Raw genomic sequence first — 114,177 nt, 5'->3', positions numbered from 1 at the left:
GCTTCGACGAATGGGAGAACATCAGCCCGCAGACGATTTTCGTCTCCGCCACACCGGGTAACTACGAGGCTGAGCACGCCGGCCGGGTGATCGAACAGCTGGTGCGGCCCACTGGCCTGGTGGACCCGCAGATCGAAATCCGCCCGGCGCTGACCCAGGTCGACGACCTGCTCTCGGAAATTTCCAAGCGCGTAGCCCTCGAAGAGCGCGTGCTGGTGACGACCCTGACCAAGCGCATGTCCGAAGACCTCACCGATTACCTCGCCGACCACGGTGTGCGTGTGCGCTACCTGCACTCGGACATCGACACGGTGGAGCGGGTGGAGATCATCCGCGACCTGCGCCTGGGCGCTTTCGATGTGCTGGTGGGGATCAACCTGCTGCGCGAAGGCCTGGACATGCCGGAAGTGTCCCTGGTGGCCATTCTCGACGCCGACAAGGAAGGTTTCCTACGCTCCGAGCGTTCGCTGATCCAGACCATCGGCCGCGCGGCACGTAACCTCAACGGCCGGGCGATTCTCTACGCAGACCGCATCACCGGCTCCATGGAGCGGGCGATCGGCGAAACCGAGCGCCGTCGCGAGAAGCAGATTGCCTTCAACCTGGCCAACGGCATTACCCCAAAAGGCGTGTTCAAGGACGTGGCCGACATCATGGAAGGCGCCACTGTGCCGGGCTCGCGCAGCAAGAAGCGCAAAGGCATGGCCAAGGCCGCCGAGGAAAGTGCGCGCTACGAGGCTGAACTGCGTTCGCCGAGCGAAATCACCAAGCGCATCCGCCAACTGGAGGAAAAGATGTACCAGTTGGCCCGCGACCTGGAGTTCGAGGCCGCTGCGCAAATGCGCGACGAAATCGGCAAATTGCGCGAGCGGCTGTTGGCGGTTTGATCTTCTATTTACGGGGCCTATCGCGAGCAGGCTCGCTCCCACAAGGGCATGGCACCAGCCAACCTGTGGGGCCAGGCTCGCGATAAGGGCGCCGCCGGCACGCCGCCCCCTCGGGTTAATGCGCCTCCCCAGCCTTGATCCCCTGCGGCAATGCCCGGGTTAGCAGAATCGCCAGCATACTGACCCCCAACGCAACCCCCACAAAGTGAAACGCATCGTTGTAGGCCATGATCTGCGCCTGTTGGTGGGCGATCTCGCTGAGTTTGCCCAAAGCAGCTGTTTCGTTGCCCAGGGTCGTGGTCAGGCTGGCCATGCGCTCGGCCACTTGCGGGTTGCCGGGCACGATGGCTTCGCGCAGGTAATCGAAATAGGTCTTGGTCCGCGCATCCAGCAACGTGGCGAGCAGGGCGATGCCGATGGCACCGCCGAGGTTGCGCAGGATGTTGAACAGGCTCGACGCCGACCCCGCATCCTCGGGCAGGATGTAGGCAGTGGCGATCAGCGAGATGGTCACCATAATCAGCGGCTGGCCGAGGGCGCGGATGATCTGGATCTGGTTGAACTGCGGCCCGGCGAAGTCCGGGTTGAGCACACCAGAAGAAAAACTCGCCAGCCCGAACAGGCCGAACCCCAGGGTGCACAGCCATTTGGGCGAGACGAACTTCATCAGCTTGGGCACCAGCGGGATCAGGAACAGCTGCGGCACGCCCATCCACATGATGACTTCGCCGATCTGCAGGGCGTTGTAGTTCTGGATCTGCGCCAGGTACAGCGGTAGCAGGTAGATCGAGCCATAGAGCCCCACGCCCATGCCCAGGCTGGAAATGCTTGCCAGGCCAAAGTTGCGGTTGCGCAGGATGCCCAGGTTTATCAGCGGTTGGGGTTTGGACACCTGGATGATGACAAAAGCGATCAGGCAGAGCAGGGCAATGCTGCCCAGGCTGACGATCAGGCTCGACTCCAGCCAGTCCTTGCGGTGGCCCTCTTCGAGGAACACCTGCAAGCAGCCCAGGCCCACGCCCAGGGTGAGGATGCCGCTGTAGTCGGTGCGCTTGAGCAACTCCCAGTGCGCCGCTTTCTTTTCCAGGCCATAGAGCAACCCGGCGATCATCAGTAGGCCGGGTGGCACGTTGATATAGAAGATGTATTCCCAGCCCCAGTTTTCCGTGAGCCAGCCGCCGATGGTCGGGCCTATGGACGGCGCAAACGTGGCCGTCATGGCGAACATCGCCATGCCTTTGGCGCGGTGGTGCTCGGGCAGCTTGATGAGGGTCAGGGTGAACGCCAGGGGGATCAGCGCGCCGCCGGTGAAGCCTTGCAGGGCGCGGAATACGATCATGCTCTCCAGGCTCCAGGCCATGGAGCACAGCAGGGACGCGAAGAGAAACCCCACCGACACCCACACCGCCAGGCGCCGCGCCGACAGTAACTGCACCAGCCACGCGGTGAGGGGGATCATGATGATTTCCGCCACCAGGTAGGAGGTGGAAATCCACGAGCCTTCTTCCAGGGTCGCCGACAGCGCGCCTTGGATGTCCTTGAGCGAAGAGTTGGTGATCTGGATGTCCAGCACCGCCATAAAGGCGCCGAGCATCACGCTCATCACTGCGATCCAGTCGCGCCGGGTCGGTTCGCCGACCGGGCGGATCAGGGCATCACCGGCCATCTGCTGGGGCGTCGTGGATGTTCACCTTGACGGTCACGGACATGCCCGGGCGTATCTTGCCCTTGAGCGGGTTGTTGGCGTCGAAAGTCAGTTTTACCGGAATCCGTTGTACGACCTTGGTGAAGTTGCCGGTGGCATTGTCTGGGGGCAGCAGGCTGAACTGCGCGCCCGAGGCGGCGAACAGGCTGTCAACCCGGGCCTGGATTGGTGTGTCGCCGTAGGCATCGAATATCAGCTCGGCCTGTTGCCCGGGCTGCATGTGGCCGATTTGGGTTTCTTTGAAATTGGCCTGAATCCAGATGTCCTGGTCGGGCACGATCGACAGCAAATAGGCGCCGGCCTGCACGTACTGGCCATTGCGCGCCGCGCGCTGGCCAATCAGCCCGCTGATGGGCGAGTGGATCTCGCTACGGGTCAGGTTCAGTTCGGCCTGGGCCAGGTCGGCGCGGGCGTTGGCGATTTGCGCGTCGAGGCGCTTGATCTCGGCGTTCAGCGCGTTGACCTGCTGGCGCTGGCCCTGGGCATCTGCTTGGGCTTTGGCCACTTGCGAGCGGGCGATGTGGTTGTCGGCGGACAGGGTGGTCACCCGTTCCTCGGAGACATAACCGGGTTTGCGCAAGGTCTGTGCCCGGGACAGGTCGATCTGCGAGCGGCCCAAGCTGGCCTGGCTGGAGGCCACTTGCGCTTCGCTCGCGGCGATCAGGCTGGCCTGCTGGGTCAGTTTGCTTTGTGCTTGCAAGCGTTCGGCCTCGCGGGTGGCGAGGGCGGCTTGGGCGCGTTCGATGGCCAGTTGAAAGTCATCGCCTTCAAGGCGCACCAATAACTGGCCTTTTTCCACATGTTGGTTGTCGCGCACCAGCACTTGTTCAACACGCGCGCCCAATTGGCTGGACACGCGGGTGATTTCGCCTTGGACGTAGGCGTTATCGGTGCTCTCGAAAAACCGCCCCTTGAAGAACCAGTGGGCGAACAGGCCCCCGGCCACCAGCAGGACGAGCAACAGGAAAATGGACAGACGACGCTTGAGTTGGGCAGGCATGGGCAGGCTGTAATCGAAAAAGTGTAAGTAAATTTAACAGGCGGCGAATCTGGCAGATAGCCGACCAGTGGTAAATGCCCTGCGCTGATATTCAGTCATTCAGGGCTCTGGCGGTGAATTGCAGGCCCAACCTTGGCTTAAATGCCCTGTTCACTGGAGCGCGGTTACGTTGGCCTGTTACCATTCGGCCCTTGTTTCATCTCCGCTTTTTATATTCTTTTCGAGACATGCCATGACCACCGTCCGCACTCGCATCGCGCCATCGCCCACCGGCGATCCCCACGTCGGCACCGCCTACATCGCTTTGTTCAACTACTGCTTCGCCAAGCAGCACGGCGGCGAGTTCATCCTGCGTATCGAAGATACCGATCAGTTGCGTTCGACCCGTGAGTCCGAGCAGCAGATTTTCGATGCCTTGCGCTGGCTGGGCATCAACTGGAGCGAAGGCCCGGACGTGGGCGGCCCACACGGCCCTTACCGGCAGAGCGAGCGCGGCGACATCTACAAGCAGTACACCCAGCAACTGGTGGAGATGGGCCACGCGTTCCCGTGCTTTTGCACCGCCGAAGAGCTTGACCAGATGCGTGCCGAGCAGATGGCGCGCGGTGAAACACCACGCTATGACGGCCGTGCCTTGCTGCTGCCGGCCGAAGAAGTGGCCCGGCGCCTGGCGGCCGGCGAGCCCCACGTGATCCGCATGAAAGTACCGAGCGAGGGCGTCTGCGTGGTGCCGGACATGCTGCGCGGCGATGTCGAGATCCCGTGGGATCGCATGGACATGCAGGTGTTGATGAAGACCGACGGCTTGCCGACCTACTTCCTGGCCAACGTGGTGGATGACCACCTAATGGGCATCACCCACGTGCTGCGCGGCGAAGAGTGGCTGCCGTCGGCGCCCAAGCTGATCCTCTTGTACGAGTACTTCGGCTGGGACCAACCGGAACTGTGCTACATGCCGCTGCTGCGTAACCCGGATAAGAGCAAGCTGTCCAAGCGCAAGAACCCGACCTCGGTGACCTTCTACGAGCGCATGGGTTTCATGCCTGAGGCGATGCTCAACTACCTGGGCCGCATGGGCTGGTCGATGCCGGACGAGCGCGAGAAGTTCTCGTTGCAGGAGATGGTCGATCATTTCGACCTTAAGCGTGTGTCCCTGGGCGGGCCGATCTTCGACGTCGAGAAACTGTCGTGGCTCAACGGCCAGTGGCTGCGCGACCTGCCGGTGCAAGAGTTCGCCAGCCGCGTACAGAACTGGGCGCTGAACCCTGAATACATGATGAAAATCGCCCCTCACGTACAGGGCCGGGTCGAAACCTTCAGCCAGATCGCGCCGTTGGCGGGGTTCTTCTTCGCTGGCGGGGTCAACCCGGATGCGAAGCTGTTCGAGTCCAAGAAGCTGTCCGGCGACCAAGTGCGCCAGTTGATGCAGTTGATCCTGTGGAAACTGGAAAGCCTGCGTCAGTGGGAGAAGGACAGCATCACCGCGACCATTCAGGCTGTGGTCGAATCCCTGGAATTGAAACTGCGCGACGCCATGCCGCTGATGTTCGCCGCCATTACCGGGCAGGCCAGTTCGGTGTCGGTGCTCGATGCCATGGAAATCCTCGGCCCGGATTTGACCCGTTTCCGTCTGCGCCAGGCCATTGATTTACTCGGTGGCGTGTCGAAGAAAGAAAACAAAGAGTGGGAAAAACTGTTGGGCGCGATTGCCTGAAGCGGTGTGCGGCCGCCGACACCGACATGGGCGGCGGTCGCAGGAGTGGGTTAAGCCCCGGATTTTCGAGGGGAGGGCGGTAAGTGATTGTTATGTCGGCAAAAATTTTTGATTATTTTTAAAAATAAGTTTGACAGCCTTTCGATACGCCCTTAAGATTCGCCCCGTCCTCACCGATGAGGGGCTATAGCTCAGCTGGGAGAGCGCTTGCATGGCATGCAAGAGGTCGACGGTTCGATCCCGTCTAGCTCCACCAATTACAGGTTCAAGGCCTGGCCACACCGACCTTGAATCGATCAGTTCTCAGCGCTGATCTGTTGTTAGAAGGGTTTGCGTCCCCTTCGTCTAGTGGCCTAGGACACCGCCCTTTCACGGCGGTAACAGGGGTTCGAGTCCCCTAGGGGACGCCAGTATTACAGAAGCAGTGTCTTAGGATGTTGCTCCGCCGCGAGGCGAAAAATCTGGGGCTATAGCTCAGCTGGGAGAGCGCCTGCATGGCATGCAGGAGGTCAGCGGTTCGATCCCGCTTAGCTCCACCAATTTACAATTCAAGGTTTGGCCACACCGGCCTTGAATCGACCGGCTCTCAGCACCGGTCAGTTGTATAGAAGGTTTTGCGTCCCCTTCGTCTAGTGGCCTAGGACACCGCCCTTTCACGGCGGTAACAGGGGTTCGAGTCCCCTAGGGGACGCCACGATTACCCGCTCTGCGGGATTTATAAGGGTCATTCAATTATTGAATGGCCCTTTTGTTTGTCTGGCGTTCGCCGATTCTGTCTTTCCTCAATTGTGTTCTTCTGACTGGCGGTTAATTTAAAGCTTGCGAAATTTTATTATGAGAATAATATTTCGTTCGTAATATTTGGAGATTGTCATGAACTACAAAAAAGCACATACCCGCGAACGCATTCTGCAAGCCGCCAGCGCCGCCCTTGTGCAGCGCGGGCCGGCTGAGCCCAGCGTGGGGGAGGTCATGGGCGGGGCGGGGCTGACCGTGGGTGGCTTCTACGCGCACTTTGAAAGCAAGGACGCGTTGATGCTGGAGGCGTTCACCCAGTTGCTCGCCCAGCGCCGTGCGCTGATCGCCCAGCTCGATGCCGGCCTCAGCGGTGAAGAGCGTCGCGCGTTGGTGGCTGCGTTCTACCTGTCGCGCAAGCACCGCGACAGCGCCGAGCATGCCTGCCCGATTCCAGCCTCCATCGGTGAAATGGGACGCTTGCCGGATGACTTTCGCCAAGCCTTGGCCGAACACATGGAGTTGATGCTGGCGCAATTGGCGGACAGCCCGGAAGACACCGACAAGGCCTTGGCCGATATCGCGCTGATGGTAGGCGGCTTGGCTCTGGCGCGTGCTTTGGGGCCGGGGGAGTTATCCGATCGGATGCTGCGGGCCGCCAAATCGGCGGTGGTGTGATTTCAAGGGTCAGCCTGAGGATGTGAGCAATGAGCACGTTGAGCTGGGTTAGAGGCGTTAACAGCACCCTGGGTTGGTTCGCTCCGGGGTTTATGGCGAAGAAAATGCGCCTGGCGTTCATGAAGCCCCGGGACATGCCACCCCGTGACTGGGAGCTGCCGCTGCTGGCGAGTGCCGAGCGGATCACCTTGCGCTTCGGGCTGTCGGCCCTGCGCTGGGGGGAAGGGCCTACGGTGTTGTTGATGCACGGCTGGGAAGGGCGGCCGACCCAGTTCGCCAGCCTGATCGATGCGCTGGTCGCGGCCGGGTATTCGGTTGTCGCGCTGGACGGCCCGGCCCACGGCCGTTCGCCCGGCCATGAAGCTAACGTGATGCTGTTTGCCCGCGCCATAGTCGAGGCCTCTGCCGAGTTGCCGCCGCTGCAAGCGGTGATCGGTCACTCGATGGGAGGTGCCAGCGCCATGCTCGCGGCGCAATTGGGCCTGCGCACGCAAACCCTGGTGTGTATTTCCGCGCCGGCGCGGATTCTTGCAGTGCTGCGTGGTTTTGCCCGCTATGTCGGCTTGCCACCCAAGGCGCGTTCGGCGTTTATCCGCCATGTGGAGCGGGATGTGGGCGTCCCCGCCGCGAAGCTGGACGTGGCGCACTACCAATTGGCCATGCCCGGGCTGATCGTGCACGCCGAAGATGACCTGTTCGTCCCGGTGGCCGAGTCGCAGTTGATCCACGAGGCCTGGTTTGACAGCCGGTTGCTACGCCTGCCCGAAGGGGGCCATCAGCGCGTGTTGGCCGATCCGCGGCTGATCGAGGGCGTGCTGGCCCTGCTGGCCAACCGCAACACGGCCGAACGCCAATCGGCCTGAGCATCCGGTACACTGCCCCGGTCCAATTGAATCGACCGGGGAGTGACCCATGGGCTGGGATCTGGCAACGCCTTTTATCATTGACCTACAGGTGGCCGCCGAGGACATTGACGGCCTCGGGCATGCCAACAACGCCGTTTACGTGACGTGGCTCGAACGTTGCGCCTGGCGCCATTCCCAACGCCTGGGGCTGGACCTGGTGGAGTATCGGCGTCTGGACCGTGCCATGGCGGTGGTGCGCCATGAGATCGACTACCTCGCCGCAGCCTATGAAGACGATGAGCTGCAACTGGCCACCTGGATCATCGACTGGGATCAGCGCCTGAAAATGACCCGGCGTTTCCAACTGGTGCGCCCGCGTGACAACGCGACCCTGCTGCGGGCACAAACCACTTTTGTCTGCATCGAATTGTCCACGGGCAAGCCCAAGCGCATGCCTGCCGAGTTCATCGCAGGCTATGGCCCGGCCGTGCGGGATGAGGCCGTCCCGTCCGGGGAAATACCCGCCATGCGCCGAAACCCGTAAACTGCCGCACGTTTTTCGTTGAGTGTTTTCCATGCAAATTGCTTTAGCGCCCATGGAGGGGTTGGTCGACAACATCCTGCGCGATGTCTTGACCCGGGTCGGCGGCATCGACTGGTGCGTGACCGAGTTCATCCGGATCAACGACCAGTTGCTCACCCCCGCCTACTTCCACAAATTCGGACCGGAACTGCTGAACGGCGCCAAGACCGCTTCGGGCGTGCCGTTGCGCGTACAGTTGCTCGGCTCCGACCCGGTGTGCCTGGCGGAAAACGCCGCGTTGGCGTGCGAGTTGGGTAGCGAGGTGATCGACCTGAACTTTGGCTGCCCGGCCAAGACTGTCAACAAGTCCCGGGGTGGCGCGGTGCTGCTCAAGGAGCCGGAATTGCTCAACCGCATCGTCGAGCAGGTGCGTCGCTCGGTGCCGCCCCATATCCCGGTGACCGCCAAGATGCGCCTGGGTTTTGACAGCCCGGACGGTTCCCTGGTCTGCGCCACTGCGCTGGCCGAGGGCGGGGCCGAGCATATCGTGGTGCACGCGCGGACCAAGACCGACGGCTACAAGCCGCCCGCCCACTGGGAGTGGATTCCCCGCGTGCAGGAGGTGGTCAAGGTGCCGGTGTTCGCCAATGGCGATATCTGGAGCGTCGAGGACTGGCGCCGCTGCCGCGAAATCAGCGGCGTGGAGGACATCATGCTGGGCCGTGGCCTGGTCTCGCGCCCGGACCTGGCGCGGCAAATCGCGGCGGCGCGGGCCGGCGAAGAAGTGGTCGAGATGACCTGGGCCGAACTCTTGCCGCTGCTCCAGGACTTCTGGCTGCAAGCCAAGGCGCAGATGACTGCGCGCCAATCGCCGGGGCGCCTCAAGCAGTGGCTGGCGATGCTGACCCGTAACTACCCCGAGGCAGTGGCATTGTTCACCCTATTGCGGCGCGAAACCGAGCTCGATCAGGTCTCGCGTCTGCTCGGTTTACCGGTGCCCAAGGCGGCCTGAAAAAAATAAAAAAAGACGCTTGAAATGCCATCAGTGGTCCTTATCTAGGGGTTAGGCGATGCCGAAGTCGGGTCGCCCTGCTAAAAACCTTGCTGATATTTCAGGAGACTTGAACCATGAGTACTGCATTTTCCCTGGCCCCCCTGTTTCGTTCCTCGGTGGGTTTCGATCGCTTCAACGACCTGTTCGAGACCGCTTTGCGCAACGAGCCCGGCAGCAGCTACCCACCCTACAACGTGGAAAAACACGGTGACGACCAATACCGCATCGTGATCGCTGCCGCAGGCTTCCAGGAGCAAGACTTGGAGCTGCAAGTCGAAAAAGGCGTACTGACCGTCAGTGGTGGCAAGCGTGACGCCAACGAAGATGTCACCTACCTGCACCAAGGCATCGCCCAGCGTGCGTTCAAACTGTCGTTCCGCCTGGCCGACCACATCGAGATCAAGGCGGCCGACCTGAGCAACGGTCTGTTGAGCATCGACTTGCTGCGCGTCGTGCCGGAAGAAGCCAAAGCCAAGCGCATCCCCATCAATGGCGCGCAAAACCGGGCGCTGCAGCACTAAGCCCAAGCCCATAAAGGGCGTCGTTAGCGTAATGCCAGTCAGCGAGTAAGCTGGCTGGCATTTTTTTGGGCCCTCGTTCACCAGGGTGCAGTCGGATACATGTCGATGAGCCCACCCTGATCCATTGGGGGCGGTGTAGCCCATGACGCCCTTACTTGAGCAACAACTCAAACGCCGCCAACGGCAGCGGCCGGCTGTGCAGGTAGCCTTGGTAGAGGTGACAGCCCAGGCCCTGGAGGAAGTCCAGTTGTTCCTGGGTTTCCACGCCTTCGGCGATCACCGCCAGGTGCAGGCTCAGGGCCATGGCGACGATGGCGCGGATGATTTCTGCGTCGTTGGGGTCGTGGGTGGCATCGCGCACGAAGGACTGGTCGATTTTCAGCGCGTCCACCGGCAGGCGCTTGAGGTAGGTCAGGGAGGAGTAACCGGTGCCGAAGTCGTCCATGGCAAAGCTGACGCCCAGTTTTTTCAAGCGGCGCATTTTGTTGATGGTGTCGTCCAGGTTCTGGATCACGATGCCTTCGGTGATTTCCAGTTTCAGCAGGCCGAAGGGCAATTGGTGGCTGCGCAGGCTGTGTTCGATGCGTTCGACAAAGTCGTTCTGGCGGAACTGGCGCGGGCTGATGTTCACGCACAGGCTGAAATCCTGTGGGTCGATCAGGTGTTGGTCGATTAGGTGGCGGAAGTCCCGGCAGGCCTCGTCGAGGATCCAGGTGCCGACTTCGAGGATCAGGCCGCTGTCTTCCAGGACCTTGATGAATTCGCTCGGCGACTGCGCGCCCAGTTGTGGGTGTTGCCAGCGCAGCAGGGCTTCGGCGCCGACGATGCGGTGGCCGCGGGCGTCTATCTGCGGCTGGTAGTGCAGGCTGAATTCGCCCCGGGCCAGGGCCAGGCGCAGGTCGGTTTCCATGCGCAGGCGTTCGCTGGCGGCTTTTTGCATGGTGGTGTGGAACATCTGCGTGGTGTTGCGCCCCGAATCTTTGGCGCGGTACAGGGCGATGTCGGCGCGTTTGAGCAGGTCGGCCGGGGTGGAGCCGTGGTCGGGGATCAGGGCGATACCGATGCTGGGGGTGACCTGTAGGCGCTGACCGTCAAGGAACATAGGCTCAGACAGCAATTCGCGCAGGGTGTCGGCCACTTGCCGCACCTGGGCGCTGACCTCGCCGCGTGAACCTTCCAGGCCACTGAGCAGCACCACGAACTCGTCTCCCCCTAAGCGCGCCACAGTGTCTTCCATGCGCACGCTGGCTTCCAGGCGCGCGGTGACGATTTTCAGCACGGTGTCGCCCACCGGGTGGCCGAGGGAATCGTTGATGTGCTTGAAGTGGTCCAGGTCGAGGAACAGCAGGGCGCCGCGCAGGTTATGGCGCTTGAGCAGGGCGATCTGCTGGCTCAGGCGATCCATCAGCAGGGCGCGGTTGGGCAGGTTGGTCAGCGGGTCGTGGTAGGCCAGGTGGCGGATCTGCGCTTCGGCATTCTTCAACAGGCTGACGTCCCGCGCGGTCAGTAGCAGGCACGGCACCTCATTGAGAGTGATGGGCTCCACCGAGACTTCCACGATAAGGGGTTCGCCGCGCTTGTTGCGCCCGAGCATCTCCTGATGATGTACCCGGCCCTTGGCCCGTAGTTCTGCCAACAGGTCGGCGCGTTGTTTTTCTTCCGCCCAGATACCCACTTGGTAAGCGGTACGGCCGATCACCTCGTCGGCGCGGTAGCCGGTGAGGCGGCAGAAGCCATCGTTGACTTCCAGGTAGCGGCCGCTGTCGCGCTCGGTAATGGTGATGGCGTCGGGGCTGGAGTGAAAAGCCTTGGCGAATTTCTCTTCGCTGGCCTTGAGCGCGGCTTCGGAGCGTTGTTGCTGGGTGATGTCGCGCAGGGTGGTGACACTGCACGGCTGGTTACCGACGCTGATCTGGCGGCTGGAGATCACGCACGTCAGGGCCCGGCCGTCCTTGTGGTGAACGACAATGGCGACATTGGTCAGTGCTTGCTCGCGGATCACTTGCTCGATGCGTTGCTGACGTTGCCCGGTGTTGTCCCACAGGCCGATCTGGTCGGCGCTGCGTGCCATCACGTCGGCGGCGGTCCAGCCGAAGGTCTGGGTGAACGCGGAGTTGATTTCGATGAATTGGCCGGTGTCCTGGCGGGTGACGCAAATCGGGTCCGGGCTGACCTGGAACAGGCTGGCGAATTTCTCCTCGGAAGCCACCAGGCGTTGTTCGCGCTCGACCTGGTCGGTGATGTCCAGCAGGGTGCCCGCCATGCGCAGCGGCGCGCCGTGTTCGTCGCGGTAGAGGCGGGCGCGGCTTTCCAGGTAGCGCGAGCTGCCGTCGGCCAGTTGCACGCGGTAGGTCAGTTGGTAGTTGCCGGCCGGGCCCTCGCGTAGGCTGCGATAGGCGTTGCGCATGCTGTCGCGTTCTTCGCCGGGCACGCCCTCGAAAAAGGCGTCGAAGGATTCGTGGAAGGGGATCGGGTCCAGGCCATGCAACTGCGCGGCGCGGGCCGAACCGTAGAGCATGCCGCTGGGAATGTGCCAGTCCCAGGTGCCCAATTGCGCCGATTCCAGGGCCAGGTCCAAGCGTTCCTGGCTGTCCTTGAGGGCGTGCTCGGCGTTCTTGCGTTCGCTGGTGTCGAGAAAGGTACTGAGCAGGTAAGGCTGGCCTTCCAACTCGACTTTTTGCGCACTGAGGATGCCGTCGTGCAGTTGCCCGCTGCGGGCGCGGAACTGCACTTCCATGCTGACCAGCTCGCCCTTGGCGTGGGTAGCGTGGATCAGGTGCGCGCGTTGTTCGGGATGGACCCACAGGCCCAGTTCCAGGGTCGTGCGGCCAATCACATCCTTGGCGGGCCAGCCGAACAGGCTCTCGAAATACTGGTTGGCTTCGCTTATCAGGCCGTCTTCCTGGCGGGTCAGCAGCACCATGTTGGGGGACAGTTGGAACAGGGTCGCGAAACGCTTTTCCGAGCTGCTCAAGGCCTGTTCGCGTTGGCGTTGGTGGGTGACTTCGCGGATCACGCCGATCATGCGCGGTTTGCCGTTTTTATCCGGGAGCAGGCTGCCGTTGATTTCCAGCCAGTGCAGGCTGCCGTCCGGCCAGCAGATGCGGTGGTGCATGGCTTGCTCCAGCGGCGCGCCGGCCAGCACGGCGTGAATGGCGCGCAGGGTTTTGGCGCGATCCTGCGGGGGGAGCAGGTCCAGGTAGTTAAGGTCGGCCGGTAAAGGTTGCTTGGGGTCGAAGCCGAACAGCGCCTGGGTGCCCCGCGACCAACTGATCTGCCCACTCTCGATGTCCCAATACCAGGCGCCCAAGCGGGCGCCATTGAGCGCGGCGAGCAACTGCGGCGCACTTTCCCAGCTCTGCTCCGAGGTATGCGGGTCGAGGGCCTGGATGCGTGGCATGGGCGGAACACGGTCAGCGGGTGTGTGCATTGAGAGCAGGCCTTAGGCTGAATAAAGCGTTTAGCGCAAGGGTTTCAGGGCATGGCTCAGGCGATGGATGCCGGCTTGCGTGGCAGATCGATCTGGGCATCCAGTAAGGCCATGAAAGCCCGCGCAGCATTCGACAGCGTCCTTTCGGTGTGCAGGATATAGCCTAGCTGGCGCGTAAGCTGTATGCCCGGCAACGGAATGCGCGCCACTTGGTCGTCCAGCATGGTCCGCGGCAGCACACTCCAGGCCAAGCCAATGGAGACCATCATTTTTATGGTTTCCAGATAGTTAGTGCTCATGGCGATGTTCGGCGTCAAGCCCTGGGTTTCAAACAGGCGATGGACAATATGGTGGGTAAAGGTGTTGCCGCCGGGAAACACCGCCGGGTGCGAGGCGATATCCGTCAGGCTGACCGCACCGTTGCTCGCCAGCGAGTGCTCGGGGGCAGCGACGAAATCCAGTGGGTCGTCCCACACCGGCGTGGCGCGCACCAGCGAGTGAGGCTCCGGGGCCAGGGTGATGACCGCCAGTTCCGCACGGCCGTGGAGAATTTCCTCGTAGGCCACTTCCGAATCGAGAAACTGAATATCCAGTGCCACCTGTGGGTATTGCCGGGTGAAGGCCCGCAGCAAGGGTGGCAAGCGATGCAGGCCGATGTGATGGCTGGTGGCCAAGGTCAGGCGCCCGGTCACTTCGCCGGTCAGGTTGGTCAGGGCGCGGCGGGTGTCGTCCAGCACATTGAGGATCTGGTAGGCCCGTGGCAGCAAGGCGCGCCCGGCTTCGGTCAGGCTCACTTCGCGGCCCAGGCGATCGAACAGGCGCACATTCAATTGCTGCTCAAGGCCTGCGATGCGTTTGCTGATGGCCGGTTGGGTCAGGTGCAGGTGTTCGCCGGCGCCGGAGAAGCTGCCGGTTTCGGCGATGGCGATGAAGGCATTGAGGTTGGCCAGGTCCATGGTTGTATTCCAGATGGTTATCCAAAGCATAAAAAATATGAATTTGAGTTATTCAATGTAACGCCATAGGATCGACCTCACAAGCCAAAGGGTTATTGAGCCGCTTCAAGGCCCGGGGCATAGAAGATAGATACGCGCTGATGAGGACCGTCTGATGGCTGGCAAGACGCTTTACGACAAGCTCTGGGATTCCCACGAAGTGAAACGACGCGACGACGGTTCGTCGCTGATCTACATCGATCGTCACATCATCCACGAAGTGACCTCGCCCCAAGCTTTCGAAGGCCTGCGCCTGGCCGGGCGCAAGCCTTGGCGCGTTGACTCGATCATCGCCACCCCCGACCACAACGTGCCGACCACCCCGGACCGCAAGGGCGGGATCGAGGCCATTACCGACCAGGTGTCGCGCCTGCAAGTGCAGACCCTGGACGACTACTGCGACGAGTACGGCATCACCGAGTTCAAGATGAACGACGTGCGCCAGGGCATCGTCCACGTCATCGGCCCGGAGCAGGGCGCAACCTTGCCGGGTATGACCGTGGTCTGCGGTGACTCCCACACCTCCACCCACGGCGCCTTCGGTGCGCTGGCCCACGGCATCGGCACCTCCGAGGTGGAGCATGTGTTCGCTACCCAGTGCCTGGTGGCCAAAAAGATGAAGAACATGCTGGTGCGCGTCGAAGGGCAATTGCCGTTCGGCGTCACCGCCAAGGACATTGTCCTCGCGGTGATCGGCAAGATCGGCACCGCCGGCGGCAATGGCCACGCCATCGAGTTCGCCGGCCGCGCGATTCGCGACCTGTCGGTCGAAGGCCGCATGACCATCTGCAACATGTCCATTGAGGCCGGTGCCCGCGTGGGCCTGGTGGCGGCGGACGAAAAAACCGTGGCCTACGTCAAGGACCGCCCGTTCTCGCCCAAGGGCGCGGAATGGGACCTGGCGGTAGAAGCCTGGAAAGACCTGGTGTCTGACGCCGATGCGGTGTTCGACACGGTGGTCGAACTCGACGCAACGCAGATCAAGCCGCAAGTCAGTTGGGGCACCTCGCCGGAGATGGTGTTGGCAGTGGACCAGAACGTGCCCGATCCAGCCCGCGAACCGGACCTGGTCAAGCGCGGTTCCATCGAGCGCGCCTTGAAGTACATGGGCCTGTCGGCCAACCAGGCGATCACCGATATCCAGCTCGATCGCGTGTTCATCGGTTCGTGCACCAACTCGCGGATCGAAGACTTGCGCGCCGCAGCGGTCATCGCCAAGGGCCGCAAAGTGGCGTCCACCATCAAGCAGGCCATCGTGGTCCCGGGTTCCGGCTTGGTGAAGGCCCAGGCCGAAGCCGAAGGCCTGGACAAGATTTTCCTCGACGCCGGTTTTGAATGGCGCGAGCCGGGTTGCTCCATGTGCCTGGCGATGAACCCGGACCGCTTGGAATCAGGCGAGCATTGCGCCTCGACCTCCAACCGCAACTTCGAGGGGCGCCAAGGCGCCGGTGGCCGCACCCACCTCGTCAGCCCGGCCATGGCCGCGGCGGCGGCAGTGAACGGTCGTTTCATCGACGTTCGTGAATTGATCTGAGGAGTTACCGATGAGAGCTTTTACCCAGCACACAGGTTTGGTCGCGCCATTGGATCGGGCCAACGTCGATACCGACCAGATCATTCCCAAGCAATTTCTCAAGTCGATCAAGCGCACCGGTTTCGGCCCCAACCTGTTCGATGAGTGGCGCTACCTGGACGTGGGCTACGCCTACCAGGACAACTCCAAGCGCCCGTTGAACAAGGATTTCGTGCTCAACGCCGAGCGTTACCAGGGCGCCAGCGTCCTGTTGGCCCGGGAGAACTTCGGCTGCGGCTCCAGCCGCGAACACGCGCCCTGGGCCCTGGAAGAGTACGGTTTTCGCAGCATCATCGCGCCCAGCTACGCCGATATCTTCTTCAACAACAGCTTCAAGAACGGCTTGCTGCCGATCATCCTCAGCGACGCCGAAGTCGATGAGTTGTTCCAGCAAGTCGAGGCCAACCCCGGCTACCAGTTGACCATCGACCTGGCCGCGCAAACCGTGACCCGCCCGGACGGCAAGGTCTACCACTTCGAGCTCGATGCGTTTCGCAAGCACTGCTTGATTAATGGCCTGGACGACATCGGCCTGACCTTGCAGGACGGCGACGCCATTGCCGCGTTCGAGGCCAAGCACCGGGCGAGCCAGCCGTGGCTGTTTCGCGATGCTTGATGTGCGGTAGATCGCCCTGACGCCTTCGCGGGCAGGCCCGCTCCCACCGGCCGATGCGCGAATGCAGTCAAGTGGGGGAGCGGGCTTGCCCGCGATAGCGCCAGTATCCATGCCACAAACCCAAGGAACTCATCATGACCACCGCCCACACCCAAGTCGTGCAAAAGCAGTTCGGCGAACAGGCCTCGGCCTACCTGAGCAGCGCAGTTCACGCCCAGGGCACTGAATTCGCGCTGCTCCAGGCCGAACTGGCCGGGCAGGGCGAGGCGCGCTTGCTGGACCTGGGCTGCGGTGCCGGGCATGTGAGCTTCCATGTGGCGCCGTTGGTCAAGGAAGTGGTCGCCTACGACCTCTCCCAGCAGATGCTCGACGTGGTGGCCGCCGCCGCAGTAGATCGTGGCCTGGGCAACATCCGCACCGTACAGGGCGCTGCCGAGCGCTTGCCGTTTGCCGATGGCGAGTTCGATTTCGTGTTCAGCCGCTATTCGGCCCACCACTGGAGCGACCTGGGCCTGGCGCTGCGGGAAGTGCGCCGGGTGCTCAAGCCCGGTGGCGTGGCGGCATTCGTCGATGTGTTGTCGCCGGGCAGCCCGTTGCTCGACACCTACCTGCAAAGCGTCGAGGTACTGCGCGACACCAGCCACGTGCGCGATTACGATGCTGGCCAGTGGCTGCGCCAGGTCAGCGACGCCGGCCTGCATGTGCGCAGCACCTCGCGCCAGCGCCTGCGGTTGGAGTACAGCTCCTGGGTGGCGCGGATGCGCACGCCAGAAGCCTTGTGCATAGCGATCCGGCAGTTGCAGCAGGCCATGGGCCAGGAAGTGCGCGACTACTTCGAGATCGAGGCCGACGGCTCCTTCAGTACCGACGTGCTGGTGCTGTGGGCCGAGCGCTAGGCACGCACCTAAATTTTTCCGGACGGGCCCGCGGGCCGGTCGCTAGATAACAAGAGGAAAGCATGAGCAAGCAGATTCTGATTCTCCCGGGTGACGGCATTGGTCCGGAAATCATGGCCGAAGCGGTCAAAGTCCTGGAACTGGCTAACCACAAGTATGCCTTGGGCTTCGAGCTGAGCCACGACGTGATAGGCGGCGCGGCCATCGACAAGCACGGCGTGCCCCTGGCCGACGAAACCCTGGACCGCGCCCGCGCCGCTGACGCGGTCCTGCTGGGTGCCGTGGGTGGGCCGAAATGGGACAAGATCGAGCGCGACATCCGCCCTGAGCGCGGCCTGCTGAAAATCCGTGCGCAACTGGGCCTGTTCGGCAACCTGCGCCCGGCGATCCTTTACCCGCAACTGGCCGACGCCTCAAGCCTGAAACCGGAAATCGTCTCGGGCCTGGACATCCTTATCGTCCGCGAGCTGACCGGCGGCATCTACTTCGGCGCGCCCCGTGGCACCCGCACCCTGGAAAACGGCGAGCGCCAGGCCTACGACACCCTGCCGTACAGCGAAAGCGAGATCCGCCGCATCGCCCGCGTGGGCTTTGACATGGCCCGGGTGCGCGGCAAGAAGGTCTGCTCGGTGGACAAGGCCAACGTGCTGGCCTCCAGCCAACTGTGGCGCGAAATCGTCGAGCAAGTGGCCCAGGACTACCCGGACGTCGAACTGAGCCACATGTACGTGGACAACGCCGCCATGCAACTGGTGCGCGCGCCCAAGCAGTTCGACGTGATCGTCACCGACAACCTGTTCGGCGACATTCTGTCCGACCAGGCGTCAATGCTCACCGGCTCCATCGGCATGCTGCCCTCGGCCTCCCTGGATGCCAACAACAAGGGCATGTACGAGCCGTGCCACGGTTCGGCGCCGGATATCGCGGGCCAGGGCATCGCCAACCCGCTGGCAACCATTTTGTCGGTGTCGATGATGTTGCGTTACAGCTTCAATCTGAACGCCGCCGCCGATGCCATCGAGCAGGCCGTCAGCCAGGTGCTGGACCAGGGCTTGCGCACCGGGGATATCTGGTCGGCCGGTTGCACTAAAGTCGGGACGCAGGAAATGGGCGACGCAGTAGTCGCCGCGCTGCGGAATCTGTAATCTCTCGGGCCGCGCTTGGCGCCGATGGCGGCGAGCGAGCCCACTTTTTAACAAGGTGTAGTTGCGATGAAACGTGTAGGTCTGATCGGTTGGCGCGGCATGGTCGGTTCCGTGCTCATGCAGCGGATGCTGGAAGAGCAGGACTTCGATCTTATCGAACCGGTGTTTTTCACCACTTCCAATGTCGGTGGCCAAGGCCCGTCCGTGGGCAAGGACATTGCCCCGCTCAAGGACGCGTACAGCATTGAAGAGCTGAAAACCCTCGACGTGATCCTGACCTGCCAGGGCGGCGACTACACCAGCGAAGTCTTCCCCAAGCTGCGCGAAGCGGGCTGGCAGGGCTACTGGATCGACGCCGCGTCCAGCCTGCGCATGCAGGACGACGCCGTGATCGTGCTGGACCCGGTGAACCGCAAGGTCATCGACCAGCAACTCGACGCAGGCACCAAGAACTATATCGGCGGCAACTGCACCGTCAGCCTGATGCTCATGGGCCTGGGCGGCCTGTTCGAGGCTGGCCTGGTGGAATGGATGAGCGCCATGACCTATCAGGCGGCCTCCGGTGCCGGCGCGCAGAACATGCGCGAACTGATTAAGCAGATGGGCGCGACCCACGCTGCGGTCGCCGATCAACTGGCCGACCCGGCCAGCGCCATCCTCGATATCGACCGGCGTGTGGCCGAAGCCATGCGCAGCGAAGCCTACCCGACCGAAAACTTTGGCGTGCCGCTGGCGGGCAGCCTGATTCCGTGGATCGACAAGGAACTGCCTAACGGCCAGAGCCGCGAAGAGTGGAAGGCTCAGGCCGAAACCAACAAGATCCTGGGCCGCTTCAAGAGCCCGATCCCGGTGGACGGCATCTGCGTGCGCATCGGCGCGATGCGCTGCCACAGCCAGGCGCTGACCATCAAGCTCAACAAAGACGTGCCGATCGCCGATATCGAAGGGCTTATCAGCCAGCACAACCCGTGGGTCAAACTGGTGCCGAACCAACGCGATATCAGCATGCAGGAGCTGAGCCCGACCAAGGTCACCGGCACCCTGAATGTACCCGTGGGCCGCTTGCGCAAACTGAACATGGGCACTCAGTACCTGGGCGCGTTCACCGTCGGCGACCAGTTGCTGTGGGGCGCGGCCGAGCCGCTGCGGCGCATGCTGCGGATCCTACTGGAGCGTTGATCCTTTCGTGTTGTAGAAGAACCCGCGCCTTGCAAGAAGCGCGGGTTTTTTTATGGCGCAATGGGTTTGCCCGCGATGGCCTTTAATTGCCTGCATGCCACCCACCCGGTAAAGTGCCGCTCCCCCCGTTTCGCCTGAGGTAAACCCCATGAGCCAGTCCTTTGATATCGCCGTGATCGGCGCCACCGGCACGGTCGGCGAAACCCTGGTGCAGATCCTCGAAGAGCGCGACTTCCCGGTGGGCGACCTGCATTTGCTGGCCAGCAGCGAGTCGGCGGGGCACTCGCTGCCGTTTCGTGGGAAAAACCTGCGGGTGCGGGAAGTGGATGAGTTCGATTTCGCCAAGGTGCAACTGGTGTTCTTCGCCGCCGGCCCGGCCGTCACCCTGAGCTTCGCGCCCCGTGCGACCGCAGCGGGATGCGCAGTGATCGACCTGTCCGGCGCCTTGCCCGCCGAGCAGGCACCCCAGGTGGTGCCGGAGGTCAATGGCCAGGTACTGGCGAGCCTGGCCAAGCCGCTTCAAGTCAGCAGCCCCAGCCCTTCGGCCACCAGCCTGGCCGTGGTGCTGGCACCCTTGCAGAGCGTGCTCGACATCCAGCGGGTCAGCCTGACGGCCAGCCTCGCGGTCTCTGCCCAGGGGCGCGACGCGGTGAAGGAGTTGGCCCGGCAAACCGCCGAGTTGCTCAATGTCCGCCCGTTGGAGCCCAAGTTCTTTGACCGGCAGATGGCGTTCAACCTGCTGGCCCAGGTTGGCAAGCCGGACGCCCAGGGCCACACCCTCCTGGAAAAACGCCTGGTGCGCGAACTGCGCGACGTTCTGGCGCAGCCTTTATTGAAGATTTCCGTGACTTGCGTTCAAGCGCCGGTGTTTTTTGGCGATAGCTTTACTGTCAGCCTGCAATGTGCGGCGGCGGTGGACCTGGGCAAGGTCAACCAGGCCCTGGAAAACGCACCGGGCATCGAACTGGTGGAGGCCGGCGATTATCCGACCGCGGTGGGCGATGCGGTAGGGCAGGACGTGGTCTACGTTGGCCGGGTTCGCCACGGTGTGGACGACGCGACGGAACTCAACCTGTGGCTGACCTGCGACAACGTGCGCAAAGGCGCGGCGCTCAACGCCGTGCAAGTGGCTGAGTTGTTGATAAAAGACCTGCTGTAAAAGATACTTGGCGCCAATTTACCGAATGTTTCTGACCAGGCGCTATGCTTGGCCGAACCGGGCCTCCCGCGGGGCCCGCAGCTTCACGGAATTAATCGCGCGCACGTTCCCTACAAGGCTGCGCGCAGTGCCTTACGGCAGCGGCTACTAAACCTTCTCGCTGGCCGAGGAATGTTCAACAAAGGATGAGGCTATGGTTCAAGTTCGCAAACTGGTGCTGGCAATTGCGGCCGCCTCGGCGCTGTCCTCTGGCGTGGCGCAGGCCCTTGGCCTGGGTGAGCTGACCCTCAAGTCAGCCCCGGCCCAACCGCTGGTGGCAGAGATCGAACTGCTGGACGTCAAGGACCTCACCGCCGCCGAAGTGGTGCCCAGCCTCGCCTCGCCGCAAGACTTCAGCAAGGCCGGTGTCGACCGCCAGGCCTTTCTTGATGAACTGCGTTTCACCACGGTGCTCAACCCTGGCGGCAAAAGCGTGCTGCGGGTGACGTCGAGCAAACCGCTCACCGAGCCCATGGTCAAGTTCCTGGTGCAAGTGATGTGGCCCAACGGCCGCTTGCTGCGTGATTACAGCGTGCTGCTCGACCCGTCCAAGTTCTCCCCGCAAGCCGCCGATGCTGCGGCCCAGCCTGCACCAGCGCAAGCGGTCAACCCGACGGCGGCCCCAGTCACCGCGCCCGGCAAACCGGCGCAGCACACCACCCGCGCCCGCGACACCCTCTGGGAAATCGCGGCCAAGGCGCGCAATGGCGGTTCGATCCAGCAAACCATGCTGGCGATCCAGGCGCTGAACCCCGATGCCTTCGTCGATGGCAACATCAATCGCCTGAAAACCGGCCAGGTCTTGCGCCTGCCGGATACCACCCAAAGCACTGCCCTGGCGCAACCGGCCGCCGTCGCCGAGGTGAATGCCCAATATGTGGCCTGGCGTCAGGGCCGCCGCGCGGCGCGGGCGCAACCGCTGGACGCCACCAAGCGTGCGCGGGCCACCGTCGCCCCCAGCCAAGGGCCGAAGACGGACAAGCTGAGTTTGGTTTCGGCCAACTCCGGCAAGGGCGGCAACGACAGCAAGGCGTTGAGCGACAAGCTTGCGGTGACCCAGGAAAGCCTCGATGCCAGCCGCCGCGACAATGCCGAGCTGAAAAGCCGCATGGCCGACCTGCAAAGTCAACTGGACAAGCTCCAGCGCCTGATTGAACTGAAAAACGACCAATTGGCCAAGTTGCAGGCCGAAGGTTCCGCCCCAGCGACAGCGGCCGTGGCCAGCGCCCCGAGCCCAGGCAATCCGGCAATGCCGGCCGAACTGGTTGCTCAGCCTGCCCCTGTGGCCACTGTGGCGCCGGCCCCTGAACCGGTAGCCCCAGCGGCGAGCGAGGAGGCGAAGTACAACGATTTGCTGACCAATCCGTTGCTGTTGGGCCTGGTGGGTGGCGGCGCGGTGATCCTGCTTCTGCTGTTGTTGTTGCTGGCCCGTCGCCGCAAGGCGCAGCAAGAAGCGGAAAAGCACCTGCGCATGGCCCGTGCCCTGGCCGAAGAGTCCGACCTGTCCTCGGACATGGACCTGCCGCAAAGCAGCTTCGAAGGCCTTGACGTTCCCCCGCCGAGCGTCAACCTCGCTCCAGCTCCAGCTCCAGCTCCAGCTCCAGCTCCAGCTCCAGCTCCGGTGATCGCGCCGGTGGTGGTGCAGGCGCCGATTGCCGCGCCCCTGGTGGCGCCGGCCGCCGAGCGTTCCGACGACGTGCTGGCCCAGGCCCAATCCCATATCGCCAACGGTCGCCTGAACCAGGCTGCCGAGTTGCTTGAAGAAGCCATCAAGCAAGAGCCGCAACGCAGCGACCTGCGCCTGAAACTGATGGAAGTCTACGGCGAGCAGGGCGACCGCGACGCGTTCGTGGTGCAAGAGCGCCAGTTGGTGGCTAACGGTAAGAACTTTGCCGAAGTCGAACAGCTCAAGGCCCGTTTCCCGGCCATGGCAGTGGCGGCGCTCGGTGCGGCGGCAGTGGCGGCTGAGCTCGACGCCCAGTACGTCAAGGAGCTGCTGCAAGATGAGCCCGCAGCGGCCCCGGCGCCTGCCGTGGCTTCTTCGGATGAGCTGGACGCTGACTTCGACCTGAGCCTGGATGACCTGGAAGCGGCATCGCCCGCTACTGTCGCCTCGGTGCCGGAGCTGGAAGCCTTCCCGCTGGACGACGACCTGAGTTTCGAGTCGGTGCTGGCGCAGCAGACCGAAGCCAAGGAAAGCCTGGACGACCTGTCGGATTTTGACTTCGACCTGGGTGCCGACCTGCCTGAGGAAGCCCTGGCCGACGAAGACCTGCTGAGCCTGGATGACGAGTTCAAAGACCTGTCGGCCGCCGAGGTGCCGACGGTCACCCAAGCCGCTCTGGATGATTTGGATTTACCCGCCGACTTTGACCTGTCCCTGTCCGACGAGCTGGACGTTCAGGCGGAGCCGGATGCCTTCTCCGCTGAGTTGGATGACGTCAACGCCGAGCTGGATCGCTTGTCCCAGAGCATGGCCGAGCCGACCTTCACAGCCGACGACGCAGCCATGGGTGACGATTCGGAGTTCGACTTCCTCTCCGGCACAGATGAAGTAGCCACCAAACTCGACTTAGCCCAGGCGTATATCGACATGGGCGACAGTGCCGGTGCCCGGGACATCCTGGCCGAAGTGCTCACCGAGGGCGACGATGGCCAGCGCGGCGAAGCCAAGGCAATGCTCGATCGCCTGGCCTGATCCTGATGCAGGTACAGCCTCTGTGGGGGAGCGCCTGAGCGGCGCTCCCCCACAGTTTTTTCAGGTCAGCAAATCTTCATAAAACGCGCCAAACGCTCGGGTCGGGTGGGCGATCTGGATTTCCAGGATCCACAGGCCTACGTTCGGGCAGGCCTGGAAATCGCCCAGGTCACCCGCGCGATAGATGGCATGGGGGAAGTCGCTGACCCGGTGGCCCTTGATATCCAGATTAAGCACCCAGCCCATGGCGCTCGCCCGTTCGGCGGCGTAGGCGTAGAGCGCCGGGCCGGCGACGTGTTCGTCGCGCCAGTAGCGGTAAACCTCATCGAACAACGTCTTGGCCGCCACTGCACAGGCCTGCATTTCGGGGTCGCTGCCGGTGGTGAAGGTAGCGCCGCAGTCGCCTTCGTGGCGGTCCCAGACCACACCCAGGTCAATCAGGAAAATATCGTCCTCACCCAGGCGCGGGTCACCGTCGGAACGCTGCTTGAAGGTTTTTAGGGTGTTGGTACCGAAACGGATCAGCAGTGGGTGCCAGATGCGGTCCATGCCCAGTTCTTCCAGTACCTCAAAGCCCATGGTGCGGGCCGCGGACTCGAGCATGCCGGGGTGAATGCGCCGGGCCATTTCATCGATGGCTTCCCAGGTCTTGCGTTTGGCATGCAGCATGCCTTCCAGGCTATAAGCCGTGCCCACGGCTTCTTTCGGTATCGCGTTCATTGCATCAGGTCTCGGCGGTGGTTGTCGTTATATATATGTATATATAGCGAAAGCATGTGGCCCGCTGCAATCACCCTGGCTCAGCCTATCCGCCAACAAAAACACGGCGGAACATGGCGTCGGCCGGTAGCGGCCTTATAATGGCCGCCTTTGCGTCCCTCAGCAGGCTGTAAGTCCTTGGCAAATATAGATAACGCGGCCGCCGAAATGGCGGCCGCAGGCTTTTCCCGAATCGCACTGGGTGTGGAATACAAGGGCTCGCGCTATTGCGGCTGGCAACGCCAGGCCTCGGGCGTGCTGACCGTGCAGGAAACCCTTGAGAACGCGCTGTCCAAAGTCGCCAACTCGCCGGTGTCGCTGATGTGTGCCGGGCGTACCGATGCCGGAGTGCACGCGTGCGGGCAAGTGGTGCACTTCGACACCCAGGCCGAGCGCTCGATGAAGGCGTGGGTGATGGGCGCCAATATCAACCTGCCCCATGACATCAGCGTCAGTTGGGCCAAGGTCATGCCGGCGCACTTTCATGCGCGGTTCAAGGCCATTGCCCGGCGTTACCGCTACGTGATCTACAACGATCAGATCCGCCCGGCGCATTTGAACCAGGAAATCACCTGGAACCACCGCCCGCTGGACGTACAGCGCATGGCCGAGGCCGCCAGCCACCTGGTGGGCACCCATGACTTCAGTGCCTTTCGCGCGGGGCAATGCCAGGCCAAGTCGCCGATCAAGAAGCTTCACCACCTGCGGGTTACCCAGCACGGCAAGATGATCGTGCTGGATATCCGCGCCGGTTCGTTCCTGCACCATATGGTGCGCAACATCGCTGGGGTGCTGATGACCATCGGTGCCGGCGAGCGCCCGGTGGAATGGGCCCGGGAAGTGCTGCAGAGCCGCATCCGCCGTACCGGCGGGGTAACGGCCCACCCCTATGGCCTGTATTTGGTGCAGGTCGAGTACCACGACGAATTTGAGTTGCCCGAGCGTTTTATCGGCCCGCACTTCCTTACCGGGTTCGCGGAACTTGACGGCTGACGCCTGGAAAAGCATTTGCTACCATCCGGGGCTTTCCCGGACAAGCCTTGGAGTTTTCGCGATATGGCAGCCGTTCGCAGCAAAATTTGCGGTATTACCCGCATAGACGATGCGTTGGCGGCGGTCGAGGCTGGGGCGGATGCCATTGGCCTGGTGTTCTACGCCCAGAGCCCACGGGCGGTCACGGTGCAGCAGGCGCGGGCCATCATTGCCGCGCTGCCGCCATTCGTGAGCACCGTGGGGTTGTTCGTCAACGCCAGCCGCTGCGAGTTGGGCGAGATTCTCGATGCGGTGCCCCTGGATCTGTTGCAGTTCCACGGCGACGAAACCCCGGCCGATTGTGAAGGCTACCGTCGCCCCTATATTAAGGCGCTGCGGGTCAAGGCCGGGGATGACATCACCGCCAGTTGCCAGGCATATGCCGGGGCCAGCGGGATGTTGCTCGACACCTATGTCGAAGGTGTCCCCGGCGGCACGGGCGAGGCGTTCGATTGGGCGCTGGTGCCCAAAGGTTTGTGCAAACCGATTATCCTGGCCGGCGGCTTGTGCGCCGAAAACGTGGCCGACGCCATTGCCCGGGTTCGCCCTTACGCAGTGGATGTCAGTGGCGGGGTGGAGCAGGGCAAGGGCATCAAGGACCACGCCAAGGTTCGCGCCTTCATGCAGGCCGTTCGCGGTTGCGCGTAGAGGATGTGACGACGTGCAGTTGACTGCCGTCCATAACACCACTGTACAAAGCAGGCCGGCGCCGTCGCTGGACGGTCCGAATCGAAGTGGCGACTGCTCAAGGGCGGGCGCCTTGATGGCTGAGGATGGGCTCGCGCCCGCAGGTCAAGCCTGGCGCTGACCGCGCTAGCGAACCGATCATCGCCGCACACATGAATTTAGCTCAAGGGCATACGCGGGGCCTCGAACCTCAAGGGTTCGGGCCGCCGGTACTGGAGAAAGAAAGCATGAGCAACTGGTTAGTAGACAAACTGATCCCTTCGATCATGCGTTCCGAGGTGAAGAAAAGCTCGGTGCCTGAAGGTCTGTGGCACAAATGTCCGTCCTGCGAGGCGGTGCTGTATCGCCCCGAACTGGAAAAAACCCTGGATGTTTGCCCTAAGTGCAACCACCACATGCGGATCGGCGCGCGCGCCCGTATCGATATCTTCCTTGACCTCGATGGCCGCGTTGAACTGGGCGCCGATCTGGAGCCGGTCGATCGCCTGAAGTTCCGCGACGGCAAGAAGTACAAGGACCGCCTCACCGCTGCCCAAAAGCAGACCGGCGAGAAAGATGCATTGATCTCCATGAGCGGTACTCTGCTGGGCATGCCAGTGGTGGTGTCGGCGTTCGAGTTCTCCTTCATGGGCGGTTCGATGGGTGCCATCGTTGGCGAGCGCTTCGTGCGCGCTGCCAACCATGCCCTGGAACATCGCTGCCCAATGATTTGCTTCGCCGCCTCCGGTGGTGCGCGGATGCAAGAAGCCCTGATCTCGCTGATGCAGATGGCCAAGACCTCGGCCGTGCTGGCGCGCCTGCGTGAAGAAGGCATTCCGTTCATCTCCGTGCTGACCGACCCGGTCTACGGCGGTGTTTCCGCCAGCCTGGCGATGCTTGGTGATGTGATTGTCGCCGAACCCAAGGCCCTGATCGGTTTCGCCGGCCCACGTGTGATTGAGCAGACCGTGCGCGAAAAGCTGCCCGAAGGTTTCCAGCGCAGTGAATTCTTGCTGGAACACGGCGCCATCGACATGATTATTGCCCGTCAGGAACTGCGCCCGCGCCTGGGTAACCTGCTGGCGCAACTGATGGGCCTACCGACGCCTGAGTACGTGGCCGCGCCGATTGAGCCGATCGTCGTGCCGCCGGTGCCTGCCAACCTATGACCCAGCGCACCCTTGGCGAATGGCTCGCCTACCTTGAGCAGTTGCACCCGTCGGCCATCGATATGGGGCTGGCACGCTCGCAAGAGGTAGCCGCGAGAATGGGGCTGGGCAAGCCGGCGCCACGGGTGGTCACCGTGACGGGGACCAATGGCAAGGGTTCGACCTGTGCTTTCGTGGCGTCATTGCTACGGGCGCAGGGGCTCAAGGTCGGGGTCTACAACTCGCCACACCTGCTGCGCTACAACGAGCGGGTGCAGCTCGACGGGCGCGAAGCGACAGACGCCCAGCTGTGCGAAGCCTTCGAGGCGGTGGAGGTCGGGCGCGGCGCAACCACCCTGACTTACTTTGAGATGGGCACGCTGGCGGCATTCTGGCTGTTCCAGCGTTCGGCACTGGACGCTGTGGTACTGGAAGTCGGCCTGGGCGGGCGCCTGGACACCGTCAACTTGGTAGACGCCGATGTGGCGCTGGTCACCAGCATCGGTGTCGATCACGTCGAGTACCTGGGTGATACCCGCGAATCGGTAGCCTTCGAGAAGGCCGGCATCTTCCGCCCGGGCGCGCCTGCGCTGTGTGGCGACCTCAATCCTCCGCAACCCCTGCTGGACAAGGCCCGTGAACTGGGTTGCCCGCTGTTTTTGCGCGGCCGCGATTTCGATCTGGGGGGGACTGAGCAATTCTGGCAATGGCGTGGGCTGGATCGGCGGGGCCAAGAGGTGCAATTGCGCGACTTGCCGTTGCTCGACCTGCCCATGGAAAACGCCGCGCTGGCCTTGCAGGCCTATTTGCTGCTGGGCTTGCCCTGGGAGGCTGGGCAGATCGCCGCGGCGCTGCGCGACACCCGGGTGGTCGGGCGCCTGGACCGGCGCCAATTCAACTGGCAGGGCAAGCGCCTGAACCTGCTGCTGGACGTCGGCCACAACCCCCACGCCGCGCAGTACCTGGCTCATCGCTTGGCCCTGCGGCCGGTGGCGGGTAAGCGCCTGGCGGTGTTCGGCCTGCTGGCGGACAAGGATCTACAGGGCGTGTTGGCGCCGTTGAGTGCCAGCGTCCGGCATTGGGCGGTCGCGCCACTGGACACGGCTCGCACTCGCCCGGCGGTGGACCTGCAAGCGGCGCTACAGAACCTTGGTGCCGCGGTGACGTCCTATGGCAGTGTGAGTGAGGCTCTGCAAGGGCAGTGCGCACAAGCGACGGAAGAGGACGAGATCCTGTTGTTCGGATCATTTTATTGTGTCGCCGAGGCCCTTCAATGGCTGGCCCGGCGCTCCACGGAGGAAGTGGCAAATGGCTTTGCTGGATAACGCTTATAAGCAGCGTATGGTCGGGGCCCTGGTCCTGGTGGCGCTGGCGGTGATTTTCTTGCCGATGTTGTTCTCCCGCCAGGATGAACAGCGGCAGGTTGTGGTCGAGGCTCCGGCGGCGCCCGCCGCCCCGGCCATGGCGCAGATTGAGGTTGAACCGGTGGTGGTACCCGAGCCCGAGGTTCTGCCCCAGGAGCCGGTACCGAGCGATGAAGAGATCGCCGAGTCGATTGCGCCTAGCGTTCCGGCGACCCCACCGACAGCGCCCATTGCCGCCAGCAAGCCTGTCGCCCCACCTACGCCGCCCAAGCCTGCGGCGGTGCAGCCTGCGGTGCGCCCGGATGTCAGCCAAAGCCGCGTCGATGCCAATGGGTTGTCGGTGAGCTGGTCGGTGCAACTGGCCAGCCTGGCGAGCCGCGAAGGCGCCGAAAGCCTGCAGAAAACCCTGCGTAGCCAGGGCTACAACGCCTACATCCGTTCTGCGGATGGCAAGAACCGGGTGTTCGTCGGGCCATTGATCGAACGTGCCGAAGCCGATCGCCTGCGTGACTTGCTCGGTCGTCAACACAACCTCAAGGGTTTTGTCGTGCGCTTTCAGCCGGAACGCAGCTGAAAACCGCGCAATTGATTTGAAATGGGCGCGTAATCGCGGCTTACCGACCGGCATGGGCTCTGCTAAAATGCGCCGCCTTATCCGTCTGTAGGCTGCACTGTGCCATTTACCTGGGTTGACTGGGCGATCGTTGCCATCATCGCCATCTCTGCTTTGATTAGTTTGAGTCGCGGCTTCGTCAAAGAAGCGTTGTCGTTGCTCACCTGGATCGTCGCAGGAGTCGTTGCCTGGATGTTTGGTGGCTCATTGTCCGAGTACCTCGGCGGTTATATCGAAACACCCTCGGCCCGCGTGATCGCGGGCTGCGCAATCATGTTTGTCGCCACCTTGCTGGTCGGCGCAATGGTCAACTTTCTTATCGGCGAATTGATTCGCGTCACCGGGCTTTCCGGGACCGATCGTTTCCTGGGCATGGCGTTCGGCGCTGCGCGTGGCGCACTGCTGGTGGTCATCGCTGTCGGGCTGTTGAGCCTGGGGCCGGTACAGCAGGATTCGTGGTGGCAGGAGTCAAGGCTCGTGCCACAATTTCTATTGGTCGCGGACTGGTCAAAAAACCTCATTCTGGGGTGGAGCAGTCAGTGGCTGGCCAGCGGTATCAGCGTACCCGCTGAAATACCGTTCAAGGAGCACCTCTTGCCGGTCAACACGGCCCCGTGAGTGGTGTTCAGTTCAGTTTCATTAAGTAGGGGTTGCGTCGCATGTGTGGCATCGTCGGTATCGTCGGTAAGTCGAACGTCAATCAGGCGCTGTATGACGCGCTAACCGTCCTCCAGCACCGCGGCCAGGACGCTGCCGGTATCGTAACCAGCCACGATGGCCGGTTATTCCTGCGCAAGGACAACGGCCTGGTCCGTGACGTGTTCCATCAGCGTCACATGCAGCGCCTGGTCGGCCATATGGGCATCGGCCATGTGCGCTACCCGACCGCGGGCAGCTCGACCTCGGCCGAAGCTCAACCGTTTTACGTCAACTCGCCTTATGGCATCACCCTGGCACACAACGGCAACTTGACCAACGTCGAGCAGTTGGCCAAGGAGATCTACGAGTCGGACCTGCGCCACGTCAACACCAATTCGGACTCCGAAGTGCTGCTCAACGTGTTTGCCCACGAACTGGCCCAGCGCGGCAAGTTGCAGCCGACCGAAGAAGACGTTTTCGCCGCTGTCACCGACGTGCACAACCGTTGCGTGGGCGGCTACGCCGTGGTGGCGATGGTCACCGGTTACGGCATTGTCGGTTTCCGCGACCCTAACGGCATCCGCCCGATCGTCTTCGGCCAGCGTCATACCGACGAAGGCGTCGAGTACATGATTGCCTCCGAAAGCGTTTCGCTGGATGTGCTGGGCTTCACCCTGATCCGCGACCTGGCGCCGGGCGAAGCGGTCTACATCACCGAAGAAGGCAAGCTGCACACCCGTCAGTGTGCGGTCAACCCGAAGCTCAGCCCGTGCATCTTCGAGCACGTTTACCTGGCCCGTCCGGACTCGATCATCGATGGTGTTTCGGTCTACAAGGCGCGTCTGCGCATGGGCGAGAAGCTGGCCGAGAAGATCCTGCGCGAGCGTCCTGACCACGATATCGACGTGGTTATCCCGATTCCCGACACCAGCCGCACCGCGGCGCTGGAGCTGGCCAACCACCTGGGCGTGAAATTCCGTGAAGGCTTCGTAAAGAACCGCTACATCGGTCGGACCTTCATCATGCCGGGCCAGGCTGCGCGCAAGAAATCCGTGCGCCAGAAGCTCAATGCCATCGAGCTGGAGTTCCGCGGCAAGAACGTGATGCTGGTGGACGACTCCATCGTGCGCGGCACCACGTGCAAGCAGATCATCCAGATGGCCCGCGAAGCAGGTGCCAAGAACGTGTACTTCTGCTCGGCGGCGCCGGCCGTTCGCTACCCCAACGTCTATGGCATCGACATGCCCAGTGCCCATGAATTGATCGCCCACAATCGCTCAACCCAGGATGTGGCCGACCTGATCGGCGCCGACTGGCTGATCTACCAGGACCTACCTGATCTGATCGAGGCGGTTGGTGGCGGCAAGATCAAGATCGAAAACTTCGACTGTGCGGTGTTCGACGGCAAGTACGTCACCGGCGACGTTGACGAGGCCTACCTGAACAAGATCGAGCAGGCACGCAACGATGCCTCCAAGGTCAAGACCCAGGCGGTGAGCGCGATCATCGATCTGTACAACAACTGATTGAACACCGGCCCTTAGGGGCCGGTTTGCGTTTATATCTACAGAACAGAGCAAGGAGTGGGCAGCATGAGTCAGGATTGGGATGCCGGTCGGCTGGATAGCGACCTTGAGGGCGTAGCGTTCGATACCCTGGCGGTACGTGCCGGCCAACACCGCACCCCGGAAGGTGAGCACGGCGACCCGATGTTCTTCACCTCCAGCTATGTTTTTCGCTCGGCGGCGGACGCGGCAGCGCGTTTTGCCGGCGATGTGCCGGGGAACGTCTACTCGCGCTACACCAACCCGACCGTGCGGGCGTTCGAGGAGCGTATCGCGGCGCTGGAAGGCGCAGAGCAGGCCGTGGCGACCGCCACCGGCATGGCGGCCATCCTGGCGGTGGTGATGAGCCTGTGCAGTGCTGGCGATCATGTGCTGGTGTCGCGCAGCGTATTTGGTTCGACCATCAGCCTGTTCGAGAAGTACTTCAAGCGTTTCGGTATCGAAGTCGACTACGTGCCCCTGGCGGATCTGTCGGGCTGGGGCGAGGCGATCAAGGCCAATACCCGTTTGCTGTTCGTCGAATCGCCCTCCAACCCACTGGCTGAATTGGTGGACATCGCGGCGCTGGCCAAGATCGCCCACGCCAAGGGCGCGATGCTGGTGGTCGATAACTGCTTCTGTACCCCGGCGTTGCAACAGCCGCTGAAGCTGGGCGCGGATGTGGTGGTGCATTCGGCGACCAAGTTCATCGACGGCCAGGGGCGCTGCATGGGCGGCGTGGTGGCCGGCCGTAGCGAGCAGATGAAGGAAGTGGTGGGCTTCTTGCGTACTGCGGGGCCGACACTGAGCCCGTTCAACGCCTGGATCTTCCTCAAAGGCCTGGAAACCCTGAGCTTGCGCATGCGTGCCCATTGCGCCAGCGCCCAGGTCCTGGCCGAGTGGCTGGAGCAGCAGGAGGGTATCGAGAAAGTCCACTACGCGGGTCTCAAGAGCCATCCACAGCATGCCCTGGCCCAGCTCCAGCAGCGTGGGTTCGGGGCGGTGGTGAGTTTTGAGGTCAAGGGCGGCAAGGCGGGCGCGTGGCGCTTTATCGACGCCACGCGGCTGATTTCCATCACCGCGAACCTGGGTGATAGCAAGACCACCATTACCCACCCCAGCACGACGTCCCACGGCCGCCTCGCCCCGCAAGAGCGCGAGGCGGCCGGTATTCGCGACAGTCTGATTCGCGTGGCAGTGGGCCTTGAGGATGTGGCGGACCTGCAAGCTGATCTGGCGCGTGGGCTGGCGGCCTTGTGATCGAGCTGTCTGCAACGGCCAATGGCCGGGTCGCGTTGGTTACCGGCGCGGCGCGGGGGATTGGCCTGGGTATTGCGGCTTGGCTGGTATGTGAAGGTTGGCAAGTGGTGTTGGCTGATCTGGACCGCGAACGCGGCTCCAGGGTGGCCAAGGCGTTGGGGGAGGGGGCCTGGTTCGTCACCATGGATGTGGCCGATGAAGAGCAGGTCACCCTGGGCGTTGCCCAGGTTCTGGGCCAGTTCGGGCGGCTCGATGCGTTGGTGTGCAATGCCGCCGTGGCGGACCCGCACAACATCACGCTCGAAGCCCTCGATCTGGCCTACTGGAACCGGGTGTTGGCGGTCAATCTCAGTGGGCCGATGCTGCTGGCCAAGCATTGCGCGCCTTACCTGCGGGCCCACGGCGGGGCGATCGTCAATCTGACATCAACCCGGGCGGGGCAATCCGAACCCGATACCGAGGCCTACGCGGCGAGCAAGGGCGGCTTGCTGGCCCTGACCCACGCGTTGGCTATCAGCTTGGGGCCCGAGATTCGCGTCAACGCGGTGAGCCCTGGCTGGATCGATGCTCGCGACCCCTCAGTGCGCCGCGCTGAACCGCTCAGTGATGTCGACCATGCCCAACATCCGGCAGGGCGCGTGGGGACGGTCGAGGACGTGGCGGCGATAGTGGCCTGGCTGCTGTCGCGTAATGCCGGGTTTATCACCGGGCAGGAATTCGTGGTTGATGGCGGCATGACCAAGAAGATGGTCTACGCATAGCGCTGTATGGCTTTCGCTTGTGGCCTGAAGCTGATGACTTGCGGTTGTTTTGAAAAAACTTCAACCCTGCTATTGACTTAGCATCTCTATCTGCGTAAATTTCGCGGCCTCGGAGATGCAACGGGTGATTAGCTCAGCTGGGAGAGCGTCTGCCTTACAAGCAGAATGTCGGCGGTTCGATCCCGTCATCACCCACCACTTCGAGAGTCCTGCTTAGGCAGGATGGAAGCTGAAAAGCCTCCACCGACGCGCAGCGGTAGTTCAGTCGGTTAGAATACCGGCCTGTCACGCCGGGGGTCGCGGGTTCGAGTCCCGTCCGCTGCGCCATATTTTCCAGATCGGTTTTCCGTTCTGAGATTGAAAAGCTTCGCAGCTTTCCAGTCCGACGATTTAAACGGTTCACATGGACGCAAGTCCAAGCGATACGCAGCGGTAGTTCAGTCGGTTAGAATACCGGCCTGTCACGCCGGGGGTCGCGGGTTCGAGTCCCGTCCGCTGCGCCATATCTGCTTCAAGGCCCACTGAACGCCTTGCAGCAACGAAGAAAGCCTACGGCTGATTCGTATCCGATAGCAAAGACCCTGGTCGAAAGACCGGGGTTTTTTGTGTCTGCGATAAAAGCAGCCTTTAGCGGCGAGCTTTAAGCTGCAAGATAAAAGCATGGGATCTTTCTTGCAGCTTGGGGCTTCTGGCTTCAAATCCCGTACTTATCCCGCAGTCCGTAATACCAGGCGCCCAGCGCCGCGAAGGGTGTGCGCAGCAGTTGGCCGCCGGGGAAAGGGTAGTGCGGTAGGTCGGCAAAGGCGTCAAAGCGCTCTGCCTGACCGCGCAAGGCCTCGGCCAGCACCTTGCCGGCGAGGTGGGTGTAGGTCACGCCGTGGCCGCTGCAGCCCTGGGAGTAATAGATGTTGTCGCCCAGGCGCCCGACCTGGGGGAGGCGCGACAGCGTCAGCAGGAAATTACCGGTCCAGGCGTAGTCGACCTTCACATCCTTGAGTTGCGGGAAAGCCTTGAGCATCTTCGGCCGAATGATCGCCTCGATGTTGGCTGGGTCGCGTGCGCCATACACCACGCCGCCGCCAAAGATCAGGCGCCGGTCGCCGGAAAGACGATAGTAGTCCAGCAGGTAATTGCAGTCTTCGACGCAGTAATCCTGAGGTAACAGGCTTTGGGCCAATTCTTCGCTCAAGGGTGCTGTGGTGATGACTTGGGTGCCGCACGGCATCGACTTGGCGGCCAGCTCCGGGACAAGGTTTCCCAGGTAGGCGTTACCGGCGACGATGACGAATTTGGCTCTGACTTTCCCTTGTGGCGTATGCACCACGGGATGGGTGCCGCGTTCGATGCGTATCGCGGGAGACTGCTCATAGATGACGCCGCCTAGGGACTCCACCGCGGCGGCTTCGCCCAAGGCGAGGTTGAGTGGGTGGACGTGCCCGCCGCTCATGTCCAGCATGCCGCCCGTGTACAGGTCAGAGCCCACTACCTCGCGGATGCGGCGTTGGTCCAGCAATTCCAGTTGGGTATGGCCGTAACGCTCCCACAAGCGCTTCTGCGCCTCCAGGTGATCCATCTGCTTGGCGGTGATGGCCGCGAAGACGCCGCCGTCCTTCAAGTCGCATTGGATCTGGTACTTGGCCACGCGCTCGCGAATGATCCGACCGCCCTCGAACGCCATTTGCCCCAACAACTGCGCCTGCTGCGGCCCGACACTGCGTTCGATCACATCGATATCACGGCTGTAGCTGTTGACGATTTGCCCACCGTTGCGCCCGGAAGCGCCAAAACCGACTTTTGCCGCTTCAAGGACGGTGACCCGAAAGCCGCTTTCCAGCAGGAACAGGGCGCTGGAAAGCCCGGTGTAACCGGCGCCGATCACGCAGACATCGGTTTCAGTGTCTTCCTGCAAGGCTGCCCGTGTGGGCGCTGCATTGGCTGAGGCCGCGTAATAGGATTGTGGGTAAGAAGTGTTCGTCATCCTGAAATCTCTGTTTTATATTTTTTACGAGTGCCCCGATGCTACCTGAGTTGAAATTTGGCTGCCAGCCACAGCAAAAGCTTCATTGCTGGGGCGAATTTAAATATTTCGCATATTCATAGGCTTAGGTGAAAAAAAGCTGTTGACACGCTCCGGTAATTCCGTAGAATGCCGCCTCACAGCAGGCACGTAGCTCAGTTGGTTAGAGCACCACCTTGACATGGTGGGGGTCGTTGGTTCGAGTCCAATCGCGCCTACCAAACAAAATCCGCTCTGCTGGGCGGTCTAGAAGGGCTCACCGAAAGGTGGGCCCTTTTTTGTGCTTCGGATTTCTTGCAGAACGTTCACAAAGTATCGGGTTCGTTCACACTGGACAATGTGAGCGTTGGTTGCACGCTGGTGTTGTTGCGGTCAGGGCAGAGCTGGAGTCAGGCAATGTTCATTGAGAGTGATGCCGAGAATGACAATTTCATTGTGCATTTCGACTGTGCCTTCCAGCACCTCCTTTACCCAGTAGCTCTTAAATTCCCTGCTGTGATATTTGAAAGCCGCTACCTGCGCTCCACCTCCAAGATATTCGCCAGTACCTTTTTCGTACTTTTGTGATGGCTGGTGCGAGATGAGTTGACGGTGTTTGATGGTGTTGCTGAATCCAGCGAGATATTGAAACCAATGAAGCTTGGTGACTCGTGTTAGTTCCGTTCTCAGTTTGCCTTCGGGAAGGCCATCACGCACCTTGCCGATGGTGCAATCCTTTATGTGTAATGGTTTGGGTACTGCGAGCTCGTTAACTATCTGAGCAAAGATGTCAAATGCGGTGTCGCCACGTTCGTACAAGCGGCTGTCGATGTCCTCCAGTGCGACGGTCTGTAGCTTGGCACGGTGCGCAGGCTTTGCGCGAAGGCTATCAGGCCGGCCGTTACCGCTGTGGCGCGGCGGAACAAGTCCGCCGAGCTCTGTGGCCACGGTGAGTCATGCCGCTGCGGGTTTTGCCCCTGTTCGATTGAAGACCTGCTTGAGTGCCCTCATACCATTGCAACATCGTCGCAAGAGGATCGCGGCCAATTCCGCGTAGGGAGGTGCCGCACTGAGGGCGGGTGTAGTGCGAATTGGCGTGCGCCAATGCCGTGAGCCTCTCCATCTTCTCCGGTGCTGCAATGCCCTCGCGATTGAGCGCCATTCTGTTGGGTGCACGCACGTTCTCAAGCCTTGCTCAGCCCAGGTGCAACCGGCTCCATGGCTTGTGGCCGGGCGTTTGAGCGCGCACGCAGTGTATGCCGAAGTTTCAGCGCCGGTTTTTCAACACAGTAGTAGGTCACCCCACTTAACAAGAAAGACAGCACCAGCACCGCACAAATAATCGGGACGCTGTATTCAACAGGCCAGAAGTGGCGCAGTGCATACATCACCACAAAGTGGTTGAGGAACACGCCATAACTGATGTTCCCGAAGAACTCGTCAATGGGGTGGTACTTGAGTTTGCTCAGCAGGTACACCGCTGGAATGCCCACGGCGATACCTAGGGTGACTTCGGCATTGAGTATGAGGCGCGTTATAGCGCCGGACATGATGGCCAGGAACAAGAGGGCAGCCACCAGGGTGGTGGTCGCCACGATGAACAACTCTTTTGTTTTAGCCTGGTACAGGTAACTGCCGCACAGAAAGATGAACAAAACTCCCGGCAGCAACCGATAGCCATAGATGTCGTTGTCGATCTTGCCGATGAAGGCAACGGAAAAAACCAATAGCGACGCGAGAAAAAAACCGCCGCGTACCTTGTAAATCAGCAGGAACGGAATCAACAGGTAGAAGCACATTTCAAGCCCAAGGGACCAGGCAGGGGGCAGGATTTGCGGCAGGGTGATGCCGTACATGTAGAAGCCAAGTGGCAGGATCGGCAGGCTGGTCAGGATGTTCTTAGCCGTGAGGGTGGCCGCTTGGGGCGTGCCGGGCAACATGAAGTAAATCACCAGGCAGGACATGACGAAATAGACGATGAACTGCGGGTACAGCCTCAAGAGGCGGTCAAGGTAGAACAGCCCCACTTTATCTAGGCTGCGGTAATGACGCTCAATCAGCGACGTCATCACAAAGCCGCTGATGATAAAGAACGATATAACGGCGACCACACCTAAGTTGACTCCCCAGAACTTCACGCCCATATGGGACAGCGCCACCAGCAGCGCCAGCAATAGTCGATAAGCACCCACACTAAACTCCTTTTTTATATTTATTAGAGGGCAGCCGGGCTATCGGCTTGTGGCCCTTGCGCCCATGGCTTTACTTCAACGGCTTTTCAACAAACACCATACAGCCTCACTGGCGATTCTTATTGTTTCGTCCGTGGCCCCCCGTTGCGCGATGTCAACGTGATGGCAGTATCCCTGTAGATCCCGCGTAATTAAAGAGGGCGCGTGTGGGAAAGGGCTGGTAATGCGAGCCGAAAGCCTGCGGGTGCTTAAAGCGGTTGGCCGACGACATACCGACTCGGCACCTCCCCCAAGACCCGTTTGAATACGGTGGCGAAGGCGCTGGAGCTGCTGTAACCGAGTTCTAGGGCCACCTGTGTCACCGGCTCGCCGTTTCCCAGCCGGGCCACTGCGGCCAGCAGGCAGGCCTGTTGGCGCCATTGCAGGTAGCTGATGCCGGTGTGCAGTCTGAAGAGGCGTGTGAAGGTGCGTCGGCTCATGGCGCTGCGTTGGGCCATGGCGTCGATGCTGATTTCCTGGGAAGGGTGGGCGAGGAACTCCCGGCAGGCCTGCGCCAAGCGAGGTTCTTTGGGCAACGGGGCGTTGAGGGAGAGTGCGGGCATCGCGGCAATTTCATGCAGCAGCAAGCCCATCAGGTGGCCATCGTGGCTCGTGGGGCTGTAGTGCGTGGGGACGTGGATGGCTTTCATCAGCAACTGGCGCAACAGGGGCGATACCTCGACGACCTGGCAGTGCGCCGCGAGCCCGAGGCGTTGCCCGGCCTGTGGGTGAATGTAAGTGTTGAGCATGGTGACCGGCCCGCGCATGTGCATGGAGTGCTGCACTTGGGCCGGCACCCAGATGCCGCGCTGGGGCGGGACGACCCAGTTGCCTTCGTCGGTGAACACCGTGATGACGCCGCGTGCGGCGTAGGCGAATTGCCCGCGTTGATGGGTGTGCGCGGCGAACAACTGAGCGTCGGCGTACTCGCAAGCGGTCACAACGGCGTCGCGCTCTACGTTCTGGTCAGGGTCGAGGGTGGCATTGTTCATGGCCTGATTTTAATAGTATTTGTCCCTGGCCTGAAAGCGGGCCATTTCCTAGTACGGCATATTCCCCGCCGTATCGCGCCATTGCGCTTCGCTATCGGGGGAAACACAGGCCACCATGCAGAAAAAACACATCCTACTCGCCGTCCTGGTGACGGCCGTTTGGGGGCTGAATTTCCCCATCACCAAGCTCGGCCTTGCCGGCATCGACCCACTGCTATTGACCGCGCTGCGCTTCACCCTGGCCGCGTTGCCCTGGGTGTTTTTCATCAAGCGGCCGCAGGTTGCCCTGCGCTGGTTGGCGGCTTATGGGTTGATTTTTGGCGTCGCTATGTGGGCCCTGATTAACCTGGGGATCGCCCTGGGGGTGCCGCCGGGCAGCGCGTCGCTCTTGATCCAGTTCAGCGCGTTTTTCACCTTGGGGTGGGGCGTTTTGCTGTTCCACGAAAGCCTCACACTGCCCCAGGTGCTCGGCATGCTGCTGGCGGCGGTGGGGCTGGTGGGCGTCGTGCTGGACGGCGCCGGGCCAGGCACGGCCCTGGGTTTTGCCCTGGTGCTGGCCAGTGCCTTGGCCTGGAGCCTGGGCAATGTGGTCATCAAGGTGTCGAAGGTGCGGGAGATTTTTGCGTTTGTGGTGTGGGCCAGCCTGTTTGCCCCTGTGCCGCTGTTCCTGCTGACGTGGTGGCTGCACGGTGCGGCGCCCTTTACGGCGCTGCCGGGGCAGTTGCACGGGGTCACGCTGTTTTCCCTGGCCTTCCAGGTGTATGGCGCCACGCACCTGTGCTACTGGGGTTGGAACCTGTTGTTGCGCGAATACCCGGTGTCGCGGGTGGCGCCGCTGTCGCTGCTGATTCCGGTGTTCGGCATCGTCAGTTCCCTGCTGATGCTCGGCCAGCGCCCCAGTGCTGCGGGTTTGGCTTCGATGGGGCTGATTTTGCTGGCGCTGTTCATCGGCTCGCGGCCCGGGCGGGTGCTGTGGGCGCGGCCCAGGCTAGGGTGAGCAGGCTTTAGTCTTGCGGCAGGTTGTTGAAGATTTTTTCCAGCGTGGCGTTGAGCTTGGTGATCTGTGCTTCGGTCAGGCCCTTGAAGCTGGTGCGGAAGATGTCGCTGGTGCCGTGCTGGATCTCTTCGATGGTATGGCGCCCGGTTTCGGTGAGGGAAACCTGGGTCACCCGGCCGTCGCTGGCGCAGGTGTTGGTTTCGACCAGGCCGTCGGCTTTCATGCGGTAGACGATTTTGGTGATGGTCGAGAGCTTGGCGATGGCGTGGATGGAGATTTCCGAAATGCTCGATTCGCCGTTTTCCTTGAGGATGAACAGGATCCGCCAGCGCGGGATGTCCATGTCGATTTTCTTCAGCGCTTTCTCCATGGCCATGGAGTAGCGTCCATGCAGGCGAGCCAGCCAGTAGAAGGGGAACTCTTCTTTCTTGAAGTCCTCACTGGCGGGGTTGTATCGGCTCAGGCGCTTTTTCGGGGTGGTCATAAAGGTTGGCGTAGTCTTTCTGGTGAGCTTGGGTGGGGTCGCGGGCGCCATTGTCGCGCTGCCCGCGGCAAAAGACCAGCGCACGCCAGGCCTGGGGCACTGCGGCGGAGCGCCTCAGCCCTGGAGAAACCGCTGGGCCAGGTCGAGTTGGGAGTTGGCCAGTTGATGCAGCTCATCGCCGATCTGGGTACTGCGCCGGGATTGGTCGCTGCTGGTCTGCGCCAGGCTAACGATCTGGGCGATCTGCCCGTTGATGTCCTGGGCCACCTGGCCTTGCTCTTCGATGGCCGAGGCCATCTGTAAACTCATCCCGGAAATCTGCCCGACCTCGTCGCAGATGCGCCGCAGGGCGGCTTGCACCTGGGTCACGTCCTCGCGCGATTGCCGCGCGGCCGACTCGCCCCGTTGTGCCGTGGCCAGGGCCAGGGCGCTGCCGTCACGTAGCTGCTCGATGGAGCGCTGGATCTGCTCGGTGGATTCGCGAGTGCGGGTGGCGAGGGTGCGTACTTCGTCGGCGACCACCGCAAAGCCACGGCCGCTCTCACCGGCGCGGGCCGCTTCGATGGCGGCATTGAGCGCCAGCAGGTTGGTCTGTTCGGCGATGCTGCGGATCACATGGGCCACGCCGCTGATGGACTCGATGGATTCGGCCAAGTGGTCCACGGCCTCGCCAATTTCCTCCACTGAGGTGCACAACCCGGTCATCGAGCGCTGGCTCTGCCCGGACAGGCGATCGCCGTCGCGGGCCAGGCGATCCACGGCCTGCGTGGCCTGGGCCGTGTGTTGCAGGTTGCGCGACAGTTCCTGGATGGTTGCGCTCATTTGCTCCACCGCGGCGGCGGATTGCTCGGCTTCTTCGAGTTGCCGTTGCAGGTGGCCCGACTGGGCTTGCACCAGGTGGGACGATTCCTGTGCCCGTTGGCGCACGGTTTCGCCGTTGATCTGGATGCGCGCCATGACCGTGCGCATCCGCGTGTTCTGGCTGTTGAGGGCCATGTCGAAACAGCTGGCGATGCCGTTGCTGTCATCGTGCAGCGGCGCCAGCAAGGCATCGCTGTAGACCTGCGCGTGCCGGGCCATGACCCGGCGGCCATCGGCGTGCAGTTTGGCGCGGCCCTGGCAGGCCGCCGCGAACACGCCGCCCAGCACCAGCAGGCCCGGTATCAGGTCGATCTGCCCACCCAGCAGGGCGCCGCTCACCGCCAACCCCAGCAGCCAGGCGATGCCGTGGCTGCTGGCGTGTTCGCGCACTTGCCGGGCAACGCTCAACGGGCCATGGCCGTCGTTCAGCCGGCGGTAGAGGCGTTGCGCCCGCAGGCTCGTGGCCGGGTCCAGCGGGTGGTACACCGTGCCCAACGCATTCAACTGGCCGTCCTCGAACAACGGCACCACATAGAGGGTGCGCCAGAAGCTCAGGCCCTGTTTGTCGCGGCCCATCACCGGCGCCGTCCAGGGCACGCCACTGTGCAGGGTTTGCCACATGCGCTCGATGACGAGCGCGGGCATTTGCGGGTGGTTGATGAGTTCGTGGGGCTGGTTGAGCAACTCCTCCCGGGTGTAGCCGCTGAGCGCCAGGTAGGCGTCGTTGCAGGCCAGCAGGTGGCCGCGGGTGTCCAGGCGCGAAATCGGCAGTTCCGCTGGCGCGGCCACGAGGGCCGGCGCGGTATGTTCCTTTGGGTTAGCCACGCGATGCTCCTGCGATTACCAGCACTGGCCGCGTTCGGCGCGCATTTTGCGCACCATGGCGTCGAAGAACTTCACCGCAAAACCGCTGTCGCGGATAAGCATGGCGGTGAGCTCGGCGCATTTTTCGCTGATGGCCTCGGGCAGCGGGTTGTCTTCCCCGCCCAGGGCGCCGGCCTGGCATTGGATCTCGGCGGCACGCTGCACCGTCCACAGCAGGAAGAACGCCTTGGCGATGCTGCTTTCGCCCACCGCGATGCCGTGGTTGCGCAGCACCAGGATGTGCTTGTCGCCGAGGCTGTCGATCATCCGCGCCTTTTCGTCATCGAACAGGGTGATGCCCTCGAACGTGTGGTAACCGATGCGCCCGTAGAGCTGTGCGCCGTAGAAGTCGTGGTGGGCGAAACCGGCCTTTTTCATGACGATGGCCGAGATAGGCGTGGTGTGGGTGTGGATCAGGCACTGGATGTCCTCCCGCGCGCCGTGCACCGCACTGTGCAGGGCGAAACCGGCGGGGTTGGCGTCGTAGGGCGAGTCTTCGAGTTTCTTGCCGTGCAGGTCGACCTTGAGCAGGTTGGCCGGCGTCACCTCGGTGTAGTTGAGGCCGAACGGGTTGACCAGGTAATGGTGGGCCGGGCCGGGCAGGCGCGCGGAGATGTGGTTGAAAATGGTTTCGGTCCAGCCGAAGAAATCCACCAGGTGGTAGCACTGCGCAAGTTGCACGCGCAGCGCCCATTCGGCGTCGTCGCAGGTGAGGGGTTGGGCCAATGGCGATGGGTTCATGTCGCAGTCCTTGTGGCAGTGAGTCAGGGGTGGGCCTGTTCGCCGCGAAAGCGGGCCAGGGTGATGAGGTGCCGGGTGACGGGCATGGGGATGGCCATGCTGTCGGCCAGTTCCAGGACGGCGTCGCCGATGGCGGCCAGCTCCAGGCCCCGGCCTTTTTCGTAGTCTTGCAGCATCGAGGTGCGCACCGCGCCCATGGCGGCGCCCAGTTCCAGAAAGGTCTGCGGGTCGATGCTCACCCGGGCGCCGTAGGCAGCGGCCGTGAGCAGCGCTTCGTGCAGGCAACTGCTCACCAGGTCACGCAATTGCGGCAGGCTGTAGAGCTGTTCCAGGGTGGCGCCGGTAATCACCGAGAGCGGGTTGGAGGTGAGGTTGGCGATGATCTTGGTCCACAGGTTGTCGCGGATGCGCTCGGTGGCCCGCGCCTCGATGCCCACGCTTTCCACCAGCGCGCGCACTCGCTCCAGGCGGGGGCTGAGGCGGTTGTCGGGCTCGCCGAAAATCATCAGGTGCGGGGTGTGGGACTCGGCCACGGCGCTGGCCGGGCAGTGGGCGGTGATGAACACCACGCAACCGATGACGTGGCGCAGGTCCAGGGCCTGGCTGAGCGCCGAGTCGGGATCGACCGCGTTGACCCGCTGCCCGTCGAAGCGCCCGCCCTCGCCGTGGAAGTACCACCAGGGCACCCCGTTGACCACCGGCACCACCACCGTCTCGGCGCCGATCATCGGTTGCAGTTGCGCCAGCAGCACGCCCAGGGCCTGGGCCTTGGCGCAGACAAAAATCAGGTCCTGCTCGCCCAGGCTGGCGGCGTCGTCGCTGGCCTCGACCTGCACGTGGTGGTGGCCGTCCAGGTCGGTCAGGTGGATGCCGTCGCGCTGGATTGCGGCCAGGGTTTCGCCACGGGCCAGGACTTTGACCGTGTGGCCATGGCCCGCCAGGCGGGCGGCGAGGGTGCAGCCGATGGCACCGGCACCGGCAATGCCGATGCGCAGGGGGGAAGGGTTCATCGCGACTCCGGGTGTTCACAAGGCGGCGCCATTGCCGGCGCCGGGGTAGGGCGTGGCTCAGGTGGCGAGCATTTCCTGGTGCTTGCTGGCCAGGCCCAGGTAGGCCTCGATCACCCGTGGGTCGTCGGCCAGTTGCCGGGCCGGGCCCTGCATGGCGATCTGGCCGGTTTCCAGCACGTAGGCGTAGTCGGCCACCCGCAGGGCGGCGCGGGCGTTCTGCTCCACCAGCAGGATCGACACCCCTTGCTCGCGCAGGGCGGTGATGATGCGGAAAATCTCCCGGGTAATCAGCGGCGCCAGGCCCAGGCTCGGTTCGTCGAGCATCAGCAGTTTGGGCTTGGCCATCAACGCCCGGCCCACGGCAAGCATCTGCCGCTCGCCGCCGGAGAGGGTCGCGGCCAGTTGTTCGCGGCGTTCCCACAGGCGCGGGAACAGTTCGTAGATTTCCCCCAGGGTCTGGCTGTAGTTCCGCTCGCCCCGGCGATGGCGCTGGAAGGCGCCCAGTAGCAGGTTGTCGGCCACGCTCATGCTGGTGAACAACTCGCGTTTTTCCGGCACCAGGCCCAGGCCACGGGAAACCATCACTTCCACCTCGGGCAGGGTTTGCAGGCTGCCGTCGAAATGCACTTGGCCGCGTGAGCCGAGCACGCCCATGATCGCCGACAGCAAGGTGGTCTTGCCCGCGCCGTTGGGGCCGATCACGGTGACGATCTGGCCCTTGCCCACGGTCAGGCTGGCGTCACTCAGGGCTTCGACCTTGCCGTAGGCCACGCTCAGGCCCTTGATGTCGAGCACGGCATCGTCCACCCGGTTGCGCGGCGCGAGTTGCGGTTGCACTGGCATGTTCATCATTCCACTCCTCCCAAATAGGCTTCCAACACCGCCGGGTCCTTCTGTACGTCTTCGGGCAAGCCTTGGGCGATGCGTTGGCCGAATTCCATGACCACCACGCGGTCCACCAGGCCCATGACGAAGTCCATGTCGTGTTCCACCAGCAAAATCGCCATGCCTTCGCTGCGCAGGCGGCTGAGCAGCAGGCCGAGGGCTTCTTTTTCTTTCAGGCGCAGGCCCGCGGCGGGTTCGTCGAGCAGCAGCAGGCACGGGTCGGCGCACAGGGCGCGGGCGATTTCCAAAATGCGCTGTTGGCCCAGGGCCAGGCTGCCGGCCTCTTCATACAAGTAGTCGCCCAGGCCTACGCGCTCGAGCTGGCGCTTGGCTTCGCCGAGCAGGGCCGCTTCTTCGCGCCGCTCCAGGTGCAGGGCCGCGGACATCACGCCTTGCTGGCCGCGCAGGTGGGCGCCGATGGCGACGTTCTCCAGCACACTCATGTTGCCCAGCAGTTTTACGTGCTGGAAGGTGCGGCTCATGCCCATGCGCGCCACTTGCCGCGAGTTGAGGCCGTTGATCTTCTGGCCCCTGAACAGCACCTCGCCGCTGCTCGGTGTATCGACACCCGAGAGCTGGTTGAACAAGGTGCTTTTGCCGGCGCCGTTGGGGCCGATCAGGGCGAGGATTTCCCCCGAGTGGATCTCCAGGCTCATGTCGTTGTTGGCCACCAACCCGCCAAAGCGCTTGGTCACGTGGCGTGCCTCCAGGATCAGCTCGCCGTGCTTGGGCAGCTCCCGGCACGTCAGCGGCGCGGCGTCGGTATCGACCGTCTGCACCTTGTTACGCACCTTCAAGCGGGCGGGCACCAGGCGCATCAGCAACGGCCACAAGCCTCCCGGTGCGCGCTGCATCAGCACCACGATGAGGATGCCGAACACGATGATTTCGTAGTTGCCGGTGTTGCCCAGCAGGTGCGGCAGCCAGTCCTGCAACCATTGCTTGAGCAGGGTCAGGATGCCCGCGCCGAGCAGTGCGCCCCACACGCTGCCCACGCCGCCGATCAGGGCCATGAACAGGTAATCGATGCCCATGTTCAGGCCAAAGGGCGTGGGGTTGACGAAGCGTTGGGTGTGGGCATACAGCCAGCCGGAAACGGCGGCGAATACTGCCGAGATGACGAAGATCACCATCTTGGAGCGAAAGGTGTTCACCCCCATCGCCTCGGCCATCACCTGGCCGCCCTTGAGGGCGCGGATGGCGCGGCCTTCGCGCGAGTTCAGGAGGTTCTGGGTGATGACGATGGCGAGCAGCAGCAGGGCCCAGATCAGGTAGAACATGTTCTCGCCCTTATCCAGCTTCAGGCCGAACAGGGAAACCGACGGCAAGCCGCCGACGCCGGTGTGCCCGCCGAGGGATTCGAGGGTGCCGAACAGGTAATACAGCGACAGGCCCCAGGCAATGGTGCCCAGCGGCAGGTAGTGCCCGGACAGTTTCAGGGTCAGCGCACCCAGCACCAGGGCCACCGAGGCGGTGAGCGCCACGCCCACCAACAGGGTCAGCCAGGGCGACACCGCGGCCCAGGCCAGCCAACCCGGCAATTGCTCGGCGGTGGTCAGGTAGGCCGAGGTGTAGGCGCCCAGGCCGACGAACGCGGCCTGGCCGAAACTGGTCATGCCGCCGACGCCGGTGAGTAGCACCAGGCCCAGCACCACCAGGGCGTACATGCCGATGTAGTTGAGCAAGGTCACGTAGTAGGGCGGCAACAGCAGCGGCGCGACGCCCACCACCAGCAACAGGGCGAGTAACAGATAGCGTGGGTTCATTCTTCTTCCTCCACATGACGGCTGGTGAACGAACGCCACAGCAGGAACGGAATAATCAGGGTGAACACGATGATCTCTTTATAGGTGCTGGCCCAGAACATCGAGAACGCTTCGATCAACCCCACCGCCAGGGCGCCGACGGCGGCCACCGGGTAACTGACCAAGCCGCCGATGATGGCGCCGACGAAGCCCTTGAGGCTGATGACGAAGCCGGAATCGAAATAGAGGGTGGTGATTGGCGCGATCAAAATCCCCGACAGCGTGCCAATCAGGGCGGCCAGCAGGAAGGTGGACTTGCCCGCCAGGGTCGGCGAAATACCCATCAGCCGCGCGCCCATGCGGTTTACCGCCGTGGCGCGCAAAGCCTTGCCGTAGAGCGTGCGCTCGAAGAACAGGTAGAGGCCCACGATCAACCCCAGCGACACCGCCAGCACCCACAGCGTCTGGCTGTTGAACGTCACCGGGCCCAACTCCAGCCCGGCCTCGGAGAACGGCCGGGTGCGTGCGCCTTCGGGGCCGAACAGCAGCAGGGCGATGCCGACCATGCTCACGTGCACCGCGATGGAGACGATCAGCAGCACCAGGGAACTGGCCGAGGCAATCGGCTGGAACACCAGGCGATAGATCTGTGGCCCCAAAGGCACCACCAGCGCCAGGGTCAGCAGCGCTTGCACTGCCATCGGCAATTCGGCCAGGGGCAAGGTATGGATCAGCACCGCCAGCAGGGCGGCGTAGGCAAGCTTGAAAACAACGCGCCGGGGGAAACGAAAGGCCTGGCTCGAACGCGCCGCACCCCACAGGTCGAGGGCGCAGTCGAGCAACGTCAGGCCCAGCAGCAACCAGACCAGGGCGGTGGGGTGGCCGCTCTGCAAGGTGGCCATGGTCAAGGCGCCGTAGGTCACGAACTCACCCTGGGGGATCAGCAGGATCCGGGTCACGGTGAACACCAGGAGGATCGACAGGGCCAGCAGCGCGTAGATCGCGCCATTGGTCATGCCGTCCTGGCCCAGCAGCATGGCTATCTGGAAATTCATAAATGAGAGCTCTTTCTACCGATTGAATATCAGGCCCGCAGGCCGACCCGGGTCAGGCGTCGGCACGCGGGCAGGGCGACCGGTGTCGATCAGTTATCGCGCAGCAACTTCCAGGTGCCGTTTTTCACCACGATCAGCTCGCGGCCGCGCTGGTCGAAGCCGCTGTGGTCTTGCGGCGTCATGTTGTAGACCCCTTGGGTGCCGGCCACTTCATGGCTTTGTTCCAGGGCATCGCGCAGGGCCGCGCGAAACTGCGGGGTGCCGGGGGCGGCCTTGCTCGCGGCAATCGGGATCGCTTGCTTGAGCAGCAGGCCGGCGTCGAAGGTGTTGCCGCCGAAGGTCGCCGGTTGGCTACCGTTGAGTTTTTCGTAGGCCTGGGTGTAGTCGCGGGCGATGGTCTTGGACGGATGGCTGTCGGGGATCTCATCGAGCACCAGCATCAGGCTCGCGGCGAGGATGGTGCCTTCGACCTTCTTGCCGCCCAGCTTGAGGAAGTCCGGCAGCGCCGCGCCGTGGGTCTGGTAGACCTGGCCGCGATAGCCCTGGTCGAACAGGGTGGTCTGCGGCATCACCGCCGAGCTGCCCGGCGCGGCCACCAGTACCGCGTCGGGGCGGGTGGCGAGAATTTTCAGGCTTTGGCCCGTCACCGACGTGTCCTGGCGCTGGAAGCGCTCGTTGGCCACGACCTTGATGTTCTGCTGCGCGGCCAGGCCGGCCATGACCTTGGCCCAGTTCTCGCCGTAGGGGTCGGCGGTGCCGATGAAACCGAGGGTCTTCACGCCTTTTTTGGCCATGTGCTCGAACAGCGCGGTGGCGATCAGGTCATCGTTTTGCGTGGTCTTGAACACCCATTTCTTCTGCTCGGTCATGGGCAGCACCACAGCGGCGGTGCCCACCGGCGCCAGCAGTGGCACGCCAGCCTCGGCGACGAACTGGATCACCCCCATGGCATTGGGCGAGCCGCTTGGGCCGATGATGGCATCGACATTTTCTTCGTCGATCAGCTTCTTCAGGGCCTTCACCGTGGCCGTCGGGTCGCTGCCGTCATCCAGCGAGATGTACTTCACTGCTTGGTCGCCTGCCTGGGTGGGCAGCAGGGGCACAGTGTTTTTCTGCGGCAGGCCAACCAACGCAATCGGCCCGGTGGAGGAGGTGATGACACCGATTTTCACTTCGGCTTGCGCAGCGGTGGCGCAGGCGGCACTCAACAACAACGTGGACACGGCTTTTCTGAAAAACATGACTTTCTCCGAAGAGTTGCAACGCTGCAAAAGGCTAATTGGCCAGCCGCCTCGACCACGCGGGGTGCGAGCACGGCCCAAGGTGCGGCCCTATTTGTTTTTTTGGTGAACGGTTGCTGTGCCCAGGCTCTGTTACCGAGCCGCGAGGCTGCCAGCGACCCTGGGTGATCGGTCGGAGGCGTTGAGGGCAAAAGCAGATTGCATGCCAGAAATTTCCTGGTGCATGGCAAAAGGCTGTTACCGCGACCGGGGTAACACCGCCTCGACGACCCTGCGGCCAGGGGCCGGAAAGTGGCTACTGGAAGGCCATCATCGGACGCTGAAAAACCGGCAGCACACCAGGCCGAACAAGGCTTTGATCTGGATCAAGAAAGCGGCCGAGGGCCGCGGAAACGGGTTTTTTAACGGGCAAAAAATGCCTGTTTTTTAGGTGTTTTTTACGCCTGTTTTTGCCCTGAATTATTTTTTTGTTCGGCAACTTTTTCCGAAATTAGAACCTGGGGATTTTTCCGGATAATTGCGCGGTAACGCTCATGGTTAATTATTTAACATGCTGATTTATATGAATAAAAATATTATTTTCCGGAGTTTTACGGCCTTTTTCCGGTGTTACCAAACTGCACGCGGATGGTGCGAAACAGCAAAATTTGCACCGAAAATACACACTCTTTTATTTGGTAAAATTCAATTGACAATTCACGTAAATATTATGATTTTAGATTTAAGCGATTACCCGGGCCCCACGCTCAGGTCGTCCGTTCTGGCGGCACCTAACAAACAGGTACAAGCGCATGTCGATCGTTGTCGAGGATTTAGCCTTAGGAGCAAACGGCCTGTCGGTCATGGTCAAAGACACCATCGACATCGCCGGTTACCCGACCCGTGCTTCAAGCCGTGCATTGGCTGATGCCCCGGCCGCGGCAGAACATGCCCAGGTGGTGGCGGCATTGCTGGCGGCGGGCTGGCGGGTCACCGGCAAAACCAGCCTGCATGAACTGGCCTTCGGCACCACCGGCCTCAACGCCTGGACCGGCACCCCGGCCAACCCGCGTTATCCGGGCTACATCCCGGGCGGTTCTTCCAGTGGTTCGGCGGCGGCGGTGGCGGCGGGGCTGTGCGATGTGGCCCTGGGCACCGACACTGGCGGCTCGGTGCGCATACCGGCGGCCTGCTGCGGTGTGTTTGGCCTTAAACCCACCTTCGGCCGTGTCAGCCGCCAGGGTGTGATGCCCGCCCGCAGCAGCCTCGATTGCGTGGGGCCGCTGGCGCGGGACATGGACAGCCTGATCGCGGCGATGCACGCCATCGCCCCCACCTTCACCACACCCAAGTTGCCCCACAGCCTGACCATTGGCGTGGTCGGCGTAGCGGCCTGTGCCCCGGTTCAGGTGGCCGTGAGCCAGGCCCTGGCCCGCTGCGGCTGGCCGTTGGTGGCGCAATCACTGCCGGGCATGGCCGCTGCTTATGGTGCGGCAATGGCGGTCATCAACGGCGAAACCTGGGCCGCTTGCGGCCATCTCCTGGCAACCGGCCATGTCGGCAACGACGTCGCCGAGCGCCTGCGCGCCGCCAGCCTGACCTCGCCTCAAGCCTTGGCCGATGCCGACATTATCCGCCGCGCCTTTACCGCAGAAGTGGACGCAGCCCTGGCCGTCACGCCGATCCTGGCCCTGCCGACCATGCCCGATTTGCCCTTGCTGGTCGCCGATGCGGCCGACACCCGCGCCGCCCTGGGTATGACGTCCCTGGTGCGCGCTTTCAATCTGTCCGGCCACCCGGCCCTGAGCATCCCGTTGCACAGCGCTTCGGGGCTGCCGGTAGGCCTTCAACTCATTGCCGCCCATGGCGCGGACGAACTGCTGTGCGCAGTCGCCCGCGAACTGGCCCGGCGCCTGGAAGAGTAAATCGTGATGCTGACTATGGAGAAACCCATGAACGCGCCAAGCGAGCTGAATCAACAGCGTTGCGTGCCGATCACGGCCAATGAAGCGTTTCAACAGTTGCTGGCCGAGATCCGTACCCGCGCCCGCAGCGAAGAGTTCGACCAACAGAAATTCATCTCCCAGGACATCATCGAGCGCTTTCGCACGCTCGGTGTGTACCGTGCCCTGGTGCCCAAGCGCTTTGGCGGTGACGAGCGCTCGCCCGCCGAGTTCTGCCAAATGGTCGAAGACATCTCGGTGGCCGACGGCTCGGCCGGTTGGGTCGCAAGCTTCGGCATGAGCCCGGTGTACCTGGCGGCGCTGCCCCTGGAAACCATCAAGAAGATTTACGCCGACTCGCCCGACGTGGTCTTCGCCGGCGGCATCTTTCCACCCCAACCTGCGGCTTTTGTCGAGGGCGGGTTGGAGGTCAACGGGCGCTGGAAGTTCTCCAGCGGCTGCATGGGCGCCTCGCTGATCGGCGTCGGCATCAGCCCGAAAAACGGCGAGATGCTTGGCCTGCCACGCCTGGCGGTGATGCCACGGGAAAAAGTGCGCATCGAGGAAACCTGGAACGTCGTGGGCCTGGTCGGCACCGGCAGCCACGACGTGGTGGTCGAAGGTGTGGTGGTACCGGAGGAGTGGACCTTCGTGCGCGGCGGCCCGGCCAACCTGGACGAGCCGTTCTTCCGCTACCCGTCGCTGTCTTTTGCCACTCAGGTGTTGTCGGTGGTGGGCCTGGGCGTGGCCCGTGCGGCCCTGGACGAGTTGAGCGGCATGGCCAGCGGGCGCATCTCGGTAACCGGCGCGCCGTCGTTGTCCGACCGGCCCCTGGCCCAGGTCGAAATGGCCAAGGCCGAAGCCTCCCTGCGGGCGGCGCGTTCGTGGTTCTACCAAGCCATCGACGATGCCTGGGCCAGTGTCCTGGCGGGCGACCCGGTGAGCGTCGAGCAGACCAACATGCTGCGCCTGTCCTCGACCCACGCCACCCGCGTGGCAGCCGAGGTGGCGCGCACCGCGCAAATGCTCTCGGGCATGAGCGGGGTCTACCGCACCAGCCCGCTGTCGCGCTTTGTCAACGACACCCAGGTCATTACCCAGCACGCCTTCATGGGCGACATGACCTACCAGAACGCCGGCGCGATTTTCTTCGGCAACAAGCCGCTGCCCGGCTACCTGTAATTTTTCTCAACTCGAATCGGTGAACCCCATGAGCGATAAAAAAGCCCTGCGCGTCCTGTTTTGCATTGGCATCAACCAAAACTTCTTCGATGCCCCGCGCCCCGAAGCCCTGGAAGTCTGGGCGGCGTTCGGCGCCATGTGGAACGGCATTGCCGACCTGCCGGGCGTGACCGTGCTGGGCAACATGGACGACGACCAGAGCATGGTCGGCCCGTCCGCCGGCTGGCCCTGGACCACCTACCTGCTGGCCGACGTGCCGGACATCGAAACCGTCCACGCCGCCTGCAACCTGTTCCGTACCACGGCGGTGGGTGATGGCCCGTACAAACTGTGGAAGTACTGCAAGGTCGAGGCCCGCACCGGGCGTGAACTGATTATCCAGCGCTAAGCCTGCGAGGTCGCCATGTCGTCACACGAGCACATTCGCGCGCTGGAGCTGCGCCTGGAGCAACTGGAAAGCGAGAACGCGATCCGCGCCTGCATGAACCGCTACATGTTCCTGTGCGACGAGTTGGGCGTGGCTTCGCCCCTCGACGAACTGGCCGGGCTGTTCACCGAAGACGCGGTCTGGGAAGGCAAGGGTGCCAAGTACCAGAACAGCTTCGGCGGCTATCAGGGGCGCGCGGCGATCAAGGCGATGTTCGCCACTTATATGGTGGAGCCTGCGCATTTTTCGCTGAACGTGCACTTCCTGACCTCGGAGCTGATCCAGGTCAGCGGTGACAGCGCCCAGGCCAGTTGGGTGATGTTGCAGGCCTCGACCTTCGCCTCGGGGGCCTCGCACCTCAACAGCGCCCGCCTGACGGTGCGTTTTACCCGGGAGCAAGGGCAGTGGCGCATGGCGCACTTCCAGACCGAGAACCTGTTCAGCCGCCCCGTGAGCACCTGGAACAGCGCCGCGCACCTGCCCGTGCCCGGCAAGCCCGGCCAGTGACCCCCAGAATTCTTAGAGTCGGCGAACCGAGCCGACGAGGAGTGACCGTGAATAACCTGATAAACACCGTAACCCTGGACGCTTGCCCGTCCGACCTGGTCCAGAGCGACCGCGTGCACACGTCACTGTACACCGACGCCAAGCTGTTCGACGAGGAACTGGAAAAGATCTTCTACAGCACCTGGATCTGGGTGGCCCACGCCAGCGAAATTCCCGAGTCCGGCAGCTACAAGAGCACCTACATCGGCAAGCAACCGGTGATCGTGGTGCGCGACCGCAAAAAAGACGTGCACGTGCTGCTTAACCGCTGCCGCCACCGCGGGGCCACAGTGTGCGAACACAAAAAGGGCAAGACCAACAGCTTCGTCTGCCCGTACCACGGCTGGAGCTACGCCCTGGACGGCAGCCTGCGCGGTGTGCCACACCCGGAAAGCTACGCCGATTGCCTGGACAAGGCCGAACTGCCCCTGGTCAGCCTGCGGGTGGAGCAATACAACGGCATGATCTTCGCCACCTTCAAGGACGATATCGAGCCGTTGGCCGACTACCTGGGTGCGGCGAAAAAATGGATCGACCTGTTCATGAAGCAGGGCGCCGGCTACCCGGTGAAAGTCGGCGGTGAGCACCGCTTCCGCTTCCCCGGCAACTGGAAAATCCAGTTGGAAAACACCACCGACGCCTACCACTTCCCGTTGGTGCATAAGTCGTTCCTGTCCTCGGTGGACGAGCAGACCCTGGAGTTGTTCGACTTCGTGCAAGGGCCGGGCTACGTCGAAGACCTGGGCAACGGCCACAGCGTGATGGTGATGATCCCCGACCTGGTGGACCTTGAAGCCAACCTCGAGCTGCCGATCCCGGAGCGCTTCGAAGACCTCGCCGCGCAACTGCGCGCCGAAGGCCACGAGGAGGCGGCGGTGCGGCGCATCGTGCGCGCGGTGGGCGGTTCGGGCTTCAACCTCAACCTGTTCCCCAACATCGCTTGCTCCATGGCGTTCTTCCGGGTGCTGCAACCGATCGCGGTGAACGAAACCGAGATCCACCACGCCGTCATCACCATGGACGGCGGCCCGGCCGTGGCCAACCGTTATCGCCTGCGCCTGCACGAACACTTCCAGGGCCCGATGGGCTTTGGCACCCCGGACGACTCCGAAGCCTGGGAGCGCGTACAGCGCGGCGCCAGCGCCGGCAGCGACCTGTGGATCATGCTCAACCGTGGTTTGCCGGGCGAGAAAGCCTCCGCCGATGGCCGGGTGAGCGACGTGAGCGCCGAAACCGGTATGCGGGCGGGCTACCAGCAGTGGAAAAAGATGATGTCGGCCAAGTGACGGAGAACCCCATGAACAACCTGCAATTGCTCAACCAAGTCAGCGCTTTCATCTGGCAGGAAGCGGACATGCTCGACCACGGCGAATTCGCCGCGTGGCTGGAGCTGTGGACCGAGACGGCGACCTACATCATCCCCATCGACCCGTTGGAAACCGATTTCGAGAACACCCTCAACTACGCCTACGACGACCACCACATGCGCCAGTTGCGCGTCACGCGCCTGACCAGCGGCGAGTCGATCTCCACCACGCCACGGGCGCGCACCGTGCGTAGCCAGTCGCGCTTTCGCGTGCTCAGCGACGAGCAGAGCGTGGTCACCGTGCGGTGCGCGCAGAACCTGCGCGAGTTCCGCAAGGACGTGCTCAAGCAGTACACCGCCGACGTCACCTTCGAGCTGGTGCGCAGCGGCGACAGCTTCAAGATCCAGCGCAAGCTGATCCAGCTCATCAACTCCACCGACACCCTGGCGGGTATCGGCTACATCCTCTGAGGGCTACGCCATGACACAGGTCGCATTGGTCACCGGCGCCGGCCAGGGGCTGGGCAAGAGTATCGCCGAGCAACTGCTGGGCGCCGGTTACCGGGTAGTGATAAGCGACCGCTCGCTGGCGGCGGCGCAAGCCTGCGCCGCGCAACTGGACGCCAGCGGCGAGCGGGTGCTGGCGCTCAAGCTCGACGTGGCCGACAAGGCCGATTTTGAAGGGGCGCTGGCGCAAGTAGTGGCCCATTGGGGCCCACTGCATGTACTGGTCAACAACGCGGCCATGACCATGACCACGCCTGTGATGCAGATCAGCCCGGAGGAATTCGACCGGGTGGTCAGCGTCAACCAGCGCGGCACCTTTGTCGGCTGCCAGGTGCTGGGCAGCTACCTCGCCGCGCAGGGCTACGGGCGGATCATCAACATGGCCTCCCTGGCGGGGCAGAACGGCGGCACGGCCACGGGCGCCCATTACGCGGCGTCCAAGGGCGCGATCATCACCCTGACCAAGATCTTCGCCAAGGAGCTGGCGGCGAGCGGGGTCACGGTCAACGCCATCGCCCCGGGGCCCATCGAGTCGCCGGCGGTGCGCGCCGCCGTGCCGCCCGAGCGCTTGGAAAAACTGATCGAGGGCATCCCGGTCAAGCGCCTGGGGGACGCCGCGTTCATTGGCAAACTGGTCGTGCAACTGGCCGGCGAAGACGCCTACTTCACCACCGGGGCGACCTGGGACGTGAACGGCGGGCTGTTCATGCGTTAAGCGTGCCGGCCGCAGGTTTGCAACCACAGCGGGGCGCGCCCAGGTGCGCGGCCCGACAACGAATTCAGGATGGTCCTGTATGAGCGATCAATTATTGAAAGTCGTCGTCCGCAAGCGCGAGGAGCAGGGCGAAGGTGTCGTCGTCCTCGACCTGGGCGACCCGTCGGGGCAGGCCTTGCCCGCCTTCGAAGCGGGCGCCCATGTCGATATCCACCTCAAGGCCGGGCTGGTGCGCCAGTATTCCCTGTGCGGCGACCCGGCCAACGCCGGCGCCTATCGCTTGGGCGTGCTCAAGGACCCGGCCTCGCGCGGCGGTTCCCTGGCGGTGCATGAGCTTATGCAAGTAGGGCGGGAAATCGACATCAGCCTGCCGCGCAACCACTTCCCCCTGGCGGGCGAGGCGCGGCGCTCGATCCTGATCGGCGGCGGTATCGGCATCACGCCGATGGTGGCCATGGCCTACGCCCTGAACGCCCGCGACAGCGATTTCGAGCTGCATTACTGCGGCCGTTCCCGGGGCCGCAGCGCCTTCCTCGATGAACTGGGCAACGCGGCGTTCGCGGCCCGGGTGCACACCCACTTCGACGACGAGGGCGAGGCCCAGAAGCTGGACCTGCGCAGCGTGCTGGGCACGCCCCAGGCCGGGGTGCATGTGTACGTCTGCGGGCCGGCCGGGTTCATGGACTGGGTCATCGCCCAGGCCCTGGGCGCGGGCTACGCGGACGACCATGTGCACCGCGAATACTTCCAGGTCGAAGTCGACGCCTCGGGCGCAGGCTTTGAAGTGGTGGCCCAGCGCAGCGGCAAGACCGTGCAAGTGGCCGAAGGCCAAAGCATCGTCGAGGCCCTGACGGCGGTGGGTATCAAGATTGAAGTGTCCTGTGAGCAGGGCGTGTGCGGCACTTGCCTGTGCGACGTGATTGAAGGCGAGCCGGACCACCGCGACGTCTACCTCACCGACGACGAAAAAAGCGCCAATGACCAGATTCTGGTGTGCTGTTCCCGGGCCAAGTCCAAGAAACTGGTGCTGGATATCTGATAGACCGGAGGGTAAGACCATGGTCGATACAACTGGATTTCGTAACTCAATGGCAATGCTCGGTGGCGCGGTGTCGGTCATCACCACCGACGGTCCCGCCGGGCGTTTCGGCTTCACCGCCTCGGCGGTGTGCAGCGTCACCGACCAGCCGCCGACCTTGCTGGTGTGCATGAATCGCTCGTCGTTTTCCAACGTGCATTTCAAGAGCAACGGTGTGCTCAGCGTGAACGTGCTGACGCCCGGGCACCAGGAAGTCTCGGGGGCGTTTTCCAACCGTCACCTGGACACCGAGCAACGGTTTTCCTGCGCCTCCTGGAGCACCCTGGAAAGCGGCGCGCCGCTGCTGGACGAGGCGCTGGTGAGTTTCGACTGCCGCATTGCCCAGGCCCATGAAGTGGGTTCCCACACGATTTTCTATTGCGAGGTATTGGGTATCCGCAATGGCGAAAGCCAGGAAGGCCTGGTGTATTTCAACCGCGCCTACCACCGTTTGGGAGATGCCTCAAAAGCGACTTCCTGATGCAGTAAGTTGATAAGAGTTTTCCTGTTCGTTGTGTTTCAAGAATAAATAAAAAAGCGGTTGTCGCTGTTATGGCGAATGGCTGTGTTACGACTTTTTTGCAGTAAGTGGTTATAAAAACAATACTGCGGATTGACTGCCGAAGTTTCACTTTTGCTGAATTAATCTGCTTCCACTAGCCGTGCCTGTGTGCATGTAAAAAAGAAGGAAAGTTCAATGTTCCAGAAGAGCTGGGTAAGCCGTGGCGTCACCACTGCGGCCGTGATGGGGATCTTCACACCTGTGGTTGCACAGGCCGACTTCGTTGATGACAGCCAAGTCAGCCTGGGGATGCGCAACTTTTATATCGACCGCGACTACAAACAGCATGACGCGCCGCAATCGCGTATTGGCAGCTGGACCCAAGGCTTCGACTTTCGCGCGATCTCCGGCTACACCGAAGGCACGCTGCAGTTCGGCCTGGACCTCTCGGCGCAGTACGCCTATCGCCTGGACGGCGGCGGTGGCCGGGGCCCAGACACGATCATCCCGTATGACGCCAGCAAGGGCGAGCAAGTGCGTGACTACGGCCGCGCGGCGCTCACCGCCAAGGTGCGCTACAACAAGGCGGAACTGAAAATCGGTGAACTAAGGCCCACGTTGCCCGTGGCCTACATGGACGATTCGCGGCAGTTGATTACCACCTATCACGGCGTACAACTTGAATCCAAGGACGTGGACAACCTGACCCTCACCGCCGGGCGCTTTACCGAAATCAGTTCGCGCGAATCCTCCAACACCGAGAAGATGTACTTGTTCAACGGCCCCAATGTGCAGCGGCGCAGTGACGGCTTGAACTTTGGTGGCGCGACCTATGCATTTACCCCGAACTTGTCGGCTACTTACTTTTTTGGGCAGTTGGAAGATATCTATAAGCAACATTACTTGGGCTTGACCTATAACCATGACTTGGGCGGCGGTTATGGCCTGAAGACGGACTTGCGTTACTTCAATAACAGTGAAGACGGCAAGGCCCTATATGGAGATATCGACAACCAGTCCTACGGCGTCATGACCACCCTGAAAAAGGGCGCCCATGCCTTGGGTGCCGGCTATCAGCGCATGCTCGGCGACTCCTCCTTCCCGACCCTCAACGGCTACGCGCCGCAGCCGTACCTGGTCAACTGGTCCACGGTGGCGTTCGTCAAGCCCAACGAGAGTTCCTGGCAATTGCGCTATGACTACAACTTCGCCGGCATGGGCTTGCCGGGGCTCAAATTCATGACCCGCTACCTGCGTGGCAGCGGCGTGGACCGTGGCCGCAACGACCTGGACCAAAACGTCGAGAGTGAACGCAACATCGTCCTTGGTTATGTGGTGCAAAGCGGGCCACTCAAGGACGTGGGGTTTGAATGGCGGCGCATCGACGTGAAAACCCGCTACGGCAACGGCAAGGCCTCGGGCGCGGACTATGAGGAAAACCGCCTGATTACCACCTACACCTGGAAGTTCTGACAGCTCCGGTGCTGCCCGCGCATCGGGCAGCCTCGCGCTTCACCGGTTTCCTTCGCCCGGGCCACTCTTGCCGGGCTTTTTTTCGCGGCGCGTTTACGCCGCCCTCCAAGGATTGCCTATGCGTCGTTTTTACCGGGGCCGCGACTTGAGTCGGGTCCACAGCGTTGCCGAACTGGCCGACATGGCCCGCCGGCGCCTGCCGTATTTCGCCTGGGAATACCTGAGCGGCGGGGCGCAGGATGAACTGACCCTCACCGACAACCTCGATGGGTTCAGCGCCTATGGCCTGCACGGCCGCGCCATGGTGCCGTGCCATCCGCCCGCCACGGCGCGGGCCGTGCTGGGGCGGGTGTTGCCCGTGCCCCTGCTGATCGGGCCGACCGGCTACAACGGCTTGCTGCACCGCGATGCTGACATTCACCTGGCCCGGGCGGCCACGGCCCGAGGCTTGCCGTTTTGCCTGAGCACCGCTGCCAATACTTCCCTTGAGGCATTGGTGGCGGCGGTGCCAGAAGTGAACCTGTGGTTCCAGCTCTACGCCATGGGCGACCCCCGTGTGCAAAACGACCTGCTGCGCCGCGCCGCTGCCGTGGGCAGCCGCACCCTGCTGTTGACCTGCGATGCCATGGTGCTGGGCAACCGCGAGTGGGACCGGCGCAATTTCGCCAAGCCGCGCCAGTTGGCGTGGCGCAACACGCTCGACGTGTTGCGCCACCCGCGCTGGCTGCAGCAAGTGATGTGGCCGGCCGGGCTGCCGGGCATGGGCAACCTGGAGCCTTACCTGCCGCCCAACGAACGCAATGCCTTGGGTTCGATGGCGTTTATCGGCCGGCAGATGGACAGCTTGCTCGACTGGGACAAACTGGCGCGCCTACGCGACCAATGGGGTGAACGCCTGCTGCTCAAAGGCGTGCTGCACCCGGCGGACGTCGAGCGCGCCATTGCCCTGGGGCTCGATGGGGTGGTGGTGTCCAACCACGGCGGCCGGCAATTGGATGGCGCCCCGAGCAGCCTCGCCGCCCTTGCCGCCATCGCCCCCCAGGCCCGCGGCCGGCTCAGCCTGCTGCTGGACGGCGGCATTCGCCGGGGCAGCGACATCGTCAAGGCCCTGGCCCTGGGCGCCGATGCCGTGCTGCTGGGCCGCGCCACCCTCTACGGCGTCGCCGTGGCTGGCGAAGCGGGCGCCGGGCGGGCCCTGGATCTGTTGACCCAGGAACTGGTGCAAACCCTCAACCTGATGGGCTGCACCCACCTCAGCCACTTGGGCCGCGACAACCTGTGGGAGCGCAGGAGGTAATGATGAAACTCTACGAATTGATGACCTTTACCGTGCGCGTGCGCACCGTCACCCCGGCCATGGCCTGCCTTGAGCCGCGCTTGGCCCAGGCCGGGGGCACGCTGATGGGCTGCTGGGCCTCGGAAATTGGCCCGCTGAACCAGATCACGGTGCTGCGCGGCTTTGCCGACGAAGGCGCACGCCAGGCCGAGCGCGAGCGTTACCTGGCCACAGCCGACGCCTTTGGCATCGACGCTTACCTCACCGATATGCGGGTGGAGAACTATTCGCTGTTTCCCTTCCTGCAACCGTTGCCTGCCGGGCGCCATGGGCCGTTCTATGAATTGCGCGTCTACGACCTGGTGCCCGCCGGCCTGGCGCCGACGCTCAAGGGCTGGGAAAACGCCGTGGGGCCACGCACCGGGCCTGGCTACTCGCCGGTGTACGCCGCGTTTTATGCCACCGATGGCCGCTTGCCGCGCTACCTGCACATCTGGCCTTATGCCTCCTTGGAACAACGCCTGGACGTGCGTACCCGCGCGGTGCAGGACGGCGTCTGGCCCCCGGAAAACTCAGGCCCGCAACTGCGCGACATGCACTCGGCCGTGTACCTGCCGGCGCCGTTTTCGCCGTTGCAGTAAACACCCTGGCAGGCGCAGTGCTCGGTGGGAGAAGGGGCTGGCCCGCTCCCACACAAGCCCCCCACAGTTCAAGAGTGATGTTTGGCACCGCCTCCCTGTTCACACCCCTAGGTAGCGCTGTGACAACTGCGGCGCCTGGGCCAGTTGGGCGGGGGTGCCGCTCCACACCTGGCGGCCTTTTTCGATGATGTGGTGGCAATCCACCACGCGGGCCATTTCCTTGAGGTTCTTGTCGATCACCAAAATGGTTTCGCCTTCGGCCTTGAGGCTGGCCAGGCAGCTCCAGATGGTTTCGCGGATGATCGGTGCCAGGCCTTCGGTGGCTTCATCGAGGATCAGCAACTGCGGGTTGGTCAGCAGGGCGCGGGCCACCACCATCATCTGTTGCTCGCCGCCGGAAAGGGTCTTGGACAACTGGTCCTGGCGCTCCTGCAAACGCGGGAACAACTGGTAGACCCGCGCCAGGTCCCACTTGCCCCGTGTGGCGGTGGCCAGCAGGTTTTCCCGCACGCTCAGGCTGGCGAAGCCGCGCCGGCCTTCGGGCACCAGCCCCAACCCGGCCTGGGCGATGCGGTAGGACGGCGCGCCGCGCATTTCCCGGCCGTGGATCAGCACGCTGCCAGCGCTGGGCTTGAGCAGGCCCATGATCGATTTGACGGTGGTGGTCTTGCCCATGCCATTACGGCCGATCAGCGACACCACCTGGCCCTGTTCGATGCTCAAGTGCATGTCGAACAACACTTGGCTCAGGCCGTAGCCGGCCTGCAAACCGCTGACTTCAAGCATGTTCTTCTCCCAGGTAGGCGGCGCGTACGTGCGGGTCGTTGCGCACCTGCTCGACGCTGCCGGTGAGGATGGTCTGGCCGTAGACCAACACGGTGATGCGGTCGGCCAATGCGAACACGGCGTCCATGTCGTGCTCCACCAGCAGGATCGCGTAGCGGCCCTTGAGTTCGAGCAACAGTTGGGTCATGCGCGCCGACTCCTGGGCGCCCATGCCTGCCATCGGTTCGTCCAGCAACAGCACCGAGGCTTCCTGGGCCAGGGCCAGGGCGATTTCCAGTTGCCGGCGCTCGCCGTGGGACAACGCGCTGACTTGCGCATGGCCGCGGGCCTCCAGGCCCACCCGCGCCAGGTAGTCGGCGGCGGGGGCCAGCAGGCTTTGGTCGCTGGCCAGCGGCTTCCATAGGCCGAAGGTCTGGCCGTCGCGGGCGGCGATCGCCACCGCGACGTTTTCCAGCAGGGTGAATTCCGGGTACAGCTGGCTGACCTGGAAGGCTCGCGCCAGGCCCAGGCGCGGGCGCTGGTGGGCGGGTACGTCGGTGATGTCCTGGCCGTTGAGGAAAATGCGCCCCTTGTCCGGGCGGATCTCCCCGGCGATCTGCGCGATCAGGGTCGATTTGCCGGCGCCATTGGGGCCGATGATGGCGTGTAGTTCTCCCGGGGCGATATCGAAGCTCGCACCGTTGGTGGCCTTGACCGCGCCAAAGGTTTTTTCCAGGGCCTGGACCGACAGTTGCGGGTTCATGGGCGTACCTCGTGTTGGGCGATTGCGGTTGGCGCGGCCGACGGCTTGCGCCGCCATGGCCAGGGGCTGAGCAGCAAGCCGTAGAGGCCTTTTTTGCCGAACAGCACCACCACCAGCAGCAACGGGCCGAAGATCAGCAGCCAGTGCTCGGTCCACAGGCTGAGCACCTGTTCCAGGCCCAGGTACACGGCGGCGCCGAGGACCGGCCCCAGCAGGGTGCCGACGCCGCCGAGGATGACCATCGCCATCAGTTCGCCGGACTTGTGCCAGGCGCCCATGTCCGGGCTGACGAACATCGCGTAGTTGGCCCAGAGGATGCCCGCCAGGCCCCCCCCGACACCGGCGATGACAAACGCCCCGAGGCGATAGCGCAGCGGGTGCAGGCCCAGGCTGATGCTGCGCCGTTCGCTTTGCTTGAGGCCGCGCAGCACGTAGCCGAAACGCGAATTGACCAGGCGCCGGCAGAACAGCAGCCAAGCCACCAACAGGCCCAGGCACAGGTAGTAGAACTGCACCGGGTTATCCAGGTCGATGCCCGGCAGGGTGTTGCGCTCGCTGAGCAAAATGCCGTCGTCGCCGCCATACAGCGACAGCGAACTGAGGACGAAATAGAGCATTTGGCCGAACGCCAGGGTAATCATGATGAATTGCACCCCGCTGGTACGCAGCGACAGGTAGCCCACCACCACGGCAAACAGCGCACACACCAGCAGCGACAGCGGCCAAACGAGCAGCGCGCTGTTGGAACCGTCCCAGCCCCACAGCGGCAAGGCCTGGGAGGTGTGAAAACCGATCACCCCCACCACGTAGCCGCCCAGGCCGAAGAAGGCCGCGTGGCCGAAGCTAATCATCGCGCCATAGCCGATCAGCAGGTCCAGGCTGGCGGCGGCCATGCCGTAGATCGCCAGGCGCGTAAACAGGCTGACCAGAAAGGGTTCGTGCAGCAGCGAGGCCAGCAGCGGCAGGAGGGCGAACGTCGCCAGGCAAAGCAGGTCGATCAGGACTCGACGGGACATGGGGTTCTCCTCAGGCACGGGCGGGCAGCAGGCCGCGGGGGCGGACCAGCAACACCACGGCCATGACGATGTAGGCGCTGGCGGAAATCAGCCCGCCGCTCAGGGTGCCGCTGACTTCGGCGGGCAACAGTTGGTCCAGCAATTGCGGGATGTACGCGCGCCCCAGGCCATCGACCATACCGATCAGCAAGGCCCCGGCCAGGGCGCCGCGTACCGAGCCGACACCGCCGACCACGATGACCACGAAGGTGGTAATCAAGACCTTTTCGCCCATGCCGATTTCCACCGATAGCAAGGGTGCGGCCATGAACCCGGCGAGGCCGCAAAGCACGCAGCCGAACACGAACACCAGGGTGTACAGGCGTGCGATGTTCACCCCCAGGGCGCCGACCATTTCGTGGTCGTCGGCCCCGGCGCGGATCAGCATGCCCAGGCGCGTGTGGTTTATCAGCAGCCACATGGCGATCGCCACCACGGCCCCGGCGGCGATGAACAGCAAGCGGCTGACCGGGTACATCAACCCCGGCAGCACTTCGACGAAGCTCGAATACCACTCGGGCGTGGGCATGGCCGGTGGGCTGCGGCCGAACAGCACGGTGATTAACTCGTTGGTGAAGAACACCACCGCCAGGGTGGCCAGTACCTGGTCGAGGTGATCGCGGTTGTAGAGGCGGCGCATGATGCTGGTTTCGATCAGCAGCCCGTACAGGGCCGAGCCGATCACCGCCGCCAACCCGGCGAGCCAGAACGAGCCGCTCAGCGACGCGGTGTAGGCCGCGCAGAACGCGCCGACCATGTAGAAGGCGCCGTGGGCCAGGTTGATGACGCCCATGATGCCGAAGATCAGCGTCAGGCCGGAGGCCAGCAAAAACAGCAGGGCGCTGTATTGCAGGCCATTGAGGATTTGTTCGAGTAGCAGCATGCGGGGAATCCTACGCAAGGTGCCTGGCGGGTAAGGCCGCCAGGCACGGGACCGGAAGGTCGGCTTACAGCGCGCACTCGGCGGCGAAGCTGTCCACTTGCGCCTTGGCGATGGTCTGCACCGGCACCTGGACCAACTTGCCGTTGGCATCGGCCTCTACCCGCAGCAAATACCAGTCGATGACCGCGTGCTGGTTTTTGCCGAAGGCGAAGTCGCCACGGATCGAGTCGAACGTGACGTTGCGCAGAGCACTGCGCAAGGCCTCGGGGTCTTTGAGGTTGCCGTCCACGGTTTTCAGGGCGGCGCCGATCAGGCGGGCGGTGTCGTAGGTTTGCGCGGCGTACACGGTGGGCACGCGCTTGTACTTATCGTTGAAGGCCTTGACGAAGGCCTGGTTGGCCGGGTTGGTGGAGCCGGGGTTCCACAGGGTGACGATGTTCATGCCCTTGGCCACATCACCGGTGGCGGCGAGCATGCGTTCGTCCATGGAGAACACCGGCACCACCATCGGGATGCTCTTGTTCAGGCCCGAGCTGCCGTACTGCTTGGCGAAGTTGATGCCGGCACCACCAGGGTGGAACTGGAAAATCGCGTCAGGCGCCAAGGAGCGCACCCGGGCCAGCTCCACCGAGAAATCCAGTTGGTTGAGCTTGGTGTAGATCTCGGTGACTTCACCCTTGAAGGTGCGCTTGAAGCCTTCCAGGGCATCGCGGCCACCCTGGTAGTTGGGGGCGAGGATGACCATTTTCTTGTAGCCCAGGTCGTTGGCGGCGACGCCGGCCATTTCGTGGATGGTGTCGTTCTGGTACGAGGCCACGAAGTAGTGGGGCTTGCACTGTTTGCCGGCCAGGCTGGAGGGGCCGGTGTTGTTGCTGATGTAGAAGCCGTCCTTGGTCGCGGTGTTGACCACCGCCGCCAGCACGTTGGAGAAGATCACCCCGGTGTACAGCGAGATGCCGTCCAGGCTCATGCGGTCGATGATCTGCTTGGCGCGCGCCGGTTGCAGGCCATCGTCCTCCACCAGCAGGCTCACCGGTACGCCGCCGAGCTTGCCGCCCTCCTGGTCGATGGCCAGTTGAAAGCCATCGCGCGAGTCTTCCCCCAGGTAACCGGCCGGGGTGGAGAGGGTGGTGATGAAGCCGATGCGCACCGGGTCTTGGGCCTGGGCCGCAAGGCTGGCCAGGCAACTGGCCGCCAGGAGTGTACCCACGAGTTGTTTTTTCATAGTGCCGCCTTTAGTGAAGCCCGCATCGCACGGGCTGTAGTTATTAGTGGAGGGCAGTAAAAAATTTCGGGCGCCTGGAATGTGTTGTGGGGGGGCTTCCCGTGTCAGGTGTTGCTCTGGGTGAATTTCTCGTAGTACAGGCGGGTCTGGTCCAGGGCCTGGGTGTCGAGCCATTGCTTGATCGACTCGACCATCGGCGGCGGCCCGCACAGGTACATGTCCAGGGCCTGGTCGCGGAACTCGGCCAGGTCGAAGTGCTCGGTGATGTAGCCGCGCTTGCCGTGCCAGTCCGGGCTGGGGTCGCTGATGACCGGGGTGAAGCGAAAGCCCGGGATGCGTTCGGCGTAGGCCGCGATGCGCTGGGTTTCGCACAGGTCCGCGGCGTTGCGCACGCCGTAGTACAGGTGCACCGGGTGGCCGCAACCGCCGCGCTCGGCGATTTCATCGAGCATGCCCAAAAAGGCCGACAGGCCGGTGCCGCCGGCGACGAACACCAGCGGCTTGTCGACGTGGCGCAGGTAGAAGGCCCCCAGGGGCGCTTCCAGCAGGATTTCGTCGCCGATCAGGCTGCGTTCGCGGATGTAGTTGCTCATCAGCCCGTCGGGCAGCAAACGGATCAAGAACTGCAACTGGTTGCCGCTGTTAGGGCGGTTGGCGAAGGAGTACGAGCGCTGGCCGAGGGTGCCGGGTATTTGCAGGCGGGCGTATTGGCCGGGCAGGAAATCCAGTTGCTGGCCATCGGCGCCGGCGTCCAGGTGCAGGATCGCGGTGTTGGGCGAAACCTGCTCCACCGCGCGCACGATGCCCTTGAGCCGGCCCGGCCCTGGGGCATTGCACAGGCTGGACGCGAAGTCGAAGTAGAACGCGGCGTCGGAGCTGACCCGGGTCTGGCAGGTGAGCATCTTGCGTTGGCGCAGGTCTTCGGCCGACAGCGCTTCGTCGTCGACATAGTCCTGGCTGTACTGGCCCGATTCGCAGCGCCCCTGGCAGGTGCCGCACACGCCCTCGCGGCAGTCCAGGGGGATGTTGATGCCGTTGCGCAACGCCGCATCGAGCAGGATTTCGTGGCTCTGTACCGGGAAGAACAGGGTTTTGCCGTCGGCAAAACTGAAGGCGACCTTGTGGCTCATGATCCAGACTTCCGCCAGTCAGAGGTGATAGAAATCGAGCACCGAATTGATGGTGTCGTTGAGCAGCAGCACGTGCTTGCGGGCGATCTTCCAGCTCTCGCCATCGGGCCGCAGGCGGTAGGTGGCGCGGCCGAAGAACTGCTCGGCGGTTTGCAGGCGGTAGTAGAGGGTGTGCCAGTTGACTTGCACCTCCAACTCATCGTCGGCCAGCGGCGCGATGCGCACGTTGCTGAGCAGGTGCAGGGTGCGTGGCATGGGCACGGTGGAGGCGGATTTGCCGGTGCGGATGCGGAACACCCGGTCTTCCAGGCCGCCCCGGTTGGGGTAGTAGATCAGCGACATGGCCCGTTTCGGGTCGCGGGTGTACTCGTGCTCCGAGTCCCATTGCGGCAGGTGGAATTCGCTGTCGTCGCTGAACATCGACAGGTAGGTGTCCCAGTCCTGGGCGTCGCAGGCCTCGGCGTTGCGGTACAGAAATTGTTCGACGCGGTATTGCAGTTGCGAATTCATGTTCACACCTCACGCAGTTTCAACGGTTGCTCTTGCTCGGCTTTGCGGGCCAGGCCTTCGAGCAAAAAGCGCTGCCAGTTGCCGTGTTGGTTGACGTAGAGGCCCTCGTGGGTGAACTCGGTGCCGGTCAATACCGGCGAGATGCCGATGGTTTCGCTGTTGGCCGTGGGGCCTTCGACCCATTTGCCCACGCCCCGGGAGATGTCGCTCCAGCGCTCCAGGCGTGCCTGGAAGCCGCGCTGGGCTTCGCGGAACTCCACCAGGTCATCGGGGGTGCCCATGCCGGAGACGTTGAAGAAGTCTTCGAACTGGCGGATGCGGTTTTCCCGGTCGGCATCCGACTCGCCCACCACGCCCAGGCAGAAGCTGTTGATCTCGGTCTTGTTCCAGGCAATCGGGCGGATGATGCGCAACTGCGAGCTGATCTGGTCGAGGAAGAACATGCTGGGGTAGATGTTCAGGTTGCGCAGGCGGTGCATCATCCACTGCGCCTTGCCCTGGCCGTACTCTTGGAGCAGGCGCGGCATGATGGTGGCGTAGCCGGGGCGCACGCTGGGGTTGGGCATGTCGCTGAACAGCACGCTGTGGCCGTTGTGGAAGGCGAACCAGCCGTCGTCGGTTTCCTTGTCGCCGGCGCCGAGCTTGCTGTAGTCCAGGGTGTCGGCGCTGGTCAGGCCTTTTTCGCTGTTGACCTGCTGGCGGTGCTGCACGGTGGCCACGTAGTTGTAGTGCACGGTGCTGACGTGATAACCGTCCAGGCCGTTTTCGTTTTGCAGCTTCCAGTTGCCGTCGTAGGTGTAGGCCGATTTGCCCGGCAGCACCTCCAGCTCACCGGTGGGTGATTGGGCGACCATCATGTCGAAGAACACTTTGGCGTCGCCCAAAAATTCCTGGAGGCTGTCCTGGCCGTCGACGTCGAGGCTGATGAACACAAAGCCCTTGTAGCTCTCGATGCGCGCTTTTTTCAGGCCACGGGTGGCCTTGTCGAACCCTTCGGGGTACTCGCCGGGGGCTTTGACCTTGACCAGGCGGCCGTCGCTTTTGTAGCACCAGGCGTGGAACGGGCAGGTGAAGGTGGACTGGTTGCCCTTGCCGACGCGGGTCAGGGTGGTGCCGCGGTGCTGGCAGGCGTTGATAAGGGCATTGAGCTGGCCCTCGCCGTCGCGGGTAATAATCATCGGCTGGCGCCCGGCGCGCATCGTCATGAAGTCATGCTTGTTGGCGATTTCGCTTTCGTGGCAGGCGTAGATCCAGTTCTTCTCGAAGATCAACTCCATTTCCAGATCAAACAAGTCCGGCTCGGTGAATATATCCCGGGCAATCCGGAAGACGCCGTCGGCGGGGCGAAAGTCCAGGCAGCCTTCAATAAAGTTTTTCCATTGTTCGACGCTTCTTGCACTGCTCATTAATCGATACCTCGTTGCATCGGGCTAATTCGTGCATTCAATAAATACGCTGTGCCTGCATTAAATAAGTTGCCGGGGGTTGGGTCTATCCGCTTTATCGGTGAACACAGGCCATAAAATTGGCCGCCCGGCGCGGCCCTGGCCGTGGGCGATAACGCCAAGTAACTGGATACGAGTCTCGAATTAACAGGCTAGAGAGTCTGGCGCCATTGGCGCTTAATCACTGGCGATGCGGGTTTGCCCGGTGGCCGGCCCGGCATCGACCCTAACGACTCATGCTTAAAAATTTAATAAAGAAACAACTGCCAACTATTGGGGCGGCTACTTTGGTCGCACCGCTACTTAATGTGCCCGCACATTAAAAGAGAGGGATAAGTTATGTTTCAAGCGAGTTGGTTTACCCGTGGTATGCAAACGGCCAGCCTGGCGGCATTAATCACCCCGATGCTGGCCCAGGCGGACTTCGTTGAAGACAGCCAGTTGGCCCTGGGGTTGCGTAACTTTTATATCGACCGCGACTTCAAGGGTGACAACCCGAAGAACTCCCGGGTCGGCAGTTGGACCCAGGGTTTTGACCTGCGCTTCAACTCCGGCTACACCGAAGGCACCCTGCAATTTGCCCTCGACGCCTCGATGCAATACGCCTACCGGCTCGACGGCGGTGGCGGCCGCGGCCCGGACAGCATCATCCCCTACAGCACCCGCCGCCAGGAGCAGGCCACCGACTACGGGCGCGGCGGCTACACGGCGAAAGTGCGCTATTCCAAAACCGAGCTCAAATACGGTGAACACCGGCCCACGCTGCCGGTGGCCTACACCGACGATTCGCGGCAATTGGTGACCACCTACCACGGCACGCTGATCGAATCCAAGGAAGTGGACAAACTCACCCTCACCGGTGGGCGCTTCACCGAAATCAGCGGCCGCGAATCCTCCAACAGCGAAAAAATGTACCTGTTCAACGGCCCCGATGTGCAGCGGCGCAGTGACGGCTTGAACTTCGGTGGCGCCAGTTACGCCTTCACGCCGGCCCTGACCGGCACCTACTTTTACGGGCAACTGGAAGACATCTACCGCCAGCATTACCTGGGCGCCACCTACCTGGCCGACCTGGGCAGTGGCTATGCGCTCAAGACCGACCTGCGCTATTTCAATAACAAGGAAGACGGCGATGCCCTTTATGGGCGCATCGACAACCGCTCCTACGGCGCCATGACCACCCTGCGCAAGGGCGCCCACGCCTTTGGCCTGGGCTACCAGCGCATGCTCGGCGACAGCACGTTCCCCACCCTCAATGGCTACGCCCCGCAGCCGTACCTGGTGAACTGGTCGGCGGTTGCCTTCGTCAAGCCCAACGAAAAATCCTGGCAGGCGCGCTATGACTACGACTTCGCCGGCCTCGGCCTGCCGGGCCTGCGCCTGATGACGCGGTACATGCGTGGCAGCGATATCGACCGCGGCGCCCTGAGCGACAACAGCGAGTCGGAGCGCAATATCTACCTCTCCTACGTGGTCCAGGAGGGGCCGCTGAAGAACCTCGGCGTAGAGCTGCGCAACATCAACGTCAAGTTCCGCCACGGCAATGACTTCGACGAAAACCGCCTGATTACCACCTACACCTGGAAATTCTGGTAAACCGGTGCCGCCGGCCGGTGGGGTAACACCCGCCGGCCGATCTGGGCAGGTAATACCCAACCCCGCCGCTGGGGGATACCTGCCCGGCGCACCGGCGGCTCATCTGTGTGCATTTTTGCAGCGCCACTGTGTGGTTTGGGGCGCGTGGGGAAGCGGGAATTCCTGGCGTTGTGCTATCGCTGGCCGATTAGTCGCTGAATGATATCCGCATATTTCGCAAGGGCCCCGCGGCGCCCCACGCGGCATGAAGATTGCTGTTTGACCGTAAGACGTGCCGTCAGAGCGCGTACAAAAAAACAGCAAACAGCCGTGGGTGCCCCGTGATGAGTACAAGCCTTGATGTGCATGTTCGAGACATTCGTATAGAGCGCTATGACCTCAATGGCGCGCGACAGTGGATGGCCGGGATCTGCGGGCCGCACCTGCTCAAGACCCAGTACCCCAACCGCATCCAGTTCCATCACAGCGCCAATGTACTCAAGTCGATGTCCACCACCCTGGGGGTGATCGAGTACGGCACGGACGTGACGGTGGGCATCGAAGACGTCGAACACCTCAACAGCTACAGCCTCAGCCTGCCCCTGGTGGGCGAGCAGCACCTGAGCAAGGACGGCTGCCAGGTGACCTCCGACCGCGACAGCGCGATCATCGTCTCGCCCCACGAAAACCAGGAACTGACCATCAATGGCGACTGCCGCAAGGTGCAGGTGGTCATCACCCGCGCGGCCATGCGCAAATCCCTGGAAGACATGCTGCAACGGCCCCTGGAAACGCCCCTGCGGTTCGAGCCGGTGATGGACGCGGTCAACGGCGCGTCTGCGTCCTGGTGGCGCATGGCGCGCTATTTCATCGGCGAACTGGAGCGCAGCCGCGAGCTGTACGACCAGACCTTTTTCACCCGTGATATCGAAGGTTCGCTTATCAAGGGCTTGATCCTCGCCCAGCCCAACAACTACTCCGACGAATTGCGCGACGTGCTCGGCGTGAAGCTGCCGCACTACCTGATCCGCGCCAAGCAGTACATCCACGATAACGCCCGCGAGGTGCTGCACCTGGAGGACATCGAGGCGATCTCCGGGGTGTCGCGGTTCAAGCTGTTCGAAGGTTTCAAGAAGTACTTCGGCATGTCGCCCATGGCCTACCTGAAAAAGTACCGCCTCGACGCCGTGCGCCAGGAAATCCTCGAAGACAACTCGGCGCGCAATATTTCGGTGATCGCCATGGGCTGGGGCTTCAACCACCTGGGCCGTTTCTCCAGCGAGTACCGCAAGTTGTTCGACGAGACGCCCAGCAGCACCCTGCAACGCAACGAAGCCCGCCGTAACCGGTCGCTTTGAGCCATGGCCGGGTTAGCGGGGGCGGGGCTCGACCTGTCGCGGCTGTGCCAGACGCCGGTGTTCACCAGCCAATCGCGCCAGGAAAGCCATCGGCTGCTGGCCCGTGAGTTGGTCGAGCACGACCTGAGTTGGCGCGCAGGCACGGTCGATACGGCGTTCTTTCGCGCGCAAGTGGGGCGCTGCCAACTGTTTGTGTTGCGTTATGGCGCGGAGGTTGAGGTGCGGCCCCGGCCGTTCACCGATTTCGTGCTGATGCAAATGCCCCTGCGCGGGCGCGCCAGTATCGAATGCGACGGCTTGGCCCTGGAGCTGGAAGCGGGGCAGGTGGCGGTGCTCTCGCCCAACCGCCAGGCGCGGCTGGTATGGCACCGCGGTTGCGAACAGCTATTGCTCAAGGTGCCGCGCGCGTTGTTGCGCCTGATGCAGGAACGGCTGGTGGACGAAGGTGGGCTGGCCGCCGATTTCAGCCTGCCGCCAGCCTACCGCCTCGACACCGGCCAGGCCCGTGGCTGGCTACGTTTGGTGGATGACCTGCTGGAACAACTGGGGGCCAGCGCCGGCGAACCGGCCCATGGCCACTGGCTGCGGCACCTGGAAGAAAGCCTGCCGCTGTTTTTGCTCACCCACCCGCCGAAAGTCGAAGGTTTGGCCTTGGCCGAGTCCCCGGCCCAGCGCCAGGCGTTGCGCCAGTTGCACAAGATCGAAGGCTTGATGCGCAGCCGCCTGGGGGAAGCGCTGTCCCTCACCGAACTGGCGGCCACGGCGGGGATGAGCGTGCGCAGCCTCAACACCCTGTGCCAGCGCTGCTACGGGCAAACCCCCATGGAGCGCCTGCGCAACCTGCGGCTCGAAGCCGTGCGCGAGCGCTTGCGCGATGGCCGCGAGCTGAGCATCACCGAAGTCGCCCTGGAACACGGCTTCGCCCACCTCGGCCGCTTCGCCCGCTACTACCGCGAACGCTTCGGCGAGCTGCCGCACCAGACCATTGCCCGGTAAGTGACCGGGGGCGCGGTGGCCTGGCCGCACATTGCGCTATCACCCTCACTGAATTGTGGGAGCAACGGTCTTACACCGATCATTCGTCACCGCTACTCAGTGCCGCCCATCGCGAGCAGGCTCGCTCCGACAGAGGAAAAATTAAGATCCCAGCCACAGCACCGTTCCATTGTGGGAGCGGGCCTGCCCGCGATGGCGGCCTATCAGCCGCAGCAAATGTATTGCCGCTACTGGACCCATCGCGGGCAGGCCCGCTCCCACAGCGTTTGCCAGCCTTTACGGGGAAGGCTGGCGCTAGCGTTCGGCGCTGTCCGCCCATTTGCCCATCAGGGTGTTGGAGGGCAGTTGTTCGTCGAGCAGTTTCCTCGCCGTTTCTACCCCGGCCACCGGCAGGCCGGTGGGGTCGAGGAGGCCGATTTGCACGAGGACGCTGGCCTGGTCCCAGTAGATGTGCTCATGGCACAGCTTGTCGCCGCGGAACTTGATGACCCCCAGCATGGGGATTTCCACGTATTTGCCGGTGGGGGCGACGTTGGGCAGCATCCAGTCGATTTCGCTGGTGTGGGTAAAGCACATGACGAATTCATCGACTATCTGCGTGGCCCCCACGGTGCGGGAGATGGGCACCAGTTTCATGTCCGGCGGGTTGGCGTGGACAAAATGGTTCTGATAGAAGCGGCTCAGTTCGCGGTAGCCCACGCCCCCGGTCATGGTGGGAATGTGGTTGACGTAGGGCTCGGCGACCATGGTCGCCATGGTCGCCGGAACATCGCGCACGGCGAATTCAAACTCGATGTGTTTTTCCCACAGTGCGGACAGGTTGTAGTGCGGGCCGATGGCCTGCCTCAGCGCGGCGATGCTGCGTTGGTGCGCCATCAGGGCGGCGGGTTTGTTGTAATGCATGCCGCCGTGGCGGGCGAAGGCGTGGTCCACCTCGGGGTAGGTGTAGATCTCGACGTTGGGCCGCGTGCCCAGGCGTTGGCTGATGAGGGCGCGGGCATTGGCGTCGCAGTAGCCGTCCTGTTCGGCGAAGTGCAGCACCAGGTGGCCCTTGATGCCCTCGGCTTCGTCCAGCAGGTGCTCGATGCCCATGCCGTAGTAGCCCACCGCGCAGGCCACGTCGGTGCGGGTCGCGGTCAGGTAGGCGAGCTTGCCGCCCATGCAGAAACCCACGTAGCCCAGGCCGCTGGCTTCGACCTCGGGCAGCTCACGCAGGGCTTTGAAACTGGCGTCGATGTCCTCGACGGCCTTGTCTATGTCCAGGCGCTGGAACAGGTCGATGGCGCGGGCGAAGTCGGCTTCGGTGTAGCCCAGGTCCACCCCGGGTTCCAGGCGCCAGAACAGGTCTGGCACCAAGGCGACGTAGCCTTCTTCGGCGTAGAGGTCGGCCACTTCGCGCATGTTGGCATTGATGCCGAAAATCTCCTGGCCGATCACCACCCCCGGCCCCTTGCCGCTGGCGGGGAGCGCCAGGTAACCGCTGAAACTGCCGCTGCCGTCGCTGGCCTGTACCTTCATCATCTTGCCCATGGTGTTACCTCGTTTTCGACTCATCAGGTGTTGTTGTTTTGGTTGCCTACTGGTCACGCAAACGCTCGAACCAGGTGCGTGGCGACAGGCCCTGGTCGGGGCCGAGGATCGAGAAACCGCCGTCCACCGGGATATCGACGCCGGTGATCCAGGACGCACCCTGGCTGCACAGGAAGGCCACTACCTGGCCGATTTCCTCGCCGCGGCCCACGCGCCCGAGCGGGTGAAAGGTAGCACCGATCCGGTCGGCCACGGCCACATCGCCGCCACTGAGGCTGGCCACCGAGGGCGACCAGGTCCAGGCCGGCGAGACGCTGATGACCCGGATCGCCGCCGGCGCCAGGCTCACCGCGAGGTTGCGGGTCAGTTGCAGAAGCCCGGCCTTGGACGCCGGGTACAGGGCGCGGCCAGCGGCGCCGAACTTGCCGCCGGTGCTGCCGATGTTGATGACCGTGCCGCCGCCCGTCATGTGGGGCGCGGCTTTTTGCACGAAGATCGCCGCCGACACCAGGTTGACGTTGAGGGTCTTGAGCCATTGCGCACGGTCGGACAGCAGCCCCTGGTCGTCATACACGCAGGCGTTGTTGACCAGGATGTCGAGGCGGCCGAACGCGGCCAGGGTGGCGGCGATGCAGGCATCGATATCGTCGTCGCGCTCGACGTCGCAGGCTGCAAAACGGCAGCGTTCACCCAATGCCTCCGCCAGGGCCGCGCCCGTGTCGCGGTTGCGCCCCACCAAGGTGACGCTGGCGCCGGCACGCAGCAGTTGGCGGGCAATGTCGGTGCCCAGGCCCTGGGTGCTGCCGGTGACGATCGCCACCTGGCCTTGCAGGTCGGCAGTCGGCAGGGGCTTCATGGCCGATCCCCCAGGGTGCTGGCGACATCGCTGAGGGTGGCGATCAGGCTCATGCTCTGCAGCGCTGCGCGGTGGGTTTCAGGGTTGGCGGCGGCGCAGGCATCGGCCAGGACCGTGACCTCGAAACCGCAATCGACGGCATGGCGCACGGTGCTTTCCACCACCGAATGGGTGGCTACGCCCGCCACCAGCAATTGGCGTGCGTCGAGCTGGCGCAGCAGGGTGTCCAGGGGCGTGCCGTAGAAGGCGTTGATGCGGGTGTGGGTGACGACAAACTCGGTGGCGCTGGCCAAGGGTTGCAGGGCGTCGTGGAACTGCGCGCCCCAGGTGCCTTCGCGCACCGCACCGCTGGCCGCCACGGCGCGCAGGATCGGCGCGTTCTGCACCAGGTCGGCGTAGTCCGGGCGATAGGCCACGCGCACATGAATGATCGGCCAGCCCCGGGTGCGGGCGCCGTGTTGCAGGCGCATGGCCGCGTCCAGCACGGTGGCACGGGCCGGGTCGTCGGCGGCCAGGCCGACGCGGATGCGCCCGTCAGGGTGCAGCACGTCGTTCTGGTAGTGCAGGGCAAGAACGGTCGGGCGCCCCATCAGACAAATACCTCCAGGTTGGAGAACACGTCGTTGCAGTTGATGAGGTCGACGCGCTTGAGCTGGATCTTCCAGCCGCCCCCCTCCTGGCTGGCCAGTTTGTAGGTATAGCGCCCGGCCAATTGGCGTTGCACCAGGCGCCATTCGCTGACCTGGAAGGTGGCGCTCACCACCAGCAGGCCCTGGCGGTCGAGGCCTTCGACCATCACGTTGCCCACCAGGTGGGCGGTGCGGGTGGGCGGTTGTTGCGACCAGTTGCGCGGGTTTTCCACGCGGCGGATGCGCACCTCGCGCAGCATGCGGTTTTCCCAGAACAGCGAAATATGCTCGAACGGGTTGGCCTGGCCGTGCTGCTGCGGCGCCCAGTACATGCCGCTGTCGGTGAACAAGCGGTCCCATTCCCAGAAGCGCCGCTCGTCCAGCAGGCGCGCTTCGCGGTAGAGGAACTGTTCCAGCTCACGCAGGGTGTCGCCGGGCACGTGGGCCGGGGCCAGGTTGTCCGTGGCGACGTCGAAGGTGCGATCAAACAGCATGGGTGCTCTCCTTGGCGATCAGGGTGGCGGTCATGTAGTGCTTCCACGCAGCAAACTGGTTGCGCATGGGCAGCTCGCTGGTGCCGTTGGTGGAGATTGCGCCGTCGGGCAGCCCCTGGTCGGTGCCGGCATAACGATGCTGGCTGATCCATTCGCCGCCGCGGGTCATGTTGCCTTCCTGGCAACGGGCGTAGACCTCCACGTCATCGGGCATGACGTTGGAGGAGGGTGAGTTGATGACGTTGGCGTAGGTCAGCGCCCGGTCGAACACCGCATCCGGCGCGCCTTTGCAGCGGAACGTCTGGATTTCCACCAGGGTTTGGTCCACGGCCATCGGGCGGATGATCCGAAACTGCATGAACACGGTATGGGGCGAGCCGCTGCCGTAGATCACCGTGTTGTGGCGGTTCATGCCCAGGATGGCGCGGGCGCGTTCTTCGCCATAGGCCGCGCTCAGGCACTCGAAGTGGGCCTTGGACACCTCGTCGCGCTCGGCGGCGGCTGGGTCGAAGATCGCTTCCATGTAGCCATGGCCGTTGTGGTAAGCGCGCAGTTCGAGTTTTTCCCAGAAGTCGTAGGGCTCGCCGTTGCCGTCCATGATGAGCAGCTCGAACGGCATCTCGCCCAGGCTCTGCGCCTCGCTGCGGGCCGCGTCCACCGAGGATTCGTGGGTGACGCGGGCGTGCATGGTGTCGTGCAGGTTCTCGTAGAAGACCTTCCAGTTGGAGCGCTGCACCACCCGGAAAATGCCGCCGGCCACTTCCACTTCACCCACCGGCGAGCGGTCGCAGAGGTTGTCGATGGAGGTGATGACGCCGCCGAGAAAGCCCTTGAGGTCCGGCCCATGGGGGCTTTGGCTGGCGAACACGAAGCCGCGATAGCTGTCGACCCGTGCCAGGCCCACCATGGAGAAATCCGGGTGGCTGGGGTTGAAGCAGGTGCCCTCGAAGGCGTTTTTCAGCGGTGCCGAGAGGTGCTGGCCGTCGAGCTTGAAGGTCCAGGCGTGGTACGGGCAGCGGAAGAACTTGCCGACGTTGCCGTCGCCTTCGGCTACCAGCTTGGCGCCCTTGTGCGGGCAGCGGTTGTACAGCACGTTGACGCGTTTGTCGGCGCCACGCACCAGGATCACGTCCTGATCGCCGATGCGGGTGGTGTGGTAGTCGCCGGGGTTTTTCACCTGGCTCTCGTGACCCACGTAGATCCAGGCCTGGCCGTAGATACGCTGCATTTCCAGGGCAAACAACTGAGGGTCGGTGTAGACGCTTTTGTGCACGCTGTCATCGCGCACCAGGGCGGCGATCTGTTCGTTCGTGGGAATCATGGTGTCTCCTTTTAACCAGCCATAAACAGGCGCGTGGGGTGGCCACGCACTTACAAGTCGAGCACCAGCCGAGCGCTGGAGGCGCGCGAGACACAGGTGCAGAAACGGCCGTCGCTGCGCTCGCGCGCTGACAGGCAGATGTCGCGGTGCTCGGCGCTGCCTTCGAGCACCTGGGCCACGCAGACCCCGCAGTCGCCACGGCGGCAATCGAACAGCGGGTCCAAGTCGGCGTCGAGCATGGCCTCCAGCACACTCTTGCCCGCAGGCACCTGGAGGGTGATGCCGCTGCTGCGCAGTTCCACTTCAAACCCGGTATCGCCCGTGGCGTCGAGGCTGCCGGTGAACAATTCGCTGTGTACGTGGCTGTCGTCCCAGCCCAACTCACGGGCGCTGTGCAGCACGCTGGCGATCAGGGCTTTGGGCCCGCACACATAGAGCTGGCGGCCGTTATGGGGGGTGGCCAGTAGGCTGGCCAGGGGCAGGCGCCGCGCCGGGTCGCCGCCGCTGATCCAGCAGTGGGCGCTGCCCAGGGCCCGGACTTCTTCTAGGTACGCCATGCCCTGGGCCTCGCGCCCGGCGTAGTGCAGGGTGAAGGGCTGCTGGCCGGCGGCAAGCGCACGGGCCATGCCCAGCATCGGGGTGATGCCAATGCCGCCGGCGATCAACAGGTAGTCGCTGGCCTGCGTCACCAAGGGGAAATGATTCTTCGGTGCCCGCACCTGTAGCGGCTGGCCGACCTGCAATTGGTGGATCCAGCGCGAACCGCCGCTGCTCTGTTCTTCCAGTTGCACGGCGATCTCGTAGTGGGCGCGGCCCGGCAGGTTGACCAGGGAATAGGCGCGCCATTGAGGCTTGCTGCCCGCAACCTGGATCTCGATGTGCGCCCCTGGAGTGAAGCCGGGCAGGGGCTGCTGGGCATCTGCCACCAGGATCAGGCGGCGAATGCGCGGGGTGAGCGGGTCGATTCGTTCGATACGCAAGGACAGGCTGGGCATGCACGATTCCTGAAACGGGGCGAGCAGGGCCCGCCGTTGAAGTCGCCCTCACTGTAGGCACGGCGCGCGGGGCGAAAAAGCCGATATCGGCAAGTCGTTAGCCGCTTTTTGCGTAAATGCGCGCCAGGGCTGGGGGCACTCATCACTGTGGGAGCTGGCCCAGGTGCCCATAGGGGGGAGGTATTGGCGGGCGGCTATGCACCGGCTAAAGTCGGCATTTTTTTGACGGAGGAACGAACATGCAGGCATTCAACAGTGGCTGGGGACAATGGCGGCTGGGGGCCGCTGCCGGGCTTCTGCTCGTTATGGGCGCCGCCCAGGCCGAGGTGGCGCCGCCGGTGCGCGCCGAGATCACAGGCTTGCTGGACTTTGTCGAGCACAGCGGCTGCCAGTTCGTGCGCAACGGCACCGCCTACCCGGCCCCGCAGGCGCGCGAGCATTTGCAGAAAAAACTGACCTACCTGGAAGGCAAGAAACGGATCAACAGCGCCGAGGATTTTATTGAACTGGCCGCCACCCAAAGCAGCATGAGCGGCAAGCCTTACCAAGTGCGTTGCCCAACGGGCTCGCAACCAGCGGGCACCTGGTTGAACACCGAGTTGCACAGGCAACGCGCTCAGTAGCCAGCGGGTTGACCCGCGCTCGGCTGCGCAGTGGCCGGAAAGGGTGCAGGGCGCAACACCTAGTGGGGCGGCTGCGTACCCCCGCGCGGGAGAGCCCGCTTGCTACCAGCAGCCTTTACCCAACACCTACGCACGCTGGGTATTTACAGGTCCCTTGCTAACCGCCGAGGCCTGGGCACTTAGGCGGGGAAGTGCTGGCGGTTACAACACCTAACTAACAGGCCGTGTAGGGCGTTTCTCTAATTCATGTAGGCCTCATATTTAAACGCTCCACCCCCCCTCAATCCTCCCCCGCAACTAGGCACAATGCCGCCGCGCCCCGCTGCCTGGCGCGCTTCACATCCCAACGCTGTTAGCCTCTTTGGCGGGTTATGGCCGACTGGCTGAACTGCGAATTTCGCAACCTTATGCCTGGTTTGGATTTCACGCCCATGAACCCCACTGCCCCGATCATCAGCGATCAAACACGCCTGTATTCCCTGCAAACGCCCACGTCCATGGCCCCGTTGCACGTTGAGCGCTGGGCCGGCCGCGAGGCGCTTTCCGAGCTGTACCGCTGGGACGTGCTGGCCCTGAGCGCCGACCATCGCCTACCCCTCGAGGCGATGCTCGGTGCGCCCATTACCTTGCTCACGGCCCTGGCCGATGGCAGCCACAGCCGACGCAGCGGTTTGCTCAGCCGTGTCGCCCGCCTGGGCAGCGACGGCTCCCTGACCCGCTACCACCTGACCCTGGTGCCCTGGCTCTGGGTGTTGAGCCAGAGCTTTCGCTCCCGGGTGTTCCAAGACAGCACCGTGCAGCAGATCGTCAGCCAGGTCTTCGCCGGTTACGAGGCCTACGCCCGTTGGCGTTTCACCCGCGACGCCGACCAGTTACTGAGCCACGTGCGCCCGCGCAGTTACTGCGCGCAGTACCGCGAAACCGATTTCGACTTTGTGCAGCGGCTACTGGCCGAAGAGGGCCTGGGCTATTGCTTTGTCGAGGACCCACAAGCACCGGCCGGCCACTGCCTGGTCATCTTTGGCCAGAGCCCCGGGCTGCCTGAAGACCTCACCTCGGCCAGCGCCACCGGCCTGCGCTACCAGCGCACCGACGCGGTGGAGGAGCAAGACACCGTGCAGTTCATGGGCCAGCTCCATCGCCTGAGCCACCGGCGCATCACCCTGCTGAGCAGCGACTACAAAACCCGCCAGGCCATCAGCGCCTCGCGCCCCGTCGGCCCCGAGCGCGAGGGCCTGGAAAGCTACGACCCGGTGGGCGATTACGCCTTTGCCACCCTGAGCGAGGCCGAGCATTACGTGCGTTTGCACAGCGAGGCCCTGCAGGTCGATAAGTCCTTCTGGCACGGCCGCGCCAACGTACGCAGTGCCCGCGCCGGAACACGCTTTGAGCTGTTGCACGCGCCCTGGGTCCACACGGCGCACCTGCGCGGGCAGGACCACTTCCTCTTCACCCAGGTGCACAGTTACGGCATCAACAACCTGGAAAGCGGCGCAGCGCTGTTGGATGCCGACCTAATAACCCGCCTGCAACTCGACCACCTCGACCCCCAGGTGCTGGCCGAAGCCCAGCGCAGCGGCTTTGCCCAGCAGTTCAACGCCGTGGGGCACAACCAACCGTGGCGCCCGACCCTGGCCGATGGCACCGGCCAGCGCCTCAACCCGGTGGCCACCGCCCACGGCCCACAAACGGCCATCGTCGTCGGCGCCGACGGGCAAACCACGGCGGGCAGCGGCAGCCCCTTGCACTGCGATGCCATGGGCCGGGTGCGCGTGCGCTTCCATTGGCAAGCCGAAGACGACCGTGGCGCCTGCTGGGTGCGGGTCGGCCAAGCCTTGGCGGGCCAGGGATTCGGCGCGCAGTTCTTGCCCCGTATCGGCCAGGAAGTGCTGGTGCACTTCATCAATGGCGACATCGACCGGCCGATCATTTTCAAGGCCCTGTACAACGGCCGCGGTGAGGGCGGCGTGGCCCCCACACCGGGCGGCGCCCCCGGGCAAAGCAACCTGGCGGTGTATGCCAAAGCCAACGACCAACGCCCCAGCGCCGAAGCCAACCTCGCCGGGGGCAACAGCCCGGCGTGGCACGGTGGCGGCGGCGGTGAAACACAGCACCGCAACGCGGCGGCGCTGTCGGGCTTCAAGACCCAAGGCTTCGATGGCCAAGGCCATAACCAACTGGTCTTCGACGACAGCGACCAACAAGGCCGCATCCAGATGGCCACCACCCAAGCCCACAGCCAACTCAACCTCGGCCACCTGATCCACCAGGCCGGCAACTACCGGGGCAGTTTTCGCGGGCAGGGGTTTGAACTGCGCACCGACGCCTACGGTGCGGTGCGCGCCGCCAAAGGCTTGCTGCTCAGCACCTACGCCATCGAGCCGCACACCCCGGCAGGCGATGCCAGCGCCGCGCAAGCGCTGCTGCAACAACAACGCGACCTCGCCGCACGCTTCGACCTGGCCGCGCAGATCCACCACACCGTGCCCCTGGCCAGCCACCGCGGCGTACACCAGGCCCAACTCAGCGCGCTGATCGCCGATCAAGCACCGCTCCAGGCCCTGCACACCAGCCTCAGCACCACCGTCACCGGCGAGCAACTCGCCCAGGCCAGCGCCGACGCCTTAAAGCGCGACAGCCACCACCCCATCCCCCACAGCGCCGACCCCTTGCTCACCCTCAGCGCCCGCGACAGCATCGCCAAAATCGCCGGCCAATCACTGCAATGGACCGCCGCGCAAACCCTCACCCTGGGCAGCGGCGCCGACACCCACCTGGCCACCGGCCAGACCCTGCGCCTGCACAGCGGCCAAGCCATCGGCGCCCTGGCCGGCGCGCAACAGGCCGACGGCATCGGCCTGGCCCTGATCGCCAGCGCCGGGGCGGTGGACATCCAGGCACAACAGAGCGACATCCACCTCAGCGCCCAAGACGACCTGAAGATCATCTCGATCGAGGCAGCGGCACAAATGGCCGCGGGCACCACCCTGCACCTGGCCGTGGAGGGCGGCGCCAGCCTGACCCTGGAAGGCGGCAACATCACCTTCGCCTGCCCGGGCAGCATCAAGGTGTATGCCGGCAAACGCCAGTTCAGCGGCCCCAGCCGTTCCCAGTTTGGCTTGCCCCTGTTTCCACAATCGGTGTGTGTGGCGTGCCTGTTAAAAGCGGCGCGCAACGGCGCCCCCTATGCGCAGTTGCAGTAATGACCCCGGCCTTTGCTTATGACCCCGCGGCGGACGGCGCCGGCAGCGACCTGTTGAACTGGATGCAAGCGCAACCCCAAGCGCCTTATTGGGCGTTGGTGGATGTGGCGTTACTGGGCGCGGCACCCTTCAAGGCTGCGGCGCGCCGCCATCACTGGGCACCCGTCAATGCCCTGGCGAACACGCCCCTGCAAGCGTTCGGTGAGGTGGCCCCGCATCTGATTGCCCTGGGCGACACCCCTCAAGAACGCCAGGCACAAATCGCGCAATTACTGACACTCACCGCAGGCACACCCGCCCTCAGCTTCTTGCGCAGCGCCTACCCCGCACAAGCCCTGCAACTGCTATTCGGGTACTTGGCCAAGGCCCAGGTTCAGGGCCGGGCAAGGGCCGTGCATCTGCGCTTTGCCGACAGCCGTATCCTGCCGGGCCTGCTGCAAACCCTTGCCCCCAGCCAACAACGGCGCGTAGCCGACATCGTTCAGGACTGGCGAGGCTGTGATCGATACGGCCACGTTCAGGGCTGGCTTGCCCTGCACGAGGCAGTACCAGCCGCGCAGATAGACACCGCCCCCCACCTGCACCTGTGCCCGGAACAACTGGCTGCGCTGCTGACACAGGCAGAAGCCGACGCGGTGTTTTACCAATTAACGCAGCAGCATCCAGAACTGCTCCCCCAACAACAACGCGCAGCCTTCCATCAGCGCCTCGCTACTTGCCTCTCAACGGCCAGTGAAATGAACCTGTCCACCGAACAAGACCGCTGGCTGTTTGTGCTGCTGAGTTTGAACTACGGCAATGAGTTCTATCGCTGCCCAGCACTTGCCCCAACCTGGGATGTTATTGGCGAACAAGGCGCGAGTTTGCAAGAGCAAACACAAGGGTGGAGCACTGAAACGTTGCAGGCATTGATGGACTTCAAGGCCTCGCCAACTGTGCCTGATGGGCCAACCCCCCTTTAATTGGAGGCCTGCAAATGAGCAGATTTGAATTTGGCGCGTACCGCCGGATCCGACGGTACAGCGCATTAATAGTGGTCGCCTTACTGGTGGGTTGTAATGGGGAAGAACCGGACAAAGGCCCCGCGTCCGCGAGTATCAGTGGTTACAACCACACCGAAGATTATATTCATCGATTCTTTATTGATGGGTCGTGGGGGGGGGAACGTTTTTGCCTATAGCGGAGGAGGAAAGTTTGTATGCTGTATCAACTATCCTCGTGAATGGCGGCCTGGCCTCACAGCCACTGTCCGTTGGAGTACCTCAAGTTCCATTCCGGATGGCCCTCCCGGTGTCACCTGGCATGATTTGGTAGTGCCGATTGAGTATTACGATAAGTTGGGCTCCCGTTTAAATGTGCACTTTTTGCCAGATCACACAGTTCGGTTGTTGATCTGGAACGGTTCAGCCGACTCCAAGGGCTATCGCGGGCCGGCTGCTCCGATCAAACCTGCTGACTGGCCTTACTGACAATAATTACTTAGGAATTAACTCCATGAATGCGTTTCAAATTGGCAGGCAATACCTGCGTCAACTATTAAGTTTACTCGTGCTAGCGGTATTGCTTGTTGGCTGTAAGGCGGAAGAGCCGGATAAAGGCCCTGCGACTGCCAGTATCAGTGCCTATAACCACACCGCTGACTATATTCATGAGTTCTATATAGATGGTGCTTGGGGAGGGAACTCGCGTGCTTATAGCGGTGGGGGAGGTTTTGTATGTTGCATTAGCTATCCTCGCGAATGGCGCCCTGACTTAACCGCTACTGTTCGGTGGAGTACCTCAAGTTCAATACCAAAAACCTTTTCTGGCGAAACGTGGCATGAATTGGTAGTGCCGATTGAGTACTACGATAAGTTGGGTTCACTGAATGTGCACTTTTTACCAAATCACCAAGTGCGACTACTGATCTGGAACGGTTCAGCCGGTTCCAAAGGTTATCGCGGCCCAGATGCGCCGGAAAAACCTGCTGACTGGCCTTACTGACAATAATCACTTAGGAATTAACTCCATGAATGCGTTTCAAATTGGCAGGCAATACCTGCGTCAACTATTAAGTTCGCTAGTGCTGGCCGTATTGCTTGTTGGCTGTAAGGCGGAAGAGCCGGACAAAGGCCCTGCGACTGCCAGTATCAGTGCCTATAACCACACGGCGGACTACATTCATCAGTTTTATATCGACGGCACTTGGGGAGGAAACGCACGTGCTTATGGCGGGGGGGGAGGTTTTGTATGTTGCATTAGCTATCCTCGCGAATGGCGCCCTGACTTAACCGCTACTGTGCGGTGGAGTACTTCAGCTTCAAAGCCCAACCCCTATACGGGAACTACCTGGCACGAAAAAGTAGTGCCGATTGAGTATTACGACAAATTGGGCTCGTTGAATGTACATTTCTTACCCAATAACCAAGTAAGGCTACTGATCTGGAACGGATCGGCCGGCTCCAAGGGGTATAGAGGGCCAGATGCTCCGGAAAAACCTGCTGGCTGGCCAAAGACTCTTTATCTGGAGGATCTGAAATGACTGAATTTCAACCTGGTTGGTACAAGGTCCGACGCAAGCTGGATAACTCCCTGGACTGTCGCTACTTCGATACACCGCATACCTACAGCGCTTATTGCTGGCTAGAGCCCAATGGCAATCAACGGCTGTGGTGGGATGCCCGGCAGCACCCACCGGCCCGTGCCATGGCGTGGCAGCCACGTTTCCAACGGGTTGCCGACCCACTGTCGATTGCCTCCTGGGATGCCTATGCCTGCACCCTGGGCAACTCACAGATGGAGCCGCCGATTCCTATCTAAGCCAGTCGGCTGGTCAGCGTTGGTTATTAAAGAGGGTGAGGAATGAACCTATTTAAAATCTGCAGTTTTAAGGTTTTTGGTGCTGTGTTGCTATTTGTCGTACTAGTGGGTTGCAATGGTGAAGAGCAAGATAATGGGCCTGCTACAGCCAGTATCATTGGTTATAACAATACAGAGCATTATATACATCGTTTTTTTGTCGATGAGTCCTGGGGTGGGAATGTTCGTGCTTACAGCGGTGGAGGTGGGGTTGTTTGTTGCATAAGTTACCCCCGTGAATGGAGTTCGGATCTTGCTGCAGTTGTACGTTGGAGTACCTCAAGTTCTATTCCGGATGGCCCTCGCGGTGTTACCTGGCATGAAAAGATAGTGCCAATTGAAAGTTACGATCAGTTAGGGAATTTAAATGTTCACTTTCTGCCTGGCAATCAGGTTCGTCTGATTATCTCGCCGGGGTCTCCCGGATTTCCTGGCTATCGCGGGCCGGACGCGCCCGTTAAGCCAATCGACTGGCCTTACTGAAAATTCTAAGGAGTACCTCTAATGACCGAATTTCAAACCGGTTGGTACAGGGTGGCGCGCAAACTGGATGACACTCTTGACTGTCGTTACTTCGATACCCCACAAACCTATAGTGCCCATTGCTGGTTGGAGCCCAACGGTAGATTGCGGTTGTGGTGGGATGCCCGCAAACACCCTCCGGTGCGGGCCATGATGTGGGAGCCACATTTTCAACGCCTCGCCGATCCGCCCTCGATCGCTAATTGGGACGCTTATGCCTGTACCTTGGGCAACTCGCAGATGGAACTACCGATTCCTATCGCTCGGTTGGGGCGTGAACGCACCCCCATGGAAGAAGTGACGCGAGGTATGAAGGCCGATTTCAGCGGAATGGACTGTGTGCAGGAAATCCATGTCGGGGTGTTTTTTGATGGCACCAATAACAACATGGAACGGGACAAGCCCCACAGTCATTCAAATATAGTTAGCTTGTACGATGCTCATATCAAGGATCAAGAAACCCATTTTGCCTACTATTTGCCCGGGGTAGGCACTCCCTTCAGGGAAGTGGGCGAGATGACTGAGTCCAGTACTGGCAAAAGTTTTGCCTCGGGTGGTGAAGCGCGAATTCATTGGGCCATGCTTCAGGTCTATAACGCTGTTCACCGAGTTTTTCACGGGGGCAATATGCTCGATGCACATGAGATGAAGATCCTGGTCACTAAAGTCCTCAGTACTCACTTTCGTCACGCCACCGAAGAGAAGGAACTACGACGCCTCTTTTACGGTATCAACAGACGGTTGATAAACGCCGTGCAATACGAGCGCCCGCGTATTACCCAAATGCACCTGTCGGTATTTGGCTTCTCCCGTGGCGCCGCCGAGGCGCGGGTGTTTTGCAATTGGGTGCAAAGGTTCTGCGAAGGAGTGATTGGCGGAGCCAAGGTGAACCTGCGTTTTCTTGGCCTGTTCGATACCGTGGCTTCCGTGGGCCTGGCGGACTCTTCACCGGTGGGGCGCGGGTTTCTCCATTGGGCCCATAACAACCTGGCCATCGAGGGCGTCGAGAAAACCGTGCACTACGTGGCCGGCCATGAAATCCGCCGCTCGTTCCCGCTGTCCACCGTGCGCGATGGCGGCCGTTGGCCGGCCAATACCCGCGAGTTCGTCTACCCCGGCACCCACTCGGATATCGGCGGCGGCTATGGCCCTGGCGAGCAGGGCAAATCCCTGGGCGGGCGCAGCAGCCTGCTGTCGCAGATCACCTTGAATGATATGTACGAGGAAGCTCTCACCGCGGGTGTCAGGCTTATCCCTCGCCTGAAGATGGAAAATGAAACCAAAGACGACTTCGCCATTGACCCCGCCCTGCACGCCGCGTTCATGGCCTACACCGACTGGACGCTGCAAGCCAACGAGCAACAGGAAAACCTCGCTGGCAGCCGCCGTGGCGTGGTGGAAAGCCGTATGCACACGCAGATGCAGCATTACTGGCGCTGGCGGGCGAGCAAGCGCACCGAGGCGCAGTTCAAGGCCTTGCACAGTTGGGCCAACGCCACTGCGCAAGACCAGCAGGACCTGTGGGAGTCGGAGTTGGATTGGCGCGCCGATGTGGCGCAGGCGCGCAAGGCCCATGAGCCCATCGTGGAGCAGCGCTACCAGCACGGTATCGGTTTGACCTCGCGCACGCTGCCCGCGCGGCCCAGCCAGACGCAAAAGGATTTGCTGCGCATGGTCGACGCCACTGCCCCGATTCCGCCCTTGGTGGATGAGTTCTTCGACCGCTACGTGCACGACTCCCACGCCGGTTTCTGGCTGCTGGGGCCGTTGACCCAGTGGGACAAGTCGGTGTTCGTCAATGAAATCCGCAACAAGAAAGACGCCTTTGACCAGTGGACGGCGCTGTCGCGCAGCCGCTTGCTCCACGCCCACCACTACACCCGTGTCGCCAGCCAGTACGCCCTCAACCGCTTCGAGCAGCGGGTGTACGACGCCAACAGCCCGAAAGCGGTGCCGGGTGCCGCGCCGGTGATACCGCTGATGACCGACGCCGATGCCGCCGACCTGCGCGAGAACATGGGGTTTGCCGGTTTGGTGGTGGAGTACGCCATGGGCAGCGGCACCCGCCGCGAGGCCAATGGCGCGGGGCAGTACCGGCGGGTGTTTGACGAAGACCATGAGGCCTTGGCGCTGATCGATGTTGCCGCGCAGCACCTGGAGGCGCTGGGCGGCGGCATCCAGGAGCGCGCCAGCCAAGTGGCCGAGGGCGTTGGCGAGCTCAAGGAGCGCGCTGTCGATAGCGTGACGGACCTGCCGGCCAAAGCCGCCGAGGCGGCACGCAAGCATGCCATGGACGCGCTGATAAACCGCTTGCCGGGTGGCGTGCCGCCGTTGCGTTGAGGTTGCTGTGTGGTGGTGAACAGGGCGCGGGTTGGGTGCAGTTAACGTAGACTCGTGCCCCTTCTGTGTTGCCCATTCGAGATGTGTTCATGCAAAGCCCGGCTTCTTCGCGCCCGCTCTGGCGGATCTATCTGCTGTTCCTTGCGCCCATGGTGTTGTCCAACTTCCTGCAGTCGATGTCGGGCACGGTCAACAGCATTTACATCGGGCAGATGCTGGGCACTCAGGCGCTGGCGGCGGTGTCGGGCATGTTCCCCATCGTGTTTTTCTTTATCGCCCTGGTCATTGGCCTGGGGGCGGGGGCCGGGGTGTTGATCGGCCAGGCGTGGGGCGCGCGGGAGGTGCATAAGGTCAAGGCCATTGCCGGCACCACCTTGCTGCTGGGGGCGATGATCGGCCTGGTGGCGGCGGTGGCGGGCAGTGTGTTTGCGCGCCAGGCGTTGCAGGGCCTGGGCACGCCGGCGGATGTGCTGGATGAGGCGGTGGCTTATGCCCAGGTGATGATGTGGATCATGCCGCCGCTGCTGGTGTTCGTGCTGTTCACCCAGTTGCTGCGCGGTGTGAGCGATACCGTGTCGCCGCTGTTGGCGTTGTTGGTATCGACCTGTGTGGGCCTGTTGCTGACGCCGGTGTTGATCCGCGGTTGGCTGGGTTTGCCGCCAATGGGCATCCAGAGCGCGGCGCTGGCCGGGTTGGCCGGCAACCTGGCGGCCATGGCCCTGTTGGCGTGGCGCCTGAACCGCAAACCCCACCCGCTGGCCCCGGACCGCGAGCTGTTGGCGGCCCTGCGCCTGGACCGCGAGATTCTCGGCAAAGTGCTGCGCATCGGCCTGCCCACGGGGTTGCAGATGGTGGTGATTTCCCTGTCGGAGCTGGTGATCCTGGCACTGGTCAACCAGCACGGGTCCCAGGCCACGGCGGCCTATGGCGCGGTGACGCAGATCGTCAACTACGTGCAATTCCCCGCGCTGTCGATTGCTATCACGGCGTCGATCCTCGGCGCCCAGGCCATCGGCGCCGGGCGCCTGGAGCGCTTGGGGCCGATTTTGCGCACGGGGTTGTTCATCAACGTGTGGCTGACCGGAAGCCTGGTGCTGCTGGGCTATGGGCTGTCTCACTGGCTGCTGGGGCTGTTCATCACGGAGCCGGCGACCCAGGCCCAGGCCCAGCACCTGCTGCACATCATGCTGTGGAGCATGCTGGTGTTCGGCTTCCAGTCGGTGATCGGCGGCATCATGCGCGCCAGCGGCACGGTGCTGATGCCGGTGGCCATTTCGGTGTTCTGTATCGTCGGCGTCGAGTTGCCAGTGGCGTACCTGCTCGACGCCCATTTCGGCCTGCAAGGGGTGTGGATGGCGTTCCCGGTGGCGTACCTGAGCATGCTGGTGTTGCAGACGACTTACTACAAACGGGTTTGGCGGCACCAGAAGGTGGAGCGCTTGGTGTAGGCAGAGCCAGATATCGTTCACGGCGGTGCGTTCGCCCAGCGCATCGCCGGTGTTCAACACGCCACGCCACGCCGCTGCTGGGGTAGCATGCGCGCCTCCAATCCACACCCCCGGTTTGCAAGGAACCTGGCATATGCCGCCACGCCCCCCACTGTCCCTTTCCCTCGCGCTGCCTCCGTTCACCCTGCACCGCCATTGGCCGGCGCTGGGCTTGAGCGCGGCGTTGGGCTGCGTGCCCCTGGCCCACGGCCAGGACGCCCTTGAACTGCAAGCCGTGCAGGTCAGTGGCGCCGAGCTCGACGAACTGGACGCGGCCCGCGCGGCGTTGCGCAGCGTGCCCGGTGGCAGCAACCTGGTGGACCTCAAGGAAGCGGGGGCAGGGCGCCTGGCCAACAACGAAGACCTGTTCAAGTACCAGGCTGGGGTGTACGCCAAGGCAGCCAACAACGAGGGGGCGAAAATCTCCATTCGCGGCTCCGGCATCAACCGTGGCCCGGGCGCCCACGCCTCGGGGCTCTATGAGATGTTCGATGGCTTGCCGGTGACCGGCCCCGGCGGCACGCCCTACGAGCTAATGGAGCCGCTGTGGCTGAGCCGGGTCGAGGTGCTGCGCGGCGCCAACGGTTTCGAGCGCGGCGCGTTGGCGCTGGGCGGCGCGGTCAACTACGTCACCCGCACCGGCTACGACGCGGCCAAGTTGCAACTGCGCCATGAAACCGGCAGCCATGGTTACCGCAAACGCCAGATCAGCTCCGGCCAGGTGCTGGGGGATTTGGACTACTACCTGAGCCTGACCGACTCGGGCTACGACGGTTACCAGGCCCACAGTGCCGGCAGCAGCCAGGGCGTGGCGGCCAACGTTGGCTACCGTTTGAACCCGGACCTGGAAACCCGTTTCTACGTGCGTTACCGGGAAACCGAAAACGACACCCCGGGCAAGCTGACCCGCCAGCAGATCGAACACGACCCGCGCGCCGCCAATGCCCTCAACCTCACCCGGCATTCCGAGCGGCCGCAACCGGGCAGTACCTGGATCGCCAACAAAACCACCTTGCAGATCGATGACGACTCCCGTGTCGAGGCGGGGCTGGTCTACCACGACTACCCCATGGACCTGCGCGAAGGCGCCAACCGCTTGAAGGTGGCGTACACCGACATCAGCGGCACCCTCAACTACCTGCGCCGCGACACCCTGTGGGGCCACGAGAGCAAGACCACCCTGGGCCTGCGCACCACCCAGGCGCTGCCTAATACCGGCGTGTCGGAGTTCGTGCGCTTGAGCACCGCCGCGTACCCGCTGGGCACCCGCACGCGCAACTACAGCTACCTGGGCTCGGACAGCGTGCTGCACGCCAGCCATGAGCTGGAACTGCTGCCCGACCTGTGGCTGACCACCGGGCTGGCGGCGATCTACACCCGGCGCGAAACCGAAGTCACCTACCCCCAGACCCACGACCGGTTGAGCCTGCACACCTGGGACTACGCGCCGCGCCTGGGGCTGCGCTACGCCTACAGCGCGGACCTTGAAGTGTTCGCCAACCTCAGCCGCTCCGTGGAGCCGCCGCACCCCTGGGCGAGTTTGTGGGGGGCGAACAAGTTCTTCCCTGCCAGCAGCGGCCCGGCGAGCGGCCTGCACAGCGGCGGGGTAAAACTGGACAACCAGAGTGCCACCACCCTGGAGCTGGGCGGGCGCGGTGACGCCTGGTTCGGCCACTGGGACCTGGCCTGGTATTACGCCCAGGTGCGCAATGAACTGCTGAGCGTGGAAACCCAGGCTGCCGTGGGCAATCTGTCAGCGATCATCGCCGAAGCCAACGCCAGCCCCACCGTGCACCAGGGCCTGGAACTGAGCCTCGACAGCCCGCTGTGGGAGGGCGGCCGTGCGGGCCGGGTGGCGCTGCGCCAGGCCTACACCTACAGCGATTTCCACTACGAGGACGACGAGCGTTTCGGCGACAACGCCCTGGCCGGGATTCCCAAGCACTACTACCAGGCCCAGGTGCGCTACAGCCACCCCAGTGGCGTGTACACCGGGTTCAACGCCGAACGGGTGTCGAAAATCGCGGTCGACTATGCCAACTCCTTCTACGCCGCGCCCTACACCCTGTTCGGCGCCACCCTGGGCTACGACGCCCCCGGCGGCGCCTGGCAAACCTGGCTCGACCTGCGCAACCTGGCCAACAAACGCTACGCCAGCACCGTCACGCCGGGCTACGACGACCATGGCAAAGATGCAGCCCGTTCCACTCCCGGCGATGGTTTTGGGGTGTATGCCGGGGTGTCGTGGAGCCTCAACTGACGCGGGGCTGCACCCCTCAATCCCCTGTGGGAGCAACTGTTTTACCCCTACCATTCGTCACCGCCGTGCAGTGCCGCCATCGCGAGCAGGCTCGCTCCCACAGAGGAAAAACCAGCCTCACCCACGCAACAGTTCAACTGTGTGGGCTTGCCCGCGAGGGCCGGGGGCTGAGCCGTGCCGCTCTGTTCGCCAGCATGCCCACAGGGCGATGTGCAGCGTCAGTTTGAGACGCCGTTGGCATCCGCGCGAAAAAAACACCGAGGGCCTCCAGCCTGGGGCGGTATCTGTCGATAACTTCCTTGCATACAGCAGGAGTTTTCGACATGAGCACTCAGCGTTTATCTGTCGGCTTTAGCTTACTTTTTGCCCTGTCAGGTGGGCCTTGCCTGGCGGCCGCTCAGGTGGGGCAGGGGGTTGTTCAGTTCCAGGGCAGTGTCGTCGAGCAGGGCTGCAACCCCCGTGTGCAGGGGCGTGTGAGTTTTGAACTGACCCACTGCACGGTGCCGGCGCAACGCAACAGCGTCAGCGCCAGCCAGGTCTTACCCAAAGCGTCGGCCAGCAGCGCCAGGCCTGCCCCGGTAGCGGTCAAGCTGATTGCCCAGAACAACCGGGCAGGGCGTTATTACGACCAGCGCTACACCTTGGTTGACCTTGCGGGCAAACTGCTGGTGTCCGGGGCCTATGTGATTACCTTGACGGCGCCTTGACCGCTGCGCGGGCCCAGCCCTTAGCGGCAGGTGGAAAGGGCTGTAGGTCGTTGCCGATTGTGCCGGCGGAATGGGCGATGGCGGTGCCGCGTGTATTTATTTAGCGGATGAGGCGGCGCGGGCGGGCCTAGGTTCGGGTTTTGTTCAGGAACCTCACGCCATGACCCACCACCAGCGCCCCTACGATCAGCTCGCCGTGTCCCGGGTGTACCTACAGACCGTTTTCGCCGACCGCCCCCATCTGGAGCAGGTTGCCAATAGCCTGATCCAACAGGCACTCGATGAGCGCTTTGCCGGCCAGGGGCTGCGCGCCTTTGCCTTAGGGATCGGCGAGCCCGTCGAGCTGGTGGCCGAGGGCGCGCCGACGACCTACCGGCACGTAACCTCTGTCGCCGATGCCCTGATCGGCCGCCTCATGCACGGCTCGGCCATCAATTACAACCCTACTCGCCAGGTGCCGTTGCGCCTGGGCGGTGGCGCTGTGGTGCGTCTTATCGCGGGGCCGTCGGTCGATGATCTGGAGCAGATGATTAACCATCTGGCGCCACTGTTGCTCGAAGCCTTCCAGGATGCACTCGCCGCTTACTGGAGCGCAAAACCGTTGCAGGATCCCCTGTCGACACGCTGGCGGATCGTCTCCAATCAAATGCGCCTGTGCCTGAGCCAGGCTCCTCAAAACCCACCGCTCGCCTCCCTTGAGGAGAAGCAGGTGCTGAGCGAGCTGTACCCGCTCAAGGCCGATCGTGACAAAGCGGTGGGGGCGGGCCGGTTTCGGGTTTCTTTGGTGTATGCCGTCAGTGGCGGTGACGTGGGGGAATGGCTGCCACTGCTGGTGCTCCAGCGCCAGTGGGCGAGCCGCCGTGCCACCTACGTCTATAGCCCAGGGCAGAGCGTGCTGGCCCTCGATACGCTGGATGACCTGGGGCCGCTGTTGCCGCGTTATTTGAGCCGCCACAGGTCGGGTCAGGCCATTCAATGGACACTGCACGAACCCGACGGCGACGTGTTCGATCAACTGGCCCTGTGCATCCTGGAAAAACAGCTGCGCGACCTCACTGCGGTGCGCTGGTCGACGTTCCCCTCGGTGGCCTATTACAAGCGTCTGTTGAGTAGCCTGACGGCTCCCCACGCCTGGTTCGGGGCCCCTACCAGCCTGGCCGAGGAGGCCTTGCCACTGTGGTTGCAAACCGCTGCGGCCGCGACACGGCTGCGTTACAGCCAGCAGTTGGACGACCTGGCCGGGGTGCAACTGGAGGCGGCGGGTGCCGATTACCTGCAAGGGCTGGATCCGATCCTTGCCTATACCCGCAAGGCACTGCAGGCGCAGATGGCATTGGACTACCCCCAGGAAGTGGTGATTGACCCGGATCATTACGCCCTGGCGTTCACCCGCACCCAGGGTGGGACGGTCGGCTGGACGCAAACCACGCAACGCACCTTGACCCAGTGGGCGCTGGACAATCCCTTTGTGCAGCCCTACGCCCGTGTCGAACTCATCAATCTGGCGGAGCCCGGCTATGCTCCTGATTGGTGGCTGAAGGTGCCTTATCTGCAGGCCTTGATCGAGCGGGTCGACATTGGCAAGCAATACCCGGCCATGCTGGAGCGCAAGCTCTTGGGCGATGACGTCGAAGCCGCGCGCCGCCGCGGTTTGTTTTGTGCCCAGGTGCGGGTGCAACTGCCGTTGCTGGCCCTGGAGCACGTGATCCGCCGCCAGCACGGGTTCACGGACGAGGGCTTGGCCCTCGTGCGGCAAGCCGTGGCGGTCGATCCGGGCGCGGGCCAGGTCAATGGCCAGAAGATCGTGGTGCGGCCCCTGGCATTTCTCACCCATGCGGGGGGCAAGGCCCATGTGGCGCGCAATATGTTTGTGATCGGGGCCAGCGATGTGGCGACCAGCGTTCATGTGCTCTATCGCCCCGGCGGGCCGCAGTTGCTGGAACAGTTCCCCACCCGCCAAGCGGTGCTCGATAGCGTTGCGCGCACGGGGACGGCCCTGAACCGCGCCGTGCTAGACAGCCTGGACGAACCGGCCCGGGCCCTGTTCGGTAATGGCGGCTTTTTGAGCCCCCACGAGCAGCGCTTTCTCCAGGGCGATGAATACGGGCCCTCCCGCGCATCGTCTCCCGCACTGCTCAGTGACGAGCCGGTGGCGGGGGACTTCTTGCTGCGCGTGTTTCAGGACAACGCCCAGGCATTGGTGGCGCAGGCTAAGCGCCAAGCCGTGTCCACCGAGGCGCAGCGCTGGAGGGCGTTTGAGAACGACCTGTGGCAACTGTTCGACGTGGTGTTGCCCTTGTTGCGCGGCCCGCTCAGCGCCGCAGGTTGGCTGCTGCAAATGATGCAAGGCTCCCAGGTGTTGGTGGCGTTGCAGCGCAATGGGGACCAAGCGACCAGGGCGCGGGCCACGGCGCAGTTCATTTCCACGCTGAGTGCCTTGTTATTGCACCCCGTTGCATCGCTCGACCAGCGTCTCAGGTTGCCGCAGGGGCACCCCGTCAGCGTCCCGGCGGCACTTGAGCAGGTCGGCGACCAGCTCTTGACCAAGGCAGCCCCCCAGGATATCTGCCCGCTGTACACACCCTCCTGGGGCAGCGCCACCCAGGCTCTGGCGCCGGCGATGCAAGCCGAACTGGAGACCTTCAAATGGCGTGCGCAAAATGCCCATCCGTCCCAGCCGTGGCCGGCCAAGCCCGAGTTTGCCCAGACCGAGGGCGCGACCAAGGGTTTGTATCGGGTGTTCATCGGCCCTCAGCGTTTTCACCTGCATGCCTACTTGGAGGGCGGCCTGTACCCGGTGCGCGATGTACAAGAGGGCACGCGAGTGGTCGATCTTGCGCAACCCTCGCGCTTGGGGCCTTGGATCAAGAGCGATGGCCAGGGCAACTGGTCGTTCGACTTCGGCCTGCGCTTGCGCGGTGGTATGCCGAGGAAAAAAAACATGCCCACCCGCGCCGATTTCCAACGCCGCAACCTCGAACTGGCGCAGCAGCATGCCGACGCGGTTGCGCAGATGCTCAAGGTCGAAGAAAAGCTAGCGGCCGTTCTGGCTCTGTACCAGCGCATGCATGTCAGCGAGCGTGGCAGCTTCACTGACGCCCACCGCCAGACCGTACAGCAGCGCTATCACGAACAGCTGCAGGAGCAGGCGCGAGCCCAGTTGCACCGGATCGAGGTGTTCAAGCAAAAAAACGAAAACCAGCCGATCGCTCGTTTTGAGAGCAGCCTGATCGAGCATATCGAAGACTATGTAGACAACCTGCGCCGGCAGATGGCGTTGCTGATCCTCAGTCGCAGTGCCGCCAAGCCTTCACCTGCTACTGCCGAGCGCTGGTACAAGGAGTTGGAATCCGAGGACGATGACGTAGCGGACCAGGCTCACCGTGAAAGTGTCGCAAGCCTGAGCCTCATGGCCGGGTTCAACGAACAGCTGTTGCAACTGAGCATTGAGGAGCGTGCACGCCTGGAGGAATTGGCCGCCATTGCCGGCTACGAGCCGGCCACCAGCCGTTTGCGCGACACCGCCGGGCCACACCGTACACCCTTGGATTGGCGGATAAAACTGATCGAGGTCTATCAGGGCATGGCGCTCAAAAGGCGCCCGTTGCCTCAGGAATACGGTGATTTCTTGGCCGCCAAGGCCTCCCTGGACCTGTTGGTGCGTGAAGTTCTGAGCCACAAGAACCTGCTGGAAACCGATGCCCTGACGCTGGAGCGGCGCATCGAGCTGCTGGGGGATGTCCTGGAGCAGTATTCGGGAATCCAGGACCGCCTCGGCTTCATCTTTGCGACGTATCCGCAACTGTTCGAGGCGCAGTATGGCGACAAGTTGTTGGCCCTGATTACCGACCTGTTGAGCGAAGCGGAGCACTCACAGGCCCTGATGCTGCGTGAGCGCACCAGCCAGGTGGTGCCGCAGGTGGCAAGGGTTTCGGCCAGCGGTACGCGCCAGCGCCTGATTGTGACGCGCAACCGCCAGGTACTGAGCGGGCGCGTGCGCGAGCGCACCCCGGATTCGGACGTGGAAATCGTGGAGGTGCAAGACCCTATCGATCAACACTCCCTCGGTACGTTCAAGGAAAGCGCCCAGGCCGGTGAGTGGGAGGAGATCCCCAGCACCACACTGCGGCCGGCGGCGCCGGCGCGCGCCCTCAAGCACCTGCTGGGTGACGCCGACACCCTGTTGGGCCGAGTGGACCGCGCAATCAGCGACGCGCGCAAAATCGCCCGCCAGTCCAACTCCCCCATTGGTGTTGAGGCCGAGCTGACGCGGGTTGCCGAAGGTTTACGCGACAGTGCGCGGAAAATCAGCCAGACCCTCGAGCAACGTGAGCAGGGGGCCGCTGCCAGCAAACGCGAGGCCGACCTATTGAGCAACCTTGAAGCGGCGGCGCTGCGCCTGATCGAAGAGGGCCGGCAACTGCGCATCGAGATCATCCTGCGCAACCCGCCACAAGCGCCGCGCATCGAGTACCTCAAGGCCCAGGGCGAAGTGGAAATAGTGAAGGTAGAAGGCTGGGTCAAGCTCAGCCGCGAGGATGACTATTTACAGGAGTACCTGATCCGCGACCGGGAGCGTCGGCCCGTGGCCTACGCGCATTTTCACTACCGTTCGCCGCAGGCTCCAGCCGCCGAGTTCACGGCCGCGCACCTGAAATTACCGCAACAGCGGTACCTCAGTTTTGTGCCGGTCGAAGGCCAGAGCGAGCAAATCACCCTGGCCGCGTACCGCAGCACCATCGGCTCGCGCCTGGCCCAATCGCTATTTTTCGCGGTCAGCCAAACCACCACCCGCAAGGGGCGGCCGGACTATTGGTGAAGCCGCCATTGCGGGCGGCTTCAACGACCCAAACCCCCGGGGTTACTTGACCTGGGCGTTGTAGAACACGCTGGCCGTGCCTTCTTTTTTCACGGTCAGCTTGTTGCCTTCGGCCAGGGCTTCGACGTTTTCCGAGCAGCCGTCGATCTGGGTCTTGCCCTGCACCGATTCGGTGGCGGTGTCGAAGGTGAAGGCGTAGGTGCTGGCGGGGCAGGCGTTGCCGCCTTCGCCGGTGGACACGATCAACAGGTACTTGCCACCGAAGGCGTAGGCTTTTTCGATGGCGACATAGCCGGTGACTTCCACGTCATCGACCACGTACTCCATGACATTCACCACCCCGGCGCGGGACTGGTAGTTGATGGCCTGGCCCAGGGTATCGAGGCTTTGCAGGGTAAACACATCGGCCACCCCGGACTCGGTCACCAGCAGCGGTTCATAGGCCATGGCTGGGGCCGCCGGGGCGGCGACCAGGGGCGATGCAGCCTGTGGCGAGGTGCATTTGCCGTCGTCGCAGATGCGGTCGCCCTTGCAGTCGGTGTCCTTGAGGCACTGGGCAGGCGCGGCGCCGGCCTGGGGTGCGGAGCTGGGTTCGGCGGCTTTGTCGCAGCCGGCCAGGGCCAGGGCGGTGAGCGAGAGGGCAAGGAGCAGTTTCATCGGTAAGGTCTTCCCTGAGGAGTGATCGGTGGCCGGGGAATTTAAAGGCCTTTGCGTGACATTACTAGGCCACTGTTTCCGGGCCGGGCCGCCCAGGGCCCTGATTCTCAATAGTTTTTTTGACGGGCCAGTACGTCCTGTGGACAATGGCGGCATTCTGCTCCACCGATGCTGGCCCGCCCGGTTCTTGAACCGGGTGTCAGGCATCTTGCGATTCACGCACCCGATGCGCCCGCGTTTCGTGCCGCGGGCATGGGGGCCTACAGTTTTTTCCCGCCCGGTTTCCCGGTGTTTTTTCCAAGTGGAGCCATACTGGCTTGTGTCGCCCGGCTGTTCGTGGGCGTCGGCATGGGTGTGGTCGGGTTCAACCAGCGTTTTTTGCGTCTTCGGACGCACCAACAGAATCGATGTCACTCAAGCAGCTGAAGCCAATAGCAATAAAAAGTCAGCGCGCGAAGGACATATAAAGTGAGGCCCTGGATGTTCAGTCGGCCTTGTGTGCTCACCCGCCAGCCTCATCAGTACGCACCCGGGCCTAGCCTGGGCGCGGGCGATTGGGGCGGGCGGGGCGGATGGCGTTTTATGACAGGTATCACAGTATGCTCAAGCAAATGAACAAGGCCCTTCTGGGCCTGGCACTGTCGGTCGGGGTGATGTCTGCCCACGCCGAGGAGCCAAAGAAAGTCGACGTGTTGCTCATCGGCGGCGGGATCATGAGCACGACCCTCGGGGTCTGGATCAACGAACTCGAACCGCAATGGACCATGGAAATGGTCGAGCGCCTCGACGGCGTGGCCCTGGAAAGCTCCAACGGCTGGAACAACGCGGGCACCGGCCACTCGGCCCTGGCCGAATTGAACTACACCCCCGAAGACAAGAACGGCAACGTCGAGATCCCCAAGGCCGTTGAAATCAACGAAGCCTTCCAGATCTCCCGCCAGTTCTGGTCCTGGCAGGTCAAGAACGGCGTGTTGAAGAACCCGCGTTCGTTCATCAACTCCACCCCGCACATGAGCTTCGTGTGGGGCGATGACAACATCAAGTTCCTGAAGAAACGCTACGAAGCCCTGCAGGCCAGCCCGCTGTTCGCCGGCATGCAGTATTCCGAAGACCCGGCGCAGATCAAGCAATGGGTGCCATTGATGATGGAAGGCCGTGACCCGGCCCAGAAAATCGCCGCCACTTGGAGCCCGCTTGGCACCGACGTGAACTTTGGCGAAATCACCCGCCAGTTCGCCGCACACCTGCAAAGCAAGCCCAACTTCGCGTTGAAGCTGTCCAGCGAAGTGCAGGACATCACCCGCAACGACGACGGTTCGTGGCGTGTCAGCTACAAAAACCTCAAGGACGGCAGCAAGACCGAGACCGACGCCAAGTTCGTGTTCATCGGCGCCGGCGGCGGTGCCCTGCACCTGCTGCAAAAATCGGGCATCCCCGAAGCGCGTGAATACGCAGGCTTCCCGGTGGGCGGCTCGTTCCTGGTGACCGAGAACTCGACCATCGCCCAGCAGCACCTGGCCAAAGCCTATGGCAAGGCCTCGGTGGGCGCACCGCCCATGTCGGTGCCGCACCTGGACACCCGCGTGCTCGACGGCAAGCGCGTGATCCTGTTTGGCCCGTTCGCGACCTTCTCCACCAAGTTCCTCAAGGAAGGCTCGTACTTCGACCTGCTGACCAGCACCACCACCCACAACATCTGGCCGATGACCAAGGTTGGCATCGAGCAGTACCCGCTGGTGGAATACCTGGCCGGGCAACTGATGCTGTCGGATGAAGACCGCTTCGCCGCGCTGAAGGAATACTTCCCCAACGCCAAGAGCGAAGACTGGCGCCTGTGGCAGGCCGGCCAGCGCGTGCAGATCATCAAGCGTGACGAAGAGAAGGGCGGCGTGCTGAAACTGGGCACCGAAATCGTGGCCGCCAAGGACGGCAGCATCGCCGGCCTGCTAGGCGCCTCGCCAGGTGCTTCCACCGCTGCGCCGATCATGCTCAGCGTGCTGGAGAAAGTATTCAAGGACAAAGTCGCCACTGCGGCCTGGCAAGAGAAGCTGCACCAGATCGTGCCAAGCTACGGCACCCAGCTCAACGGCAGCCCTGAGCGCGTCGCGCAAGAATGGGCGTACACCAGCGACGTGCTGCAACTGGACACGCCCCCGGCGATCCCGCACACCGCCGCGCCCCAAACCCCGGTCGCCCCGCAAGCGGCGCCCCAGAGCAACCCGGCCGCCGACATGGCCCTGTAGCACTGCGGTTTGAAACGCCCATGAAAAAGCCCGACCTGTGAAGGTCGGGCTTTTTTGGTTTGGGCCGCGCCCCTATGGGAGCTAGCTTGCTCGCGATGGCGGCATTCAGGCTGCTGGAAGTGCATCGCCTGTCCCGGCCTCATCGCGGGCAAGGCCCGCTCCCACAGTGTGGGTGGAATTTTCATGTTTTCTCTGTGGGAGCGAGCCTGCTCGCGATGGCGGCATTCGGGCTGCTAGAAGTGCGTCGCCTGTCCCGGCCTCATCGCGGGCAAGGCCCGCTCCCACAGTGTGGGTGGGATTTTCATGTTTTCTCTGTGGGAGCGAGCCTGCTCGCGATGGCGGCATTCGAGCTGCTAGAAGTGCATCGCCTGTCCCGGCCTCATCGCGGGCAAGGCTCCCACAGTCTTTAGCCTTTTTCGGGGGGGCAGTGGCTGCCCTCACGCTCGAGCAACTGGCGCTTGCGCTCCACCCCCCAGCGGTAGCCCGACAGCGCTCCGTCGCTGCGCACCACGCGGTGGCAGGGGATGGCGACGGCCAGGGGATTGGCGCCGCAGGCCTGGGCCACGGCGCGCGATGAAGTGGGGGCGCCGATCATCCGCGCGATCTGGGCATAGGTGGCGGTGGCGCCGGCCGGAATGCTACGCAGGGCCTGCCAGACCCGTTCCTGGAACGCGGTGCCGCGCAGGTCCAGAGGCAAGTCCAGGCCCAGGGCCGGGGCTTCGACGAAACCCACCACCTTGGCCACCCACTGCTCGAAGCCCGGGTCGGCGCCGATCAGTTCGGCGTGGGGGAAGCGGTCCTGCAGGTCGCGGGCCAAGGCGTCGGGATCGTCCCCCAGCAGAATCGCGCAAATGCCCTTGTGACTTTGGGCGACCAGAATCGCCCCCAGGGAGCATTGGCCCACGGCGAAGCGGATTACGGTGTTGGTGCCACCGGCGCGGTATTGGCTGGGTTTCATCCCCAACAACTGGTCGGCACTTTCATAGAAACGGCTGTTGGCGTTGAACCCCGCGTCATACAGCGCCGCGGTGATGGAGCCGCCCTTGGCCAGTTGCTCGCGCAGTTTGCGGCCCCGGTGGGCGCTGGCGTAGGCCCGGGGCGTGAGCCCGGTGACAGCCTTGAACACGCGGTGGAAGTGGAACGGGCTCAACCCGGCCTGCTCGGCCAGTTGCTTGAGGTTGGGCGGGCTGTCGGCTTGCTCGATGCACAGGCAAGCCCGGGTCACCCGCGCCGTGTCGAGTTCACTCTGCTCGCCGCCGGCCCGTTTGCTGGCGCGGTAACCCGCGGCCTCGGCCTGTTGGGCGGTGTCGAAGAACTCGACGTTCTCCCGCCGTGGCAGGCGCGAGGGGCTGCTGGCGCGGCGGTAGATACCGGTGGTTTTCACCCCATAGACGAAGTGTGAGTCCGCCGCCGGGTCACGGGCCAGCACCGCCAGCCAGCGTGGGTCGTCGGCGGTGGGGGCATTACGGTGGGCGCTGTTCATGGGGGCGTACCTGCAGCGTGGCGAAGTGAGCACAGCTTAGGGCATCCGTGGCTGTGCGAACTCCGAGTCTTGCGGTGTAACTCGCCGGGCGTTTACTTGAGGCTGACCTGGCCGCGGGCGTACATCGCGATCGAGCCGTGGTCGGGGATCGTGCAGGTCACCACGCCCGGCTCGCCGGGGGTTTTCTCATCGAGCAGGGTGATGACGTCGGCCAGGTGGAAGTATTGGTCGTCGCGCATTTGCTTGGCCGCCGCGGCGTAATACACCAGGCTCCCCAGCACCTCGGTGAAGGCCTGGTAGCACTGCTCTTCTTCGCTGTAGTTTTTTTCCTTGATCTTGCGCTCGCTCAACGTCGCCATCCGCACAACCACCGGTTCCTGGGCGGTGGAGGTGGGGTTGGCCGCGACGCTGTCCATCGCGTAGGTGATTTTCGGTTTGCGCGGGTTGTAGTGGTAGCGCCGGAATTTCCAGTCCTTGAGCGCATAGGCCAGGGCTTTTTCCGGGTCCAGGTAGAGCGTCACGTCATAGGTGTTCTGCACGCGTTTGCCGATCAGCGGCGAGGCGGCCTGGGCGGTTTGCAGGCTGGCGCCGAGGGTGAACAGGGCCAGTGCGCAGGCAAGGGGGGCGATTCTCATCCCGGGTTTCCATTCCAAAAATTGATAGATGGCTAAATGCTGGCGGATGCTTGCACGCAGGCCTGGGTCGGTCAACGTTTGCGGCTGGCCGAGCGTCACACCGCTGAGGCTGGGCAAAATCAAAATTCATCGTTTGTGAGCCGCAAGGCTCTAGGTCAAGCTTCTTGGAGTTTAAAAAGTTTGAAAATTTTTTGAATTTTTCTGTAGGACTTATCTCGAAGTGATTCCTGAATAGTCTGTCTTTCACATAGGGAGTTTGAAAAACGATGTCTACTGTATTCGGAAAAATCCTCGCCAAGACCTCCGTCCTGGCCCTCGTCGCCAGCCCGTTTTGCGCGATCGCCGCACCGTCCACCGCACCGATTTCCACCTTCGGCCTGCTGGGCAGCTACAACGACTTCAAGCTTGAAGGCGGCAGCGAAAGCGAGAAGGATCACATGCCTGAGGGTGGCCTGTTCTACAACTTCGGCAACAAGATGACCGCTGAATCCGGGTTTATCTACCAGGCCGGGGTGGACGCCAAGTTCGGCGAGCGCGACGACAACAAGCTCAAGGAAGGCCAGGCTGACCTGGACCTGGGCTGGCGCGCGGCGTTGGACGCACGCAACTTCGTCGATGTGCTGGTTGGCGGTGGCTACACCTGGACCCGCTACGAGCCGGGCTCGACTGACTACGACATGGAGTTGACCGCCAAGACCCCGTTCGCCAAGGCTGCGCTGGGCTACAACCACCAGTTCGACGACTCCACCCTGCGGGTGGAACTGGGCGCACGCCACAGCATCGGGGGCGAAGCGCACCTGAAGGTCGACGACATCGGCAGCGACACCGTGGACCTCAAGGACCGCACCAACCCTTATGCCGAAGTCAGCCTGCTGATGAACCAGAAGGGCGACCTGCCGATCATGGCGGGGCTGTACTACACCCGTACCGAATACAAGCTGGATGAGGATTCGGACGCAGCCGACAACACCAAACTCAAGCGTGATGAGTTTGGCTTCAAGGTGGGTGTGGCGTTCTAAATAGCCCGGGATAGGGCCCGCTTCCTCAGGAGGGCGGGTTGCACCCACAGTCCGAGGGTCGGAACAAAACACTGTGGGTTGCACCCAGCGTCTGAAGGCTGGCGTAAAACCAGTGTGGGAGCGGGCCTGCCCGCGATGAGGCCAGGTCAGCCAGCTTGAATGTTGGCTGATAGGCCGCCATCGCGGGCGGGCCCGCTCCCACGGGTTTGCTAGTTAGGCAGGGCCTTACAGCGCAGCGCTCTCAGGGGCCACGGTTTTGGGTTTGCCGTAGTGCCACTCGTAGACCACGAATTTGAAGTCTTTCAAGTCGCCCTTTTCGTCAAAGCTCAGGTCCCCGGTGGGGGTCTTGAAGGTGCCGCTGTGGATGGCTTCGGCCACTTTGACCGGGTCTTCGCTGTTGGCCTGGGTGATGGCGCCGGCGATCACTTCCACCGCTGAATAGGTCGGCAGCACGAACGGCCCGGTGGGGTTTTCCTGCTTGGCGTTGAAGGCTTCTACCAACGCCTTGTTGGCCGGTTCCTGGTCATAGGATTTAGGCAAGGTCACCAGCATGCCTTCGGAGGCGTCCTTGGCGATCAGCGAGATCGAATCGTTGCCCACGCCCTCGGGGCCCATGAAGCGTGCATTCAGGCCTTTTTCCTTGGACTGGCGCAGGATCATGCCCATTTCCGGGTGATAGCCGCCGAAGTACACGAAGTCGACATTGGCCTGCTTGAGCTTGGTAATCATGGACGAGTAGTCCTTCTCTCCGGTGTTCACGCCCTCGAACATCGCCACTGTGTAGCCTTTTTCCTTGAGTACCTTCTGGACCGCGGTGGCGATGCCTTCGCCGTACTGTTGCTTGTCGTGCAGCACCGCCACCACTTTGGGCTTGACCTGGTCGGCGATGTAGTGGCCGGCGGCCGGGCCCTGGGCGCTGTCCAGGCCGATGGTGCGGAAGATCATCTGGTAGCCGCGCGCGGTGAGTTCCGGGCTGGTGGCGGCCGGGGTAATCATTACGATGCCTTCGTCTTCGTAGATGTCCGAGGCGGGTTGGGTGGAGCTGGAGCACAGGTGGCCAACCACGAACTTGATGCCGTCGTTGACCACTTTGTTGGCCACCGCCACCGCTTGTTTCGGGTCGCAGGCGTCGTCGTATTCCACGGCTTCCAGCTGTTTGCCGTTGACCCCGCCACGGGCGTTGATCTGCTGCACGGCCATGCGCGCGCCGCTGAACTGCATGTCGCCGTACTGCGCCACGGGGCCAGTCTTGGCCCCGGCGATGGCGATCTTGATGGTATCGGCGGCGAACGAATGGCAGGCCATGCCGGCCAGGACCATGGCGGTCAGGAGTCGGGTGGCTTTCTTATTGAGATTGTTCATGCTGCTCCACTCAGTTGTCTTAAGGGTTGATGGGGTGTAGCGGTAAAAAAGGTGCGGGGGCGGTTCAACGCTCCCACGGCGCTTGGGCGTCGGCATCGGGCGCATAGCGCGCCACGGCCCGGGCCAGTTCCTGGGGCGCGAGGTCGCCATTGTCGGCGAGGCTGCGCAGGCTGGCCAGGACGATGCTGTAGCGATCCACCTCGAAAAAGCGCCGCAGGTTGTGGCGGTTGTCGCTGCGCCCAAAGCCATCGGTGCCCAGGGTGGTGTAGGGCGCGTGCAGGTACTCGCCGATCAATTGTGGCCAGGCCCGTACATAGTCGGTGGCGGCGACGATTGGTGCATTGCCGCAGAGCAAGGTATCGAGCTGGCTGGCGTCATGGCTGCGGGCACCGCCCAGGCGTTGGTCACGCTGCACTTGGCGGGCATCGCGGGCCAGTTCGCTGAAACTGGTGGCGCTGAACACCTGGTTGGCCACGCCCCAATCCTGGGCCAGCAGTTCACCGGCGGCGAGCACTTCGCGCAGGATGGTGCCCGAGCCGAGCAGGCGCACCCGCGCCTCGCCCTCACCGTTGCGGGCATAGGCATAGAGGCCACGCAGGACGTCGCCGTGCAGCGCCGGGTCGAGAGACGGCTGGGGGTAGTTTTCGTTCATCACCGCGACATAGTGGAACTCGTCGCATTGCTGCTCCAGCACGCGCCGCGCGGCGTGGTCGAGGATCACCGCCAGTTCCCCGGCGAAGCATGGGTCCCAGGCACGGCAGTTGGGCACCATCGAGGCCATCACCAGGCTGGAGCCGTCCTGGTGCTGCAAGCCTTCGCCGCCCAGGGTGGTGCGGCCCGCGGTGGCGCCCAGGAGGATGCCCCGCGAGCGTTGGTCGGCGGCGGCCCAAATCAGGTCGCCCACCCGCTGAAAGCCGAACATCGAGTAGTAGATGTAGATCGGCAGCATTGGCTGGCCATGCACCGAATAGGCCGTGGCGGCCGCGACCCACGAGCTGATGGCTCCGGCCTCGGTGATGCCTTCTTCGAGCAGTTGCCCGGTTTTCGATTCGCGGTAGGAGAGGATCGAGCTGGAGTCCTCGGGCTCATACAACTGGCCGTGGGGCGAGTAGATCCCGATTTGCCGGAACAGGCTGGCCATGCCGAAGGTGCGGGCTTCGTCGGCGACGATGGGCACCACCCGCGGGCCTAACTCCGGGGCCTTGAGCCAGGCACCGAGCAGGCGCACAGCGGCCATGGTGGTGGACATTTCCTTGCCGCCAGCGTGCAGGGCGAACGCGCCCACCTGCTCCAGCGCCGGCACCGGGATGCTCGGTGCCTGCTGCTTGCGCGCCGGCAGCGGCCCGCCGAGGGCTGCGCGGCGCTGGCGCAGGTAGTGCATGACGGGGCTGTCGTCGGCGGGGCGATAGAAGCGCAGTTGGGTGACGTCGTCGTCACTCAGGGGCAGGTGGAAGCGGTCGCGGAATGCCAGCAGGGCCTCGACGTCGAGTTTCTTTGCCTGGTGCGCGGTCATGCGCGATTCGCCGGCGGCGCTCATGCCATAGCCTTTTTTGGTCTTGGCCAGGATCACCGTGGGCCGGCCCTTGCACGCCTTGGCGGCGGCGAACGCGGCGTAGAGCTTGCGAAAGTCATGGCCGCCACGCTTGAGGGCGTTGATCTGCTCGGCGCTCATGTGCTCGACGAGGCGTTTGACTTGGGGGTCTTTCTTGAAAAAGTGCTCCAAGTTATAGGCCCCGTCGTTGGCACCCAGGGTCTGGAACTGGCCGTCCGGGGTGGCGGCGAGGTGGCGCAGCAATACGTGGTCGGTGTCGCGGGCGAACAGGGCGTCCCATTCCGAGCCCCAGAGCACCTTGATGACATTCCACCCGGCGCCGGCAAACAGCCCTTCGAGTTCTTGGATGATCTGGCCGTTGCCCCGTACCGGGCCGTCGAGGCGTTGCAGGTTGCAGTTGACGATAAAGGTCAGGTTGTCCAGTTGCTCGCGGGCGGCTAATGACAGGCCGGCGATGGATTCGGGCTCGTCCATTTCGCCATCGCCAAACACGCCCCACACATGGCGGCCCTCGGTGCTGGCCAGGCCCCGGTGCTGCAAGTAGCGCATGAACCGCGCCTGGTACACCGCGCTCAACGGGCCAATGCCCATGGAGCCGGTAGGGAACTGCCAGAAGTCGGGCATCAGCCAGGGGTGCGGGTAGGAACACAGGCCGGGGCCGTTGATTTCCTGGCGGTAGTTGGCCAGTTGTTCTTCGCTCAGGCGCCCCTCCAGGAACGCCCGGGCGTATACGCCGGGGGCCGAGTGGGGTTGGAAGAACACCAGGTCGGCATTGCGTTCGCCCTCAGCACCGTCGCCACGGAAAAAATGCTGGAAGCCGACTTCGAAGATCTCCGCCGCCGAAGCGTAGCTGGCGATATGGCCGCCCAGTTCGCCGTAGGCGTGGTTGGCGCGCATGACCATGGCCAGGGCATTCCAGCGCATCAGGCTGGTGATGTGCTCGTCCATCGCGAGGTCGCCGGGGTAGCTGCCTTGCTGCTCCAGCCCCAGGGTGTTGCGGTAGGCGGAATAGGGCTGGGCGTCGCGGCTGATGCCGTGCTCGCGGGCAAACGCCTCCAGGCGCCCCAGCAGGTAACGGGCGCGTTCGCTGCCGCTGGCGTGCAGGGTCGATTCCAGGGCTTCCAGCCATTCGCGGGTTTCCTGCGGGTCCGGGTCGTTGGCTTCGGCGGGGTGGCTGTTGGCGGTTTGCATCGGGTTCTCCTGTGCCATCAGGCACACGCCGCCAAGGCCTGGCGGATATCGGCCAGCAGATCGTCGATGTCTTCCAGGCCGGCCGACAGCCGCACCAGGCCTTCAGAGATGCCGTGGTGCGCGCGCTCCTCGGGGGTGTAGGTGGAGTGGGTCATGCTGGCCGGGTGTTGGGCCAGGGATTCGGCGTCCCCCAGGCTGACGGCGCGGCTGAACAGTTGCAGCGCGTTCATGAAGCGCCGGCCAGTGTCGATGCCGCCCTTGAGTTCAAAGGCAATCATTCCGCCGGAGCGCTTCATCTGCCGTTGCGCCAGGTCGTATTGGGCGAAGGAGGGCAGGCCGGGGTAGGCCACCCAATCTACCGCCGGGTGCGCTTGCAGGTATTGGGCGATGGCCAGGGCATTGCTGCAATGGCGCTCCATGCGCAGGGCCAGGGTCTTGAGGCCGCGCATCAGCAAAAAGGCGTCCTGGGGCGACATCACCGCGCCGGTCAGGTCCTTGAGGCCTTGCAGGCGAATGCGCTCGGCCAGGGCTTGGCTGGCGACGGCGATGCCGGCAGTGATATCGCCGTGGCCGCTGAGGTATTTGGTGGCCGAATGCACCACCACGTCGGCGCCCAGCTCCAGCGGCCGTTGCAGGTAGGGCGAGCAGTAGGTGTTGTCTACTACCACCGTGATGCCCGGGTGCTGGTGGGCGAGGGCGGCCACGGCCTGGATGTCCACCAGTTGCATGTTGGGGTTGGCTGGCGACTCGAAGTACACCAGGCGCGTGGTCGGGCTGATGGCGTCGCGCAGTTGGGCCAGGTCGCTCATGTCGACATGGCGCACCTTGACCCCGAACTCGCCAATACCGTGGTGCAGCAAGGCGAAGGTGCAACCGTACAGGGTGCGATTGACCAGAATCTCATCGCCGGGGCGCAGCAAGGTCCAGAACGTCGCGGCAATGGCGCCCATGCCGGAGCTGAACGCCACCGCCGCTTCGCCGTTTTCCAGGGCGGCCATGCGCGCTTCGAGCAGGCTCAGGGTGGGGTTGGAAATACGCGTATAGAAATGCCCCGCTTCCTGCCCGGCGAAGCACGCCGCGCCGTACTCGGCAGTGGGGAAGGCGAAGGTGGAGGTGAGGTAGATCGGCGGCACCAGGGCGCCCTGATGATCGAGCGGGTTGTAGCCGTGGTGAATGGCACGCGTAGAAAAGCCGAGGTTGTTATTTTTGTTGTCCATACGGAACGCTCCGGATTTTTCCTACATGCTATTCTCAAAATTCAACATTTCTATTCCAAAATTGCTGTCAAAAAGCGAAGTTATTGGCATGGAACTCATAATAAAAACGAAATAGAGGCAAAAAATTCCAATGGTTCTGGATCGCACCGACAAGGCCTTGCTTATGGCCTTGCAAGACAATGCCCGATTGACCATGGCCGAGTTAGCCGATCAGGTGTCATTGAGCACGTCGCCCAGTTGGCGGCGGGTCAAGAACCTTGAAGAAAACGGTGTGATTACCGGCTACCAGGCCATCCTTTCGCCCAAAGCCCTGGGCTACGGGGTAACGGCGTTTGTCAGCATCATGATGGATTCCCACACCAAGGACGCGGCCCGCAGTTTTGAGCAGCGGCTGTTGGAAATTCCGGAAATCGTCGCTTGCCACAACATCTCCGGGCGCTTCGATTTCCTCCTGGAAGTGGTGGCCAAGGACCTGGAATCGTTCGGCGAGTTCGCCCGCGAAGTGCTGCAAACCCTCCCGGCGGTGAAGGAGATTTACTCGAGCTTTTCGTTCAAGACCGTCAAGGCCCAGCGCACGATCCCGGTGCCCGACTGACGCTCGCCGGGGTTTGCCGCAACGCCACCCTTGTGGCGTTTTTTTATGCCTTGCGTGAAGTCGCAGTTTTGACGTCAAAAATTTTCCGACGAACGGAACTGATGCCGAAATGCCATTGTCTGTATCCCATACAAACAACGCGACGCTACAAGGACTGATGCAATGAGAATCGTGAAAACGCTGGCACTGGCCACCCTGTTCGCTGCCCTGGCCGGCTGCGGCAGCGATGCCATCGAGGGGAAATTTGCCGTACAGGCCAGCGTCATGGGCTTCAAGAGCAATGTCGGCACCGCGGTGCTAGACGAAGACTTCATCACCCTGATGGGCGACAAGTACGAAATCGATGAGTGGCAGCGCGACGGCGACACCGTGATCGCCCGTGGTAAGGATGGCGAAAGCGTGATGAATGCGCGCATCGAAGATAACGGCAATCGCCTGGTGGTCCTTGATGGCGGCGAAGTGGTCAGCATGACCCTGACCCGTATCCAATAAAGGGCTTTCCTATCGGGCGGCCGGCGCGGCGGCCCTGTTTTCGTGCGTGCATTACCCCCCTCTTAAAAAGGATGTTGTGTGAAGAAACTATTGGCAGTGTCTGGCGTTGCGCTGTTGTTGGCCGGTTGTGGCTCAAGCTACGACTGGGACGAAGTGACCACCTCCTCTGGCTCCAAGGGCCAGCCCACGGCCACCTACGTCGACAAGAAAACCAAAGAGCCGATCTCCGGCACCATCACCTGGAAAGAAGGCGATACGCTGATTTCCGAGTTCAAGGTGAAGAACGGCAAGGTCCAGGGCGACTGGGTCACCCACAACGCCGACGGTTCGGTGGCGATCGAGGCACAGCTGGACGAGGGCGAGTTGACCGGCACCACGGTGGTCTACTGCCCCGGCCCGGATAAAAAGCCGCAGCAGAAAATCGTCATCGACGGCAAGGAAAAAAGCCAAAGCCAGTACGACTGTGCCACTGGCCTGCAAACCGCGCTGGAAGTCGAAATCCACACCCCCGGCAAGGAAAACCATGGCCATGACCTGGCTCGTTCGGCCTGGCGCATCGTTGACGGCAAGCAAGTGCCCGCTGCGCTGGCCAGCTACGCGAAGGACGGCAGCGGCAAGCTCGATGGTGTGCAGGAAACTTACTACCCGACCGGCCAGGTCGAGCAACGCCACCTCTATAAGAATGGCCAGCTCGATGGCGTCTCCGAAGAGTTCGTGCTGCTGACCGATGGCACCTATCGCCTGCGCCAAACCAGCCTCTACAAGGACGGCAAGCGCGACGGCGACACCACGCGCTACTTCGCCTTTGGCAATTGGCCGGAGAAAATCGTCGAACGCCGCGAAAGCTACAAGGACGGCGAAGACCTGGGGCAATCGATCAGCTTCGAGAACCTGGACGTGCATGTGAATGCACGGATGAACGACATTCCACCGGCCAATTACAAAATCCACAGTGCGCTGATCGGCCGCGACAGCTACGGCGGTTTCAAGGCCGATGTGGAGTCGCTCAAGTACCTGCTCACCGAATCCAAGGTGGACGTGAACGAGCGCTTGGTCGCGGATGAAGATTTCCCGATCCAGCAAGTAGCGGAAAACGCCTATGACATGCTGGTGGGCTTGGGGGCCGACCCATTGAAAGTCAGCCTGGCCGGCAATACACGGCTGATGATGTGCATCAAGCAGTCTTACCGTAACTGCTCCGACGAGCACTTCAGCCAACTGATGGCCTTGGCCAACGCGAAAACCGCCAACCTGTACGGCAATACGCCGCTGCACCAGGTGTGCAAGACCACCCGTTTCCTCAAGGAGCGCCCAGCGGTGGTACAAGCGCTGATTGGTAGCCAGGATGTGAACGCGGTGAACTATGCCGGGCAAACGGCGTTGCACTACTGCATCGTGCAGAAAGACAAGACCACGGCCAATGCGCTGATCCAGGCCGGTGCTGACCTGGACAAGGCCGACCTGGCGGGCGTGACGCCGATGCAACTGGTGTTCCTGCGCGATCCGCGGCCCAACAGCCAGAAGCAGTTGTCGTGGGATGAGGAGCGCGTGCGTTTTGTAGGCCAGTGGTTGAGCAAATCCAAGTTCAGCTTCGAGACGCCGTTCGCAGGCTTCGACAAAAGCCTCAAGCAACTGATGATTGAGGCCGGTGACGCGCCAAGCGCCATGTTGGTGGACAGCCTGAGCCCCAAAAGCTGACCCTGTGCGTTAACCCTATGACGCCCCGCACGCTAACGTTTGCGGGGCGTTTTGCGTTTCGGTAACGCTGTTTTGCCGCCCCGCAGGGTAATTGTGGCGTCGTCTGATGGCCGGACGATGCTACAGTTCAGGGCTTCAGGAAGAGTGGACTGGGTAAAGGGCAATGGGCGGTATGGGGTTGCAGCGTCGGTGGGGGGCAATATTCGGGCTGTTGCTGGCGCAGGGAGGGATGCCGCTGGCGCTGGCGGCCGAGCCGTCGGTGGCGTCCGCCAGCGCGAGCCTGCCGGCCGCGCTCTATGCCATGTTGCTGGCCTTTTTTCTCGGCGCGGTGGCCGGGGTGATGCTCGCCTGGGGTCGTTGGGGTTGGCTGCGCACCCTCGCCGGGTTGGGCCTGGTGGTGTTGATCTTGGTCAGCGCCGTGGCCAGCGCGGCGAACTGGTTGGCCTTGCTATTGGCGATCCCGGTGAGCATGGCCATTGGCGGCGCGATCTTCGCGTCCCTGGCCCCGCAGCGCGTGGTGCTGTATTGCGTGATCGGCTTCTTTACCTACGTCGGCCTGCTGACCGTGCTCAGCCTGCTGCTGGGCGCGATGACCTTTGTCTACGGTTTGGTTCTGCCGGTGGCGTTGCTGGCGCTGGCCGGGCTGGCCAATGTGCTGTTCAGCCTGATGCGTGCCACTTGGCAAAAAAGCCCGATGGGCTTCTTCCAGCGTGTGTTGATCGTCGGCGCAGTACTGCTGTTTTTGGCGTTGCTGTCGGGTTCCTTCAGCGAATCGTTGTCTTGGTGGGTGGTGTTGGGGCTGACCTATCTGGTGGCCCTGGTGGTGTTCTGCCTGGGCGGCGGCGCGGTGGAACCGGCCACGGAGCAGGACGCAGGCAAGGGCGCCAAGGGCGGAGGCGGGGCGTCGGGGAGCTGGTAGCGCCGCACCCCGCGACGCTACCGTGGGGTGTTAGAAGTTGATCGATGCGCTCAGGCGTGCGGTCAGCGGCGCACCTTGGAACAGGTAGCCATCGCCCAGGTAATCGCCAACGTCGCGCCAGTAACGCTTGTCGAACAAGTTATCGACGCTCAGGCGAAATACCGTGTCATAGCCATCGATCCGCGTGCTGTAGCGGCTGCCCAGGTTGAACACCGCGTAGCTGCTGGCCTGGACCTGGCCTTCGTGGTTGGCGTTTTTACTGGCGCTGTACTGCACGCCCCCAAGCACGGCCAGGCCTTCGACCCAGGGCAGGGCGTAGTCGGCATACAGATTGGCCCGCCATGTCGGCACGTTCAGTGCCTGATGCCCTTCATACGCTGGCGTGCCGGTATCGTTTACCCGGGCGCGGATCGCCGCGGCGCTGGCCGAGAGCTGCAGGCGCGAGGTGACAAAGCCGTTGGCGGACACTTCCAGCCCGGTGTTTTTCTGCTGGCCTTGCTGGACGTAAGTGAAGCCGCCGCCGTCATCGGGCCGCGAATACTGGTAGGCCTGGCGGGTCTGGAACAGCGCAGCGGCGAAGCTGATCCGCTGCCAGTCGTACTTGACCCCGGCTTCGAGCTGGCGCGAGACGGTCGGGGCGAGGGTTTCAAACGCATTGCTGGCGAACCACGGCGCCTCGCCCCCCAAAGACAAGCCCTTGCTGTAACTGGTGTAGAGCGACAGGTTGGCGATGGGCTTGTAGATCAGCGCTGCCTGGGGCAGGAACTCGTAGCGCTGGGTGTGGCGTGCGGAGTCGCCGCTCACCTCGAAGGCTTCCTCGTCCAGACGCACTTCCCGCGCGCCCAGTACGGTTTGCCACTGCTCGGTGAGGCTGATGCGGTCGGTGACAAACAACCCGTATTGGCGGCTGTCGAGGCGGCGTTGGCGATCGTTGAGGGCGCCGCTGTAGGCGGGAAATTGTTCGGGGTCTTGGTGGATGTTGCCGGTGCCGAGTGTTTCTCCGTCTGGCGTTATGTTCCTCGCGACGTTGATCGGCTCACGCTTGTCCACGGTGCGGCGAAATACGCTGGTACCGACCGTCAGTTCATGGCCTAGGCCGGCGGTGTCGAAGCTGCCGATCAGGGCTGCCTGGGCTTCGTCGGTGCGGCGGGTGTCATCGGGACTGCGGAAATCATAGATGTCGTAGTTGCCTTCCGGGCTGAAGTAATTGGGCACCGGGACGCCTTCGCAACTGGCGGAGCCATAGCAACCCCAGGCGAAGGAGCTGTAGTCATCGATCACCACGTGGCTGCGGGAGGCGCTGACGCTGCCCTTCCACAGGTCGCTGAAGCGGTACTCGAACTTGCCGTTGAGGTTCAGCGAGTCGATATCCACTTGCTTGGCACCGCTCTGGTGGGCCAGCAGCTTCTTGGGCGAGGCGTGGTGCGGCAGCTCGGTGTTGCCCAGCAACTGGTAGCCGGGCACTGAGCGCTGGGAGCGGCTCTGGTACTCGGCATCCAATTGCAGCAAGGCGTTGGGGCTGATGTTCCAGTCGAAGGCCAGGGACAGGAAGTCCCGCTGCCCATCGGCGTGCTCGACGTAGCTGTTGATGTCCTCCTGGGCGATGTTGGCGCGCAGGCCCACTTGCTGCTCATTGCCGAACCAACCGCCGACATCCGCTGCCAGGTAACCGCTGCCGCGATCATCGGTAGAGACCATCACCGAGCGCACCGCTTCGGGGCGCTTGGTCACGTAGTTCAGCAGGCCGCCGGGCTCGGCCACGCCGCTTTGCAGGGCCGACAGGCCCTTGAGCAATTCGACTTGCTGCTTATTTTCCAGGGCGACGTTCTGTTCGCCAGTAACCGTGCGGCCGTTGATCTTGTAACTGCTGGCGGCATTCAGGGAAAAACCGCGCACCACGAAATTCTCGTAGTAGCCGATTGGCGCATAGGCTTGGCCTACGGAGGCGTCGTTCTTCAGTACCTCACTGAGCAGGCGGGCTTGCTGGTCCTTTATCAGGGCGTCGTTGATGACCGTAATGGAAGAAGGCGTGTCCAGCAGCGGCGCTTCATCAAAACCGCCGACCGAGGCCTGGCGCACCTGGTAGCCGGAATCGGCTTCGCCTTCGACGCGGGTGGCAGGCAACTCGGTACTCGCGCCCAGGGCGGGGCTGGCAAGCAGGCTGAGGCACAGCAACTTAAGGGCGAAACGCGGGGCGGGCACGCCCGCCCAGGGTGCCCGGTACAACCTATCCATGAAAGCTCCTTGATGCGGCTCATTGGCAAGCGCGATGCGGCGGCTCGCTCTTGGTAGCCGGCCATCATATAGGAGGACGTTGGGTGGCTGGGGTTCGTTAACGCCGAGCTGGCGGGCGGCTTATATACAGAAGGAAGGGCGGTTTTGACGATTTCAGGTGGGATCGATAGAAAACCTGAATTAACGGTTGACGGCGATTTATATCTGTCTATAATTCGCCCCACTTCCGGCGCAGTCGAAACGGAAAACTCCTTGGTAAACAAAGAGTTATGCAGGTTTCGGCAGCGCGGTGCTTCAGGTCATCGAAGCCCGAAAGGAGTTGAAAAAGAGGTGTTGACAGCATCGAGTAACGCTGTAGAATTCGCCTCCCGCTAACGAGTGATCGTCAGCGCAAGTGGTTGAAGTTGTTAAAGATTTCCCAGCGAAACTTTGAAAGCTTCTTAAAATAACCGCTTGACAGCAACAGAGGCTGCTGTAGAATGCGCGCCTCGGTTGAGACGAAAGGTCTTAACCACCCGCTCTTTAACAACTGAATCAAGCAATTCGTGTGGGTGCTTGTGGAGTCAGGCTGATAGTCAACAAGATTATCAGCATCACAAGTTACTCCGCGAGAAATCAAAGATGTAACCAACGATTGCTGAGCCAAGTTTAGGGTTTCTTAAAAACCCAAAGATGTTTGAACTGAAGAGTTTGAT

At 62.9% G+C, this 114,177-nt stretch carries 98 protein-coding genes and 8 tRNA genes (1 of these 106 only partly in view); 68 read left to right on the top strand and 38 right to left on the bottom strand.

Annotated features, from left to right (window positions below; all coding sequences use genetic code 11):
- Positions 1–887, top strand: partial view of an excinuclease ABC subunit UvrB gene (uvrB, locus tag AC19YR_RS10385; RefSeq protein WP_095107678.1) — the 3' end only. It extends 1,129 nt beyond the left edge of the window; 887 of the gene's 2,016 nt are visible here — the last part of the coding sequence; the start codon falls outside the window, past its left edge; its stop codon occupies positions 885–887.
- Positions 888–1,002: 115 nt separating this feature from the next.
- On the opposite strand, the gene AC19YR_RS10380 is transcribed toward uvrB, so the two are convergent.
- Both AC19YR_RS10380 and AC19YR_RS10375 read right to left on the bottom strand, forming a co-directional pair.
- The gene (locus AC19YR_RS10380) at positions 1,003–2,553 is read right to left on the bottom strand and encodes an MDR family MFS transporter (RefSeq protein ID WP_095107679.1); all 1,551 of its coding nucleotides are present in this window, start codon (positions 2,551–2,553) and stop codon (positions 1,003–1,005) included.
- The gene (locus AC19YR_RS10375) at positions 2,543–3,592 is read right to left on the bottom strand and encodes an HlyD family secretion protein (protein WP_500598327.1); all 1,050 of its coding nucleotides are present in this window, start codon (positions 3,590–3,592) and stop codon (positions 2,543–2,545) included. Before AC19YR_RS10375 ends, AC19YR_RS10380 begins: the two co-directional genes overlap by 11 nt.
- Before the next feature lie 232 nt (positions 3,593–3,824).
- Between AC19YR_RS10375 and gltX the strand changes: the two genes are divergently transcribed.
- From gltX to AC19YR_RS10325, 10 genes are all read left to right on the top strand, one after another.
- Positions 3,825–5,306: a glutamate--tRNA ligase gene (gene gltX, locus AC19YR_RS10370; protein ID WP_095107681.1), complete on the top strand. Its 1,482-nt coding sequence runs from the start codon at positions 3,825–3,827 to the stop codon at positions 5,304–5,306.
- 180 nt (positions 5,307–5,486) lie between these two features.
- Positions 5,487–5,562: transfer RNA gene (locus tag AC19YR_RS10365), tRNA-Ala, on the top strand.
- 78 nt (positions 5,563–5,640) lie between these two features.
- A tRNA-Glu gene (locus AC19YR_RS10360) sits at positions 5,641–5,716 on the top strand.
- A gap of 53 nt (positions 5,717–5,769) precedes the next feature.
- Positions 5,770–5,845, top strand: a tRNA-Ala gene (locus AC19YR_RS10355).
- A 79-nt stretch (positions 5,846–5,924) separates the two neighbouring features.
- Positions 5,925–6,000 (top strand) — tRNA-Glu (locus AC19YR_RS10350).
- Between the two features lie 179 nt (positions 6,001–6,179).
- Complete coding sequence (locus AC19YR_RS10345; protein WP_500598325.1) at positions 6,180–6,719, top strand: TetR/AcrR family transcriptional regulator; 540 nt, start codon at positions 6,180–6,182, stop codon at positions 6,717–6,719.
- Between the two features lie 29 nt (positions 6,720–6,748).
- A complete protein-coding gene (locus AC19YR_RS10340) occupies positions 6,749–7,582 on the top strand; it encodes an alpha/beta fold hydrolase (RefSeq protein WP_500598323.1) in 834 nt (277 codons plus the stop codon).
- Between the two features lie 49 nt (positions 7,583–7,631).
- A complete protein-coding gene (locus tag AC19YR_RS10335) occupies positions 7,632–8,108 on the top strand; it encodes an acyl-CoA thioesterase (RefSeq protein WP_500598321.1) in 477 nt (158 codons plus the stop codon).
- A 31-nt stretch (positions 8,109–8,139) separates the two neighbouring features.
- Positions 8,140–9,099: a tRNA dihydrouridine synthase gene (locus tag AC19YR_RS10330; RefSeq protein ID WP_500598320.1), complete on the top strand. Its 960-nt coding sequence runs from the start codon at positions 8,140–8,142 to the stop codon at positions 9,097–9,099.
- Between the two features lie 116 nt (positions 9,100–9,215).
- Positions 9,216–9,662: an Hsp20 family protein gene (locus tag AC19YR_RS10325; protein ID WP_095107686.1), complete on the top strand. Its 447-nt coding sequence runs from the start codon at positions 9,216–9,218 to the stop codon at positions 9,660–9,662.
- A 151-nt stretch (positions 9,663–9,813) separates the two neighbouring features.
- On the opposite strand, the gene AC19YR_RS10320 is transcribed toward AC19YR_RS10325, so the two are convergent.
- Both AC19YR_RS10320 and AC19YR_RS10315 read right to left on the bottom strand, forming a co-directional pair.
- Positions 9,814–13,092: a PAS domain S-box protein gene (locus AC19YR_RS10320; RefSeq protein ID WP_500598318.1), complete on the bottom strand. Its 3,279-nt coding sequence runs from the start codon at positions 13,090–13,092 to the stop codon at positions 9,814–9,816.
- Between the two features lie 56 nt (positions 13,093–13,148).
- A complete protein-coding gene (locus AC19YR_RS10315; RefSeq protein ID WP_500598316.1) occupies positions 13,149–14,048 on the bottom strand; it encodes a LysR family transcriptional regulator in 900 nt (299 codons plus the stop codon).
- Positions 14,049–14,202: 154 nt separating this feature from the next.
- Between AC19YR_RS10315 and leuC the strand changes: the two genes are divergently transcribed.
- The 7 genes from leuC to AC19YR_RS10280 all read left to right on the top strand — a co-directional run bounded on the left by leuC (position 14,203) and on the right by AC19YR_RS10280 (position 23,392).
- Positions 14,203–15,621, top strand: coding sequence for a 3-isopropylmalate dehydratase large subunit (gene leuC / locus AC19YR_RS10310; protein ID WP_500598315.1), 1,419 nt, complete (start codon positions 14,203–14,205; stop codon positions 15,619–15,621).
- A 10-nt stretch (positions 15,622–15,631) separates the two neighbouring features.
- Entirely contained in the window at positions 15,632–16,276 is a 645-nt protein-coding gene (leuD, locus tag AC19YR_RS10305; RefSeq protein ID WP_095107690.1) for a 3-isopropylmalate dehydratase small subunit, read from the top strand.
- 134 nt (positions 16,277–16,410) lie between these two features.
- Positions 16,411–17,172: a class I SAM-dependent methyltransferase gene (locus AC19YR_RS10300; protein WP_095107691.1), complete on the top strand. Its 762-nt coding sequence runs from the start codon at positions 16,411–16,413 to the stop codon at positions 17,170–17,172.
- Between the two features lie 62 nt (positions 17,173–17,234).
- Positions 17,235–18,317: a 3-isopropylmalate dehydrogenase gene (gene leuB, locus AC19YR_RS10295; RefSeq protein ID WP_095107692.1), complete on the top strand. Its 1,083-nt coding sequence runs from the start codon at positions 17,235–17,237 to the stop codon at positions 18,315–18,317.
- 66 nt (positions 18,318–18,383) lie between these two features.
- Positions 18,384–19,496: an aspartate-semialdehyde dehydrogenase gene (gene asd / locus AC19YR_RS10290; RefSeq protein WP_095107693.1), complete on the top strand. Its 1,113-nt coding sequence runs from the start codon at positions 18,384–18,386 to the stop codon at positions 19,494–19,496.
- A 148-nt stretch (positions 19,497–19,644) separates the two neighbouring features.
- Positions 19,645–20,655 carry an aspartate-semialdehyde dehydrogenase gene (locus AC19YR_RS10285; protein WP_095107694.1) on the top strand — a complete coding sequence of 337 codons (1,011 nt, stop codon included), beginning with the start codon at positions 19,645–19,647 and terminating at the stop codon, positions 20,653–20,655.
- A 193-nt stretch (positions 20,656–20,848) separates the two neighbouring features.
- The gene (locus AC19YR_RS10280) at positions 20,849–23,392 is read left to right on the top strand and encodes a FimV/HubP family polar landmark protein (protein WP_500598313.1); all 2,544 of its coding nucleotides are present in this window, start codon (positions 20,849–20,851) and stop codon (positions 23,390–23,392) included.
- A gap of 60 nt (positions 23,393–23,452) precedes the next feature.
- Here the strand turns inward: AC19YR_RS10280 and AC19YR_RS10275 are convergent, their stop codons facing one another.
- The gene (locus tag AC19YR_RS10275; RefSeq protein ID WP_500598311.1) at positions 23,453–24,112 is read right to left on the bottom strand and encodes a M24 family metallopeptidase; all 660 of its coding nucleotides are present in this window, start codon (positions 24,110–24,112) and stop codon (positions 23,453–23,455) included.
- A 207-nt stretch (positions 24,113–24,319) separates the two neighbouring features.
- Here AC19YR_RS10275 and truA point away from each other — a divergent pair, with 207 nt between their 5' ends.
- The 12 genes from truA (at position 24,320) to AC19YR_RS10215 (ending at position 33,681) form a co-directional block, all read left to right on the top strand.
- Positions 24,320–25,144, top strand: coding sequence for a tRNA pseudouridine(38-40) synthase TruA (gene truA, locus AC19YR_RS10270; RefSeq protein ID WP_095107697.1), 825 nt, complete (start codon positions 24,320–24,322; stop codon positions 25,142–25,144).
- A 63-nt stretch (positions 25,145–25,207) separates the two neighbouring features.
- Complete coding sequence (locus AC19YR_RS10265; RefSeq protein ID WP_095107698.1) at positions 25,208–25,831, top strand: phosphoribosylanthranilate isomerase; 624 nt, start codon at positions 25,208–25,210, stop codon at positions 25,829–25,831.
- A gap of 266 nt (positions 25,832–26,097) precedes the next feature.
- Complete coding sequence (accD, locus tag AC19YR_RS10260; protein WP_095107699.1) at positions 26,098–27,018, top strand: acetyl-CoA carboxylase, carboxyltransferase subunit beta; 921 nt, start codon at positions 26,098–26,100, stop codon at positions 27,016–27,018.
- Complete coding sequence (gene folC / locus AC19YR_RS10255) at positions 27,015–28,322, top strand: bifunctional tetrahydrofolate synthase/dihydrofolate synthase (RefSeq protein ID WP_500598310.1); 1,308 nt, start codon at positions 27,015–27,017, stop codon at positions 28,320–28,322. Before accD ends, folC begins: the two co-directional genes overlap by 4 nt.
- Positions 28,306–28,935: an SPOR domain-containing protein gene (locus AC19YR_RS10250; RefSeq protein WP_500598309.1), complete on the top strand. Its 630-nt coding sequence runs from the start codon at positions 28,306–28,308 to the stop codon at positions 28,933–28,935. The genes folC and AC19YR_RS10250 overlap by 17 nt, the downstream gene beginning before the upstream one ends.
- Positions 28,936–29,034: 99 nt before the next feature.
- Positions 29,035–29,592: a CvpA family protein gene (locus AC19YR_RS10245; protein WP_095107702.1), complete on the top strand. Its 558-nt coding sequence runs from the start codon at positions 29,035–29,037 to the stop codon at positions 29,590–29,592.
- A 41-nt stretch (positions 29,593–29,633) separates the two neighbouring features.
- Positions 29,634–31,139, top strand: a complete 1,506-nt coding sequence (purF, locus tag AC19YR_RS10240; RefSeq protein ID WP_095107703.1) for an amidophosphoribosyltransferase — start codon at positions 29,634–29,636, stop codon at positions 31,137–31,139.
- Positions 31,140–31,205: 66 nt separating this feature from the next.
- A complete protein-coding gene (locus tag AC19YR_RS10235; RefSeq protein WP_500598306.1) occupies positions 31,206–32,417 on the top strand; it encodes an O-succinylhomoserine sulfhydrylase in 1,212 nt (403 codons plus the stop codon).
- The gene (locus AC19YR_RS10230) at positions 32,414–33,178 is read left to right on the top strand and encodes an SDR family oxidoreductase (RefSeq protein ID WP_500598304.1); all 765 of its coding nucleotides are present in this window, start codon (positions 32,414–32,416) and stop codon (positions 33,176–33,178) included. The genes AC19YR_RS10235 and AC19YR_RS10230 overlap by 4 nt, the downstream gene beginning before the upstream one ends.
- A 122-nt stretch (positions 33,179–33,300) precedes the next feature.
- A tRNA-Val gene (locus AC19YR_RS10225) sits at positions 33,301–33,376 on the top strand.
- Between the two features lie 52 nt (positions 33,377–33,428).
- Positions 33,429–33,505, top strand: a tRNA-Asp gene (locus AC19YR_RS10220).
- A gap of 99 nt (positions 33,506–33,604) precedes the next feature.
- A tRNA-Asp gene (locus AC19YR_RS10215) sits at positions 33,605–33,681 on the top strand.
- A 191-nt stretch (positions 33,682–33,872) separates the two neighbouring features.
- Here AC19YR_RS10215 and AC19YR_RS10210 read toward each other — a convergent pair.
- Positions 33,873–35,156, bottom strand: coding sequence for an NAD(P)/FAD-dependent oxidoreductase (locus AC19YR_RS10210; protein WP_500598302.1), 1,284 nt, complete (start codon positions 35,154–35,156; stop codon positions 33,873–33,875).
- A 183-nt stretch (positions 35,157–35,339) separates the two neighbouring features.
- Between AC19YR_RS10210 and AC19YR_RS10205 the strand changes: the two genes are divergently transcribed.
- Positions 35,340–35,416: transfer RNA gene (locus tag AC19YR_RS10205), tRNA-Val, on the top strand.
- Positions 35,417–35,567: 151 nt separating this feature from the next.
- On the opposite strand, the gene AC19YR_RS10200 is transcribed toward AC19YR_RS10205, so the two are convergent.
- The 3 genes from AC19YR_RS10200 to AC19YR_RS10190 all read right to left on the bottom strand — a co-directional run bounded on the left by AC19YR_RS10200 (position 35,568) and on the right by AC19YR_RS10190 (position 38,397).
- Entirely contained in the window at positions 35,568–36,122 is a 555-nt protein-coding gene (locus AC19YR_RS10200) for a hypothetical protein (protein ID WP_500598301.1), read from the bottom strand.
- 236 nt (positions 36,123–36,358) lie between these two features.
- Positions 36,359–37,366, bottom strand: a complete 1,008-nt coding sequence (locus AC19YR_RS10195) for an acyltransferase family protein (RefSeq protein WP_095111064.1) — start codon at positions 37,364–37,366, stop codon at positions 36,359–36,361.
- Positions 37,367–37,614: 248 nt separating this feature from the next.
- Positions 37,615–38,397, bottom strand: coding sequence for an AraC family transcriptional regulator (locus AC19YR_RS10190; protein ID WP_095111065.1), 783 nt, complete (start codon positions 38,395–38,397; stop codon positions 37,615–37,617).
- 115 nt (positions 38,398–38,512) lie between these two features.
- On the opposite strand from AC19YR_RS10190, the gene AC19YR_RS10185 reads away from it, so the two are divergent.
- Entirely contained in the window at positions 38,513–39,394 is an 882-nt protein-coding gene (locus tag AC19YR_RS10185) for an EamA family transporter (protein ID WP_095111066.1), read from the top strand.
- 7 nt (positions 39,395–39,401) lie between these two features.
- Here AC19YR_RS10185 and AC19YR_RS10180 read toward each other — a convergent pair whose 3' ends face one another.
- From AC19YR_RS10180 to AC19YR_RS10145, 8 genes are all read right to left on the bottom strand, one after another.
- Complete coding sequence (locus tag AC19YR_RS10180) at positions 39,402–39,878, bottom strand: MarR family winged helix-turn-helix transcriptional regulator (protein WP_095111067.1); 477 nt, start codon at positions 39,876–39,878, stop codon at positions 39,402–39,404.
- Between the two features lie 114 nt (positions 39,879–39,992).
- Positions 39,993–41,528 (bottom strand): methyl-accepting chemotaxis protein, encoded by a 1,536-nt coding sequence (locus AC19YR_RS10175; protein WP_500598339.1) that lies wholly within the window; start codon positions 41,526–41,528, stop codon positions 39,993–39,995.
- 51 nt (positions 41,529–41,579) lie between these two features.
- Positions 41,580–42,344, bottom strand: coding sequence for a class II aldolase/adducin family protein (locus AC19YR_RS10170; RefSeq protein ID WP_500598299.1), 765 nt, complete (start codon positions 42,342–42,344; stop codon positions 41,580–41,582).
- 23 nt (positions 42,345–42,367) lie between these two features.
- On the bottom strand, positions 42,368–43,354 hold the full coding sequence (locus AC19YR_RS10165) for a ketopantoate reductase family protein (RefSeq protein WP_500598298.1): 987 nt from the start codon (positions 43,352–43,354) through the stop codon (positions 42,368–42,370).
- Between the two features lie 57 nt (positions 43,355–43,411).
- Positions 43,412–44,203: an ABC transporter ATP-binding protein gene (locus tag AC19YR_RS10160; protein ID WP_095111070.1), complete on the bottom strand. Its 792-nt coding sequence runs from the start codon at positions 44,201–44,203 to the stop codon at positions 43,412–43,414.
- On the bottom strand, positions 44,203–46,005 hold the full coding sequence (locus tag AC19YR_RS10155; protein WP_095111071.1) for a branched-chain amino acid ABC transporter ATP-binding protein/permease: 1,803 nt from the start codon (positions 46,003–46,005) through the stop codon (positions 44,203–44,205). The genes AC19YR_RS10160 and AC19YR_RS10155 overlap by 1 nt, the downstream gene beginning before the upstream one ends.
- Positions 46,002–47,039 carry a branched-chain amino acid ABC transporter permease gene (locus tag AC19YR_RS10150; protein ID WP_095111072.1) on the bottom strand — a complete coding sequence of 346 codons (1,038 nt, stop codon included), beginning with the start codon at positions 47,037–47,039 and terminating at the stop codon, positions 46,002–46,004. Before AC19YR_RS10150 ends, AC19YR_RS10155 begins: the two co-directional genes overlap by 4 nt.
- An 89-nt stretch (positions 47,040–47,128) precedes the next feature.
- Positions 47,129–48,280: an ABC transporter substrate-binding protein gene (locus tag AC19YR_RS10145; protein ID WP_500598295.1), complete on the bottom strand. Its 1,152-nt coding sequence runs from the start codon at positions 48,278–48,280 to the stop codon at positions 47,129–47,131.
- A 202-nt stretch (positions 48,281–48,482) separates the two neighbouring features.
- On the opposite strand from AC19YR_RS10145, the gene AC19YR_RS10140 reads away from it, so the two are divergent.
- From AC19YR_RS10140 to AC19YR_RS10080, 13 genes are all read left to right on the top strand, one after another.
- Positions 48,483–48,710 carry a hypothetical protein gene (locus tag AC19YR_RS10140; protein ID WP_500598293.1) on the top strand — a complete coding sequence of 76 codons (228 nt, stop codon included), beginning with the start codon at positions 48,483–48,485 and terminating at the stop codon, positions 48,708–48,710.
- A 361-nt stretch (positions 48,711–49,071) separates the two neighbouring features.
- Positions 49,072–50,184 (top strand): amidase, encoded by a 1,113-nt coding sequence (locus AC19YR_RS10135; RefSeq protein WP_095111074.1) that lies wholly within the window; start codon positions 49,072–49,074, stop codon positions 50,182–50,184.
- Positions 50,185–50,211: 27 nt separating this feature from the next.
- Positions 50,212–51,384 (top strand): acyl-CoA dehydrogenase family protein, encoded by a 1,173-nt coding sequence (locus AC19YR_RS10130; RefSeq protein WP_500598292.1) that lies wholly within the window; start codon positions 50,212–50,214, stop codon positions 51,382–51,384.
- A gap of 28 nt (positions 51,385–51,412) precedes the next feature.
- Entirely contained in the window at positions 51,413–51,772 is a 360-nt protein-coding gene (locus AC19YR_RS10125; RefSeq protein ID WP_095111076.1) for an IacB protein, read from the top strand.
- Positions 51,773–51,787: 15 nt separating this feature from the next.
- On the top strand, positions 51,788–52,318 hold the full coding sequence (locus AC19YR_RS10120) for a nuclear transport factor 2 family protein (RefSeq protein ID WP_095111077.1): 531 nt from the start codon (positions 51,788–51,790) through the stop codon (positions 52,316–52,318).
- A gap of 47 nt (positions 52,319–52,365) precedes the next feature.
- Positions 52,366–53,643: an aromatic ring-hydroxylating oxygenase subunit alpha gene (locus AC19YR_RS10115; RefSeq protein ID WP_095111078.1), complete on the top strand. Its 1,278-nt coding sequence runs from the start codon at positions 52,366–52,368 to the stop codon at positions 53,641–53,643.
- Between the two features lie 11 nt (positions 53,644–53,654).
- Positions 53,655–54,134: an aromatic-ring-hydroxylating dioxygenase subunit beta gene (locus AC19YR_RS10110; RefSeq protein ID WP_500598290.1), complete on the top strand. Its 480-nt coding sequence runs from the start codon at positions 53,655–53,657 to the stop codon at positions 54,132–54,134.
- Positions 54,135–54,144: 10 nt separating this feature from the next.
- The gene (locus AC19YR_RS10105) at positions 54,145–54,885 is read left to right on the top strand and encodes an SDR family NAD(P)-dependent oxidoreductase (protein ID WP_500598288.1); all 741 of its coding nucleotides are present in this window, start codon (positions 54,145–54,147) and stop codon (positions 54,883–54,885) included.
- A 79-nt stretch (positions 54,886–54,964) separates the two neighbouring features.
- Complete coding sequence (locus AC19YR_RS10100; protein ID WP_095111081.1) at positions 54,965–55,924, top strand: PDR/VanB family oxidoreductase; 960 nt, start codon at positions 54,965–54,967, stop codon at positions 55,922–55,924.
- A gap of 19 nt (positions 55,925–55,943) precedes the next feature.
- Entirely contained in the window at positions 55,944–56,444 is a 501-nt protein-coding gene (locus tag AC19YR_RS10095; protein WP_095111082.1) for a flavin reductase, read from the top strand.
- A 216-nt stretch (positions 56,445–56,660) separates the two neighbouring features.
- Positions 56,661–57,938 carry an OprD family porin gene (locus AC19YR_RS10090; protein ID WP_500598285.1) on the top strand — a complete coding sequence of 426 codons (1,278 nt, stop codon included), beginning with the start codon at positions 56,661–56,663 and terminating at the stop codon, positions 57,936–57,938.
- A gap of 118 nt (positions 57,939–58,056) precedes the next feature.
- Positions 58,057–59,235, top strand: coding sequence for an alpha-hydroxy acid oxidase (locus AC19YR_RS10085; protein ID WP_500598284.1), 1,179 nt, complete (start codon positions 58,057–58,059; stop codon positions 59,233–59,235).
- 2 nt (positions 59,236–59,237) lie between these two features.
- Positions 59,238–59,855 (top strand): NIPSNAP family protein, encoded by a 618-nt coding sequence (locus AC19YR_RS10080; RefSeq protein ID WP_500598283.1) that lies wholly within the window; start codon positions 59,238–59,240, stop codon positions 59,853–59,855.
- A 99-nt stretch (positions 59,856–59,954) separates the two neighbouring features.
- On the opposite strand, the gene AC19YR_RS10075 is transcribed toward AC19YR_RS10080, so the two are convergent.
- The 8 genes from AC19YR_RS10075 to antA all read right to left on the bottom strand — a co-directional run bounded on the left by AC19YR_RS10075 (position 59,955) and on the right by antA (position 67,592).
- A complete protein-coding gene (locus tag AC19YR_RS10075; protein WP_500598281.1) occupies positions 59,955–60,641 on the bottom strand; it encodes an ABC transporter ATP-binding protein in 687 nt (228 codons plus the stop codon).
- Positions 60,634–61,383 (bottom strand): ABC transporter ATP-binding protein, encoded by a 750-nt coding sequence (locus AC19YR_RS10070; protein ID WP_500598280.1) that lies wholly within the window; start codon positions 61,381–61,383, stop codon positions 60,634–60,636. Before AC19YR_RS10070 ends, AC19YR_RS10075 begins: the two co-directional genes overlap by 8 nt.
- On the bottom strand, positions 61,380–62,399 hold the full coding sequence (locus AC19YR_RS10065; RefSeq protein ID WP_016502302.1) for a branched-chain amino acid ABC transporter permease: 1,020 nt from the start codon (positions 62,397–62,399) through the stop codon (positions 61,380–61,382). The genes AC19YR_RS10070 and AC19YR_RS10065 overlap by 4 nt, the downstream gene beginning before the upstream one ends.
- A 10-nt stretch (positions 62,400–62,409) precedes the next feature.
- A complete protein-coding gene (locus AC19YR_RS10060) occupies positions 62,410–63,321 on the bottom strand; it encodes a branched-chain amino acid ABC transporter permease (protein WP_016502303.1) in 912 nt (303 codons plus the stop codon).
- A 64-nt stretch (positions 63,322–63,385) separates the two neighbouring features.
- Positions 63,386–64,546 (bottom strand): ABC transporter substrate-binding protein, encoded by a 1,161-nt coding sequence (locus tag AC19YR_RS10055; RefSeq protein ID WP_095111087.1) that lies wholly within the window; start codon positions 64,544–64,546, stop codon positions 63,386–63,388.
- A gap of 104 nt (positions 64,547–64,650) precedes the next feature.
- Positions 64,651–65,676, bottom strand: coding sequence for an anthranilate 1,2-dioxygenase electron transfer component AntC (gene antC, locus AC19YR_RS10050; RefSeq protein WP_500598277.1), 1,026 nt, complete (start codon positions 65,674–65,676; stop codon positions 64,651–64,653).
- A gap of 18 nt (positions 65,677–65,694) precedes the next feature.
- Positions 65,695–66,186: an anthranilate 1,2-dioxygenase small subunit gene (gene antB / locus AC19YR_RS10045; RefSeq protein ID WP_011077860.1), complete on the bottom strand. Its 492-nt coding sequence runs from the start codon at positions 66,184–66,186 to the stop codon at positions 65,695–65,697.
- Between the two features lie 2 nt (positions 66,187–66,188).
- Positions 66,189–67,592, bottom strand: a complete 1,404-nt coding sequence (antA, locus tag AC19YR_RS10040) for an anthranilate 1,2-dioxygenase large subunit (protein ID WP_011077861.1) — start codon at positions 67,590–67,592, stop codon at positions 66,189–66,191.
- 378 nt (positions 67,593–67,970) lie between these two features.
- Between antA and AC19YR_RS10035 the strand changes: the two genes are divergently transcribed.
- The 3 genes from AC19YR_RS10035 to AC19YR_RS10025 all read left to right on the top strand — a co-directional run bounded on the left by AC19YR_RS10035 (position 67,971) and on the right by AC19YR_RS10025 (position 71,560).
- Positions 67,971–69,227, top strand: coding sequence for an OprD family porin (locus tag AC19YR_RS10035; RefSeq protein ID WP_500598275.1), 1,257 nt, complete (start codon positions 67,971–67,973; stop codon positions 69,225–69,227).
- A 323-nt stretch (positions 69,228–69,550) separates the two neighbouring features.
- Positions 69,551–70,564, top strand: coding sequence for an AraC family transcriptional regulator (locus AC19YR_RS10030; protein ID WP_500598273.1), 1,014 nt, complete (start codon positions 69,551–69,553; stop codon positions 70,562–70,564).
- Positions 70,565–70,567: 3 nt separating this feature from the next.
- Complete coding sequence (locus tag AC19YR_RS10025; RefSeq protein WP_095111090.1) at positions 70,568–71,560, top strand: AraC family transcriptional regulator; 993 nt, start codon at positions 70,568–70,570, stop codon at positions 71,558–71,560.
- Positions 71,561–71,854: 294 nt separating this feature from the next.
- Here AC19YR_RS10025 and AC19YR_RS10020 read toward each other — a convergent pair whose 3' ends face one another.
- From AC19YR_RS10020 to AC19YR_RS09995, 6 genes are read right to left on the bottom strand one after another with little or no spacing between them, the layout of a single operon-like run.
- Positions 71,855–73,090, bottom strand: a complete 1,236-nt coding sequence (locus tag AC19YR_RS10020; RefSeq protein WP_500598271.1) for a dienelactone hydrolase family protein — start codon at positions 73,088–73,090, stop codon at positions 71,855–71,857.
- Between the two features lie 46 nt (positions 73,091–73,136).
- Positions 73,137–73,946: an SDR family oxidoreductase gene (locus AC19YR_RS10015; RefSeq protein ID WP_011077867.1), complete on the bottom strand. Its 810-nt coding sequence runs from the start codon at positions 73,944–73,946 to the stop codon at positions 73,137–73,139.
- Positions 73,943–74,536 (bottom strand): cysteine hydrolase family protein, encoded by a 594-nt coding sequence (locus AC19YR_RS10010; protein ID WP_500598268.1) that lies wholly within the window; start codon positions 74,534–74,536, stop codon positions 73,943–73,945. Before AC19YR_RS10010 ends, AC19YR_RS10015 begins: the two co-directional genes overlap by 4 nt.
- Positions 74,536–75,069, bottom strand: coding sequence for an aromatic-ring-hydroxylating dioxygenase subunit beta (locus AC19YR_RS10005; protein ID WP_500598266.1), 534 nt, complete (start codon positions 75,067–75,069; stop codon positions 74,536–74,538). The genes AC19YR_RS10010 and AC19YR_RS10005 overlap by 1 nt, the downstream gene beginning before the upstream one ends.
- Positions 75,059–76,390, bottom strand: a complete 1,332-nt coding sequence (locus AC19YR_RS10000; RefSeq protein ID WP_011077869.1) for an aromatic ring-hydroxylating dioxygenase subunit alpha — start codon at positions 76,388–76,390, stop codon at positions 75,059–75,061. Before AC19YR_RS10000 ends, AC19YR_RS10005 begins: the two co-directional genes overlap by 11 nt.
- 50 nt (positions 76,391–76,440) lie before the next feature.
- Entirely contained in the window at positions 76,441–77,385 is a 945-nt protein-coding gene (locus tag AC19YR_RS09995; RefSeq protein ID WP_500598264.1) for a PDR/VanB family oxidoreductase, read from the bottom strand.
- A gap of 239 nt (positions 77,386–77,624) precedes the next feature.
- Here AC19YR_RS09995 and AC19YR_RS09990 point away from each other — a divergent pair, with 239 nt between their 5' ends.
- The 13 genes from AC19YR_RS09990 (at position 77,625) to AC19YR_RS09930 (ending at position 96,184) form a co-directional block, all read left to right on the top strand.
- Positions 77,625–78,008, top strand: coding sequence for a YfeK family protein (locus tag AC19YR_RS09990; protein ID WP_011077871.1), 384 nt, complete (start codon positions 77,625–77,627; stop codon positions 78,006–78,008).
- A gap of 431 nt (positions 78,009–78,439) precedes the next feature.
- Positions 78,440–81,211: a type VI secretion system Vgr family protein gene (locus tag AC19YR_RS09985; RefSeq protein WP_500598262.1), complete on the top strand. Its 2,772-nt coding sequence runs from the start codon at positions 78,440–78,442 to the stop codon at positions 81,209–81,211.
- Entirely contained in the window at positions 81,211–82,173 is a 963-nt protein-coding gene (locus tag AC19YR_RS09980) for a DUF4123 domain-containing protein (RefSeq protein WP_095111097.1), read from the top strand. Before AC19YR_RS09985 ends, AC19YR_RS09980 begins: the two co-directional genes overlap by 1 nt.
- 96 nt (positions 82,174–82,269) lie before the next feature.
- Positions 82,270–82,680: a DUF3304 domain-containing protein gene (locus AC19YR_RS09975; RefSeq protein WP_500598260.1), complete on the top strand. Its 411-nt coding sequence runs from the start codon at positions 82,270–82,272 to the stop codon at positions 82,678–82,680.
- A 25-nt stretch (positions 82,681–82,705) separates the two neighbouring features.
- Positions 82,706–83,194 (top strand): DUF3304 domain-containing protein, encoded by a 489-nt coding sequence (locus AC19YR_RS09970; protein ID WP_500598258.1) that lies wholly within the window; start codon positions 82,706–82,708, stop codon positions 83,192–83,194.
- 25 nt (positions 83,195–83,219) lie between these two features.
- Entirely contained in the window at positions 83,220–83,732 is a 513-nt protein-coding gene (locus AC19YR_RS09965) for a DUF3304 domain-containing protein (protein ID WP_500598256.1), read from the top strand.
- Positions 83,729–84,010 (top strand): hypothetical protein, encoded by a 282-nt coding sequence (locus AC19YR_RS09960; RefSeq protein ID WP_016502311.1) that lies wholly within the window; start codon positions 83,729–83,731, stop codon positions 84,008–84,010. The genes AC19YR_RS09965 and AC19YR_RS09960 overlap by 4 nt, the downstream gene beginning before the upstream one ends.
- A 42-nt stretch (positions 84,011–84,052) precedes the next feature.
- Complete coding sequence (locus AC19YR_RS09955) at positions 84,053–84,532, top strand: DUF3304 domain-containing protein (RefSeq protein WP_095111102.1); 480 nt, start codon at positions 84,053–84,055, stop codon at positions 84,530–84,532.
- Positions 84,533–84,553: 21 nt separating this feature from the next.
- Positions 84,554–86,911, top strand: a complete 2,358-nt coding sequence (locus AC19YR_RS09950) for a T6SS phospholipase effector Tle1-like catalytic domain-containing protein (RefSeq protein ID WP_500598254.1) — start codon at positions 84,554–84,556, stop codon at positions 86,909–86,911.
- An 89-nt stretch (positions 86,912–87,000) separates the two neighbouring features.
- Entirely contained in the window at positions 87,001–88,359 is a 1,359-nt protein-coding gene (locus tag AC19YR_RS09945; RefSeq protein WP_095111107.1) for an MATE family efflux transporter, read from the top strand.
- A gap of 133 nt (positions 88,360–88,492) precedes the next feature.
- Positions 88,493–90,658, top strand: a complete 2,166-nt coding sequence (locus AC19YR_RS09940; protein ID WP_500598252.1) for a TonB-dependent receptor family protein — start codon at positions 88,493–88,495, stop codon at positions 90,656–90,658.
- Between the two features lie 323 nt (positions 90,659–90,981).
- Entirely contained in the window at positions 90,982–91,365 is a 384-nt protein-coding gene (locus AC19YR_RS09935) for a type 1 fimbrial protein (protein ID WP_500598250.1), read from the top strand.
- Between the two features lie 160 nt (positions 91,366–91,525).
- Positions 91,526–96,184, top strand: coding sequence for a hypothetical protein (locus AC19YR_RS09930; protein ID WP_500598248.1), 4,659 nt, complete (start codon positions 91,526–91,528; stop codon positions 96,182–96,184).
- A 42-nt stretch (positions 96,185–96,226) separates the two neighbouring features.
- On the opposite strand, the gene AC19YR_RS09925 is transcribed toward AC19YR_RS09930, so the two are convergent.
- Positions 96,227–96,841 (bottom strand): hypothetical protein, encoded by a 615-nt coding sequence (locus AC19YR_RS09925; protein ID WP_095111111.1) that lies wholly within the window; start codon positions 96,839–96,841, stop codon positions 96,227–96,229.
- A gap of 599 nt (positions 96,842–97,440) precedes the next feature.
- Between AC19YR_RS09925 and mqo the strand changes: the two genes are divergently transcribed.
- Entirely contained in the window at positions 97,441–99,084 is a 1,644-nt protein-coding gene (gene mqo / locus AC19YR_RS09920) for a malate dehydrogenase (quinone) (protein WP_500598247.1), read from the top strand.
- Positions 99,085–99,490: 406 nt separating this feature from the next.
- Here mqo and ada read toward each other — a convergent pair whose 3' ends face one another.
- Together ada and AC19YR_RS09910 are read right to left on the bottom strand one after the other, a co-directional pair.
- Entirely contained in the window at positions 99,491–100,567 is a 1,077-nt protein-coding gene (gene ada / locus AC19YR_RS09915) for a bifunctional DNA-binding transcriptional regulator/O6-methylguanine-DNA methyltransferase Ada (RefSeq protein WP_500598246.1), read from the bottom strand.
- 92 nt (positions 100,568–100,659) lie between these two features.
- A complete protein-coding gene (locus AC19YR_RS09910) occupies positions 100,660–101,202 on the bottom strand; it encodes a hypothetical protein (protein ID WP_500598244.1) in 543 nt (180 codons plus the stop codon).
- A gap of 36 nt (positions 101,203–101,238) precedes the next feature.
- Between AC19YR_RS09910 and AC19YR_RS09905 the strand changes: the two genes are divergently transcribed.
- Positions 101,239–101,397: a hypothetical protein gene (locus tag AC19YR_RS09905; protein WP_500598243.1), complete on the top strand. Its 159-nt coding sequence runs from the start codon at positions 101,239–101,241 to the stop codon at positions 101,395–101,397.
- A 71-nt stretch (positions 101,398–101,468) separates the two neighbouring features.
- On the top strand, positions 101,469–102,221 hold the full coding sequence (locus tag AC19YR_RS09900) for an outer membrane beta-barrel protein (RefSeq protein ID WP_095111115.1): 753 nt from the start codon (positions 101,469–101,471) through the stop codon (positions 102,219–102,221).
- Positions 102,222–102,446: 225 nt separating this feature from the next.
- Here AC19YR_RS09900 and AC19YR_RS09895 read toward each other — a convergent pair whose 3' ends face one another.
- From AC19YR_RS09895 to AC19YR_RS09885, 3 genes are all read right to left on the bottom strand, one after another.
- Positions 102,447–103,583, bottom strand: a complete 1,137-nt coding sequence (locus AC19YR_RS09895; RefSeq protein WP_095111116.1) for a branched-chain amino acid ABC transporter substrate-binding protein — start codon at positions 103,581–103,583, stop codon at positions 102,447–102,449.
- A gap of 64 nt (positions 103,584–103,647) precedes the next feature.
- A complete protein-coding gene (gene mdeB / locus AC19YR_RS09890) occupies positions 103,648–106,326 on the bottom strand; it encodes an alpha-ketoglutarate dehydrogenase (RefSeq protein WP_500598240.1) in 2,679 nt (892 codons plus the stop codon).
- 17 nt (positions 106,327–106,343) lie between these two features.
- On the bottom strand, positions 106,344–107,543 hold the full coding sequence (locus AC19YR_RS09885; RefSeq protein ID WP_500598239.1) for a methionine gamma-lyase: 1,200 nt from the start codon (positions 107,541–107,543) through the stop codon (positions 106,344–106,346).
- Positions 107,544–107,667: 124 nt separating this feature from the next.
- Here AC19YR_RS09885 and AC19YR_RS09880 point away from each other — a divergent pair, with 124 nt between their 5' ends.
- From AC19YR_RS09880 to AC19YR_RS09865, 4 genes are all read left to right on the top strand, one after another.
- Positions 107,668–108,138, top strand: a complete 471-nt coding sequence (locus AC19YR_RS09880) for an Lrp/AsnC family transcriptional regulator (protein WP_095111119.1) — start codon at positions 107,668–107,670, stop codon at positions 108,136–108,138.
- A 162-nt stretch (positions 108,139–108,300) separates the two neighbouring features.
- Positions 108,301–108,630 carry a hypothetical protein gene (locus AC19YR_RS09875; RefSeq protein WP_095111120.1) on the top strand — a complete coding sequence of 110 codons (330 nt, stop codon included), beginning with the start codon at positions 108,301–108,303 and terminating at the stop codon, positions 108,628–108,630.
- Positions 108,631–108,708: 78 nt separating this feature from the next.
- Positions 108,709–110,328 (top strand): ankyrin repeat domain-containing protein, encoded by a 1,620-nt coding sequence (locus AC19YR_RS09870; RefSeq protein ID WP_500598237.1) that lies wholly within the window; start codon positions 108,709–108,711, stop codon positions 110,326–110,328.
- 229 nt (positions 110,329–110,557) lie between these two features.
- Positions 110,558–111,247 carry a hypothetical protein gene (locus AC19YR_RS09865; protein WP_500598235.1) on the top strand — a complete coding sequence of 230 codons (690 nt, stop codon included), beginning with the start codon at positions 110,558–110,560 and terminating at the stop codon, positions 111,245–111,247.
- Positions 111,248–111,277: 30 nt separating this feature from the next.
- Here the strand turns inward: AC19YR_RS09865 and AC19YR_RS09860 are convergent, their stop codons facing one another.
- Positions 111,278–113,482 carry a TonB-dependent siderophore receptor gene (locus AC19YR_RS09860; RefSeq protein ID WP_500598233.1) on the bottom strand — a complete coding sequence of 735 codons (2,205 nt, stop codon included), beginning with the start codon at positions 113,480–113,482 and terminating at the stop codon, positions 111,278–111,280.
- Positions 113,483–114,177 lie beyond the last annotated feature (695 nt).

Source organism: Pseudomonas sp. MF08817, assembly GCF_059862705.1.
The sequence above is the reverse complement of the archived record's forward strand: the minus strand, read 5'-3'. Positions and strand labels throughout refer to the sequence as shown.

Excerpts from the sequence above, each read along its gene's own strand:
- AC19YR_RS10380 (WP_095107679.1), bottom strand. The coding sequence starts at position 2,553 with ATGGCCGGTGATGCCCTGATCCGCCCGGTCGGCGAACCGACCCGGCGC.
- AC19YR_RS10375 (WP_500598327.1), bottom strand. The coding sequence starts at position 3,592 with ATGCCTGCCCAACTCAAGCGTCGTCTGTCCATTTTCCTGTTGCTCGTC.
- gltX (WP_095107681.1), top strand. The coding sequence starts at position 3,825 with ATGACCACCGTCCGCACTCGCATCGCGCCATCGCCCACCGGCGATCCC.
- AC19YR_RS10345 (WP_500598325.1), top strand. The coding sequence starts at position 6,180 with ATGAACTACAAAAAAGCACATACCCGCGAACGCATTCTGCAAGCCGCC.
- AC19YR_RS10340 (WP_500598323.1), top strand. The coding sequence starts at position 6,749 with ATGAGCACGTTGAGCTGGGTTAGAGGCGTTAACAGCACCCTGGGTTGG.
- AC19YR_RS10335 (WP_500598321.1), top strand. The coding sequence starts at position 7,632 with ATGGGCTGGGATCTGGCAACGCCTTTTATCATTGACCTACAGGTGGCC.
- AC19YR_RS10330 (WP_500598320.1), top strand. The coding sequence starts at position 8,140 with ATGCAAATTGCTTTAGCGCCCATGGAGGGGTTGGTCGACAACATCCTG.
- AC19YR_RS10325 (WP_095107686.1), top strand. The coding sequence starts at position 9,216 with ATGAGTACTGCATTTTCCCTGGCCCCCCTGTTTCGTTCCTCGGTGGGT.
- AC19YR_RS10320 (WP_500598318.1), bottom strand. The coding sequence starts at position 13,092 with ATGCACACACCCGCTGACCGTGTTCCGCCCATGCCACGCATCCAGGCC.
- AC19YR_RS10315 (WP_500598316.1), bottom strand. The coding sequence starts at position 14,048 with ATGGACCTGGCCAACCTCAATGCCTTCATCGCCATCGCCGAAACCGGC.
- leuC (WP_500598315.1), top strand. The coding sequence starts at position 14,203 with ATGGCTGGCAAGACGCTTTACGACAAGCTCTGGGATTCCCACGAAGTG.
- leuD (WP_095107690.1), top strand. The coding sequence starts at position 15,632 with ATGAGAGCTTTTACCCAGCACACAGGTTTGGTCGCGCCATTGGATCGG.
- AC19YR_RS10300 (WP_095107691.1), top strand. The coding sequence starts at position 16,411 with ATGACCACCGCCCACACCCAAGTCGTGCAAAAGCAGTTCGGCGAACAG.
- leuB (WP_095107692.1), top strand. The coding sequence starts at position 17,235 with ATGAGCAAGCAGATTCTGATTCTCCCGGGTGACGGCATTGGTCCGGAA.
- asd (WP_095107693.1), top strand. The coding sequence starts at position 18,384 with ATGAAACGTGTAGGTCTGATCGGTTGGCGCGGCATGGTCGGTTCCGTG.
- AC19YR_RS10285 (WP_095107694.1), top strand. The coding sequence starts at position 19,645 with ATGAGCCAGTCCTTTGATATCGCCGTGATCGGCGCCACCGGCACGGTC.
- AC19YR_RS10280 (WP_500598313.1), top strand. The coding sequence starts at position 20,849 with ATGGTTCAAGTTCGCAAACTGGTGCTGGCAATTGCGGCCGCCTCGGCG.
- AC19YR_RS10275 (WP_500598311.1), bottom strand. The coding sequence starts at position 24,112 with ATGAACGCGATACCGAAAGAAGCCGTGGGCACGGCTTATAGCCTGGAA.
- truA (WP_095107697.1), top strand. The coding sequence starts at position 24,320 with ATGGCGGCCGCAGGCTTTTCCCGAATCGCACTGGGTGTGGAATACAAG.
- AC19YR_RS10265 (WP_095107698.1), top strand. The coding sequence starts at position 25,208 with ATGGCAGCCGTTCGCAGCAAAATTTGCGGTATTACCCGCATAGACGAT.
- accD (WP_095107699.1), top strand. The coding sequence starts at position 26,098 with ATGAGCAACTGGTTAGTAGACAAACTGATCCCTTCGATCATGCGTTCC.
- folC (WP_500598310.1), top strand. The coding sequence starts at position 27,015 with ATGACCCAGCGCACCCTTGGCGAATGGCTCGCCTACCTTGAGCAGTTG.
- AC19YR_RS10250 (WP_500598309.1), top strand. The coding sequence starts at position 28,306 with ATGGCTTTGCTGGATAACGCTTATAAGCAGCGTATGGTCGGGGCCCTG.
- purF (WP_095107703.1), top strand. The coding sequence starts at position 29,634 with ATGTGTGGCATCGTCGGTATCGTCGGTAAGTCGAACGTCAATCAGGCG.
- AC19YR_RS10235 (WP_500598306.1), top strand. The coding sequence starts at position 31,206 with ATGAGTCAGGATTGGGATGCCGGTCGGCTGGATAGCGACCTTGAGGGC.
- AC19YR_RS10210 (WP_500598302.1), bottom strand. The coding sequence starts at position 35,156 with ATGACGAACACTTCTTACCCACAATCCTATTACGCGGCCTCAGCCAAT.
- AC19YR_RS10190 (WP_095111065.1), bottom strand. The coding sequence starts at position 38,397 with ATGAACAATGCCACCCTCGACCCTGACCAGAACGTAGAGCGCGACGCC.
- AC19YR_RS10185 (WP_095111066.1), top strand. The coding sequence starts at position 38,513 with ATGCAGAAAAAACACATCCTACTCGCCGTCCTGGTGACGGCCGTTTGG.
- AC19YR_RS10180 (WP_095111067.1), bottom strand. The coding sequence starts at position 39,878 with ATGACCACCCCGAAAAAGCGCCTGAGCCGATACAACCCCGCCAGTGAG.
- AC19YR_RS10170 (WP_500598299.1), bottom strand. The coding sequence starts at position 42,344 with ATGAACCCATCGCCATTGGCCCAACCCCTCACCTGCGACGACGCCGAA.
- AC19YR_RS10165 (WP_500598298.1), bottom strand. The coding sequence starts at position 43,354 with ATGAACCCTTCCCCCCTGCGCATCGGCATTGCCGGTGCCGGTGCCATC.
- AC19YR_RS10160 (WP_095111070.1), bottom strand. The coding sequence starts at position 44,203 with ATGAACATGCCAGTGCAACCGCAACTCGCGCCGCGCAACCGGGTGGAC.
- AC19YR_RS10155 (WP_095111071.1), bottom strand. The coding sequence starts at position 46,005 with ATGAACCCACGCTATCTGTTACTCGCCCTGTTGCTGGTGGTGGGCGTC.
- AC19YR_RS10150 (WP_095111072.1), bottom strand. The coding sequence starts at position 47,039 with ATGAATTTCCAGATAGCCATGCTGCTGGGCCAGGACGGCATGACCAAT.
- AC19YR_RS10145 (WP_500598295.1), bottom strand. The coding sequence starts at position 48,280 with ATGTTTTTCAGAAAAGCCGTGTCCACGTTGTTGTTGAGTGCCGCCTGC.
- AC19YR_RS10140 (WP_500598293.1), top strand. The coding sequence starts at position 48,483 with ATGCCAGAAATTTCCTGGTGCATGGCAAAAGGCTGTTACCGCGACCGG.
- AC19YR_RS10135 (WP_095111074.1), top strand. The coding sequence starts at position 49,072 with ATGTCGATCGTTGTCGAGGATTTAGCCTTAGGAGCAAACGGCCTGTCG.
- AC19YR_RS10130 (WP_500598292.1), top strand. The coding sequence starts at position 50,212 with ATGAACGCGCCAAGCGAGCTGAATCAACAGCGTTGCGTGCCGATCACG.
- AC19YR_RS10125 (WP_095111076.1), top strand. The coding sequence starts at position 51,413 with ATGAGCGATAAAAAAGCCCTGCGCGTCCTGTTTTGCATTGGCATCAAC.
- AC19YR_RS10120 (WP_095111077.1), top strand. The coding sequence starts at position 51,788 with ATGTCGTCACACGAGCACATTCGCGCGCTGGAGCTGCGCCTGGAGCAA.
- AC19YR_RS10110 (WP_500598290.1), top strand. The coding sequence starts at position 53,655 with ATGAACAACCTGCAATTGCTCAACCAAGTCAGCGCTTTCATCTGGCAG.
- AC19YR_RS10105 (WP_500598288.1), top strand. The coding sequence starts at position 54,145 with ATGACACAGGTCGCATTGGTCACCGGCGCCGGCCAGGGGCTGGGCAAG.
- AC19YR_RS10100 (WP_095111081.1), top strand. The coding sequence starts at position 54,965 with ATGAGCGATCAATTATTGAAAGTCGTCGTCCGCAAGCGCGAGGAGCAG.
- AC19YR_RS10095 (WP_095111082.1), top strand. The coding sequence starts at position 55,944 with ATGGTCGATACAACTGGATTTCGTAACTCAATGGCAATGCTCGGTGGC.
- AC19YR_RS10090 (WP_500598285.1), top strand. The coding sequence starts at position 56,661 with ATGTTCCAGAAGAGCTGGGTAAGCCGTGGCGTCACCACTGCGGCCGTG.
- AC19YR_RS10085 (WP_500598284.1), top strand. The coding sequence starts at position 58,057 with ATGCGTCGTTTTTACCGGGGCCGCGACTTGAGTCGGGTCCACAGCGTT.
- AC19YR_RS10080 (WP_500598283.1), top strand. The coding sequence starts at position 59,238 with ATGAAACTCTACGAATTGATGACCTTTACCGTGCGCGTGCGCACCGTC.
- AC19YR_RS10075 (WP_500598281.1), bottom strand. The coding sequence starts at position 60,641 with ATGCTTGAAGTCAGCGGTTTGCAGGCCGGCTACGGCCTGAGCCAAGTG.
- AC19YR_RS10070 (WP_500598280.1), bottom strand. The coding sequence starts at position 61,383 with ATGAACCCGCAACTGTCGGTCCAGGCCCTGGAAAAAACCTTTGGCGCG.
- AC19YR_RS10065 (WP_016502302.1), bottom strand. The coding sequence starts at position 62,399 with ATGTCCCGTCGAGTCCTGATCGACCTGCTTTGCCTGGCGACGTTCGCC.
- AC19YR_RS10060 (WP_016502303.1), bottom strand. The coding sequence starts at position 63,321 with ATGCTGCTACTCGAACAAATCCTCAATGGCCTGCAATACAGCGCCCTG.
- AC19YR_RS10055 (WP_095111087.1), bottom strand. The coding sequence starts at position 64,546 with ATGAAAAAACAACTCGTGGGTACACTCCTGGCGGCCAGTTGCCTGGCC.
- antC (WP_500598277.1), bottom strand. The coding sequence starts at position 65,676 with ATGAGCCACAAGGTCGCCTTCAGTTTTGCCGACGGCAAAACCCTGTTC.
- antB (WP_011077860.1), bottom strand. The coding sequence starts at position 66,186 with ATGAATTCGCAACTGCAATACCGCGTCGAACAATTTCTGTACCGCAAC.
- antA (WP_011077861.1), bottom strand. The coding sequence starts at position 67,592 with ATGAGCAGTGCAAGAAGCGTCGAACAATGGAAAAACTTTATTGAAGGC.
- AC19YR_RS10035 (WP_500598275.1), top strand. The coding sequence starts at position 67,971 with ATGTTTCAAGCGAGTTGGTTTACCCGTGGTATGCAAACGGCCAGCCTG.
- AC19YR_RS10030 (WP_500598273.1), top strand. The coding sequence starts at position 69,551 with ATGAGTACAAGCCTTGATGTGCATGTTCGAGACATTCGTATAGAGCGC.
- AC19YR_RS10025 (WP_095111090.1), top strand. The coding sequence starts at position 70,568 with ATGGCCGGGTTAGCGGGGGCGGGGCTCGACCTGTCGCGGCTGTGCCAG.
- AC19YR_RS10020 (WP_500598271.1), bottom strand. The coding sequence starts at position 73,090 with ATGGGCAAGATGATGAAGGTACAGGCCAGCGACGGCAGCGGCAGTTTC.
- AC19YR_RS10015 (WP_011077867.1), bottom strand. The coding sequence starts at position 73,946 with ATGAAGCCCCTGCCGACTGCCGACCTGCAAGGCCAGGTGGCGATCGTC.
- AC19YR_RS10010 (WP_500598268.1), bottom strand. The coding sequence starts at position 74,536 with ATGGGGCGCCCGACCGTTCTTGCCCTGCACTACCAGAACGACGTGCTG.
- AC19YR_RS10005 (WP_500598266.1), bottom strand. The coding sequence starts at position 75,069 with ATGCTGTTTGATCGCACCTTCGACGTCGCCACGGACAACCTGGCCCCG.
- AC19YR_RS10000 (WP_011077869.1), bottom strand. The coding sequence starts at position 76,390 with ATGATTCCCACGAACGAACAGATCGCCGCCCTGGTGCGCGATGACAGC.
- AC19YR_RS09995 (WP_500598264.1), bottom strand. The coding sequence starts at position 77,385 with ATGCCCAGCCTGTCCTTGCGTATCGAACGAATCGACCCGCTCACCCCG.
- AC19YR_RS09990 (WP_011077871.1), top strand. The coding sequence starts at position 77,625 with ATGCAGGCATTCAACAGTGGCTGGGGACAATGGCGGCTGGGGGCCGCT.
- AC19YR_RS09985 (WP_500598262.1), top strand. The coding sequence starts at position 78,440 with ATGAACCCCACTGCCCCGATCATCAGCGATCAAACACGCCTGTATTCC.
- AC19YR_RS09980 (WP_095111097.1), top strand. The coding sequence starts at position 81,211 with ATGACCCCGGCCTTTGCTTATGACCCCGCGGCGGACGGCGCCGGCAGC.
- AC19YR_RS09975 (WP_500598260.1), top strand. The coding sequence starts at position 82,270 with ATGGGGAAGAACCGGACAAAGGCCCCGCGTCCGCGAGTATCAGTGGTT.
- AC19YR_RS09970 (WP_500598258.1), top strand. The coding sequence starts at position 82,706 with ATGAATGCGTTTCAAATTGGCAGGCAATACCTGCGTCAACTATTAAGT.
- AC19YR_RS09965 (WP_500598256.1), top strand. The coding sequence starts at position 83,220 with ATGAATGCGTTTCAAATTGGCAGGCAATACCTGCGTCAACTATTAAGT.
- AC19YR_RS09960 (WP_016502311.1), top strand. The coding sequence starts at position 83,729 with ATGACTGAATTTCAACCTGGTTGGTACAAGGTCCGACGCAAGCTGGAT.
- AC19YR_RS09955 (WP_095111102.1), top strand. The coding sequence starts at position 84,053 with ATGAACCTATTTAAAATCTGCAGTTTTAAGGTTTTTGGTGCTGTGTTG.
- AC19YR_RS09950 (WP_500598254.1), top strand. The coding sequence starts at position 84,554 with ATGACCGAATTTCAAACCGGTTGGTACAGGGTGGCGCGCAAACTGGAT.
- AC19YR_RS09945 (WP_095111107.1), top strand. The coding sequence starts at position 87,001 with ATGCAAAGCCCGGCTTCTTCGCGCCCGCTCTGGCGGATCTATCTGCTG.
- AC19YR_RS09940 (WP_500598252.1), top strand. The coding sequence starts at position 88,493 with ATGCCGCCACGCCCCCCACTGTCCCTTTCCCTCGCGCTGCCTCCGTTC.
- AC19YR_RS09935 (WP_500598250.1), top strand. The coding sequence starts at position 90,982 with ATGAGCACTCAGCGTTTATCTGTCGGCTTTAGCTTACTTTTTGCCCTG.
- AC19YR_RS09930 (WP_500598248.1), top strand. The coding sequence starts at position 91,526 with ATGACCCACCACCAGCGCCCCTACGATCAGCTCGCCGTGTCCCGGGTG.
- AC19YR_RS09925 (WP_095111111.1), bottom strand. The coding sequence starts at position 96,841 with ATGAAACTGCTCCTTGCCCTCTCGCTCACCGCCCTGGCCCTGGCCGGC.
- mqo (WP_500598247.1), top strand. The coding sequence starts at position 97,441 with ATGCTCAAGCAAATGAACAAGGCCCTTCTGGGCCTGGCACTGTCGGTC.
- ada (WP_500598246.1), bottom strand. The coding sequence starts at position 100,567 with ATGAACAGCGCCCACCGTAATGCCCCCACCGCCGACGACCCACGCTGG.
- AC19YR_RS09910 (WP_500598244.1), bottom strand. The coding sequence starts at position 101,202 with ATGAGAATCGCCCCCCTTGCCTGCGCACTGGCCCTGTTCACCCTCGGC.
- AC19YR_RS09905 (WP_500598243.1), top strand. The coding sequence starts at position 101,239 with ATGCTGGCGGATGCTTGCACGCAGGCCTGGGTCGGTCAACGTTTGCGG.
- AC19YR_RS09900 (WP_095111115.1), top strand. The coding sequence starts at position 101,469 with ATGTCTACTGTATTCGGAAAAATCCTCGCCAAGACCTCCGTCCTGGCC.
- AC19YR_RS09895 (WP_095111116.1), bottom strand. The coding sequence starts at position 103,583 with ATGAACAATCTCAATAAGAAAGCCACCCGACTCCTGACCGCCATGGTC.
- mdeB (WP_500598240.1), bottom strand. The coding sequence starts at position 106,326 with ATGCAAACCGCCAACAGCCACCCCGCCGAAGCCAACGACCCGGACCCG.
- AC19YR_RS09885 (WP_500598239.1), bottom strand. The coding sequence starts at position 107,543 with ATGGACAACAAAAATAACAACCTCGGCTTTTCTACGCGTGCCATTCAC.
- AC19YR_RS09875 (WP_095111120.1), top strand. The coding sequence starts at position 108,301 with ATGAGAATCGTGAAAACGCTGGCACTGGCCACCCTGTTCGCTGCCCTG.
- AC19YR_RS09865 (WP_500598235.1), top strand. The coding sequence starts at position 110,558 with ATGCCGCTGGCGCTGGCGGCCGAGCCGTCGGTGGCGTCCGCCAGCGCG.
- AC19YR_RS09860 (WP_500598233.1), bottom strand. The coding sequence starts at position 113,482 with ATGGATAGGTTGTACCGGGCACCCTGGGCGGGCGTGCCCGCCCCGCGT.